This is a genomic window from Streptomyces sp. NPDC006463 (genome assembly GCF_042870715.1).
Classification (GTDB): Bacteria; Actinomycetota; Actinomycetes; order Streptomycetales; family Streptomycetaceae; genus Streptomyces.
Window position 1 is genome coordinate 169,435 of record NZ_JBIAHP010000001.1, and the last position, 112,863, is coordinate 282,297.

General features: G+C 71.7%; 106 protein-coding genes and 2 pseudogenes. 60 read left to right on the forward strand and 48 right to left on the reverse strand.

Annotated elements, in window-relative coordinates; genetic code table 11:
* Positions 1-107: 107 nt before the first annotated feature.
* From ACFYOB_RS00865 to helR, 4 genes are all read right to left on the reverse strand, one after another.
* Positions 108-827 (reverse strand): DUF4232 domain-containing protein, encoded by a 720-nt coding sequence (locus ACFYOB_RS00865; RefSeq protein ID WP_388552574.1) that lies wholly within the window; start codon positions 825-827, stop codon positions 108-110.
* Positions 828-978: 151 nt separating this feature from the next.
* On the reverse strand, positions 979-1,404 hold the full coding sequence (locus ACFYOB_RS00870; protein ID WP_388552577.1) for a VOC family protein: 426 nt from the start codon (positions 1,402-1,404) through the stop codon (positions 979-981).
* Positions 1,405-1,547: 143 nt separating this feature from the next.
* A complete protein-coding gene (locus ACFYOB_RS00875; RefSeq protein WP_388552580.1) occupies positions 1,548-2,162 on the reverse strand; it encodes an HdeD family acid-resistance protein in 615 nt (204 codons plus the stop codon).
* Positions 2,163-2,338: 176 nt separating this feature from the next.
* Positions 2,339-4,534: an RNA polymerase recycling motor ATPase HelR gene (gene helR, locus ACFYOB_RS00880; RefSeq protein WP_388552583.1), complete on the reverse strand. Its 2,196-nt coding sequence runs from the start codon at positions 4,532-4,534 to the stop codon at positions 2,339-2,341.
* A 414-nt stretch (positions 4,535-4,948) separates the two neighbouring features.
* Here helR and ACFYOB_RS00885 point away from each other — a divergent pair, with 414 nt between their 5' ends.
* Positions 4,949-5,494 carry a hypothetical protein gene (locus tag ACFYOB_RS00885; RefSeq protein WP_388552586.1) on the forward strand — a complete coding sequence of 182 codons (546 nt, stop codon included), beginning with the start codon at positions 4,949-4,951 and terminating at the stop codon, positions 5,492-5,494.
* A 686-nt stretch (positions 5,495-6,180) separates the two neighbouring features.
* Here ACFYOB_RS00885 and ACFYOB_RS00890 read toward each other — a convergent pair.
* Positions 6,181-6,915, reverse strand: coding sequence for an SOS response-associated peptidase (locus ACFYOB_RS00890; protein ID WP_388553970.1), 735 nt, complete (start codon positions 6,913-6,915; stop codon positions 6,181-6,183).
* 364 nt (positions 6,916-7,279) lie between these two features.
* Between ACFYOB_RS00890 and ACFYOB_RS00895 the strand changes: the two genes are divergently transcribed.
* The gene (locus tag ACFYOB_RS00895; RefSeq protein WP_388552588.1) at positions 7,280-7,504 is read left to right on the forward strand and encodes a hypothetical protein; all 225 of its coding nucleotides are present in this window, start codon (positions 7,280-7,282) and stop codon (positions 7,502-7,504) included.
* Positions 7,505-7,622: 118 nt separating this feature from the next.
* Here the strand turns inward: ACFYOB_RS00895 and ACFYOB_RS00900 are convergent, their stop codons facing one another.
* Both ACFYOB_RS00900 and ACFYOB_RS00905 read right to left on the reverse strand, forming a co-directional pair.
* Positions 7,623-8,663 carry an MBL fold metallo-hydrolase gene (locus ACFYOB_RS00900; protein ID WP_388552591.1) on the reverse strand — a complete coding sequence of 347 codons (1,041 nt, stop codon included), beginning with the start codon at positions 8,661-8,663 and terminating at the stop codon, positions 7,623-7,625.
* A 199-nt stretch (positions 8,664-8,862) separates the two neighbouring features.
* On the reverse strand, positions 8,863-9,459 hold the full coding sequence (locus ACFYOB_RS00905) for a TetR/AcrR family transcriptional regulator (protein ID WP_388552594.1): 597 nt from the start codon (positions 9,457-9,459) through the stop codon (positions 8,863-8,865).
* 166 nt (positions 9,460-9,625) lie between these two features.
* Here ACFYOB_RS00905 and ACFYOB_RS00910 point away from each other — a divergent pair, with 166 nt between their 5' ends.
* A complete protein-coding gene (locus tag ACFYOB_RS00910) occupies positions 9,626-10,621 on the forward strand; it encodes an alpha/beta hydrolase family protein (protein ID WP_388552597.1) in 996 nt (331 codons plus the stop codon).
* A 104-nt stretch (positions 10,622-10,725) separates the two neighbouring features.
* On the opposite strand, the gene ACFYOB_RS00915 is transcribed toward ACFYOB_RS00910, so the two are convergent.
* A complete protein-coding gene (locus tag ACFYOB_RS00915; RefSeq protein ID WP_388552600.1) occupies positions 10,726-11,337 on the reverse strand; it encodes a GPP34 family phosphoprotein in 612 nt (203 codons plus the stop codon).
* Positions 11,338-11,667: 330 nt separating this feature from the next.
* On the opposite strand from ACFYOB_RS00915, the gene ACFYOB_RS00920 reads away from it, so the two are divergent.
* Entirely contained in the window at positions 11,668-12,906 is a 1,239-nt protein-coding gene (locus ACFYOB_RS00920) for a PP2C family protein-serine/threonine phosphatase (RefSeq protein WP_388552603.1), read from the forward strand.
* Here the strand turns inward: ACFYOB_RS00920 and ACFYOB_RS00925 are convergent.
* Positions 12,904-14,064: pseudogene (locus ACFYOB_RS00925) on the reverse strand (NAD(P)/FAD-dependent oxidoreductase); the annotation flags it as partial. The gene ACFYOB_RS00920 and the pseudogene ACFYOB_RS00925 overlap by 3 nt on opposite strands.
* Complete coding sequence (locus ACFYOB_RS00930) at positions 14,061-14,381, reverse strand: bifunctional 3-phenylpropionate/cinnamic acid dioxygenase ferredoxin subunit (protein ID WP_388552606.1); 321 nt, start codon at positions 14,379-14,381, stop codon at positions 14,061-14,063. The pseudogene ACFYOB_RS00925 and the gene ACFYOB_RS00930, both read right to left, overlap by 4 nt.
* A 180-nt stretch (positions 14,382-14,561) precedes the next feature.
* Here ACFYOB_RS00930 and ACFYOB_RS00935 point away from each other — a divergent pair, with 180 nt between their 5' ends.
* From ACFYOB_RS00935 to ACFYOB_RS00975, 9 genes are all read left to right on the forward strand, one after another.
* The gene (locus ACFYOB_RS00935) at positions 14,562-15,380 is read left to right on the forward strand and encodes an IclR family transcriptional regulator (protein ID WP_388552609.1); all 819 of its coding nucleotides are present in this window, start codon (positions 14,562-14,564) and stop codon (positions 15,378-15,380) included.
* A 244-nt stretch (positions 15,381-15,624) separates the two neighbouring features.
* Positions 15,625-16,710 carry an S-(hydroxymethyl)mycothiol dehydrogenase gene (locus ACFYOB_RS00940; RefSeq protein ID WP_388552612.1) on the forward strand — a complete coding sequence of 362 codons (1,086 nt, stop codon included), beginning with the start codon at positions 15,625-15,627 and terminating at the stop codon, positions 16,708-16,710.
* On the forward strand, positions 16,707-17,342 hold the full coding sequence (locus ACFYOB_RS00945) for an MBL fold metallo-hydrolase (RefSeq protein WP_388552615.1): 636 nt from the start codon (positions 16,707-16,709) through the stop codon (positions 17,340-17,342). Before ACFYOB_RS00940 ends, ACFYOB_RS00945 begins: the two co-directional genes overlap by 4 nt.
* A 32-nt stretch (positions 17,343-17,374) precedes the next feature.
* Entirely contained in the window at positions 17,375-19,819 is a 2,445-nt protein-coding gene (locus ACFYOB_RS00950) for an FAD-dependent oxidoreductase (protein WP_388552618.1), read from the forward strand.
* Positions 19,820-19,843: 24 nt separating this feature from the next.
* Positions 19,844-21,037 carry an N-methyl-L-tryptophan oxidase gene (gene solA / locus ACFYOB_RS00955; RefSeq protein WP_388552620.1) on the forward strand — a complete coding sequence of 398 codons (1,194 nt, stop codon included), beginning with the start codon at positions 19,844-19,846 and terminating at the stop codon, positions 21,035-21,037.
* A 10-nt stretch (positions 21,038-21,047) separates the two neighbouring features.
* Positions 21,048-22,178, forward strand: coding sequence for an aromatic ring-hydroxylating dioxygenase subunit alpha (locus ACFYOB_RS00960; RefSeq protein ID WP_388552623.1), 1,131 nt, complete (start codon positions 21,048-21,050; stop codon positions 22,176-22,178).
* Complete coding sequence (locus ACFYOB_RS00965; protein WP_388552625.1) at positions 22,171-23,643, forward strand: aldehyde dehydrogenase family protein; 1,473 nt, start codon at positions 22,171-22,173, stop codon at positions 23,641-23,643. Before ACFYOB_RS00960 ends, ACFYOB_RS00965 begins: the two co-directional genes overlap by 8 nt.
* Positions 23,644-23,672: 29 nt before the next feature.
* On the forward strand, positions 23,673-25,226 hold the full coding sequence (locus tag ACFYOB_RS00970; RefSeq protein ID WP_388552628.1) for an APC family permease: 1,554 nt from the start codon (positions 23,673-23,675) through the stop codon (positions 25,224-25,226).
* Positions 25,223-26,779, forward strand: coding sequence for a GMC family oxidoreductase (locus ACFYOB_RS00975; protein ID WP_388552631.1), 1,557 nt, complete (start codon positions 25,223-25,225; stop codon positions 26,777-26,779). The genes ACFYOB_RS00970 and ACFYOB_RS00975 overlap by 4 nt, the downstream gene beginning before the upstream one ends.
* Positions 26,780-26,860: 81 nt before the next feature.
* Here ACFYOB_RS00975 and ACFYOB_RS00980 read toward each other — a convergent pair whose 3' ends face one another.
* From ACFYOB_RS00980 to ACFYOB_RS01000, 5 genes are all read right to left on the reverse strand, one after another.
* Positions 26,861-29,398: an ABC transporter permease gene (locus ACFYOB_RS00980; RefSeq protein ID WP_388552634.1), complete on the reverse strand. Its 2,538-nt coding sequence runs from the start codon at positions 29,396-29,398 to the stop codon at positions 26,861-26,863.
* Between the two features lie 75 nt (positions 29,399-29,473).
* On the reverse strand, positions 29,474-30,316 hold the full coding sequence (locus ACFYOB_RS00985) for an ABC transporter ATP-binding protein (protein ID WP_388552637.1): 843 nt from the start codon (positions 30,314-30,316) through the stop codon (positions 29,474-29,476).
* A gap of 90 nt (positions 30,317-30,406) precedes the next feature.
* Positions 30,407-31,660, reverse strand: a complete 1,254-nt coding sequence (locus ACFYOB_RS00990; RefSeq protein ID WP_388553973.1) for a sensor histidine kinase — start codon at positions 31,658-31,660, stop codon at positions 30,407-30,409.
* Positions 31,657-32,397 (reverse strand): two-component system response regulator CseB, encoded by a 741-nt coding sequence (gene cseB / locus ACFYOB_RS00995; RefSeq protein WP_388552640.1) that lies wholly within the window; start codon positions 32,395-32,397, stop codon positions 31,657-31,659. Before cseB ends, ACFYOB_RS00990 begins: the two co-directional genes overlap by 4 nt.
* A 413-nt stretch (positions 32,398-32,810) precedes the next feature.
* Positions 32,811-33,242, reverse strand: a complete 432-nt coding sequence (locus ACFYOB_RS01000; RefSeq protein WP_388552643.1) for a hypothetical protein — start codon at positions 33,240-33,242, stop codon at positions 32,811-32,813.
* A 307-nt stretch (positions 33,243-33,549) separates the two neighbouring features.
* Between ACFYOB_RS01000 and ACFYOB_RS01005 the strand changes: the two genes are divergently transcribed.
* Together ACFYOB_RS01005 and ACFYOB_RS01010 are read left to right on the forward strand one after the other, a co-directional pair.
* The gene (locus ACFYOB_RS01005; protein WP_388552646.1) at positions 33,550-33,768 is read left to right on the forward strand and encodes a hypothetical protein; all 219 of its coding nucleotides are present in this window, start codon (positions 33,550-33,552) and stop codon (positions 33,766-33,768) included.
* A gap of 3 nt (positions 33,769-33,771) precedes the next feature.
* Positions 33,772-35,088 carry a cytochrome P450 gene (locus ACFYOB_RS01010; protein ID WP_388552649.1) on the forward strand — a complete coding sequence of 439 codons (1,317 nt, stop codon included), beginning with the start codon at positions 33,772-33,774 and terminating at the stop codon, positions 35,086-35,088.
* 17 nt (positions 35,089-35,105) lie between these two features.
* Here ACFYOB_RS01010 and ACFYOB_RS01015 read toward each other — a convergent pair whose 3' ends face one another.
* The 3 genes from ACFYOB_RS01015 to ACFYOB_RS01025 form a co-directional block, all read right to left on the reverse strand.
* Positions 35,106-35,327 (reverse strand): hypothetical protein, encoded by a 222-nt coding sequence (locus ACFYOB_RS01015; protein WP_388552652.1) that lies wholly within the window; start codon positions 35,325-35,327, stop codon positions 35,106-35,108.
* Positions 35,328-35,927: 600 nt separating this feature from the next.
* Positions 35,928-36,482, reverse strand: coding sequence for a serine/threonine-protein kinase (locus ACFYOB_RS01020; RefSeq protein ID WP_388552654.1), 555 nt, complete (start codon positions 36,480-36,482; stop codon positions 35,928-35,930).
* Positions 36,483-36,558: 76 nt separating this feature from the next.
* Positions 36,559-38,001 carry an FAD-dependent oxidoreductase gene (locus ACFYOB_RS01025; protein ID WP_388552656.1) on the reverse strand — a complete coding sequence of 481 codons (1,443 nt, stop codon included), beginning with the start codon at positions 37,999-38,001 and terminating at the stop codon, positions 36,559-36,561.
* 39 nt (positions 38,002-38,040) lie between these two features.
* Between ACFYOB_RS01025 and ACFYOB_RS01030 the strand changes: the two genes are divergently transcribed.
* The 4 genes from ACFYOB_RS01030 to ACFYOB_RS01045 all read left to right on the forward strand — a co-directional run bounded on the left by ACFYOB_RS01030 (position 38,041) and on the right by ACFYOB_RS01045 (position 41,306).
* Positions 38,041-38,691, forward strand: coding sequence for a TetR/AcrR family transcriptional regulator C-terminal domain-containing protein (locus ACFYOB_RS01030; protein ID WP_388552658.1), 651 nt, complete (start codon positions 38,041-38,043; stop codon positions 38,689-38,691).
* Between the two features lie 198 nt (positions 38,692-38,889).
* On the forward strand, positions 38,890-39,681 hold the full coding sequence (locus ACFYOB_RS01035) for a class II aldolase/adducin family protein (protein WP_388553976.1): 792 nt from the start codon (positions 38,890-38,892) through the stop codon (positions 39,679-39,681).
* A 9-nt stretch (positions 39,682-39,690) separates the two neighbouring features.
* A complete protein-coding gene (locus ACFYOB_RS01040) occupies positions 39,691-40,434 on the forward strand; it encodes a TetR/AcrR family transcriptional regulator (RefSeq protein WP_388552661.1) in 744 nt (247 codons plus the stop codon).
* Complete coding sequence (locus ACFYOB_RS01045) at positions 40,431-41,306, forward strand: alpha/beta fold hydrolase (protein ID WP_388552664.1); 876 nt, start codon at positions 40,431-40,433, stop codon at positions 41,304-41,306. The genes ACFYOB_RS01040 and ACFYOB_RS01045 overlap by 4 nt, the downstream gene beginning before the upstream one ends.
* A gap of 860 nt (positions 41,307-42,166) precedes the next feature.
* Here the strand turns inward: ACFYOB_RS01045 and ACFYOB_RS01050 are convergent.
* On the reverse strand, positions 42,167-42,484 hold the full coding sequence (locus tag ACFYOB_RS01050) for a hypothetical protein (RefSeq protein ID WP_388552667.1): 318 nt from the start codon (positions 42,482-42,484) through the stop codon (positions 42,167-42,169).
* Positions 42,485-42,637: 153 nt separating this feature from the next.
* Between ACFYOB_RS01050 and ACFYOB_RS01055 the strand changes: the two genes are divergently transcribed.
* Positions 42,638-42,793, forward strand: coding sequence for a CsbD family protein (locus ACFYOB_RS01055; protein ID WP_388553979.1), 156 nt, complete (start codon positions 42,638-42,640; stop codon positions 42,791-42,793).
* A gap of 139 nt (positions 42,794-42,932) precedes the next feature.
* On the opposite strand, the gene ACFYOB_RS01060 is transcribed toward ACFYOB_RS01055, so the two are convergent.
* Positions 42,933-44,042 (reverse strand): hypothetical protein, encoded by a 1,110-nt coding sequence (locus ACFYOB_RS01060; protein WP_388552669.1) that lies wholly within the window; start codon positions 44,040-44,042, stop codon positions 42,933-42,935.
* A gap of 285 nt (positions 44,043-44,327) precedes the next feature.
* The gene (locus ACFYOB_RS01065; RefSeq protein WP_388552672.1) at positions 44,328-44,621 is read right to left on the reverse strand and encodes an acylphosphatase; all 294 of its coding nucleotides are present in this window, start codon (positions 44,619-44,621) and stop codon (positions 44,328-44,330) included.
* 106 nt (positions 44,622-44,727) lie between these two features.
* Between ACFYOB_RS01065 and ACFYOB_RS01070 the strand changes: the two genes are divergently transcribed.
* Positions 44,728-45,114 carry a VOC family protein gene (locus ACFYOB_RS01070; RefSeq protein ID WP_388552675.1) on the forward strand — a complete coding sequence of 129 codons (387 nt, stop codon included), beginning with the start codon at positions 44,728-44,730 and terminating at the stop codon, positions 45,112-45,114.
* Between the two features lie 74 nt (positions 45,115-45,188).
* Here ACFYOB_RS01070 and ACFYOB_RS01075 read toward each other — a convergent pair whose 3' ends face one another.
* Positions 45,189-46,082, reverse strand: coding sequence for an oxidoreductase (locus ACFYOB_RS01075; protein ID WP_388552678.1), 894 nt, complete (start codon positions 46,080-46,082; stop codon positions 45,189-45,191).
* Positions 46,083-46,188: 106 nt separating this feature from the next.
* On the opposite strand from ACFYOB_RS01075, the gene ACFYOB_RS01080 reads away from it, so the two are divergent.
* Together ACFYOB_RS01080 and ACFYOB_RS01085 are read left to right on the forward strand one after the other, a co-directional pair.
* Complete coding sequence (locus tag ACFYOB_RS01080) at positions 46,189-46,848, forward strand: DUF4389 domain-containing protein (RefSeq protein WP_388552680.1); 660 nt, start codon at positions 46,189-46,191, stop codon at positions 46,846-46,848.
* Positions 46,849-46,873: 25 nt separating this feature from the next.
* Positions 46,874-47,863: an Acg family FMN-binding oxidoreductase gene (locus tag ACFYOB_RS01085; RefSeq protein WP_388552683.1), complete on the forward strand. Its 990-nt coding sequence runs from the start codon at positions 46,874-46,876 to the stop codon at positions 47,861-47,863.
* 16 nt (positions 47,864-47,879) lie between these two features.
* Here the strand turns inward: ACFYOB_RS01085 and ACFYOB_RS01090 are convergent, their stop codons facing one another.
* Positions 47,880-49,757 carry a PAS domain S-box protein gene (locus ACFYOB_RS01090; RefSeq protein WP_388552686.1) on the reverse strand — a complete coding sequence of 626 codons (1,878 nt, stop codon included), beginning with the start codon at positions 49,755-49,757 and terminating at the stop codon, positions 47,880-47,882.
* A gap of 226 nt (positions 49,758-49,983) precedes the next feature.
* Positions 49,984-50,478, reverse strand: a complete 495-nt coding sequence (locus ACFYOB_RS01095; protein WP_388552689.1) for a hypothetical protein — start codon at positions 50,476-50,478, stop codon at positions 49,984-49,986.
* A 311-nt stretch (positions 50,479-50,789) separates the two neighbouring features.
* Between ACFYOB_RS01095 and ACFYOB_RS01100 the strand changes: the two genes are divergently transcribed.
* The 12 genes from ACFYOB_RS01100 (at position 50,790) to ACFYOB_RS01155 (ending at position 67,263) form a co-directional block, all read left to right on the forward strand.
* Positions 50,790-51,476: a response regulator transcription factor gene (locus ACFYOB_RS01100; protein WP_328929559.1), complete on the forward strand. Its 687-nt coding sequence runs from the start codon at positions 50,790-50,792 to the stop codon at positions 51,474-51,476.
* Positions 51,473-52,861, forward strand: a complete 1,389-nt coding sequence (locus ACFYOB_RS01105) for an ATP-binding protein (protein WP_388552693.1) — start codon at positions 51,473-51,475, stop codon at positions 52,859-52,861. The genes ACFYOB_RS01100 and ACFYOB_RS01105 overlap by 4 nt, the downstream gene beginning before the upstream one ends.
* A 120-nt stretch (positions 52,862-52,981) precedes the next feature.
* A complete protein-coding gene (locus ACFYOB_RS01110) occupies positions 52,982-55,225 on the forward strand; it encodes an MMPL family transporter (RefSeq protein ID WP_388552696.1) in 2,244 nt (747 codons plus the stop codon).
* Positions 55,222-55,941: a DUF2993 domain-containing protein gene (locus tag ACFYOB_RS01115; protein ID WP_388552699.1), complete on the forward strand. Its 720-nt coding sequence runs from the start codon at positions 55,222-55,224 to the stop codon at positions 55,939-55,941. Before ACFYOB_RS01110 ends, ACFYOB_RS01115 begins: the two co-directional genes overlap by 4 nt.
* A gap of 141 nt (positions 55,942-56,082) precedes the next feature.
* Positions 56,083-57,480, forward strand: a complete 1,398-nt coding sequence (locus ACFYOB_RS01120) for a chloride channel protein (protein ID WP_388552702.1) — start codon at positions 56,083-56,085, stop codon at positions 57,478-57,480.
* 138 nt (positions 57,481-57,618) lie between these two features.
* Positions 57,619-59,109: a gluconokinase, GntK/IdnK-type gene (locus ACFYOB_RS01125; RefSeq protein ID WP_388552705.1), complete on the forward strand. Its 1,491-nt coding sequence runs from the start codon at positions 57,619-57,621 to the stop codon at positions 59,107-59,109.
* 32 nt (positions 59,110-59,141) lie between these two features.
* Entirely contained in the window at positions 59,142-60,056 is a 915-nt protein-coding gene (locus ACFYOB_RS01130; RefSeq protein ID WP_388552708.1) for a cyclase family protein, read from the forward strand.
* 148 nt (positions 60,057-60,204) lie between these two features.
* Positions 60,205-61,785 (forward strand): GMC oxidoreductase, encoded by a 1,581-nt coding sequence (locus ACFYOB_RS01135; RefSeq protein ID WP_388552711.1) that lies wholly within the window; start codon positions 60,205-60,207, stop codon positions 61,783-61,785.
* Between the two features lie 177 nt (positions 61,786-61,962).
* Positions 61,963-62,802, forward strand: a complete 840-nt coding sequence (locus ACFYOB_RS01140; protein WP_388552714.1) for an SDR family oxidoreductase — start codon at positions 61,963-61,965, stop codon at positions 62,800-62,802.
* Between the two features lie 39 nt (positions 62,803-62,841).
* The gene (locus tag ACFYOB_RS01145) at positions 62,842-64,326 is read left to right on the forward strand and encodes a cytochrome ubiquinol oxidase subunit I (RefSeq protein WP_388552717.1); all 1,485 of its coding nucleotides are present in this window, start codon (positions 62,842-62,844) and stop codon (positions 64,324-64,326) included.
* Positions 64,326-65,378 carry a cytochrome d ubiquinol oxidase subunit II gene (locus ACFYOB_RS01150; protein WP_388552720.1) on the forward strand — a complete coding sequence of 351 codons (1,053 nt, stop codon included), beginning with the start codon at positions 64,326-64,328 and terminating at the stop codon, positions 65,376-65,378. Before ACFYOB_RS01145 ends, ACFYOB_RS01150 begins: the two co-directional genes overlap by 1 nt.
* Positions 65,379-65,496: 118 nt before the next feature.
* Positions 65,497-67,263, forward strand: a complete 1,767-nt coding sequence (locus ACFYOB_RS01155) for a cation:proton antiporter (protein ID WP_388552724.1) — start codon at positions 65,497-65,499, stop codon at positions 67,261-67,263.
* Here the strand turns inward: ACFYOB_RS01155 and ACFYOB_RS01160 are convergent.
* Positions 67,260-69,107: a glycoside hydrolase family 15 protein gene (locus tag ACFYOB_RS01160; protein WP_388552727.1), complete on the reverse strand. Its 1,848-nt coding sequence runs from the start codon at positions 69,105-69,107 to the stop codon at positions 67,260-67,262. The genes ACFYOB_RS01155 and ACFYOB_RS01160 overlap by 4 nt on opposite strands.
* Before the next feature lie 232 nt (positions 69,108-69,339).
* Here ACFYOB_RS01160 and ACFYOB_RS01165 point away from each other — a divergent pair, with 232 nt between their 5' ends.
* Positions 69,340-70,635 (forward strand): DUF2254 domain-containing protein, encoded by a 1,296-nt coding sequence (locus ACFYOB_RS01165; RefSeq protein ID WP_388552730.1) that lies wholly within the window; start codon positions 69,340-69,342, stop codon positions 70,633-70,635.
* A gap of 107 nt (positions 70,636-70,742) precedes the next feature.
* A complete protein-coding gene (locus ACFYOB_RS01170) occupies positions 70,743-72,104 on the forward strand; it encodes a hypothetical protein (RefSeq protein WP_388552732.1) in 1,362 nt (453 codons plus the stop codon).
* A 39-nt stretch (positions 72,105-72,143) separates the two neighbouring features.
* Here ACFYOB_RS01170 and ACFYOB_RS01175 read toward each other — a convergent pair whose 3' ends face one another.
* Positions 72,144-72,911: an NPP1 family protein gene (locus ACFYOB_RS01175; RefSeq protein WP_388552734.1), complete on the reverse strand. Its 768-nt coding sequence runs from the start codon at positions 72,909-72,911 to the stop codon at positions 72,144-72,146.
* 728 nt (positions 72,912-73,639) lie between these two features.
* A complete protein-coding gene (locus ACFYOB_RS01180; RefSeq protein WP_388552737.1) occupies positions 73,640-74,272 on the reverse strand; it encodes a TetR/AcrR family transcriptional regulator in 633 nt (210 codons plus the stop codon).
* Between the two features lie 64 nt (positions 74,273-74,336).
* Between ACFYOB_RS01180 and ACFYOB_RS01185 the strand changes: the two genes are divergently transcribed.
* The gene (locus tag ACFYOB_RS01185; protein ID WP_388552740.1) at positions 74,337-75,953 is read left to right on the forward strand and encodes an FAD-binding oxidoreductase; all 1,617 of its coding nucleotides are present in this window, start codon (positions 74,337-74,339) and stop codon (positions 75,951-75,953) included.
* 85 nt (positions 75,954-76,038) lie between these two features.
* Here ACFYOB_RS01185 and ACFYOB_RS01190 read toward each other — a convergent pair whose 3' ends face one another.
* The 5 genes from ACFYOB_RS01190 to ACFYOB_RS01210 all read right to left on the reverse strand — a co-directional run bounded on the left by ACFYOB_RS01190 (position 76,039) and on the right by ACFYOB_RS01210 (position 79,560).
* A complete protein-coding gene (locus ACFYOB_RS01190) occupies positions 76,039-76,329 on the reverse strand; it encodes a WD40 repeat domain-containing protein (protein ID WP_388552742.1) in 291 nt (96 codons plus the stop codon).
* A 393-nt stretch (positions 76,330-76,722) separates the two neighbouring features.
* The gene (locus ACFYOB_RS01195; RefSeq protein ID WP_388552745.1) at positions 76,723-77,226 is read right to left on the reverse strand and encodes a helix-turn-helix transcriptional regulator; all 504 of its coding nucleotides are present in this window, start codon (positions 77,224-77,226) and stop codon (positions 76,723-76,725) included.
* A gap of 126 nt (positions 77,227-77,352) precedes the next feature.
* Entirely contained in the window at positions 77,353-77,763 is a 411-nt protein-coding gene (locus tag ACFYOB_RS01200) for a VOC family protein (protein WP_388552748.1), read from the reverse strand.
* Positions 77,764-77,856: 93 nt separating this feature from the next.
* On the reverse strand, positions 77,857-78,498 hold the full coding sequence (locus tag ACFYOB_RS01205; RefSeq protein WP_388552751.1) for a hypothetical protein: 642 nt from the start codon (positions 78,496-78,498) through the stop codon (positions 77,857-77,859).
* A gap of 156 nt (positions 78,499-78,654) precedes the next feature.
* Complete coding sequence (locus ACFYOB_RS01210) at positions 78,655-79,560, reverse strand: aminoglycoside phosphotransferase family protein (protein ID WP_388552754.1); 906 nt, start codon at positions 79,558-79,560, stop codon at positions 78,655-78,657.
* 141 nt (positions 79,561-79,701) lie between these two features.
* Between ACFYOB_RS01210 and ACFYOB_RS01215 the strand changes: the two genes are divergently transcribed.
* Together ACFYOB_RS01215 and ACFYOB_RS01220 are read left to right on the forward strand one after the other, a co-directional pair.
* Complete coding sequence (locus tag ACFYOB_RS01215; RefSeq protein WP_388552757.1) at positions 79,702-80,094, forward strand: hypothetical protein; 393 nt, start codon at positions 79,702-79,704, stop codon at positions 80,092-80,094.
* Between the two features lie 61 nt (positions 80,095-80,155).
* On the forward strand, positions 80,156-80,686 hold the full coding sequence (locus ACFYOB_RS01220; RefSeq protein ID WP_388552760.1) for a GNAT family N-acetyltransferase: 531 nt from the start codon (positions 80,156-80,158) through the stop codon (positions 80,684-80,686).
* On the opposite strand, the gene ACFYOB_RS01225 is transcribed toward ACFYOB_RS01220, so the two are convergent.
* Positions 80,679-81,527: a class I SAM-dependent methyltransferase gene (locus ACFYOB_RS01225; RefSeq protein WP_388552763.1), complete on the reverse strand. Its 849-nt coding sequence runs from the start codon at positions 81,525-81,527 to the stop codon at positions 80,679-80,681. The genes ACFYOB_RS01220 and ACFYOB_RS01225 overlap by 8 nt on opposite strands.
* A gap of 119 nt (positions 81,528-81,646) precedes the next feature.
* On the opposite strand from ACFYOB_RS01225, the gene ACFYOB_RS01230 reads away from it, so the two are divergent.
* Positions 81,647-82,255: a TetR family transcriptional regulator gene (locus tag ACFYOB_RS01230; protein WP_388552766.1), complete on the forward strand. Its 609-nt coding sequence runs from the start codon at positions 81,647-81,649 to the stop codon at positions 82,253-82,255.
* Between the two features lie 89 nt (positions 82,256-82,344).
* Here ACFYOB_RS01230 and ACFYOB_RS01235 read toward each other — a convergent pair whose 3' ends face one another.
* The 5 genes and pseudogenes from ACFYOB_RS01235 to ACFYOB_RS01255 form a co-directional block, all read right to left on the reverse strand.
* Complete coding sequence (locus ACFYOB_RS01235) at positions 82,345-82,500, reverse strand: hypothetical protein (RefSeq protein WP_388552769.1); 156 nt, start codon at positions 82,498-82,500, stop codon at positions 82,345-82,347.
* 53 nt (positions 82,501-82,553) lie between these two features.
* On the reverse strand, positions 82,554-83,222 hold the full coding sequence (locus tag ACFYOB_RS01240; protein WP_388552772.1) for a hypothetical protein: 669 nt from the start codon (positions 83,220-83,222) through the stop codon (positions 82,554-82,556).
* Positions 83,223-83,254: 32 nt separating this feature from the next.
* Positions 83,255-83,584: a hypothetical protein gene (locus tag ACFYOB_RS01245; RefSeq protein ID WP_388552775.1), complete on the reverse strand. Its 330-nt coding sequence runs from the start codon at positions 83,582-83,584 to the stop codon at positions 83,255-83,257.
* 206 nt (positions 83,585-83,790) lie between these two features.
* Positions 83,791-84,048, reverse strand: a pseudogene (locus ACFYOB_RS01250) (AAA family ATPase); the annotation flags it as partial.
* Between the two features lie 92 nt (positions 84,049-84,140).
* Positions 84,141-84,674, reverse strand: a complete 534-nt coding sequence (locus ACFYOB_RS01255; RefSeq protein ID WP_388553982.1) for an NUDIX domain-containing protein — start codon at positions 84,672-84,674, stop codon at positions 84,141-84,143.
* 152 nt (positions 84,675-84,826) lie between these two features.
* On the opposite strand from ACFYOB_RS01255, the gene ACFYOB_RS01260 reads away from it, so the two are divergent.
* Positions 84,827-87,379: a discoidin domain-containing protein gene (locus tag ACFYOB_RS01260; protein ID WP_388552778.1), complete on the forward strand. Its 2,553-nt coding sequence runs from the start codon at positions 84,827-84,829 to the stop codon at positions 87,377-87,379.
* A 60-nt stretch (positions 87,380-87,439) separates the two neighbouring features.
* Here the strand turns inward: ACFYOB_RS01260 and ACFYOB_RS01265 are convergent, their stop codons facing one another.
* Together ACFYOB_RS01265 and ACFYOB_RS01270 are read right to left on the reverse strand one after the other, a co-directional pair.
* On the reverse strand, positions 87,440-88,987 hold the full coding sequence (locus ACFYOB_RS01265) for a carboxylesterase/lipase family protein (protein WP_388552782.1): 1,548 nt from the start codon (positions 88,985-88,987) through the stop codon (positions 87,440-87,442).
* Positions 88,988-89,151: 164 nt separating this feature from the next.
* Entirely contained in the window at positions 89,152-89,805 is a 654-nt protein-coding gene (locus ACFYOB_RS01270; RefSeq protein ID WP_388552785.1) for a maleylpyruvate isomerase family mycothiol-dependent enzyme, read from the reverse strand.
* A gap of 72 nt (positions 89,806-89,877) precedes the next feature.
* Here ACFYOB_RS01270 and ACFYOB_RS01275 point away from each other — a divergent pair, with 72 nt between their 5' ends.
* Entirely contained in the window at positions 89,878-90,819 is a 942-nt protein-coding gene (locus tag ACFYOB_RS01275; RefSeq protein ID WP_388552788.1) for a LysR family transcriptional regulator, read from the forward strand.
* A 79-nt stretch (positions 90,820-90,898) separates the two neighbouring features.
* Positions 90,899-91,747: an aldo/keto reductase gene (locus ACFYOB_RS01280; protein ID WP_388552791.1), complete on the forward strand. Its 849-nt coding sequence runs from the start codon at positions 90,899-90,901 to the stop codon at positions 91,745-91,747.
* A gap of 74 nt (positions 91,748-91,821) precedes the next feature.
* Here the strand turns inward: ACFYOB_RS01280 and ACFYOB_RS01285 are convergent, their stop codons facing one another.
* Complete coding sequence (locus ACFYOB_RS01285) at positions 91,822-93,189, reverse strand: pyridoxal phosphate-dependent decarboxylase family protein (RefSeq protein ID WP_388552794.1); 1,368 nt, start codon at positions 93,187-93,189, stop codon at positions 91,822-91,824.
* 65 nt (positions 93,190-93,254) lie between these two features.
* Between ACFYOB_RS01285 and ACFYOB_RS01290 the strand changes: the two genes are divergently transcribed.
* The 4 genes from ACFYOB_RS01290 to ACFYOB_RS01305 all read left to right on the forward strand — a co-directional run bounded on the left by ACFYOB_RS01290 (position 93,255) and on the right by ACFYOB_RS01305 (position 96,071).
* Positions 93,255-93,578, forward strand: a complete 324-nt coding sequence (locus ACFYOB_RS01290) for a putative quinol monooxygenase (protein WP_388552797.1) — start codon at positions 93,255-93,257, stop codon at positions 93,576-93,578.
* A 235-nt stretch (positions 93,579-93,813) separates the two neighbouring features.
* The gene (locus ACFYOB_RS01295; RefSeq protein WP_388552800.1) at positions 93,814-94,245 is read left to right on the forward strand and encodes a VOC family protein; all 432 of its coding nucleotides are present in this window, start codon (positions 93,814-93,816) and stop codon (positions 94,243-94,245) included.
* 114 nt (positions 94,246-94,359) lie between these two features.
* Complete coding sequence (locus ACFYOB_RS01300) at positions 94,360-94,917, forward strand: DM13 domain-containing protein (RefSeq protein WP_388552802.1); 558 nt, start codon at positions 94,360-94,362, stop codon at positions 94,915-94,917.
* 89 nt (positions 94,918-95,006) lie between these two features.
* Positions 95,007-96,071: an NAD-dependent epimerase/dehydratase family protein gene (locus tag ACFYOB_RS01305; protein ID WP_388552805.1), complete on the forward strand. Its 1,065-nt coding sequence runs from the start codon at positions 95,007-95,009 to the stop codon at positions 96,069-96,071.
* 83 nt (positions 96,072-96,154) lie between these two features.
* Here the strand turns inward: ACFYOB_RS01305 and ACFYOB_RS01310 are convergent, their stop codons facing one another.
* Positions 96,155-97,270: a sensor histidine kinase gene (locus tag ACFYOB_RS01310; protein WP_388552808.1), complete on the reverse strand. Its 1,116-nt coding sequence runs from the start codon at positions 97,268-97,270 to the stop codon at positions 96,155-96,157.
* Complete coding sequence (locus ACFYOB_RS01315) at positions 97,267-97,995, reverse strand: response regulator transcription factor (RefSeq protein WP_388552811.1); 729 nt, start codon at positions 97,993-97,995, stop codon at positions 97,267-97,269. Before ACFYOB_RS01315 ends, ACFYOB_RS01310 begins: the two co-directional genes overlap by 4 nt.
* A 113-nt stretch (positions 97,996-98,108) precedes the next feature.
* Between ACFYOB_RS01315 and ACFYOB_RS01320 the strand changes: the two genes are divergently transcribed.
* From ACFYOB_RS01320 to ACFYOB_RS01360, 9 genes are all read left to right on the forward strand, one after another.
* Complete coding sequence (locus tag ACFYOB_RS01320; protein ID WP_388552814.1) at positions 98,109-98,801, forward strand: glycosyltransferase family 2 protein; 693 nt, start codon at positions 98,109-98,111, stop codon at positions 98,799-98,801.
* A 65-nt stretch (positions 98,802-98,866) separates the two neighbouring features.
* Positions 98,867-99,487 carry a DUF2064 domain-containing protein gene (locus tag ACFYOB_RS01325; protein WP_388553984.1) on the forward strand — a complete coding sequence of 207 codons (621 nt, stop codon included), beginning with the start codon at positions 98,867-98,869 and terminating at the stop codon, positions 99,485-99,487.
* Positions 99,484-100,158: a methyltransferase domain-containing protein gene (locus tag ACFYOB_RS01330; protein ID WP_388552817.1), complete on the forward strand. Its 675-nt coding sequence runs from the start codon at positions 99,484-99,486 to the stop codon at positions 100,156-100,158. Before ACFYOB_RS01325 ends, ACFYOB_RS01330 begins: the two co-directional genes overlap by 4 nt.
* A gap of 123 nt (positions 100,159-100,281) precedes the next feature.
* Positions 100,282-101,697 carry a glycosyltransferase 87 family protein gene (locus tag ACFYOB_RS01335; RefSeq protein ID WP_388552820.1) on the forward strand — a complete coding sequence of 472 codons (1,416 nt, stop codon included), beginning with the start codon at positions 100,282-100,284 and terminating at the stop codon, positions 101,695-101,697.
* Between the two features lie 35 nt (positions 101,698-101,732).
* Entirely contained in the window at positions 101,733-102,179 is a 447-nt protein-coding gene (locus ACFYOB_RS01340) for an SRPBCC domain-containing protein (RefSeq protein ID WP_388552823.1), read from the forward strand.
* Positions 102,176-102,529, forward strand: coding sequence for an ArsR/SmtB family transcription factor (locus ACFYOB_RS01345; RefSeq protein WP_388552826.1), 354 nt, complete (start codon positions 102,176-102,178; stop codon positions 102,527-102,529). Before ACFYOB_RS01340 ends, ACFYOB_RS01345 begins: the two co-directional genes overlap by 4 nt.
* 225 nt (positions 102,530-102,754) lie before the next feature.
* Positions 102,755-103,174, forward strand: a complete 420-nt coding sequence (locus ACFYOB_RS01350; RefSeq protein WP_388552828.1) for a helix-turn-helix domain-containing protein — start codon at positions 102,755-102,757, stop codon at positions 103,172-103,174.
* 10 nt (positions 103,175-103,184) lie between these two features.
* Complete coding sequence (locus tag ACFYOB_RS01355) at positions 103,185-103,601, forward strand: VOC family protein (RefSeq protein WP_388552831.1); 417 nt, start codon at positions 103,185-103,187, stop codon at positions 103,599-103,601.
* A 126-nt stretch (positions 103,602-103,727) separates the two neighbouring features.
* On the forward strand, positions 103,728-105,254 hold the full coding sequence (locus ACFYOB_RS01360; RefSeq protein ID WP_388552834.1) for a glutamate synthase subunit beta: 1,527 nt from the start codon (positions 103,728-103,730) through the stop codon (positions 105,252-105,254).
* Positions 105,255-105,429: 175 nt separating this feature from the next.
* Here the strand turns inward: ACFYOB_RS01360 and ACFYOB_RS01365 are convergent, their stop codons facing one another.
* Positions 105,430-106,023: a 2'-5' RNA ligase family protein gene (locus ACFYOB_RS01365; protein WP_388552837.1), complete on the reverse strand. Its 594-nt coding sequence runs from the start codon at positions 106,021-106,023 to the stop codon at positions 105,430-105,432.
* Between the two features lie 175 nt (positions 106,024-106,198).
* Between ACFYOB_RS01365 and ACFYOB_RS01370 the strand changes: the two genes are divergently transcribed.
* Positions 106,199-106,645: a hypothetical protein gene (locus ACFYOB_RS01370; RefSeq protein WP_388552840.1), complete on the forward strand. Its 447-nt coding sequence runs from the start codon at positions 106,199-106,201 to the stop codon at positions 106,643-106,645.
* Between the two features lie 221 nt (positions 106,646-106,866).
* Here ACFYOB_RS01370 and argG read toward each other — a convergent pair whose 3' ends face one another.
* The 3 genes from argG to ACFYOB_RS01385 form a co-directional block, all read right to left on the reverse strand.
* A complete protein-coding gene (gene argG, locus ACFYOB_RS01375) occupies positions 106,867-108,312 on the reverse strand; it encodes an argininosuccinate synthase (protein ID WP_388552842.1) in 1,446 nt (481 codons plus the stop codon).
* A 44-nt stretch (positions 108,313-108,356) separates the two neighbouring features.
* Positions 108,357-110,423 carry a SpoIIE family protein phosphatase gene (locus tag ACFYOB_RS01380; RefSeq protein WP_388552845.1) on the reverse strand — a complete coding sequence of 689 codons (2,067 nt, stop codon included), beginning with the start codon at positions 110,421-110,423 and terminating at the stop codon, positions 108,357-108,359.
* 233 nt (positions 110,424-110,656) lie between these two features.
* On the reverse strand, positions 110,657-111,118 hold the full coding sequence (locus tag ACFYOB_RS01385) for a carboxypeptidase regulatory-like domain-containing protein (protein ID WP_388552848.1): 462 nt from the start codon (positions 111,116-111,118) through the stop codon (positions 110,657-110,659).
* A gap of 118 nt (positions 111,119-111,236) precedes the next feature.
* On the opposite strand from ACFYOB_RS01385, the gene ACFYOB_RS01390 reads away from it, so the two are divergent.
* The gene (locus ACFYOB_RS01390; RefSeq protein WP_388552851.1) at positions 111,237-111,608 is read left to right on the forward strand and encodes a PadR family transcriptional regulator; all 372 of its coding nucleotides are present in this window, start codon (positions 111,237-111,239) and stop codon (positions 111,606-111,608) included.
* A complete protein-coding gene (locus tag ACFYOB_RS01395) occupies positions 111,605-112,171 on the forward strand; it encodes an HAAS signaling domain-containing protein (RefSeq protein WP_388552854.1) in 567 nt (188 codons plus the stop codon). The genes ACFYOB_RS01390 and ACFYOB_RS01395 overlap by 4 nt, the downstream gene beginning before the upstream one ends.
* Positions 112,172-112,248: 77 nt before the next feature.
* On the opposite strand, the gene ACFYOB_RS01400 is transcribed toward ACFYOB_RS01395, so the two are convergent.
* Positions 112,249-112,842 (reverse strand): MBL fold metallo-hydrolase, encoded by a 594-nt coding sequence (locus tag ACFYOB_RS01400; protein ID WP_388552857.1) that lies wholly within the window; start codon positions 112,840-112,842, stop codon positions 112,249-112,251.
* Positions 112,843-112,863: the final 21 nt, after the last annotated feature.

Below are 112,863 nucleotides of genomic sequence, written 5' to 3' on the forward strand. Positions count from 1 at the left end.
GGCGCGCCGGCGCCCCCCGCCGCCGCGGCGGCCCCGTGGCGCCCCGCCCCCCCCCCCCCGCCCCCGCGCGCCCCCCCCCCCCCGCGCCCCCCCCCGGCCGCATGACTTCAGGAGGGTTTGGTCGGCGAGAACGCGGTGACGGTCACCTTGTTGTCGCACTCGGCGAAGACGCCGTCATCCATGGCGATCTGGTGTGAACCCGCGCCGGGTACACCGAGGACGATGGTCGGGAAGCTGGCGGGCGTGGCGCCGGATACGCAGTAGCCGTCCGCCTCACCTTGGACGTTGACGAACGTGAGCTTCGTCCAGGCTCGGGCCCCCGGGGCCAGGGTCACCGTGGAGGCCGAGCCGCTCTGGGTGACGGCGAGCGGGAGGTTCTTGCCGGGCGAGCCGTTCCCGGCTCCGGCGACCGTCGGGAATCCGTGGAGCGTGCAGGGGCCCGTCGAGGTGTTGGTGACGGACACGATGGCAGCTCCCGTACCCGTACCCGGCGGCCGGACGTCGGCCTGGTGGGCTTCCGACGCCTTGATCTGGTCGGTCTTGCACGCCTTGGTCCCACCGCCCGTACCGCCCGTACCGCCCGAGCCGCCCGTGCCGCCCGTGCTGCCCGTGCTGCCCGTACCACTCGTACCGCCCGTGCCGCCTCCTGTGGAGGACGAGCCTCCCGTCGGCGTCGGCTTCGCCGGCTCCGAGCCCGCGGGCGACGTCGACGGCTTGGCGACAGCACCGTCGTCGCCGGTGGGCGTGCAGCCCGCCGTCAAGGCTGTGACGGCCACCGCCGTCACCAGCGCTGCCGCGATCCGGCAGACACCTGCTGTGTACTGCATTGGGCGCTCCCCGAGGTTCACGACCGGTCCCACACCGGCACTCGCGCATGGACACGGCACTGCACCCCTCCCGGGTTCCCAGGCTGCGGCGCTGTGGCGGTTCCGTGACGCGACCATGACGTACGGCGCCGGTTCACCGGTGCCCAGCTCCTCAGACGACCGGTTCGCCGATGCCCAGCAGGTTGCCCTCGCTGTCACGGAACCAGACGGCGCGTTCCCCCCGGGCGCCCTTGCTCGGGTAGTTCCCTTCGATATCGGCGATGCCGCCCCTCGTCCGGAACCCGGGTACGTCCACCTCCTCGAACACCACCCCGCGCCGTTCGAGCTCCGACACGACCGCCTCGATGTCGTCGACCTCCCACCCCATCTGGGTGAAGGTGCCGGGCGAGGCTCCGGTCGACTTGAACACCGCGAATTCCGCGCTTCCGCACCGGTACAGCAGTCCACCGGGCCGTTCGTCGACGGGCTCCAGGCCGAGCTTCTCGGAGTAGAAACGCCGCGCGCGGTCCAGGTCCTCGGCGGGAAGCCTGGTCGCCGCGCGTGCCCGGGCCAGTGTGTTCCTGTCGTCTGCGTTCATGTCTCCACTGTGCCGTGAGCGGCGGCCGGAGCGGTCCTGAAGCACCGCGAAACACCGCGCCGCGCGGAGCGGCTGGAGGCAGTGGGCTCCCGGGCATTCGCCCGCTCGCCGCAATCGCTCGCCCGTTCGCCGCCGCCCCATGCTCACCCGGGAGGCGTCAGCGTGCTCCGGCGGGTGGCGGAGCGCAGCGCGAAGGCCATCACCACTTCGAACACGCCGAGCAGGACGAGCCACAGTCCCAGCAGCCGCGTCAGGGCGACCGCCGAGTCCACCGGGAAGCAGAGTACGACGATGCCGGCGACGGTGCCGAGGACGCCCAGGCCGAAGAGCAGGCCGCGATGCGCGAGCGTACGGTCGGCGATCGCGACGTACGCCGTGAGCACCCCCGTCAGCAACCAGAACACGCCGACGATCAGGGACAGCGCGCCGATCGTCTGCATCGGATGCCGCAGTACCAGGACGCCCGCCAGGAACGCCAGCATCGCGATCAGGACGCCCGCCAGTCTGCTGCCGCCCCCGTCGCTGCTGTGCGAGAAGGCCGTGACGAAGCGGAAGACACCCGCCACCAGGAGCTGCAGACCGATGATCACGGCCAGGATGTGCAGCGTCTCGTCGGGCCAGACGAGCACCAGGATGCCTGGGACCAGGGTCGCGAGGGCGAAGCCGAGCGCCCAGTGCCAGGAGCTGCCGACCTGCTTGAGCGCGTCCTCCGGGTCGTTCTGCGTGTGCTGCGGTGCCGCGTCGGGGGGTACGGTCATCACGCCTCCCAGGCCAGCCGCACGGCCCGTAGGGGCACCTCGGAGCCGCCGGAATACCTTGTGTACCTTTCCGGGTCATTTTAGGTCGTTGTGGTACGACTCGCCGCTCCGACGGGTGAGCCCATGCGCCGAGGCCGGGCGGGGCGGGGCGGACGCCACCGCCCGGCCGGCCGGCGTCAGGAGCTCGTGAGGATGACGAGTTGCTGGGTCGCGCGGGTCATGGCGACGTAGCGGTCGACCGCTCCCCCGATGCCCTCGCCGAACGCCTCCGGGTCGATGAGGACGACCAGGTCGAACTCGAGGCCCTTCGACAGCGCCGGGGTCAGCGACCGGACCCGGGACGTGGCCCGGAAGGTGCCACCGCCGATGTCACCGGTGCCGATGTCACCGGTGCCGATGTCACCGGTGCCGATGACGCAGGCGATCCCGTCGGCATGTGCGGCGAGCCAGGCGTCGAGGACCGAGTCCAGTTCCGAGACGGATCCGTGGACGACGGGGACGCCGCTGCTGCGGATGGAGGTCGGCACATTGGCGTCCGGGAGCACAGCCCGGATGACCGGCTCGGCTTCCGCCATGACCTCTTCCGGAGTCCGGTAGTTGACGCTCAGGGAGGCCATGTCGATCCGGTCGAGCCCGACCCGTTCGAGCCGTTCCTGCCACGACTCCGCGAACCCGTGCCTGGTCTGCGCCCGGTCCCCGACGATGGTGAAGCTCCGGGACGGGCAGCGGAGCAGCAGCATCTGCCACTCCGCGTCCGTCAGTTCCTGAGCCTCGTCCACGACGATGTGCGCGAACGGGCCGGCGAGCAGGTCCCGGTCGGCGCCGGGCAGTGCGGTCTCGTCGATCAGGCTGTCCTGCAGGTCCTTCCCCCGCAGCATCGTCACGGCGCCTTCACCGTCGGCATCGGCCGCGAGCACGCTGTCGATGACGCCGGCCATGCGCTCGCGTTCGGCCGCGACGGAGGCGTCCCGGCGACGCTTGCGCGCTGACGCCTGCGAATCACCGAGCCGCTGCCGGGCCGCGTCCAGGAGCGGCAGGTCGGACACCGTCCAGGCCTGGGCGTCCTCGCGCTGCAGCTTGCGGACCTCTTCGCGGCTGAGCCAGGGAGCGCACTTGCGCAGGTAGGCGGGTACGGTCCAGAGGTCTGCGACGAGGTCAGTCGCTTCGAGCATCGGCCATGCGCGGTCGAGGGTCGTGACCAGCTCCCGGTTCTGCCTCAGCGACCTGTGGAAGAGCTCGGGCGAGACCTCGTCGCCGTCGTGCTTGTCCAGCAGGATCGTGACCAGTTCCTCCCAGATCTGCTCGCGCGCCTCATTGTGCGGAGTACCGGGTTCCGGCGCTTCGAACGCCGCCGCCCAGTCGTCGGCGCTCAGCCAGATGTCGGACCAGTGGGTCGAGACCGTCATCCCCTTCGTGGGCGGCTCTTCGTAGATGCCGACGGCCGGCTCGATCGCCTTCACCATGTCCGCGGACGACTTCAGCGAGGCCACGTCCGGGTCGCTCTCGATCGCCGCTCCGGCTCCCTCGTCGACGAGGTCGCGCAGGATGCAGGTCTGCACACCCTCCTCCCCGAGGCTGGGGAGCACGTCGGCGACGTAGTCCAGGTAGGGCCGGTGCGGACCGACGAAGAGCACGCCGCCACGACGGTGACCGAGGCGAGGATCGGAGTAGAGGAGGTGGGCGGTGCGGTGCAGAGCGACGACGGTCTTGCCCGTACCCGGACCGCCGTCGACGACGAGGGCGCCGCGGGATCCCGCCCGGATGATGGCGTCCTGATCGGCCTGGATGGTGCCGAGCACGTCCCGCATCCGGGACGACCGGTTGCTGCCCAGACTGGCGATGAAGGCGGACTGGTCGTCGAGCGCGGCGTGCCCTTCGAGCCCGTCCGCGGTGAACACCTCGTCCCAGTAGTCGCCGATCCGGCCGCGGGTCCAGCGGTACCTGCGGCGGCTCGCCAGACCCATCGGGTTGGCGTGGGTCGCCGCGAAGAACGGCTCGGCCGCGGGCGAACGCCAGTCGAGCAGCAGCCGACGACCCGCGCTGTCGGTGAGGCCGAGCCGTCCGATGTACACGGGCTCGGAGCCGTCCGTGCTGACGATGTGTCCGAGGCACAGGTCCAGACCGAAGCGGCGCAAGGCACGCAGGCGACCGGTCAGCCGGTGGATCTCCAAGTCCCGGTCCATCGCTTCCCGCCCGATGCCGCCGGGCGCCAGTCGCGCGGCATCGAGGCGGTCGGACACTTCGGCGATCGACTGCTCGAGACACTCCGCGATGGCCGCGAAGTGCTGCTCGTCGCCGTCGATCAGCGTCGGGGCGGCCTTGGGTGAGAGGTGGTCGGGAAGGTCGAACGCGCTGGTGGTCAGGTGGCTCATGCCATCAGCCCCGATCCGGGGACGCGCCCGCGAAGTCAGGCAGCGCGCGTACCCGCGCCGCGGCGCCTGGTGCCGGCAACCGCGACGCGAGTCCCACCACCGGCTCGCCGTCACCGCACACTTCATGAACCGACAACAACAAATGCACTTCGTGAATCCCCCGTTTTCGCAGGTCCTGGGCTCGGTCCGCGATTCTGCCCCACGACCGGGGCCTTGCCGCAAGCCCCCCGGTGCGTTATAAGTTGAGAGTGGAAAGGAGTGGTTACTCCTCCTTCCCTTCCTCTCCTCTTCACCCGCGATCGCGACCAACTCATCGGCGTCGTACGGACGTCCGGATCGGTCTTCTTCGCGCACGAGTCGATGCCGAGACGCCCACGCCCGCCGGCGTCTGCTCACAACGGCGACTGACGCACCGTGGCGCTGCCCAGCGCGGTGGACCACCGGTTCGAGCAGGCCGGAGACCGCGGCGTCGAGCAGCGCATCCTTGCCGCCGAAGGCGCGTACCACGGTCGCCGCGCCCAGGCCTTCTCTGCCGTCGACGCCGACGACCTGCCGTTGCTGCGCGCCCTCGCCGCAGCAGAACGTCTCATGCGCCCCAAGCACGCCCTCCCGCTCCCGCAGTTCACCCCGTCCTCTGACACCCGCGCACGCGCACGCGATGCAAATTCGATTCACATCAGCGCGCTTCTGGTGCAGACTCGGTGCACATCCGGCCGACAGAAGGGCAAGACCATGGATCAGCTCCCCTCCCACCCCGACAGCGAGCGGTACTCCGTGACCCTGTGCCCTCCCGCCGTCACCGTGGTCGCCGAGCTGACCTCCGCGACGGGAGTCAGCAAATCCGACGTGATCAATCGGGCCGTACTCCTGCTCGGCTTCATCGAGCAGGAACGCGCCAAGGGCCACGACCTGATGATCCGCGACACCGCCGGATCCCTGGAGCGCATCCACATCATCTGAGCCGGGACCCGATCGGCGAGCCGCTTCCCGACACCTGGGCGAGGCCTGTCCCGGAGCCCGGCAGCCGTCGGGTGCCGGGCTCGGGTCAGCGGCCTGGGGCGCTAGCGCCAGGTCTGGTACGGGCTCCTGGCGCCGTGGGTGCCGCAGGGGAAGGTGCGGAGGTGGTGTTCGAAGCTGTCGTCCAGGCACAGTCCGGTTGCCTGGTTCTCCAACTCGACGGCTCCGCCCGGGTAGCGGTGGACGATCCAGCTCCCGTCCCCGCCCGCCAGTTCGAGACGCAGACCGAATCGCCGGATCCGGGGCAGTGAGGTCAGCCGCTCGGATCGTTAGCCCTGAGCAGGTACCCGCGCCTTCATCAGGTCAACGAAGTGATCCGGGTCGCGCGACGAAGCGGGCGAGCTCCTCGGCGGCGCCGCGGGGCAGACTGGCGATTGCTGCGTCCGGCAAGGTCGTGATCACGGTGCACAACTGCGCGACGAGGTCCGGCAGCGGGGACCAGGCAGTAGCGGGGGCGTCGACGGCGGAAAGCGGCAGGTCGCCCTCGTAGAAGTAGGCACTGATCGACGGCTCCTCAAGATCCGGTCCGGTGACTCGACGAACCGCTCGCGCTGAAGATCGAACGCGCGTTACCTGCCTCTGAGTGCGTACGCGGCGGGCCCGGTTCACCGGCGCTCGGGAGGCCGGGGTCACGGGGTGGCGGGGTCCAGGAGGTGGGGCCCGTTGTTGCGGACACTGTTGACCGCGGTCGAGACCGGGGTCACCGCGAGACGGCCGCCGGCCGGGGTGTGGAGGAGGGCACGGAGATCCGCCGTGTCCTGGTGGGCGGGATCGAGCCAGGTGTCGTAGTCCCCCGGGTCGAGGGCCAGCGGCATGCGGGGGTGGACGCGGCCGGCCAGATCGGTGGCCTCGGTGGTGATGATCGTGGCCGTGGTCAGCCAGGCGGACGGATCGTCGTCGTCCTTGACGCCCGGGTCGCGCCAGAACTCGTACAGCCCTGCCATGGCCATCACCCCCGCGTCCTCGGGGCGGATGAAGTACGGCTGCTTGTAGGCCTTGACCGAGCCGGTGGCGGGCACCGCGACCCACTCGTAGAAGCCGTCCGCGGGCAGCAGACAGCGCCGTCGGGTGAACGCGCGCCGGTACGCCGGCTTCTCGTGCACGGTCTCCACCCTCGCGTTGATCATCCGCGAGCCGACCGCCGGGTCCTTCGCCCAGGACGGCACCAGGCCCCAGCGCACCGGCCGCAGCCGCCGCGCCACCTCTCCGGTACCGCGGTCGGCGCGCTCCAGAACCGCCCACACGTCATCGGTCGGGGCCACGTTCCACGACGGCCCGAGTTCCCCGGCGCCCGGATCCCGCTCGGCGTCGAAGAGGCCCGCGAGGTCCTCCGGGGCCCGGGAAGAGGCATAGCGACCGCACATACCCCCACCCTGCCACCCCACCGGAGGGAACGGGCCGAACCACACCCGGCCGGGAGCGTCTCCGCTTCGCCGCCTGCCCTCAGCGGCAGCTGGTGAACTCGACTCGCCCTCGGCGATTCCGGTCACCGGCTCGAAGTCGTCGGAGGTGGTCAGCGTGAAGTCCACGCCGTTGGGGTACTTGTCGGTCACGGTGAGTACCGTGAGTACCCCCTAGCCCAGCTCATCTCGGCGCTCGGCCGCCGCGGTGACGCGCCTCGGGGGCCACTGCGCCGCCGAACGCCCTGCCGCCCGTTCCTCCGTGACAGCGGCCTACCCCGCTGCCGTGCCAGTCCCACCTCTGCCCCCTCACACCCGAGGAGCCCTCGTGGCCGTCCTCACCACGATCGTCGTGGTCCTCGGCGCCTGGTGCGCCGTCAGCGTCATCACCGCCGCGCTGTACTCCGCCGTACGCGCCTGCCACGTCCGCCGTCAGCGGGCGATGGCGTCCGTGCTGGACCGCACGGCCGGCCGGTGCGCGTCGGCCGCGGAGCCCGCCGACCTCGATATCTCGGCCCAGTCGCTGGCGGGGTCGGACACAAGACCCGGCTGACGGAACGGAAAGCCGCTGAGCGGTCCGGGGCTTCGTCCAGCCGCGGAACGCACCATCGCCCGCTGCTCTCGCCCCTGCCCGGCGGCCCCGCGCTCAAGGGGGCCTCCCCCTCGGCCTGCTACGGGGATGCGGTCGGCGAACCGTCCCGACCATCACCGCTGCGGTGTACACGGGAGCCGCCGACGGGAAGGTCCCAGAGGTCCTCGGCGGGGCGGCCCGCCGCCGCCCACGCGGCTCGCACCCGGTGCAAGGGCTCCAGCGGCGGCTCGGCCGAGAGCAGGAACGTCGCCCAGTGCATCGGCGACATGATCCGCGCACCGAGATCGGCGCAGGCCCGGACGGCTTCCTCCGGAGACGTGTGGACGGGCGACAGCATCCAGCGCGGCTCGTACGCGCCGATCGGCAGGAGCGCGACGTCGATCCCGGGGTAGCGGGCGCCTATCTCCCCGAACCAGTGGCCGTATCCGGTGTCCCCCGCGAAGTAGAGGCGCCCGCCGTCGGGCGCGGTCAGGACCCAGCCGCCCCACAGGCTCCGACAGGTGTCCGTCAGGCCGCGCCGGCTCCAGTGGTGGGAGGGCACGAAGTCGAAGCGGACCGGCCCCGCTTCGCCGATCAGTTCCGCCGCTTCCCACCAGTCGAGTTCGGTGACCCGTTCGAAGCCCCGGCCACGCACCCAGCGGGCGAGACCGGCCGGCACGAACACCGGGGTGTCGCGTGGCAGTCGGTCCAGGGTGGCAGCGTCGAGGTGGTCGTAGTGGTTGTGGCTGATGACCACGGCGTCGACCGGCGGAAGGTCTTCCCAGGCAACACCGACGGGCGTCACCCGGTCCGGTGTTCCCACGATCCGCCGCGACCAGACCGGGTCCGTGAGGACGGTGAGGCCTCCGATCCGCAGGACGTAACTCGCGTGTCCCACCCAGGTCAGGGCCAGGTCCGCGGGCCCTGCCTCGGGCAGCGGGCCGGGCTGGAAGGGCAGGTCGGGGATCTGGGCCCGGCCTTCGGCTGACGGACGCAGGCGTTCGCCCCGCAGGGCGAGGCGGACGAAGTCGGCGATCCCCGGCAAGGGGGATGTCAGCCGGTCCGTGAAGCTGCCGGGCCAACTCCGGAGTTCACCGAGGGGCCGGGGCTCGGACAGCGGAGGGCGCGCTCTAGTGGTCACGGCTGCTCCGTAAGTCGTCGGCGGTCCAGGTGAGCTGGGATCACGCTCGGGTACTCACACCGCCCGATGTGAACGCCAGCCCGATGCGAACGCCGGCAACATAGCAGCACCGTCGAAGTCGGCCCCATGGACGTGGGGGAACTTCCCACACGGCACCCGCCGTGAACCGTCCCTGCCGTTCACAGGCTCACCGTCGAGATCAGGACGGCTGCGGTCGCCGCAGTCCCCGGAGGAGCAGTTCGACCAATCGACGGGGGTCATATCGGGGATCGCCGTCACGCCCGATGCAGAGGTTGCCGATGCCGCGCATCAGTTCGTAGGCGTGCGTACCGGGCCTGATCTCGCCGGCGCCCTCCGCGGCTTCGAGCAACTGCGCGCAGACGGGCACCAGGCGGTCGAGGAAGTACGTGTGCAGCGCGTCGAAGCCGCTGCTGTCCGATTGCATGGCGTTGGCGAGGCCGTGCTTCGTGACCAGGAAGTCGACGAAGAGGTCGACCCACTGACGGAGTGCCTCGAACGGAGAGTCGGCGCCGGCCAGCAGGGCCGGGCCCGCCTCGGCGCAGGCGTCGACCTGGTGACGGTAGACGGCGACGACGAGATCAGCCCGATTCGGGAAGTGGCGGTAGATCGTCCCCATCCCGACCCCGGCCCTGGCCGCGATCTCACGGATCGGTGCGTCGACGCCCGAGGTCACGAACACCGCGGCGGCGGCGTCGAGCAGCGTCTGCTGGTTGCGCAGCGCGTCGGCCCGCTTGCTTCGGGCCGGCACCTCCCCGGAGGGGCTCGTACTGGGCACCACGTTCTCCTTCCGTCGACCGTTGACAAAACGGAACAGCGCTCCGTATATTAAACGGAACAACGCTCCGCTTTCAGTGTAGCTGAAGCGGGCCTCCCCCAACCGCCTCACCCGTTGCCGGCCACATGAGACCGACGGCGGAGGCCATGAAAGGGACATACGAATCATGAGCGGATCCACTCACGCGGCCGACGCCGTCAGCTCGCCCACTCCCGTCCTCTCGGTCGCTCCGGTCGTCCTGCCGGCTCCCGGCCGAGCCGTGGACCTGCAGGTACGGGTCTCCGCACCGGTGACCGGGAGCGAGCTGCCGATCATCCTCCTCTCGCACGGTCAGGGCTACTCGAACCACCTCTCCTCACTGAACGGCTACGCACCACTCGTCAACTTCTGGGCCGCGCACGGCTTCGTCGTCATCCAGCCCACCCATCTGAGCTCGACGACGCTGAGCCTGGATCCCGATGCCTCCGAAGCACCGATGTACTGGCGATCGAGGGCCGAGGACATGAAGCGCATCCTCGACCGGCTCGACTTGATCGAGGCCGCCGTCCCGCAGCTCCTCGGGCGCCTGGACCGAAGCAAGGTCGCAGTAGCCGGGCATTCGATGGGCGGGCACACCGCGAGCCTGCTGCTGGGCGCCCGGCTCACCGATCCGCACGACGGAACGGAAGTGGACCTGGCCGAGCCCCGGATCAAGGCGGGTGTGCTGCTTGCCGCACCGGGCAGAGGCGACGCCCTCACCGAGTTCGTGGCCGAGAACTACCCGTTCCTCTCGACCACGGACTTCTCCCGGATGACGACGCCCACGCTCGTGGTGGCCGGCGACAAGGACGCCTCCGCCCACCTGACGGTTTCGGGCCCGGACTGGCACACCGATCCGTATTTCCTCTCACCGGGCCGCAAGGCCCTGCTCACCCTGTTCGACGCGGAGCACGGGCTGGGCGGGGTCTCCGGATACGACGTCGCCGAGACCACGGACGAGAACCCGGAGCGGGTGTCCGCGGTCCAGCGGCTCACCTGGGCCTACCTCCGCAGCGAGCTCTACCCCGAAGACCCCGCTTGGCAGGTGGCGCGTGACGCCCTCACGGCCGGCCCCGACCCGCTGGGACGGGTCGAATCGACCGGTCCGGTCAGCGGGCTCCCGGGGCAAATCCCGGGCACGTAGCCGGGGTCGGGAAACGCTTGGGGGTCCGCCACTCGGTCGGACCCCTATCCCGAGCGCTGCCGGCGACCGACAGCGATGTGCCGGCAGGACTGGGAGCTCCGGCGTTATCCGGCGCTGCCCCGCCAGATGTTGTCGAAGGCCGCCTCTTCGATGGCTCGGCGTTGCCGTACGGACTCCAGTTCCAGCAACGCGTCGTTGACCGCGGCCAGTACCGTCGCGACGGCGTCGTCGGTCACCTCCGGAGCGTCGCCGGTCCGCTCACCGCGGATCCCGGCGGCCTCCGCGAGGGCGGCGAGGACGGGTTCGTCCGATGCCCAGCGGTCGGCGGCCCGGCGGCGGGCGGGCGAATCGGCCAGCACCGGCTGACCGGCCCCGAAGGCAATCCCGCGGCGGCGTTGCCGGATGAGCTCTCCGTCTGCCTCGAGCGCGGCCTGGTAGGTCGCGGACAGCCCGCGGCCCCTGCGCCACAGCCAGTCCTCGACCGACTCGTAGGGCGCCTCCCGGACGAGCGACGCGGCGGCCTCGTCCAGCAGGCGATCCGCCGCAACCTGCTGGTGGCCTGGCACGATGTGATCGCCGTCCAGTCCGACGGCTCGGGCGGCGAGGAGGTCGATGATCTCGGCGCCCGCGAGCGCGAGCGACAGGGTGCCCTGTTCGGCAGGGCGACCGGCCTCCGTGTCCATGGCGACGATCAGCAAGTCCCTCGGTGTCGTCATGAAGGGCTCCACGTCCCGTGCATCCGCAGCACATCCGTCCCTGAGCGACTGGTCCGGCGATCGCCGCCGCACGGATGCGCGAGGTCGGCCGCCGGGCTCTCCCGCGCCCGAGCATACGGAGCGAGGGCGGCGGCCGCATCCGCTTCGGCGGACACGGCCCGGTCGGACCGACCGCACCGGCATCGCCGCGCCCCGGCGCATCCGCTCCCTTCGGTACGGTCGACATACACGGAAACGGACACGCCCCTCGTTGATCCCCACAAGCCGGGGGAGCTGGTGGAATGCCTTCCTCGGCCCGGCTGCCCGGGGCGCACGAGCGATGGAGGCCACATGGCGGAGCGGGACGGCTCGGCAGCACGCCTGCACGCCATGGAAGAGGCCCTCGAACGCATCGGAACGTCCCGGGACGAGCGGGAGACCTGCCGCGAGCTGGCCGGGTTCCTCGTCCGTACGCTGTGCGACGCCGCGGCCGTGGACGTGATCGGCCGGGGCGGCAGGAGTGAGCGCGCGGCCACCGCGGGCGCGACGGCCCTGTTGGAAGGCCCCGCCGCCGACAGCGCACCCGCGGTACGGGCGCTGGACCGGGACCGGCCGTCGCAGGTGTGGACCGGGAACTCCGCACAGGGGTCCGTCCACTTCGTATCGTTCCCCCTGGTCGGCCGGGACGAGATCTACGGACGGCTCATCGCGGCCCGGCCCCGCACCGGCTTCGACGACCACGAGACGGCGACGATGCACTTCGCCGCCCGGCTCGCCGCCCTGCACATCGGCCTCGCACGGCGCCTGGCGGCCGCGGAGAAGACCGCGCTGGACCTGCAACGGACGCTCGTCGCCGAACCGGGCCGGCCCCACCCGAACCTGGAGATCGCCAGCCGCTACCTGCCGGCCGGATCCCGCGCCCTCGTCGGCGGCGACTGGTTCGAGACCGTACGCCTGCACTTCGGCCGCACCCTGCTGGTAGTCGGGGACGTCATGGGGCACGGCCTGGACGCCGCCGTCGACATGAACGCCTACCGTTCCGTCCTGCGCGAGGTCGCCGCCACCGATCTCGCCCCGCACCGGGTGCTGCGGCAGCTCGACGCCCTGTCCGCGGCGGACGAGACCCGTCGGCCCGCGACCTGCCTGCTCGTGCGGATCGATCCGGCCCGCGGCATGGCCGTGTACGCCAGCGCGGGACACCTCCCGCCCGCCGTGTTCACGCGCGACGGCCCGGGCGAGCTCCTGGAGGTACCCGTCGGCCCACCGCTGGGCACGGGTGTCGGAGGGTACGAGGCACTCGCCCGGCCCATCACGGCGGAGCAGACGCTGCTGCTGTACACGGACGGCCTGGTGGAACGCCGGGGCGAGGACATCGACACCTCACTCGCCCGGCTCGCCGCGCTCCGCCCGGCCACCACCGGTCCCCTCACGGATGTGGTGGACGCGGTCTGCGGCGCACTCGACGCCGCCCACGCCGAGGACGACGTCGCCATCCTCGCCGCGCGGTTGCGCCTGCGGGCGCCGAACCACGACGCCGACGCCGGAAACGGCACCGGCACCGGCACCCGCACCGCCTCTGCCGCGTACTGATGCGGGCAGCGCGGCCGAGCGGGCGAGTTCGCGGCGGGCACGCAGGAAGGGCCCGGGCCGGTCGACGGCCAGCACCGCGGTCGTACGGCCCTCACGCTCGTACACGCACAGGAAGCCCCCTTCGTCCGTGGAGCCCTCGACGACGCGGACCGTGTCACCCGCGCACCGTCGCCCCGCGAACTGGATGCGTGCGCCGTACTGGTCCGACCAGAAGTAGGGCAGCGGGCGGGCGCTGTCCACCGTCCGGCCCGCCAGCAGGTTGCGCACCGCGACGGCGGGTTGCTCGGTCGCGCTGGTCCAGTGCTCGGAGCGCAGCCCTCCCACGCGGGCGACGTCGCCGACCGCGACGACCTGCGGCAGCGCGGTGACGCAGCCGTCGTCGCAGAGCACACCGTCGCCGAGCGGGAGGGTCGAGCCCGCGAGCCAGCCAGTGTTGGGTACGGCTCCGATGCCCACGACGACCAGGTCGGCGGGGACCCTGCGCCCGTCGGTCAGCTCCACGGCGGTGACGGCCCCCTGCCCCAGCAGCCGGGAGACGCCGACGCCGGTGATCAGCTCCGCTCCGCCGCGCCGGTGCAGCGCGGCGCACACGGCGGCCATCTCCGGGCCGAGTTGCGGGACGAGCGGCAGCGGTGCCGCCTCCACGACGGTGACCTCGTGACCGAGCGAGACGCAGGTGGACGCGGTCTCGGCGCCGATGAATCCGCCGCCGATCACGACGACCCTCCGGGTTCCGCCGCTCAGGTCGTCCCGCAGCGCCGTTGCGTCGTCGAGCGTACGGAGCGATCGGACGCCCGCGAGTCCCGAGGTGCCCGGCAGGCACCGGGCACGGGCCCCCGTGGCGATGACGAGTCCGTCGGTGAGCAGGGTCCTGCCGTTGTCGAGGAGCAGGGTGCGGCCGCCCGTGTCGAGCCCCCGGGCGCGCGTGGCGAGCAGCCACTGCGCCGCGAGTCCTGTCTCCTCCTCCGCGTCGCAGAGGGCGAGTTGGTCCTCGTCCGCCCTGCCGGCGAGGAAGTCCTTGGACAGGGGCGGGCGGTCGTAGGGGCGGTAACGTTCCTCGCCCACGATCACCAGCCGTCCGTCGAAGCCCTGGGCACGCAGCTCGCGGGCGGCGTACAGGCCGGCGAGCGAGGCGCCGACGACGGTGACGGTTCTCATGCGGCGGTGTCCTCCTGAGCGGCCGGGCGGACGTGGATGACGCCGTCGGCGACGACGACCTCGTGGGTGCGGACGGGGCGACGGGCGGGCAGGCGGGTCGGCTGCCCGGTGCGGACGTCGAACGAGGCGGCGTGGAGCGGGCATTCGACGAGACAGCCTTCGAGCCACCCCTCGGAGAGTGAGGCGTCCTGATGGCTGCAGGTGTCGTCGATGGCGTACAGCTCTCCGTCGGCGTTGAACACCGCGATGGGCGGTGTGGTGTCGATACGGACGGATTCGCCGGCAGGAAGGTCTTCAAGGCGGCAGACGGGAATCACGGGCCCCCCTCGGTCCAGGACTCTTCGCAGGACTCTTCGCTAGCATGAGGTTGCGTATGGCGCATGATGGAGCGTGATGCGCAACAGAATCCGGTCGGGGTGCCCACCGCGTCAAGGGCTTCCCGAGGATGCGTGCCCAACTGTGTACCCAATGGACCGCACGATGGCGAGAGTTGAGCTATGACCGGCGACCAGGCAGTGGCTGAACAGAACGAGGAAGCGCAGGACCGGGCGCCCAAGACTGGGGCGGGGGCGATCCAGTCCGTGGACCGCGCCGTGAGCGTGCTGGAGATCCTCGCCCGGCGCGGCGAGGCCGGCGTCACCGACATCGCCGACGAGCTGGAGGTGCACAAGTCCACGGCGTTCCGGCTGCTCTGCGTGCTGGAGAACCGGGGCCTGGTCTCGCAGGCCCAGGACCGCGGCAAGTACTTCCTCGGGGCGGGCATCCTGCGCCTGGCGGGGGCCGCGGCGGTACGCCTGGACATCTCCCAGGAGGGCGCCCCGGTGTGCCGGGAACTCGCCGACGAGCTGGGCGAGACGGTGAACATCGCGGTCCTGGACGACGATGCCGCCGTCAACATCATGCAGGCGCGCGGCCCCGCCTCGGTCACCGCGCAGAACTGGCTGGGCCGTCGTACTCCCCTGCACGCCACCTCCAGCGGGAAGGTGCTCCTGGCCCATCTGCCGGCGACGCTGCGCGAAGGACTCATCGCCCGGGCACTGCCGCGGTTCACGGAGCACACGGTGACCAGCGCCGGCATGCTGCGGGCCGAGCTGGACGCGGCGTACGCGCAGGGCTTCGCGATCGTCGCGGAGGAACTGGAACTCGGCCTGAACGCGGTCGCCGCGCCGGTGCGCGCGCACGACGGCAGGGTGCTCGGCGCACTCAGCGTCTCGGGCCCCGCCTACCGCCTCGGACGGGACCGGCTGCCGGAGCTCGCCGCGCGGACGGTCGTCGCGGCCGACGAGCTGTCACGACGGATGGGTTACGGCTTCTGATCCCTTTCGTTTCTGAGCCATTCCGCCGAGCTGTGCCCGCGCGACGCGGGGCCGGGAAGACCCGGCCCCGCGTCGTCGTATGCGGGGATGACGCGCGTGGAGCTCGTGCCGAGAGCGTTTCCGCGGGCCCGCGCGGATTTGCCAGTCGTTAACACCCGCCCCTTGACGGCGGGTTGCAGCCGTTCCCACTATGTTCCCCATCGCGCAACACATCGTGCACTCCGCAACAGCTGAGGAGCCCATCGTGCCGCATGAGGTCCGTGCCGTCGTTGCCGTGAAGAAGGGGGCACCCGTCGAGGTGCAGACGATCCTCGTCCCCGGTCCCGGCCCCGGCGAGGTTCTCGTCTCCGTCCAGGCCTGCGGTGTCTGCCACACAGATCTGCACTACCGGGAAGGCGCCATCAACGACGACTTCCCCTTCCTGCTCGGCCACGAGGCCGCGGGCACCGTCGAAGCGATCGGGGAGGGCGTCACCGATCTGGCGCCGGGCGACTACGTGGTCCTCGCCTGGCGCGCCCCCTGCGGTAACTGCCGTTCCTGTCGCCGCGGCCGCCCCTGGTACTGCTTCGCCTCCCGCAACGCCACACAGCCGATGACGCTGCTGGACGGCACGCCCCTCTCCTCCGCCCTCGGTATTGGCGCCTTCGCCGAGAAGACCCTGGTCGCCGCCGGGCAGGCGGTGAAGGTCGACCCGGCCGCCCCGCCCGAGGCCGCCGGGCTCATCGGCTGTGGAGTGATGGCCGGATACGGGGCCGCGGTGAACACCGGGAACGTCGGCCGGGGCGACACCGTCGCGGTGATCGGCTGCGGCGGCGTCGGGAACGCAGCGGTCGCGGGAGCCTCGCTGGCCGGGGCCCGGCGCGTCATCGCCGTCGACATCGACGACCGCAAGCTCGACGCCGCGACCCGCTTCGGCGCGACGCACACGATCAACTCCCTCGGCACGGACGCCGTGGAGGCCGTACGCGAACTCACCGGCGGGTTCGGAGTGGACGTCGCCATCGACGCGGTGGGCCGGCCCGAGACGTACCGCCAGGCCTTCTACATGCGCGACCACGCGGGCGTTCTCGTGCAGGTCGGGGTGCCCGACCCGGACATGCGGATCGATCTGCCGCTCATCGACCTGTTCTCGCGCGGAGGCGCGCTGCGGTCCTCCTGGTACGGGGACTGTCTGCCCAGCCGTGACTTCCCCGTCCTCATCGACCAGTACCTGTCGGGCCGGCTCGACCTGAACGCCTTCGTCTCCGAGACGATCGCGCTCGACGAGGTGGAGAGGGCGTTCGCCAAGATGCACAGGGGCGAGGTCCTGCGTTCGGTGGTGGTGCTGTGACGGACCGGCAGACCGGCCGCCTGCGCGCCGAACGGGTCGTCACCTCGGGCACGTTCACCCTCGACGGCGAGACCTTCGACGTCGACAACAACGTCTGGCTCATCGGCGACGACGAGGAGGTCCTCGTAGTCGACGCGGCCCATGACGCCCGTGCGATCCTGGCGGCCGTCGCCGGACGCCGGGTCACCGCCGTCGTGTGCACCCACGGCCACGACGACCACATCGGCGCGGCCCCCGCGCTGGCCGAGGCGACCGGAGCTCCGGTCCTGCTCCACCCGGCCGACCGCGAACTGTGGGAACACGTCCACGCGTCGCGTGCTCCGGACGGTGAACTCTCCGACGGACAGCGGCTGCTCGTCGCCGCGACCGAGGTGCGCGTTCTGCACACCCCCGGCCACACGTGGGGCAGCTGCAGTCTCCACGCGCCCTTCCTCGACGCCGTGTTCACGGGCGACACCCTCTTCCACGGCGGTCCGGGCGCGACCGGCCGCTCGTACTCCGACCGGCCGACGATCCTGGCGTCCGTACGGCGCCGCCTGCTCACGCTCCCCGGCGCGACCGTCGTCCACACCGGGCACGGCGAGGACACCACCGTCGCCGCCGAGCGCACCACCCTGCCGGCCGTCCGCTAGGTCGTCCGTCCCCACCCGACTCAAGGAGGGGCATGTCCCAAGCGCCCGCACCCAGTCCCCGTGTCGTGGTCATCGGCGCCGGGATCGTCGGCTGCTCGCTCGCCGACGAACTGACCGCCCGCGGCTGGAGCGACGTCACGGTCCTCGAACAAGGCCCGCTCCCCGCCCCCGGGGGTTCCACCTCACACGCCCCTGGTCTCGTCTTCCGGACCAACCCTTCGAAGACGCTGAGTGCGTTCGCCGGGTACACCATCGAGAAGTTCGGCGCACTCGAAGTCGACGGCCTGCCCTGCTTCAACCCGGTGGGCGGTCTGGAACTGGCCACCACCGAGGAGCGTCTGGCCGACCTCCACCGCAGGGCCGGTTACGCCGTGTCCTGGGGCATCCGCGGCGAGCTGGTCTCCGCCGAGCGGTGCAAGGAGCTGTGGCCGCTGCTGGACACGAGCAAGGTCCTCGGCGGGTTCTTCACCCCGGACGACGGCCTCGCACGCGCCCTCCTCGCCTGCCGGGCCCAGATGGAGCGCGCCGAGGGCCGCGGCGCCCGGTTCCTGGAGCGGCACACCGTCACCGGCATCGAGCGGGAGGACGGCCGGGTGACGGGGGTCGTCACCGACCGGGGTGTCTTCCCCGCCGACCACGTCGTATCGGCGGCCGGCTTCTGGGGTCCGGTCGTCGGCCGGATGGCTGGCGTCGACGTGCCCCTGCTGCCGCTCGCCCACCAGTACGTGAAGACCCGCCCCCTGCCGGAGCTCGCGGGCGCGAGCGACCCTCGCACCGAGGCGTCCCGGCCGATCCTGCGGTTCCAGGACCGCGACCTGTACTTCCGCGAGCACACCGACAGGATCGGCATCGGCAGCTACGCCCACCGGCCGCTGCCCGTCGACCCGTTCACCGTCCCGGCCTACGACGAGGCACCGGTCATGCCGTCCTCGTACCCCTTCACGCCGGAGGACTTCGCACCGAGCTGGCAGGACTGTCGGGAACTGCTGCCCGCGCTCGCCGGAAGCGAGGTCGAAGAGGGATTCAACGGCGTCTTCTCCTTCACACCGGACGGGATGCCCCTGCTCGGCGAGTCCCGTGACCTGCGCGGATTCTGGCTCGCCGAGGCCGTGTGGGTCACCCATTCGGCGGGGGTCGCCAAGGCCGTCGCCGAGTGGATGGTGGAGGGCCGGCCCCGGCTCGACGTCCACGAGTGCGATCTCGCCCGCTTCGAGGACGCCCAGCGCTCCCCCGCGTACGTCGCCGACCGAGGGGCCCAGCAGTTCGTCGAGGTGTACGACGTCCTGCACCCGCTGCAGCCCATGGAGCGGCCGCGCCCCCTGCGGGTGAGCCCCTTCCACCCCCGCCAGAAGGAACTCGGGGCCCGCTTCCTGGAGGGCGGCGGTTGGGAGCGACCGCACTGGTACGAGGCGAACGCCCCGCTCGCCGAGTCCATCGACCTGCCGGGGCGGGACTCCTGGTCGGCCCGCTACTGGTCGCCGATCGCCGCCGCCGAGGCACGGGCGACCCGTGAGAAGGTCGCCCTGTACGACATGACCCCGCTGCGCAGGCTGGAGGTCACCGGCCCCGGTGCCCTGCCCTTCCTGCAGCGCATGACCACCAACAACCTCGCCAAGAAGCCCGGCGCGGTGACCTACACCCTGCTGCTCGACGAGACCGGCGGCATCCGCTCCGACCTCACCGTGGCCCGCCTGGCCGCCGACCGCTTCCAGATCGGCGCCAACAGCCGCGCCGACGAGGACTGGCTGCTGCGCCACGCCCCCGACGACGTGCGGATACGTGACATCACCTCCGGCACCTGCTGCATCGGGGTGTGGGGCCCTCTCGCCCGCGCGCTGGTGCAGCCTCTGACCCGGGACGACTTCTCCCACCAGGGCTTCGGCTACTTCCGCGCCAAAGAGACCTACCTCGGCCACGTGCCCGTGACGGCGATGCGGCTGAGCTACGTCGGCGAGCTCGGCTGGGAGCTGTACACCGGCGCCGACCTCGGGCTGCGGCTCTGGGACACCCTCTGGGAGGCCGGGCGGGAGCACGGCGTGATCGCCGCGGGCCGCTCCGCCTTCAACAGCCTGCGCCTGGAGAAGGGCTACCGCTCCTGGGGCCACGACATGACCGACGAGGACACCCCGTACGAGGCCGGGCTCGGTTTCGCCGTACGCATGGACAAGGGCGACTTCGTCGGACGGGCTGCTCTGGAGAAGGTGGGCGAGCCCCGGCGGGGGCTCACCGCACTGCTGCTCGACGACCCCGCGGCCGTCGTCCTCGGCAAGGAACCGGTGTATGCGGGCGGTCTTCCCGCGGGGTACGTGACCAGCGCCTCGTACGGCTACACACTGGGCCGCTGCGTCGCGTACGCGTGGCTGCCCCCGCTCACCGCCGGCACCCCGGTACACATCGAGTACTTCGGCGAGAAGGTCCCCGCGACCGTCGCCGACGAGCCGCTGTTCGACCCCGGCATGAGCCGCATCCGCCGCTAGGGAGCGTTCGAGGAGGACCCCACCGTGTCACCCACCTATGACGTGATCGTCGTCGGCCTGGGCGGAATGGGCAGTGCCGCCGCCCACCACCTGGCCGCGCGCGGTGTGCGCGTGCTCGGCCTGGAGAAGTTCGGACCGGTCCACAACCGCGGTTCGAGCCACGGCGGTTCGCGCATCACGCGGCAGTCGTACTTCGAGGATCCCGCGTACGTGCCACTGCTGCTGCGCTCCTACGAACTGTTCGACGCACTGGAGCGCGACACCGGCCGGGACATCGCCACGCTGTGCGGCGGCGTGATGGTCGGCCGTCCCGATTCCCGGACGGTGTCCGGTTCGCTGCTCTCGGCCCGGCGGTGGGACCTGCCGCACGAGATGCTCGACGCGAAGGAGATCCACCGCCGCTTCCCCACCCTCACCCCGGCCGAGGACGAGGTGGCACTGTACGAGGCGCGGGCCGGGCTCGTCCGGCCGGAGAACACGGTCGCGGCCCACCTCCAGCTCGCGACGCGTTCGGGCGCGGATCTGCACTTCGAGGAGCCGATGGTGCGCTGGGAGCCGTACCGCGACGGGGTACGGGTCCACACCGCCGAGGACACCTACACGGCGGGCCAGTTGGTGATCTGCCCGGGTGCCTGGGCGCCGCAGCTGCTCACCGACCTGGGCGTGCCGTTCACCATCGAGCGGCAGGTCATGTACTGGTTCCAGCCCGAGGGCGGCACCGGTCCCTTCCTCCCCGAGAACCATCCGATCTACATCTGGGAGGACGCGGACGACGTACAGTTCTACGGCTTCCCCTCGATCGACGGTCCCGGCCTCGGCGCGAAAGTGGCGTTCTTCCGCAGGGGCACGGTGTGCACGCCGGAGACCATCGACCGGAACGTGCGCGAGGAGGAGGTCGCGGCGATGGCGGAGCAGCTCTCCCGGCGCATCCCGTCCCTGCCCGGCCGTTTCCTGAAGGCCGCCACCTGCATGTACTCCAACACCCCCGACGAGCATTTCGTGATCGCCCGCCATCCGGAGCACCCCGACTCGGTGACCGTGGCGTGCGGGTTTTCGGGCCACGGCTTCAAGTTCGTGCCCGTCGTCGGCGAAATCGTCGCCGACCTGGCACTGAACGGCGTCACCGAGCACCCCATCGAACTCTTCGACCCGCGCCGGCTGTCCGCGACGACCCCGCCCCCGGTCGCGTCCTCTACCGCGCCCGCGCCTTCCGCCTGAGGAGTCCGCCTTGACGGCCACCGACCTCCCGCCCAGTCTGATCGCCACGCTCCCCGGCAGCTTCTACACCGACCCGGAGATCTTCCGGCGGGAGCAGGAGCGGCTCTTCGAATCGATGTGGTTCTGCGCCGTACGCGGCTCCGACCTCGACAAGCCCGGTGCGTTCCGGACCGTCCAGGTCGGCCGCGAGAGCGTGATCGTGACCCGTAACCGGGCCGGAGAGCTGCGCGCCTTCCTCAACATCTGCCGGCACCGCGGCGCCCGGCTGTGCACCGAGGAGTCCGGCGAGGTGCGGCGCGCGCTCCAATGCCCGTACCACGCCTGGACGTACGACCTCGACGGCAAGCTGATCGCCGCCCCCAACCTGGTGAAAATGCCCGACGTCGACCGCACCGCCTACGGCCTGGTGGCGGTGAAGCTGCGCGAATGGCTGGGCTACGCGTGGGTGTGCCTGGCCGACGAGCCGCCGTCCTTCGAGGAGACGGTGATCGGCGCGGCCGTGGAGCGGCTCGGCGACACGGCGTCCATCGAGCGGTACGGCACGGAGGATCTCGCGCTCGGCCGAAGGATCACGTACGACGTGAAGGCGAACTGGAAGCTGATCGTCGAGAACTTCATGGAGTGCTACCACTGCGCGACGATCCATCCCGAACTCACCGATGTGCTCCCGGAGTTCGCCGAGGGATATGCGGCGCAGTACTACGTGGGGCACGGCGCGGAGTTCGCCGAGGAGGTCCAGGGATTCACGGTCGACGGCAGCGCGGGGTTCGCCAAGCTGCCCGAGGTGGCCGAGGAGCAGGACCGGCGCTACTACGCCATCACGGTCAAGCCGACCGTGTTCATCAACCTCGTCCCCGATCACGTGATCCTGCACCGGATGTTCCCGCTCGCCGAGGACCGCACGGTCGTCGAGTGCGACTGGCTGTACGCGCCGGAGGTCGTCGAGTCGGGCGCGGACGTGTCGAAGTCGGTGGAGCTGTTCCACCGGGTCAACGTCCAGGACTTCGACGCCTGCGAGCGCACCCAGCCCGCGATGGCGTCGCGCGCCTACCGGACGGGCGGCGTGCTGGTGCCGGCCGAGCACCACATCGGGATCTTCCACGCCTGGCTGATCGAGAGACTGGGAGGCACCGGTGCCTGATCTGTTCATAGGCGGCGTGTGGACGGCTGCCCGCGAGGGGCGCACGCGGGAGATCCGCTGTCCCGCCGACGGCACTCTCGTCGCGGTGGTCGACGAGGCGGACGGCAAGGACACGTCCGACGCGATCGCAGCGGCCCGCCTGGCGTTCGACGAGGGCCCGTGGCCGGGTACTTCCGCCGCCGACCGCGGCGACCTGCTGCTGCGCGTCGCCGATCTGATCGCCCGCGACAAGGACGCGCTGGCCCGCGCCGAATCCCTCGACACCGGCAAGCGGCTGGTGGAGAGCGCGTACGACATCGGCGACATCGTGAACTGCTTCCGCTACTTCGGGCGGCTCGCTCCCGTCGAGACCGGCCGGGTGATCGACACCGGCACGGCGAACGCGGACAGCCGGGTGGTGCACGAGCCGGTCGGGGTCTGCGGGCTCATCACGCCGTGGAACTATCCGCTGCTGCAGACGGCGTGGAAGGTCGCGCCGGCCCTCGCCGCGGGCAACACCTTCGTCCTGAAACCGAGCGAGCTCACCCCGCACACCGCGATCCACCTGATGCGTCTGCTCGCCGAGGCGGGACTGCCCGACGGTGTCGCCAACCTCGTGCTCGGCGCGGGCCCCGAGGCGGGTGCGCCGCTCGCCGACCACCCGGGCGTCGACCTGCTCTCCTTCACCGGCGGTCTGCAGACCGGCCGCCGGCTGATGGCGGCGGCCGCCGGGACGGTGAAGAAGGTCGCGCTCGAACTGGGCGGCAAGAACCCGAACATCGTCTTCGCGGACGCCGACTTCGAGACGGCGGTGGACATGGCTCTGACCGCTGTGTTCCTGCATTCGGGGCAGGTCTGTTCCGCGGGGGCGCGGCTGCTCGTCGAGGACGCGCTGCACGACCGGTTCGTCGACGAGATCGTGCGCAGGGCCGGCGAGATCCGGCTGGGCGGTCCCTTCGACGAGCGGGCCCGGACCGGGCCGCTGATCTCGGCCGCCCATCGCGCCAAGGTCGAGGCCTACGTCACGCGGGGCGTCACCGAGGGCGCGGTGCTGCGCTGCGGTGGCACCCGGCCCGAAGGGCCCGCGTACGACCGGGGCTTCTACTACCTGCCGACGGTCCTCGACGAGTGTCACGCGGGGATGTCGGTGGTACGGGAGGAGTCCTTCGGCCCGGTCCTGACGGTGGAGCGGTTCCGCGACGGCGCCGAGGACGAAGCCGTGCGGCTCGCGAACGACACGGTCTACGGTCTCGCGGGCGCGGTGTGGACGGGCGACGAGGGCAGGGCCCGGCGGGTCGCGGGACGGCTGCGCCTGGGCACCGTATGGATCAACGACTACCACCCCTATCTGCCGCAGGCGGAGTGGGGAGGGTTCAAGCAGTCCGGCACGGGGCGGGAGCTCGGTCCGGCCGGTCTCGCGGAGTACCGCGAGACGAAGCACATCTGGCGCAACACCGCACCCGAGCCGCAGGGCTGGTTCGCCTGAAACGACCTCTACCGTCCAGGAGTTGACCCATGGAAACTGCTCCACCTTCCCCGCCGGGCGACGACGCGGAACTCGCCGAGTTCGGCTACCGTCCCGAACTCAAGCGGACGCTCGGCAACTTCCACACCTTCGCGGCCGGCATCTCGTACATCTCGATCCTCACGGGCACCTTCCAGCTCTTCTACTTCGGATACGCCAGCGGCGGTCCCGCCTATTGGTGGTCCTGGCCGATGGTCTTCGCGGGCCAGCTCATGGTCGCGCTCTGCTTCGCCGAACTGGCCGCCCGCTATCCCGTGGCCGGGTCCATCTACAACTGGGCGAAGAAGGTGGGGAACGGACACGTCGGCTGGCTCGCCGGCTGGATGATGCTCATCGCCTCGATCGTCTCCATCGCCGCCGTGGCCCTCGCCTACCAATTGACGCTCCCTCAGATCTTGTCCGTCTTCCAGTTCGTCGGAGACGGGACCGGGACGTACGACGTGGCGACCAACGCGGTGGTCCTCGCCTCCGTCCTGATCCTCTTCACCACGGTGGTGAGCGCCTTCGGCGTCAAGCTGATGGCGCGGATCAACACCGCGGGGGTCTTCCTCGAACTCATCGCGACCGTCGTCCTGATCGTGCTGCTCGCGGTGCACGTCGTACGTGGCCCGCAGGTCGTCACCGAGACGGCCGGCACCGGCACCGGCCAGTCCCTAGGCTATTTCGGGGCGTTCCTGATCGCCTCGCTTGCCTCGGCCTACGTGATGTACGGATTCGACACCGCGGCCTCGCTCGGCGAGGAGTCCCTCGATCCCTCGCGCAACGCGCCGCGCGCCATCATCCGCGCGATCGTCGCCTCGTTCGTCCTGGGCGGCCTCGTCCTGATCCTCGCGCTGATGAGCGTGTCGAGTCTGCGCGGCGAGAAGCTCTCCACCGATGGGCTGCAGTACGTCGTCCTCGACGTCCTCGGCCCGACGGCCGGCAAGGCGATGCTGTGGTGCGTGCTGATCGCCGTCACCGTCTGCGCGCTCGCGGTGCACACGGCGGCCGTCCGGCTCGCCTTCGCCATGGCCCGGGACAACAATCTGCCCGCCTCCTCCCGGCTCGCGAAGGTCAGCCCGCGGTTCGGCACCCCGATCCTGCCGACCGTGATCATCGGGGTGCTCGCCCTCGCGATCCTGCTGGTCAACATCCGCCAGCCGCAGATCTTCACCGTGGTCACCAGCATCGGCATCGTGCTGATCTACGTCGCCTACCTCCTGGTCACCGGGCCGATGCTGGTGGCGCGGCTGCGCGGCCGGTGGCAGCCCGCCGAGGGCAAGTTCTCACTCGGCCGCTGGGGGCTGCCCGTCAACATCGTCGCCGTGGTGTGGGGGGCGGCGATGACCCTCAACCTCATCTGGCCGCGGTCGGCTGTGTACAACGCGGCGGCTCCGTACCACTGGTACCTGCGCTGGGGCGCGGTGCTGTTCGTCGGCGCGATCGCACTGGGCGGCTTCGCCTACTACTGGTTCGTCCAACGGCATCGGACGGGCGTCCTCGCCGAACACGCCGCCGTGGCCGGACCCGAGCCCGTCGCACTGGAGGAGGTCACCCCCTCATGAGCGGACAGGCGGGAGAGTTCGACTACGTCGTGGTCGGTGGCGGAACCGCGGGCAATGTCGTCGCGTCACGGCTGAGCGAGGACCCGTCCGTCACCGTGTGCGTCCTGGAGGCGGGCCCGAGCGACGTCGGGGACGACAGCGTCCTGAAGCTGGAACGGTGGATGGGCCTGCTGGAGTCGGGCTACGACTGGGACTACCCGGTCGAGCCGCAGGCCAGCGGCAACAGCTTCATGCGGCACGCGCGCGCCAAAGTGCTCGGTGGCTGTTCCTCGCACAACTCCTGCATCGCCTTCTGGGCGCCCGCCGAGGACCTGGACGACTGGGCGGCGGCCGGCTGTGCGGGCTGGGGCGCGGCGGACCTGTTCCCCCTGTACCGCAGGCTGGAGAACAACGACGCTCCGGGGGACCACCACGGCCGGTCGGGACCGGTGAAGCTGCGTACGCTCAAGGGCGAGGACCCGTGCGGCGCCGCCCTCCTTGAGGCGTGTGCGCAGGCGGGCATACCGACGACCCCGTTCAACACCGGTTCGACGGTGGTGCGGGGTGCCAACTGGTTCCAGATCAACGCCGACGAGAACAACATCCGCCAGTCCTCCTCAGTGGCCTACCTCCACCCGGTGCTGGGCAAGCGCCCCAACCTGGAGGTACGCACCGGGGTGCGTGCGAAGAAGCTGGCGTTCGACGGGCTGCGGTGCGTCGGCGCCGAGTACCTGGACCCGGATCTCGTCCACACCCGTACGGTCCGCGCCCGCCGCGAGGTCGTCGTCTCCTGCGGGTCGATCGACACTCCGAAGCTGCTGATGCTGTCGGGCATCGGCCCGGCGGAGCACCTGCGGGAGGTGGGCGTGGAGGTGCTCGTGGACTCCGCGGGGGTCGGCGAGAACCTCCAGGACCACCCCGAGGGCGTCGTCATGTGGGAGGCGAGGCAGCCGATGACCACCAGGTCGAGCCAGTGGTGGGAGGCGGGCATCTTCTACGACACCGAGCCGGGTCTGGACCGGCCGGACCTGATGTTCCACTACGGCTCGGTGCCCTTCGACATGAACACCGCGCGGCACGGCTATCCGACGTCCGAGAACGCCTTCTGTCTGACGCCGAACGTGACCCGTGCCAAGTCGCGCGGCACGGTGCGGCTGCGGACGCGCGACTACCGCGACAAGCCCAGGGTCGACCCCAGGTACTTCACGCACGAGCACGACACGCGGGTGATGAGGGCCGGCATCGGGCTGGCCCGCCGGATCGCCGCGCAGCCGGCGCTCGCCGGGTGGGCGGGGGCCGAGCTCGCCCCGGGCCCCGACGTCCGCACCGCCGACGAACTGCTCGACTACGTCCGCAAGACGCACAACACCGTCTACCACCCGTCCTGCACGGTGAAGATGGGGGCCGACGGCGATCCCATGGCGCCGCTCGACGCCCGGCTGCGGGTCAAGGGGGTCGACGGGCTGCGGGTCGCGGACGGATCGGTCATGCCGGATCTCGTCACCGTCAACCCGTGCATCACTACGATGGTGATCGGCGAGAAGTGCGCCGATCTCCTGCGCGCGGACGCGTGAGGAGCGGCCCGGTGGCCGAATGCGCAGGACCCCGGCCTCGGGCCGGGGTCCTGCGCGCGGGGCGCCTCGCCGGTGGACCGGTTACTGCGCCGCCGTCGCGGCGGGAATGTCCACGCGGGCGGCCCTACGGGCCGGCCAGAGCGAGGCGACCAGCGCGCCCGCCAGGGCGATGAGCACGCCGAGAGCGAGGCGGCCCCAGGGAAGGACCAACGTGTAGCCGGCGACGCTCTCCTGCAGCGTGCGCCCGAGCGCCCAGCCCAGGAAGACGCCCAGGACCGTGCCGACGGTCGCGCCGAGCGCGCCGACGAGCAGGGCCTCCAGGCGGACCATCCGGGTCACGCCGGAACGGTCAAGGCCGAGGGCGCGCAGCGTGCCGATCTCCTTGCGGCGTTCGAGGACGGACATCGCGAGGGTGTTGGCGATGCCCAGCGCGGCGATCACCAGCGCCATGCTCAGCAGGGCGTAGAAGACGTTGAGCTGGTCGCCGATGCTTCCGCTGTCCTGGGCTCGAATGCCGGCCCGGTCGAGGACGGCCAGGGCGGGGTTGTCGCCGAGGGCGTGGGTGACCTTGCCGAGCGCGGCCCGGCCGGGTCCGCCGTCCGTGGCGACGAGGATCCCGGCGGTGTGCGGGGTGGAGTCGTAGCGGGCGACGAGGGAGTCGGGTGCGGTGATGCTGGGCAGCAGGTTGCTCTGCTCGTCCGCCCGGTAGACGGCGCCGATGGTGACGCTGCCGCGCTGGTCGTCCTGACGCTCCAGGGGGAGCGTCTGACCGACGTGCCAGCCGGCCTTCCTGGCCTTGAAATCGGCCACGGCGATCTGGCCCTTGGCGAGGCAGTCGAGAGAGCCCTCGGCCACGTCGTACCGCAGCAGTCGGCCGATGGCGGCGGGGTCGACGCCGGTCAGGACGGCGGGGGTGCCGGCCAGGCGGTATTCGGTGGACTGGTTGAGCGGGCTGACCGTGGCGCCGGGCAGCTTCTCCAGCGCCTGCGCGGTGGCGGGGGTCATCCGCATGCCGCCCTCGGCCGGCTTCACCAGGTAGTCGGCGACGAAGTCGTGGGTGGTCGCGCGGTCGAGGTACTGGGCGGCGGAAGCCCCGAGGACCGACAGGCCCGAGGCGAGGGTGAGGGCGATGGCGAGCGCGGCGGCGGTGGCGCCGGTGCGGCGCGGGTCGCGGACGGTGTTGCGGGCGGCGAGGTTTCCGTGCACCGGGTGGAGACGGGTCAGCAGCGGCTGGAGCAGGGCGACGAACGGCCGGGACAGCAGCGGGATGAGGCCGATCGCCCCGGTCAGGGTGAGGGCCGCGCCGAGGCCGATGACGGTCCGTGCGTCCTTGCCGGTGGTGAGGGCCCCGTACACCACGGCGGCGGTTCCGGTGAGCACCAGCGCGGCGCTGATGCCGCCCCGCAGGGAGCCGGCGCGCGCGGGCGCCGTGGGCTCGGCCGCACCGAGCGCGGCGACGGGCGGGATGGCCATGGCCCGGCGGATCGGGAGCCATGCGGCGACCATGGGCAGGGCGGTGCCGACCAGCATGGACGTGATCACGGTGCCCGGGGTGACGACGAGCGGGCCGGCCGGGGTGTCGGCGGCGGCGAAGAGCGTCCGGAGCAGGGCGGCGACCCCGGTGCCGACGGCGAGTCCGGCCGCGGAGGCCACCGCGCCGACGAGCAGGGACTCGGTCAGCAGGATGCGGCGCACCTGCCCCCGCGAAGCGCCGACGGCCCGCATCAGGGCCAGCGCCCTAGTGCGTCGGGCGATGAGCATGGTGAAGGTGTTGGAGATGAGGAAGGTGGCGACGAACAGGGCGACCGCGGCGAAACCCACCAGGATCTGGCTCATGGTGTCGCTGTCGCCGGTGGCGACGTTCGCCTGGATCCGGGCGAGCTGGGCACCGGTGGCTGCGCCGGTGTCCCGGGGCAGCACCGACTCGACGCGGCGCAGGAGCTGCTGCACGTCCGTGTCGGGGGCGGCCGTGAGCTCGACGTTCTGGTAGCGGCCGGGCTGGAGGAAGAGCCGCTGGGCGGCGGCGTCGGTGAACAGTGTCAGGCTGCCCCCGGAGGACCGCGTGGTCCCGTCGGTGCGGAAGACGCCGCTGAGGGTGTAGGAGGAGGCGCCCTTGTCCGTGCCGACGCGCACGGCGTCACCGACGCGGTAGCCGCCCCGCGCGGCGGTCGTCTCGTCGAGGGCGACCGTGTCGTTGCCGGTCGGGCCGGAACCCCGGGTGAACCGGTAGGCGGGGTCCGTGCCGTCGGCTCCCGGGGAGAAGTTCCCGCCCCTGGGGGACGAGCCGTGGCCGATCAGTTGGCCGTCGCGGCCTGCGACGGCGGCGAAGCCGTCTACCCGGCCCGTGGCGACGGCGACGCCCGGTACCTGGGACAGGGTGGTGACGGTACCGGCGTCGATCCCGGCCGGGCGGCTGCCGCCGGTGGCCTGGGACTCGGGGAAGACGCTGACGGCGATGCGCTCGTAGCCGTCGGTCGCCCGGGCGGTGAGGGCACGGTTCAGGCTGTCGCCGAAGACGAGGCTGCCGGAGATGAAGGTGACGCCGAGCATGACCGCGAACGCGGTCATCAGGAGGCGGGCCTTGTGCGCGGACACGTTGCGCAGGGCGGTACGGAACATGGGGATGCGGATCCTGGGAGGGCGGGCTCGGCGGAGGCGAGCGGGTGGCTGCTTCGATGCTCGTTCGGTGCTGGGTCAGCTGGTGCGTGAGCGGGTGTCGAACGCCTTCATCCGGTCCAGCACCCGGTCCGCGGTGGGACGTGTCATCTCGTCGACCAGCCGACCGTCGGCGAGGAAGACCACGCGATCGGAGTAGCCCGCGGCGACGGGGTCGTGGGTGACCATGACCACGGTCTGACCCAGCTCGCGCACGGAGTCGCGCAGGAAGCCGAGGACCTCTGCCCTGGCACGGGAGTCGAGGTTGCCGGTGGGCTCGTCGCCGAAGACGATCGCGGGGCGGGAGACCAGGGCGCGGGCGACCGCGACGCGCTGCTGCTGCCCGCCGGACAGCTGTCCGGGACGGTGGTCGAGGCGCTGGGAGAGGCCCACCATGGAGACCACGCGGTCCAGCCACTGCCGGTCGGGACGGCGGCCGGCGATGGTCAGCGGCAGCGTGATGTTCTCCAGCGCGGTCAGTGTCGGCAGCAGGTTGAACGCCTGGAAGATGAAGCCGATCCGGTCTCGGCGCAGCTCGGTGAGCTGCCGGTCGTCGAGCGTGCCCAGTTCGGTGGTGCCGATGCGGACGGAGCCGGAGCTGAACGAGTCGAGCCCGGCGGCGCAGTGCATCAGGGTGGACTTGCCGCAGCCGGAGGGGCCCATGATCGTGGTGAACTCGCCCTCCCGGAAGGAGATGCTGACCCGGTCCAGGGCGACGACGCGGGTGTCTCCGCTGCCGTAGACCTTCGACAGGTCGGTGGTGGCGGCCGCGGCCGCGGTCCCGGTCGTCGGGTGCGGCGTGAGCGTGACGATCGCGTCACGGGGGTCGGCGGTCACGGGGACTCCTCTTCGGGTGCGGTCTTCGGGTGCGGAAGGGTGCATGCCAAAGGGTGTCCGCGGGACGTATCAGGAACTCAGCCGCTGTGTATCGGCGTCCGCTCCGCTTCGTAGCGGTTCTGCGGGGCCGGGCGGTCAGGCCGGCAGGCGCAGGGTGGCGACGGCGCCGCCGTCCGGAGCGTTGTCCAGGCGCAGCTCGGCGCCGAGGAGCCCGGCCTGGCCCTGGACGATGGTCAGGCCCAGGCCGTGGCCCGAGCCGCGCTCCGCCCTGCCCGTGTGGAAGCGGCGCGGGCCGTCGCGGAGCAGGTCGGGCGGGAAACCGGGACCGTGGTCGCGTACGACGACGGTACGGCCGTCGATGGTGACCTGCACCGGGAGGCTCCCGTGCCGGTGGGCGTTGACGACGAGGTTGCTGACGATCCGTTCGAGACGGCGAGGATCGGTCTCCACGGTCTGCGCATCGGAGACGGTGACCTCCGTGTCGAGGCCGGTGCGCGCCACGGCCTCGGAGACGACCGCGTCGAGCGGGACACGGGCGCGTACCGGCTGTTCGGCGCCGGCGTCGAGCCGGGAGATCTCCAGCAGGTCCTCGACCAGGCCGCGCAGATCGCGCACCCGGGCACGGAGCAGGTCCTCCGTCTCACCGGGGGGCAGCAGATCGGCGGCGGCCAGCAGACCGCCGACGGGAGTACGCAGCTCGTGGGCCACGTCCGCGGTGAACCGGCGCTCGATGCGCAGCCTTCGGCTCAGACTGTCCGCCATGAGGTCGACGGTGGCGGCGATGTCGGACACCTCGTCGCGGCCCTTGGTGGGGCCGGTTCGGGCATCGAGGTCCCCGGCGGAGATCCGGCCCGCGGTCTCGGAGACCCGCCTCAGCCGGCGGCCGAGCAGCCCGGCTCCGTAGACGGCCAGGGGCGTGGCCGCCGCGAGTGCGACCAGCGAGGCCACCGCCATGATCACGTCGAGTCGGCGCAGCTCGTGGAGTTCCGAGCTCATGTTGACCTGGACGGCCAGCACCCGGCTGCCCGGGCCACCGACCCGCTGGGCGCCCCAGACGCTCGGGCCCAGATTCCCGAGGACCTGTCCGTCGTAGGCCGTGTGCCGGGCGTCGTCGTCCGGGCGCCGCAGTGTGGCGGGCAGCTCGGCCGGATCGAGCTCGGCACCGTCCACGAGGGTTCCGGTACGACGGTAGGTGTCCATGGCCGAGTACAGGCTGTTGAAGGCCTGCCCTTCGGCCCGGCTCCGGATGTCCTGCGCGGTCCACAAGTGCACGAGCACGCCCACGGCCGCCGCGACCAGGCAAGCAGTGGACGCGGCCAGCGCGGCGATCTTCCAGCGCAGGGGCACGGGGGCGGACCGCCGCCGGTGGAACGGGCGCACCGGGCTCAGCGCCTGAGCTTGTAGCCGAAACCGCGGACCGTCTCGATCCGGTCGCGGCCCAGCTTGCTGCGCAGGCGCTGCACACACAGGTCAACGACCCGGCTGTCGCCGTCCCAGCCGTACTCCCACACGTCCCGCAGCAGGGTGTGCCGTTCCAGCACGATGCCCGGGTGGGCGGCGAACTCCAGCAGCAGCTTCAGTTCGGTCGGGGTCAGCGCCACCGGGTTTCCCGAGACGAACACCTCCAGGCCGCCGGTGTCGATGGTCAGGTCCCCGAAGACCAGCAGCTCACGCTCGGACGGTGACGGCCCGTCGCCCGTGGCCCGCTCGGGATCCGGGGAGGGCGCGTAGGTCGCCCGCCGCAGCAGCGAACGGATGCGTGCCACGAGCACGTAGGTGTCCACGGGTTTGACCACGTAGTCGTCCGCCCCGGCCTCCAGACCGGCGACGACGTCGAGTCCGTCGCCGCGAGCGGACATCATCAACACCGGCACCAAGCTGGTCTCCCGGACTCTGCGGCACAGGCCGATCCCGTCCAGACCGGGCAGCATCACGTCCAGAATCAGCAGGTCGAAGCTTTCGTCGCGGAAGAGCTCCAGCCCCGCCAGCCCGTCGGCCGCGGCCTTCATCCGGTATCCGTAGCGCTCTAGGGCGACGGTGAAGGACCGGCGCATCAGGTCGTCGTCCTCCACCAGCAGTACGCGCTCGGGGCGCGGAGAGGCCGGAGCCGGGGTGGACGAGGACACGGGCAGATCACTCCTGTTCGGAGACGGACGAACGGACGGACGGTCGTGAGGTACGCGCCGCGCGGGCGCTCACGCGCAGTCGGCGACCTGAACGAACGATATGGCAGACGCCGGGCGTGGCAGTTGCGTCGCATACCGGACACGCGTCACAGCCCTGACAGCACCGTCCATCCGCTGACGCCCAGGTCAGGCCGGCCGGCCCGGCTCAGTCAGCGGCCTGGTCCAAGGGGCTCCGGCTCCGTGCGGCCCCCTTCCGCACTGCCCGGCACACCGATTCGATGGACAACCAAGCGCTCCCTGATACCCGCCCGATACAAAGCCGTCCGTGCGGGGCGCCCCTCATGGAGAATCCCGCCCGATCTGAGCGATCGGACGGGATTCTCCACTACGGACGGGGGGCCTCGCAGCTGCGGCTACTTCCCGGTGGGCCCACCCTGGTGGTTCGGTGCGGGCGCGGGCGCCGGTGCGGGTGCCGGTGCGGGCGCGGGTGCGGGCGCCGGTGCGGGTGCGGGTGCCGGTGCGGGCTTGGGGTCGGCCGGCTTCGGGTCGACGGGCTTGAACTCGCAGTACACCTTGCCGCTGACGAACTTGCAGCCGGGCATGTTCTTGATGTCGCGAGCCCTGTTGCCCTTGCCCTTCTTGCTCTTGGCGTTGCTGTGGTGGCTCTTGTTCTTGCCCTTCGGGTCGCCGTGCGCCGGCTTGCCCTGGACAGCGGTCGTGGTGGCAGCGGCGTGCGCCGTCGCGGGTGCGGCAAAGGCACTCGAGGGGAGCAGGGCGCCTCCGGCGGCCAGGGCCGTCGACAGGCCGAGCATCACGAAACGCTGCTTGCGGGTGGTACGGATCACGGTGGTTCTCCTTCGGGAAAGAGTTCGTTGTATCGGGTGTGTGGTGCGGGCTGAGGAGGTCATCCGCCCTCGGTGAACCCGCATCTCCAGTAAGCCCCGCCACGCAGACAAGGTCATGTCCCCACATTTCGTACCTTGACAGGCGCCGGCACCTCTGGGCCGCGGCTTCCCGGCCCCCTGTACACGGCAGGCACCCCCGGGGCACGTCACGAGTTCACGTGACGTGTGCCCGCCCCCCGGGCCGGTTCAGATGGAGGGCACTGAACCGGACGGACCCACCGTCCGGCAGCCCGAAAGGAGAACAGCCATGGCTGCTCTGACTCCCCTGCGCAAGCTGCTCCTCGTAGCGGTCTCCGCCACCGCCGCGCTTCTCGGTGCCGGATCGGCGTACGCCGCATCGAGCTCCGCCCCCCTGGCCGACGATCCCTCAGGGGCGAAGTCCCTGCGCCAGAGTTCGGTCAGGAGCGTGTTCAGCGCCTCCGATCCACACAGTGCGTATTACTACTACTACGTACAGGAGCGCTGACCCGTGTCGTCGATCTCCGTGCCTCCCGGTCCCCCCGGGACCGGGAGGCACGGCAGCAGACGCGCATTCGACCGGGACCAGCTCGGCTTCCTGCTCCACCAGCGGCAGTACGGCGACCTGGTGCGCTTCGACGACGAGCTGTACGTGGTGAACTCGCCGGTCCTGGCGGAGAAGGTGCTCAAGCACACCAACAGCACCTACACCATCACGCGGGACCTGCTGGGCGACGAGGCCGACGGAGGCCGCGCCTCCGAGGACCTGGCCCGGTGGATGCGTGCCCGCAGCTTGGCGGGGCGCGGCCTCAACCGGAGCGGATTGCGCGCCGCCGGGGACGGCCTCGCGGCGACGGCCGCTCATCACGCGGAATCCTGGCGTGCCCGGGGCAGGATCGAGGCGATCCCCGCGCTGGAGGAGCTCAGCGCCCGGCTCATCGCCGAGTTCTGTCTGGGGCCCGAGGTCGGCCAGGTCCCCGCCCAGGTGGCCCGCCTGCAGGATGCGCGGCTGCCCGGCACCGTGCCCCTGCCCCTGCCCGCCCGCTGGCCGTCGCCGCGCAGGCGGCGCCTGCACCGGGTCGGACGGGAGCTGACCTCGGAGGTGTCCCGGCTGCTCGACCGGCGCAGGAGGCGGCAGGAGGACTCCCCCGGAGTCGTCGCCGACCTCCTCAACGCCGCGTGCGACGAGGACGCGATCACGCGCGAGGGGGCGATCAGCATCATCGTCGCCAACCTGTTCGCCGCCCACGAGACCACCGCCGCCGCGCTGGCCTGGCTCTTCCTCCTCCTCGACCAGCACCCGCAGGTGCGTCGGCGGGTTCTGGCCGAGGTCGACCGGGAGCTGGCGGGCCGGCTGCCGACCGCGGCCGACCTGCCCCGCCTGGTCGTCACCGAGGCGGTCGTGAAGGAGACGCTTCGGCTCTACCCGCCGCTCTGGCTGCTGGAAAGGACGGTCGACCAGCCCACCGAACTCGCCGGCTACCCGATACGACCCGGCCAGCGGGTCGCGGTCAGCCCCTTCGTGCTCCACCGGGACCCGCGCCACTACGACCAGCCGACGGCGTTCCGCCCCGACCGCTGGATCGACCGCTCCGCCGCCACCCCGCTGCCCAAGTACGCCTTCATGCCGTTCGGCGGCGGGCCACGGACCTGTCTGGGGGCGCATTTCGGTACGGTCGCGATGGTCATCGCCACCGCGACCGTCATCGGCCGCTACCGGCTCAGCCGGACGCCCGGCACCACGCCCGCTTTCAGCACGCGCACCATCTTGCAGCCCCAGGGCCTCAGCCTCGACATCACCGGGCGCCCTCAGGACGGCGAGACCTAGACCGGCACGGCCGGGGTTCAGCGATCGGCCGGAGCGGGTGCGGGGAGCCTGCGATCGGCCAGTTCCTGCGCCACCGTGATGGCGACGACGATCAGCACGGCCACGTCGTACCCGCCTTCGCAGTACCCGTAGCCCAGCTGCCACAGCAGGCACAAGGTGAGTGCCGGGTCGTGACGGCGGCGGACGACCCCGGCGCACGCGAAGGGTACGAGCACGAGGAACGGCAGCGCGGTGGGCACGACCGCCTCCCCCGCGTAGTAACCGTGGACACGCGCATGCGGCGACGTACGCCCAGCTGACCGCCAGGCTCAGCCCAGCCGACCGCGGGAGCACCAGCAAGGCGACGACCGGCGCGACTCCGCCGGAAGGGGCGAGCACGGGGGGCACGACGGCCTCGAACCGCTCCATGATCATGTCCTGCAGCAGGAGCAGCCATCCGAAGACGGCGATCACCCCTGTCTCCGTGACGCGGAAGCGGACCGCCCACGGGGAACGGTTCCGTTCGCCGCCCGCGGACGTGGCGTGCCCGGATCCCGGAGATACGGCGGCCTCGGACCGGGCCGGAACCGGGGCCGGGGCCAGGGCCAGAGCGGGGGCCGGGGCCGGGGAACGCTGCGGGGCCGTGACGGTCGGCCGTGCGTGCAGGTCTGCAGCCGCCGGGGTGCCGGCGCCCACGGCACGTTGCGCCGCTCCCAGCGCTGACCGGAACGCCGCCGCGTCCCCGTACCGCAGGTCGGGCGACTTGGCGAGTGCGCACAGCGTCACCGCGTCGATCGGGTCCGGGACATCCCTCCGCAGCGCCGACGGCGGCAGCGGGGTCTTCGTCAGATGCTGGTTCATCACCGCGAACGGCGAGTCCCCGGTGAACGGCGGCTGCCGGTGAGCAGTTCGTACAACAGGCAGCCGAGCGAGCAGATGTCGGTGCGTGCGTCGACCGCGGCGCCGTCGATCTGCTCGGGCGACAGATAGGCCGGTGTGCCGACCCTGAGCCCGGTTGCGGTCAGCCGCGTCGCGGTCTCGGCGAGCGCTTTCGCGATGCCGAAGTCGAGCACCTTCACCGCGCCGGACTCGGTGACCATGACGTTCGACGGTTTGATGTCCCGGTGGACCGGGCCCAGGCCGTGGCTGTGCACCAAGGTGTCGGCGATGTCGCGGGCCATGGCTACCGCCCGTGCGACCGGCAGCGGGCCCGTGCGCAGGATGTCGGCCAGGGTCCGGCCGTCGACGTACTCCATGACCGGGAACGGGACGGCCTCGGTACCGTCGGCGTCCTCGCCGACGTCGCACGGCGTCGCCACGCCCTGGTGAGAGAGGGCCGCGCCGGTCCGCGCCTCGCGACGGAACCGTTGGCGGAACTCCTCCTGACGGGTGAGTTCGACGGCGACCGTACCCATCGGCGTCCCGGGTGGACGGGGCGTGCGGCCGCCGGGCTCGGGCGCCGCTCGGCCCTGTCCCGGCGCAGGGACGCGGTCAGCACACCTGGACGCCCACCTGGGCCGCGTACCGCGCCGCTCCTTCGGCCGTCTCGCCCGCCCACCCGACGTAACCGTCGGGCCGGACGAGGAACACCCCGTCCCCGTACGGCTCGTACGACGGAATCCGCGCGGTGCGGTCGGCGGGGAGCTTCGGCAGGTCCGGGCCCGTGCCGACCGCCAGCAGTGTCCAGTGCGGCCCCTGGAACACGTCGAAGAGCCGTACGCCGCCGCGGATCCCGTCCGGTGCCCGGTCGCCTGCCTGCAGGGCGTCCTCGGACAGGCCGGTGCGGGTCTCCACGGCGAGGGAGGAGCCCCGGTAGCCCAGGCCGAGCTGGTGGGTGGCCTCGCCGCGCCTGACCTCGCCCCGGTGGACCCGGGTGGACAGGCCGAGCATCTCCGCGGCGACGGGCAGCCGCTCCTCCTCGTAGGAGTCGAGGAGGGACTCGGGAGCCGCGCCGCGCAGCACCGCGTCCAGCTTCCAGCCCAGGTTGTACGCGTCCTGGACGCTGGTGTTGAGCCCCTGGCCGCCCGCGGGCGAGTGGACGTGCGCCGCGTCGCCGACGAGGAAGACGCGGCCCTCGCGGAACCGGTCGGCCATCGCGGCCCGCGGCCTGAAGTCCGAGGCCCAGCGCACCTCGGTCACGGCGTCGGGTGCGAGGTGCGAGTACGCGGCGACGAGCCCGCGGATGCCGTCGAGGGAGAGGTCGACCTCCGAGCCCGCCGGGAGCTGCGCCGCGAGCTGGAAGTCCGCCGTGCCGGGCAGCGGGCAGATCGCAAGGAAGCCCCTGCCTTCGGCGGGCGGGAAGACGTGCCAGTTGTCACGGTCGAGCCCCGTGATCCGGACGTCGGCCACGAGCATCGGATTGGGGTCAACGGTCTCGCCGGTCATGCCGATCCCGAGGAAGCGCCGCACGCTGGACCGGCCGCCGTCGGCGGCGACGGCGTAGCGTGCGCGGACGGGGGCGCCGGAGGCGAACTCGGCTGTCACGCCGCCTTGGTCCTGCGTGATCCCCACCAGCTCCCGGCCGAAGGCGACGTCCGCGCCCAGCTCCGTCAGCCGCGCGAAGAGGATCTCCTGGGTGCGCCACTGCGGCACCATCCAGGGCTCGCTGTACGGCGAGCCCTCGCTCGCCCCGCTCTCGTCGAACATCCGGTGCTCGCCCTGGCGGTTGCCGTCCTGCCAGATCATGCCGACCGGGTAGGGCGCGCCCGCGGCCTGGATCGCGTGGTGCAGGCCGAGGTCGTCGAGGACCTCCAGCGTGCGGGGCTGAAGACCCTTGCCGCGCGAACCGGGGAAGAGCCCGGCCGCCCGTTCCACGAGGAGGGCCCGCACCCCGCGCCGGGCGAGGTCGACGGCGAGCGCGAGGCCGGCGGGGCCCGCTCCGACGATCAGCACATCCGTGTCCACGACGTTCTCCTTAACGGCGTTAAGTTCCATGCCCCGGAGGATGCCCTTAACGGTGTTAAGCTGTCAAGCGTGGTTACCCGGAAATCCCCCAAGCTGGACAAGAAGCAGGCCGTCGCGACCGGCCTGAGGCTGCTGAACGACGCCGGACTCGACGGGCTCACCCTGCGGGCCATCGCCAAGGAGCTGAACGTCCAGGCACCGGCCCTGTACTGGCACTTCAAGAACAAGCAGGAACTGCTCGACGAGATGGCGACGGAGATGTACCGCCGGATGGTCGCCGACTCGCGGCTCACCCCGGGCGCCACCTGGCAGCAGCGGCTCCTGGACGTCAATCGCGGCCTGCGCACCGCACTGCTCGGCTACCGCGACGGCGCGAAGGTCTTCAGCGGCTCACGCTTCACCGGCACCGAACACGCCGTCCAGATGGAAGAGAACCTGCGCGCCCTGGTGGAGGCCGGCTTCGAACTGCCCCAGGCCGTCCGGGCCACTTCCACGGCCTACTTCTTCACCCTCGGCTTCGTCACCGAGGAACAGGGCGTCGAGTCGATGCCGGGCGAGCGCAGGGAGGGTTACGACGTCGACGAACGCGCCGCACGCATGGGCGACTTCCCCCTCGCGGCCGCCGCGGGCGCCGACCTCTTCCAGGACTTCGACTCGGGCTTCGAGGAAGGCCTGCGCCTGGTGATCGCGGGCATCGAGGCGCGGTACGGGGTCGGCTGACGACCTCCCGGCCGGGCCCGGGTCTTGCGCTGTGCGTCCAATGGACTCATTATGTGCGTCCAACGGACGCACAACGGAGTGAGGCGGGGCGTGGACGAGACGACGAGCACTCAAGGGCACGGCGGGACCGGCACGACGACGGACGCGAGGACGGGCCCGGCGACGGGAGCCGTTCCGGGGGACGGCGGCGGGCAAGGGCTGCGCGGCAGCGCGTTCCTCCCGCGGCAGGAGAACCTCGACCTGCCGCTGCCGCCCGTGTTCACCGATCCCGCGCAGGAGCGCGAGCACCGCAAACAGCGGCTCGCCGGCGCCTGCCGCGTCTTCGGCCGCCTCGGCTTCTCCGAAGGGGTCGCGGGGCACATCACCGTGCGCGACCCGGAGCACCCGGACATGTTCTGGGTCAACCCGTTCGGCATGTCCTTCCGGCACGTCCGGGTCAGCGACCTGATCCTCGTCGACCACGAGGGGCAGGTCCGCCACGGCAGGCGCCCGGTCAACCGGGCCGGATTCGTGATCCATTCCGCCATCCACGCCGCCCGTCCCGACGTGGTCGCCGCCTGTCACGCCCACGCCCTCCACGGCAAGGCCTTCTCCAGCCTGGGACGCCTGCTGGACCCGATCACCCAGGACGCGTGCGCCCTGTACGAACAGCACACCGTCCACCGGGACGGCGCCGGTGCCGTGGTGGTCGAGGAGGAGGCCGGCCGGCAGCTCGCCGCCGGGCTGGGGCCGCACAAGGCCGTCATCCACCAGAACCACGGCATCTTCACCGTCGGCGAATCGGTCGACGAAGCGGCCTGGTGGTTCATCTCCATGGAGCGCAGCGCCCAGGCGCAGCTCCTGGCGGAGGCCGCGGGCACTCCCCACCTGATCGACCCCGAAGCCGCCCGGCACACCCGGGACCAGACCGGATTCCCGCTCGCGGGCTGGTTCTCCTTCCAGCCCCTCTGGGACGAGATCGTCCGCACGGAACCCGACCTCTTCGAGTAGGCGCCACCCATGACACCCCAGCCCGAAGCCGAACCCGCCACCGACTGCCCGGAGCCCGGATCCCCCGCGTGGTGGCAGGCTCGCTACGCCGAACGCGACCGCCGCAGGCCCCGCCAGGGTGGGCTGACGCTCGACCGGATCACCGCGGGCGCGCTCGAACTGGCCGACCGTGAGGGCCTGGAGGCGCTCACGATGCGCCGGCTCGGCGACCACCTCCAGGTCCGCCACACCTCCCTGTACCGCCACGTCGCGAGCCGGGAAGAGCTGTTGATCGCGACCGTCGACCACATGCTGGGCGAGATCCGGCTGCCCTCGCTCGACGGGGACTGGCGGGCCGGTCTGGAACACGGGGCCCGGGAGTTCCGCCGGGTCCTCGCGGCGCACCCGGCGGTCGTCCCGTTGCTGACCACCGGTCAGTTGCTGGGTCCCAACGCCCTGCGGGCCCGTGAGCACGCCCTCGGCCAGCTCCTCGCCCACGGGTGGTCCCCGCGGTCGGCCGTCCACGTCTACCTCACGGTCACACACTTCGTGATCGGTGCCGCGGTCCTCGACTCCGGCGGCGCGGCGCGTACCGCCGGACAGCGAGCCGCGATGGCCGACCTGTTCGCCTCCCTTTCCCCGCGCACCCACCCGGTGGTCCACCGCCACGCCGAGCTGCTCAACTCACTCGACTCCGAGGCCGAGTTCGAGTTCGGCCTGCGGACACTGCTGCACGGGCTGAGTCACCTGCACGCCGAGGAGGCCTCCGCATGACCGGCGGGCGCGTCCTGCCGCCGCTGCGCCGCTGGACCGAGGGCGGCAGTACCGTGCGGATCGGCGGTCACTCGGTCTTCGTACGCCAGGACGGGCCCGCGCACGGCGCGCCCGTCACCCTCGTCCACGGCTTCCCGACCTCCTCCCACGACTGGGCGGCCGTGGTCCCGGCCCTCGTCGCGGCCGGACTCCGGATCACCACGCTGGACCTGCTCGGCTTCGGGGAGAGCGACAAGCCCCGGCGCCACCGCTACTCGGTGCTCGACCAGGCCTCTCTCGTCGAGGAGGTCTGGCGCCGGTACGGGATCGGCAGCACCGCCCTGGTCGCGCACGACTACGGGGTGAGCGTCGGCCAGGAACTGCTGGCCCGCGACCCGGCCCGGATCACGCGCATGGCCTGGCTGAACGGCGGGCTCTATCCCGATCTGCACCGCCCCGTGCCGATCCAGCGTCTGCTGCACGGCCCGCTGGGTCCGCTGCTCGCGCCCCTCACCACGGAGCGGCGGTTCGCCGCGACCCTGCGCGGGGTGCTGGGACGGCCGGTCCACGACGAGGACGTGCGCGACCTGTGGGCGGCGGCGTCCCGCGCCGGCGGCCACCGCCTCGCCCCGAGACTGCTGCGGTACATCGACGAGCGCCGCCGGCACGCCGCGCGCTGGACCTCGGCCCTGGAGGGCCGGTCCGGGCCCACGCTGTTCGTGTGGGGGCCTGCCGACCCGATCAGCGGCGCGCACGTACTCGCCCGGATCCAGGCGCGCATGCCGCAGGCCCACGTCGTGGAGCTCGCCGGACCTCCGGCCGTCGGACACTACCCGCAACTGGAGGATCCGGAGGCGGTCGCGGCAGCGCTCACCGGGTTCCTGGCCCCCTGAGGCGACCCGCAAGGCCTCCGCGCGCATGCCCGGGTGACCGGCGGACGGAGGCCGGCGCTCGGCGTCAGCGGCGCCGGTCGGGGTCGTCGAAGCGCAGTACGGTGTCGACGCCCCGGCGCAGGGCGCGCGCCATGGGCGGTGGGGCGTAGGAGAGGCGGAACAGGAACGGTTCGGTCTCGCCCGGGTGGCGCGGGACGAGGGCGGAAAGCCGCTTGCGCAGGCTGTGCAGGGTGGCGGTTTCCGTTGCGTCGAGTCCGCGTCACCGGCGGCGGCCGTGCACGTCCGGCATGCCGCGCGCTGCCGACCCCTTCCTGGGCGAGGGTGAACGCGCTGGCGGCGCCCACGGAGAGACCGGCCACGGCGATCGTCCTGCCGGTGAGGCGGTCCTGTTCGGCCGCTGTGATCTTGTACTGGTTGCGGGACAGGCGCAGCTCGCGGTACTCCGGCTCGGGCAGGACGTGCGCCAGCCGGCGTGACCACGGGCACCAGACCCAGGTCCCGTACTCCAGGGGCGGCTGCCCGTCGAGATGCCCTCCCCGCGGTTCCGAGTTCTTCGGCACTCGGACGCCAGGCGGGGCGGCGGGCGATGAGCAGCTCCGCCAACTGTTCGGTCAGGGTGTCCCGCACAGCCGTCGCCTCACCGCGGGCCAGTATCCCGGTCAGTTCCGACCGTTGACCGGGGTCGCCCGCGGCGAACAGCCGCGGGCGCCAGGGGCTCGCGCCGTCGGCCTCCCGGACGGCGGAGTCGATGTGCGCTTCGCTTCCAGACTCATCGTGCACCTTCGGCTGTGAAGTCCTGGTGGACGGGGTCGTCGAAACCGACCGTACCGAGGAGTACGCGGCCGCCGCCTGCTGTTACCTCATTCGGTGTCGTCCCGGGCGAGTTCGAGCGCCACTTCTTGGAGGACCTGCTCGGTGGGCCGTTCCGGGTCCATCTCGTCGTAGGCGTCGGCCACCGACTCGAAGGCGAGGATGAATCCGCTGATCAGTGCGCTCAGGGGCTCGGAGAGCTGGCTCAGCACCGACAGCCCGGCCTCCTCGGGTCCCGCGGATGCCGGAACGACGAACTGGTCGGGGATCACCTCGCCGAGGAGGTCGGACACGAATCCCTCCTCGGCGCCGCCGCGCAGGGCTGTGAGGGCGGCGATGGCTTTGAGCTTGATCTCGTTCTCGGTCACGGTTCGAGCGTAGGAGCAAGGCGGCCGGGAGGCCGCCCGACCCACGGTTCGGACCGCGGAGACGGGAGAGTTTGGAGGGGCCCGAACGGGTTAGACGCAGTGGAGGAAGAGGTTCCAAACGATGGGAGTGGCATCGTGTCGGGCGAAAAGAAGATGCAGGCCAAGACGGAAAAGGCGAAGGGCAAGGCCAAAGAGGCCGTGGGCCGCACCGTCGGCAACGAGAGCCTCACCGCGAAGGGTCGTGCGGAGCAGGCCAAGGGCGACGCCCGCGCGGCCAAGGAGAAGATCAAGGACACCTTGGAGGACTAGCGGGTGTGGCAGGCGGGTGCGCAAGCCCGCTCCTCCCTCACGACGGCGCCCCCGGGAACGATTCCCGGGGGCGGCCTCGTCACGCGGGGGGCGACATGACCAGCGCCGGGCCGGCCGTCACGGGCCCGCCCACCGGTGATCACGAGCCCGTGTAACGGAGCACCACCGCGACACCGTCTTCGAGCGGCAGCTCTTCGTCCGGTACGGAGATGAGGTCGGCCTGGGTGCCGGCTGCCGCGCGGATCAAGGCCGCGCCGGGTGCGGGCTCCTCCCAGTAGTAGTGCAGGCCGAAGGCGCTCAGCTCCTCGCCCGTCAGAGCCAGGTGGACGGGAGCGGCGCCGACCCACAGGTGCCGGTCGAGCCGTACCGGCCGGCTGAGGATCAGGGTCTGGGCCTGCCCGCGTTGGAGGGCGGCCACCGTAGCGGCAAGTCCTTCGACGTACTCCGGGTGGCGGGCGCGCTGCGCGAGGAAGGTGTCCACCTGATGCCTGTCGCGATCGCGGAGCCTGCCGTCGAGCAGGATGGCGAGCTCCTCCTCCAGGAGGGCCCGGCCGGTCTCGCGTCGGCGGTGCTGGCCGTCCTTGAGCTTCACGAGCGCGCCGTGAAGCCGGCTCGGTGCGGCCCTCATGAGGCTGTTGACGGCCCACGGGTCCCCGGCCAGCACGACCATCTCGGTACCCGCCTCGCCCATCCCGGTCACCAGTTGCCCGACGAGCCGCTCGACCTCCTGGGGCCAGCCGTCCACCGGTATCCGTCGGTGGGAGTGGGCTCCCGGCGCGACACGGCTCGTCGGCCACCGGCCGCTCTCGCAGTCGATCTCCAGCTCCTCGTCCGGGCCGCCGTGCCCGGCGGTGTGCTCGGGGACGTGCACGCGGTGCAGGATGACCACCGCGTACGGGATGTCCGGGGTGTGCTGAAGAGCGAGCGACAGCGTGTCGGGCAGCATGCCGTACAGAGCCGACTCACGGGCCGGGGGCTCCGGGAGGCACTCGGCGAGGACGAGCCGCCCGTGGGCGGCGAAGACGGCCTGGCCGTGCCGTCCGGCCACCTCACGGCCCGTGCCGACGGCGCCGGCGAGCGCGTCGACCGTGGCCTGGTCGGCGTCGTGGGCCAGCAGGCTCTTGCGGAGGTCGTGCCATCGCAGTTCCACGGCCCGGTCGGCGTCGTCCAGGTCACGGGATGTGTCGAGGTACACCGAGGCGATGGGGCCGGGACGGGCGTAGAGCGGATCGAGGAACTGCAGCTTCACGGCTTCCTCCCGCGGAGAAGGAGTGCGCGTCGGCGCACCGGCCGCCTGCGCTACAGCGACGGCGGCCGCGGGCTCCCGGGTGCCGGTTCGGCGTCCGGGGCGGGGTTCGGTGCGGGTCGCGGGGCCTGCGGATCACCGGGCCGCGGATGCGTGGGAGGCGCCGGGCTGGGCTCCGACGGATCACGCGGGTGGGGATGCGTGGGCGGGCCGGTCTTCTGATGCCTCATGCTGCGCCCCTACCCCCGTCGGGGAGCCGTAGACCTGCGGGAGCCGGAACGCGCCCGCTCAGACCGTGTCCCGGGGAGTGGACCGTACTTCGAAGCCGAACAATTCCTCCGGCGTGCCCGTCACCTCGCGGACCTCGACGGCGCGGACCTCGGCCGCCGCAGGCCCCGTACGCGCCCACCGCACCATCGCCGCGACGGCGTCCTCGCCCCCTTCGAACAATGCTTCGACGCCGCCGTCGGGCAGGTTCCGTACCCACCCCGACACACCGTGCGCCAGCGCCTCACGGCGGCACGTGTCCCGGAAGAACACCCCTTGCACGATCCCCGACACGATCACGCGCTTGCGTACCATGCTCCGACCATAGGCCGCTCGCGTCCGTTTCCGGGCGCGGGCCAGGGTCGTGTCACAGGTGTGTCGGGAACACCCGACGGGAGGCCGGGTGGGCCAAGGTGGGGACATGGTGCATGTATTGGGCAGCAGGATTCTGCTGCGTCCCACGGATCCCGAGCGCTCACGCGCCTTCTACGGCGACACCTTGGAGCTGGCCGTCTACCGCGAGTTCGGCACCGGCCCCGAGCGGGGCACCGTCTACTTCCTGGGCGGCGGGTTCCTCGAGGTGTCGGGACGCGCCGAGGCACCGCCCGCGCCCGGGATGCAGCTGTGGCTCCAAGTCGCGTGCGTGCAGGCGGCGTACGAGGAACTGAGCAGCCGGGGTGCCGAGGTGCTGCGGCCTCCACGGCGCGAGCCCTGGGGCCTGATCGAGATGTGGATCGCCGACCCCGACGGCGTGCGCATCGCCGTCGTGGAGGTGCCGGCGGACCACCCGCTGCGCTTTCGCCCCTGATCCGCCAATCCGGCACGGTGCCGCCGTCATCACGCGGCGGCCCCGAGAGGGTGCGCCGGGTAACCACCGGCCCCCTACCCGGGGAACGACACCCCGGTCAGCTCCTCCGACAGCCGCCACAGGCGGCGGGCCCGTGCGTCGTCCTGGGCCTGGGGGCTCAGGACGGCCGGGCCGGGGTGCCCCCGCAGTTCGCCGCGGCCCTGCGGGCCCGTGTAGCTGCCGCCGGGCAGGAGCTGGGTGGCGGCGTACAGGATGGGCAGGGCGCCCATGGCATCGGACTGGGCCATGAACCGGTTGGTGACCTTCATGATCGCCCGCTGGAGCCGGCTGCCGCTGCCGCCCTGGAGGTTCGTCGCCGCGTACCCGGGGTGGGCGGCATGCGCCGTGACGGGTGAGCCCGCTTCGGTGAGGCGGCGCTGGAGTTCGCGGATGAAGAGCAGGTCGGCCAGCTTCGACTGCTGGTACGCGCGCCAGGGACCGTAGTTCCGATGGGAGTTGATGTCGTCGAAGTCGATGTCGACGCCCTTCCTGCGGTGGGCGTTGGAGGCGACGGAGACGACACGGCCGGTGATCCGCGGCAGCAGCAGGTTGGTGAGCGCGAAAGGGCCCAGGTGATTGGTGCCCAGCTGCATCTCGAAACCGTCGGCCGTGCGGCGCTCCGGGATGGCCATGACCCCGGCGTTGTTGATCAAGGTGTCGAGCGGCCCGTCCCACTGCGCGGCGAAGGCCCGGACGGAGGCGAGGTCGGCCAGATCGAGCCTGCGGACCTCGGCGTTCCTGCCGCAGCCGGCCGCCACGGCGTCGCCCCGGGCAGTGTCCCGGACCGCGAGTACGACGCGGGCGCCCACCCGTCCGAGCTCGCGGGCCGTGACGGCTCCCAGGCCGCTGCTGGCGCCCGTCACCACGATCGTGCGGCCCGTGAGGTCCGGCAGGTCGGCCGCCGTCCAAGCCGCGGGGTACGCGCTCATGGTCCCCAGTATCCCGGCGCGGCGGCGATGTGCGCGCCCGAGTGGAGTGCGGCGCGCTCAGCCCGGATGATGGGAGAGGGCGAGGTGAGCCGATGAGGTGAGCTCCATGACCATGCAGTTCTCCTACCCGCCGGTCACCGTGACGGCCAGACTGGACGCGCCGCTCTCGCGCTGGCTGTGGCTGGTCAAGTGGATCCTGGCCATTCCGCACTACATCGTGCTGGCCTTCCTCTGGATCGCTTTCGTCGTGGTCGGCCTGATCGCGTTCTTCGCCATCCTCTTCACCGAGCGTTACCCCCGCGCCCTCTTCGACTTCAACCTCGGGGTGCTGCGCTGGTCCTGGCGGGTCTCGTACTACGCGCACGCCGTGCTGGGCACCGACCGGTACCCGCCGTTCAGCCTCGGCCCCGAGCCCGACTATCCGGCCCGCCTGGACATCGCCTACCCCGAGCGGCTCTCGCGGGGCCTGGTCCTGATCAAGTGGTGGCTGCTCGCCATCCCGCAGTACTTCGTGATCGCCATCTTCACCGGGACGGCGCAAAGGGGCTGTTGGGGCGGTGGCCTGATCGGCCTGCTCGCACTGTTCGCGGTCGTCGCGCTGGCCTTCACCCGGAAGTACCCCCGCGATCTGTTCGACCTGCTGATCGGACTCAACCGGTGGGTGCTCCGCGTCACGGCGTACGCCGCGCTGATGACGGACCAGTACCCCCCGCTCCGTCTCGACATGGGCGGCGACGAGCACCTGGCCGCCGCAGTGCACGACTGAAGCGCCGCACAGACAGGATCCGACCGTGTCCGCACCCCCGCTCGACGCCACCGCGGTGCTCTCCCTCATCGAGGACGCCGTCACCGCACCGTCCATGCACAATGCCCAGCCGTGGAAATTCGTCCTGCGGCCCCACGACCGGAGGATCGAGCTGCACGGTGACCCCGAACGTGCCATGCCGCACACCGACCCGGATCTGCGGGCCCTCCATCTCGGCTGCGCCGCGGCTCTGTTCAACCTCCGGGTGGCCGCGGCGGACAGCGGCTGGGAGACGGCCGTCACGCTCCTGCCCGACAACGACAGACCGTGGCACCTGGCGGATGCCGTGCTGCGGGAGACAACGGCCACGGACCCCGCCCTCATGTCCCTGTACCCCTCTGTTCGGCGCCGCCACACCAGCCGCTTCCCCTTCACCGAGGAGGAGATCCCGCCCGCCGTACAGGACGGCCTGTGCGCGGCGGCCCTCCTCGAAGGGGCGCGGCTCGTCCTCCCCGACGCCTGGCACACCGAAGCCGTACTGGAGCTCGTACACGACTCCGAACACCGCGAGGCGATGGACCCGGCGGCACGGGAGGAAACCGCTCGGTGGACCCATACGGACGCGGCGCCCGACGGGCCGCGTGACGCGGGCATCCCCGGGTACGCGTTCGGCCCCCGCCAGTCGGGATCCCGTGCGCCGGTACGGGACTTCGGCAGCTGGCGCCCGGTTCCGGGGCGCGAGTCGGCCGCCTTCGAGCAGAACCCCCGCATCGCGCTGCTCGGTACGTCGGACGACACTCCGGCGGACTGGCTGCGAGCGGGCCAGGCGCTGCAACGCGTCCTCCTCCGGGCGACGGCGGACGGGCTCGTCGCCTCGATGACCTCGCAGCCCCTCGAATGGCCCGAACTGCGCTGGGCCGTCCGCGACCCGATAGCGCCGATGGGCCACGTCCACATGGTGCTGCGCCTCGGCTACGGCCCCCAGGGCCCCGCCACGCCGCGACGCGCGGCGGCCGACGTGCTCGACGTTCGGTAGACGCACCGAAGCGGTCTCAGCGGCGTGGGGCGGGGAGCGCCAGGGAGAACCAGACGGCCTTGCCCTCGGCCGTCGGGAGGGTGCCCCAGGACGCGGCGAGGGAGTCGACGAGGAGCAGACCGCGGCCGGATTCGGCCTCGGGGGCGGCGAACCGGGCCTGGGGCAGGATGGGGCTGCCGTCGCAGACCTCGACGCTCAGCTCCCGGCCGGCTTGACGCAGTCGGAGGCGGACGGGCCCGCGGCTGTACCTCACCGCGTTGGAGAGCAGCTCGGAGGCGAGCAGGCAGGCGGTGTCGCGGAGCTGCTCGTCGTCCTTGCCCCACGACGCGAGGGTGGAGCGCAGGAAGCGTCGTCCCTCGCCGACGCTGCTCGGGTCGGCGGCCAGGACCACGGTCTGCGCCGTCACCGGGGTGTCGGGGATGCGGGCGAGCAGCAGGGTGACGTCGTCGGGGTTGTCATCGGCGTCCGGCAGCAGTTCGGCCAGCAGTTGGTCGGCGGCGGCCTCCAGGCCGTCGGCCGTCGCGAGGGCCTTCTCCAGCGCCGCGGCGAGCCCGTCCACCTGACCTTCGATGTCGCTCCCCGGAGTTTCCACCAGCCCGTCGGTGTAGAGCGCGAGCACGGAGCCGGGTTCGACCGTGTGACGGCTTTCGTGGTGGGGCACCTCGCCCACGCCGAGCGGCACGCTCACCTCGGCCGGCAGTCGGCTCACCTCCCCGCTCGCCGCGACCAGCAGGACCGGCAGGTGCCCGGCCGAGCAGACCGTGATTTCGGCGGCGTCGGCGTCGACGACCAGGTAGCAGCAGGTGACGAACTGGTCCGGGAGTTCACTGACCACGGCGTCGAGGGCGCGCATGAGCTGCCAGGGCGGCATCCCGGTCTTGGCCAGGGCGTGGGAGGCGGATCTGAGCTGTCCCATGACCGCTGCGGCGTCGAGGCCGCGTCCCATCACATCGCCGATCATGATGCCGACCCGGCCGCCGCCCAGGGGGATCAGGTCGAACCAGTCGCCGCCCACTCCGGCGCCCTGCCGGGCCGGGAAGTAGCGGCTCGCCGTCGGCATCCCCGGCACGTCCGGCGGCGACCCCATGAGGCTCCGCTGGAGGGTGAGGGCCACGTGGCGCTGCTGTTCGTAGAGCCGGGCGAGCATCTCCTCGGCGGCCTTGCGTTCCGTGACGTCGCGGATGGCCGCGGAGACGAGGGTGCCGTCCGGCGTCTCCAAGGGGCTGAGGCTGATCTCGACGGGGAACTCGCGCCCGTCGCGGCACAGTCCGTGCAGCTCCAGCCCCGCACCCATGGGCCGGACCTGACGGTTGACGAAGTAGCCGTGCCGGAAGTCGGCGTGGTGTCCCCGGAACCGCTGCGGGACGAGGACTTCGACCGGCCGCCCCAGCAGGTCCTCGCGAACGTACCCGAAGAGCGCCTCCGTCTGGGCGTTGACGAGCTGGATGATGCCGCGCTCGTCGACGATCACCATCGCGTCGGGCGCCGCCTCCAGCAGCGCCCGGAAGCGCTCCTCGGCGGCCCTGCGTTCGCTGACGTCCCGCACGGCCGCCGATATCAGCAGTCCCTCGGGGGTCTCCAGGGGGCTGAGGCTGATCTCCACGGGGAACTCGCGCCCGTCGCGGCACAGTCCGTACAGCTCCAGGCCCGCGCCCATGGGGCGGACCTGGCGGCTCGCCGCGTATCCGAGCCGGTGGGCCGGATGGTGACCGCGGAACCGCTCGGGCACCAGCACGTCGATGGGGCGCCCCAGGAGTTCCTCCCGGGGGTAGCCGAACAAAGCCTCCGTCTGTGCGTTCACGAGCCGGATCACCCCGGCGTCGTCCACGATCACCACCGCGTCCGGTGCCGCTTCCAGCAGAGCCCGGAACAGCTCTTCGGTCGTCGCTGTCACGCTGCGCCTCGCACTCGTCGAATCCCGCAGAAGCAGAAGAGGACATCCGACCACGTGGCCGAAAATCGCACCCCCGATTGACAGGCATGCGCAGGCAATTGACCAGTTCTGTTCGGCGCAGTCGCCGTCTCTGCACGACATCCGCGGTACGCGGCGGCCTCGCCGGTGTGACACCGGCGAGGCCGTGATCCCGCTCAAGGCACCGGCGGGGCCGGGACGCCGTACGTCAGAGGGCGCTCTTCGTCGCGCTCGCGACGACGCACTCCTTGAACTCGCTGCCGTCGCCCTTCCCGGTGTAGGCCGTCGTGGCCTCGGCCTGCTGGGACGCACCCGCCTTGACCTTCAGCGCGGTCACGTTGGCCTGGGCCAGGTCCGCGGTCGAGGTGGCGCCCCCGCGGAACTTCATGGTGATGTTGTAGGTGTAGTCCACCGAACCGCTGTTGGTGACGGTGAGCCGGGCGACCATCTTCTTGCTCGCGGCGTCCATCTTGCAGTTGTCTATCTTGATGTCGCGCTCGGCCTTGTCCTTGCTGCTGGAACCGCCGCTGACGGTGCCGCTGCCGCTGGTGCTGCTGTTGCTGTCGTGGCTGCCACCGCTGGAGTTGCTGTGGCTCGAGCCGTGGCTGCCGCCGCAGCTCCCGCCGTGGGAGCCACGGGCTCCGGTGAGTGCGACGACCGCGATTCCGAACACGGCAATGGCACGGACATGGCGAAGCTTCACGTTCAACCCCGTTGAAATATCAGTGACTGAGACAGCCCGTCTTGACGGGCGCACGTCACCCTAACAGCGGTATCGGACAATTTTGTCCGAGTGCCACCGCGGGGCGGACTTCACCCCGCCGGCCAGGCGAACGGGCCGCCCACCAGGTGGCATCGGAGCAGCACGGGCCGAGCAGTCCCAGGTGCGGGGGAGCGGGTGCGCGGGGGCCGTCGGCGCATTGTTCGGGGAATGTACGGGTGGCGGCGCGTCCACCGGAAGGCCGGATCGGCGCGGTTAGCATCGACGGTGTTCACCGTACGTGAGAGGCAGTGATGACGGAGTCCAGGGGCCTCGTGCTGATCGTCGAGGACGAGCGCCACATCTCCGATGTGCAAAGGCTCTACTTGGCGCGCGAGGGATTCGGTGTCCACGTCGAGGCCGACGGGACGGCCGGGCTCGCGGCCGCGCGGCGGATGCGCCCGGTGGCGATCGTGCTGGACATCGGCCTTCCGGGCATGGACGGTATCGCCTTCTGCCGCGCCCTGCGCGACGCCGGCGACTGGACGCCGGTACTGCTGGTCACCGCGCGCGGTGAGGAGGCCGACCGGATCCTCGGCCTCGAACTGGGCGCCGACGACTACCTGACCAAGCCGTTCTCACCGCGCGAGCTGGTCGCCCGGGTCAAGACCGTACTGCGCCGGGCGGCGGGGCCTCCCGGCCGGCCGCCCGAGAGCGTCGGCCGGCTCAGCGTGGACCCGGTCAGCCGCACCGTGCGCTGCGACGGTCAGCCGGTCGAGCTCACCGCCACCGAGTTCAATCTGCTCGCACACCTGCTCCAGCACGTGGGGCAGGTCTTCACCCGTGAGCAGTTGCTCGCCCAGGTGTGGGGGTACCCGGGCTACCGCGACACCCGGATGGTCGACGTCTTCGTCTCGCAGCTGCGCGCCAAGCTCGGCGACGCGAGCCCGATCCGTACGGTCCGCGGCGTCGGGTACAGCGCGACGGCTCCCCGCACGTGAACCTCCCCCGTTCCGGCCCCCGCCGTGGCTCCCTGGCACGCAACATCGTGGTGCTGACCACCGTGGTGGCGGCGCTCGCCGTGGCGCTGACCGGGCTGGTCGCCTGGCAGACCGCCGCGCACGGCGCGGAGCAGCGCGAACGCGACCAGCTGACGCGTCAGGCCACGGTCCTCAGCCGCCTGCCGGCCTTGTCCGAAGCGCTCTTCAACGGCGCCCAGGTACTGGCGGGGCCGAACGGTGTGCAGCTCGCGGTCATCGCCCCGGACGGCACGGTGAGCGGAACCGCCACCCCGGCCGTCGACCGGACCTCGAAGTCGGCTCTCCTGTCGGGGGAACCGGTGTCCGCCGACGGCATCCTGGGCGGCCAGGACGTGCTGCTGGTGGGACAGCCCGGCGTGCGCGGCGGGGCGGTGGTGCTGACCGAGCCGTACACGGTCGTCACCCGGAACACGAACCAGATCCGTCGCAACGTGATCGCGCCGCTGATCGTCGGCATGCTCGGCGCGGCACTGGCCGGAGCGCTCCTGGCCCGCCGCATCGCGCGTCCGCTCGTGAAGGCCGCGCAGATCTCGCACCGGCTCGCCGCCGGCGAACGCGGCGTACCGGCCCCGGTAGACGGCCCCCGGGAGACCGCGGACATCGGGCGCGCCCTCAACGTCCTGGACGAGGCGCTGGCGCGCAGCGAGAACCGGCAGCGGGAGTTCCTGCTCTCCGTCTCCCACGACTTGCGCACGCCGCTGACCGCACTGCAGGGGTACGCGGAGGCGCTTGCCGACGGCCTGATCGAGCCGGACCGGCTGGCCGAGGTCGGGGGCATCCTGGCCGACGAGACCCGCCGCCTGGACCGGTTCCTGGGAGACCTGCTGGACCTGGCCCGGCTGGAGGCGGACGACTTCCGCCTCGACGTTGCCCCGTCCGACCTCTGCGCGGTGGTCGCCGAGGCCGCCGCCTTCTGGACCGGCCTCTGCGCACTCCACGGTGTCGATCTCCGGCTGGAGGAGCCGGGGCGGCCCGTCATCGTCGAAACGGACGCCTTCCGGGTCCGGCAGCTGATCGACGGCCTGGTGCAGAATGCCCTGCGGGTCACGCCCCAGGGCGCACCCCTGGTCCTCGCCGTTCGCGCGGCCGCGGGCGGCGGCGGGGCCGAGCTGCAGGTCCGCGACGGCGGACCCGGCCTCACCGACGACGACGTGCGCGTCGCCTTCGACCACGGTGCCCTCCACGAGCGTTACCGGGACACCCGCCCGGTCGGCAGCGGCCTGGGGCTGGCCATCGCCCACCGTCTGACCGGCCGCCTCGGTGGCGCCATCCGCGTCGACGGGCACGGCCCGGAAGGCGGCGCCTGCTTCACCGTCGCCCTGCCGCCGGCACCCGACGCCGCTTGAGGACGCGCGGGCCCTATGGGGTGTCTGACGGGCCCTCGTCCGGCCGGCGCGCCTTCACCCGTACATTCCCCGAACAATGTGCCCACAGCCGCCTTACACGCGCCGCGCACAGTGAGCCCCATGAACACTCAATCGGCCGAGGGGCGCGGGCTCCTCCACCGCAGCGGGCACTGGTGCGCCCGGCATGCCTGGCGGGTCGTGGCCCTGTGGGTGCTGCTCCTGATCGGCCTCGGGCTGGCCAACCACATGTGGGGCGGCACCTTCGCGGACAGCTTCTCCCTGCCCGGTACCCGTACCCAGACCGGTGCCGACCTGCTCACGGCCCACACGAGCGGTTCCGGTGGCACGGCCGCCCCCATCGTGATCACCTCCGACCAGGGTTCGCTCACCGGGCACCGGGCCGCGATCGATTCGGCCGTCGGCAACCTGAGCCGCCTGCCGAACGTCCTGTCGGTGGCCGACCCGCTCACCACACCCGGCGCGGTCTCCGCGAACGGCGACATCGCCCAGGTGACCGTCCGCTTCAGCGGCAACCCGGCGACCTTCGACCCGTCCTACCTCGCCGAGGTCGACACCGCCGTCGAGCCGCTGCGCGCCGACCGGGTCACCGTCGAGTACGGGGCCCCGCTGGGGCAGCTGGCCACGCCCAAGTCCGCCGACCGCACCTCGGAGGCCATCGGTCTGGCCGTCGCCGTGCTCGTGCTGCTGATCGGCTTCGGCAGCGTCGCCGCCACCGGGCTGCCGCTGCTGACGGCCGTGACCGGCCTGGCCGTCAGCCTGGCCGGTCTCGGACTGCTCGCCGGACGGTTCGGCTTCGCCCAGGCGTCCCCGACCCTGGCCGCGATTATGGGCCTCGGCGTCGGCATCGACTACGCGCTCTTCCTGGCCACCCGCTACCGGGCCCTGCTGCACTCGGGAACGGAACCCGCCGAGGCGGTCGGGCGTACGGTCGCCACCAGCGGCCGTGCCGTGCTGGTCGCCGCGGCCACGGTCGCCATGGCCCTGGGCGGGCTCTGCGTCTGCGGCGTGAGCTTCATCGGCACCCTGGGCGTCGCGGCCGGGCTCAGTGTCGTCGTGGCCGCTGCCGCGTCCGTGACGCTGACTCCCGCACTGCTGGGTCTGCTCGGCCGCCGGATCGACCGCCTCCACGTGCGTACGCCGGTCGCCGAACCCACCGGCGAGTCGGACGTCTGGCACCGCTGGGCCGTCAAGGTCAGCCGGCGCCCCTGGCTCTTCCTGGCGAGTGGCCTGCTCCTGCTCGGAGCCCTCTCGATCCCCGTCGCGTCCATGCAGCTCGGCCACGTCGACGCCGGAGCACAGCCCACCAGCCGGACCGACCGCCGCGCCTACGACCTGATCACCGAGGGCTTCGGCCCCGGAGCCAACGGCACCGTCACCGTCGTCGCCCACCTCGACAGCCGGCAGGTCGCCGACCAGAGCGAGCGCCAAGCCCTCGCCGCCTCGCTCCAGCAGGCGCTGGCCGCCGTACCGGGCGTCGCCTCCGTGACACCCCCGGCCCCCAGCCCCGACCGTGCCCTGCTCATCACCACGGTCACTCCCACCACCGGCCCGCAGGAACGGGCCACCACCGACCTGATCCACACCTTGCAGAACGACACGGTGCCGCACACGCTGTCGGGCACCGGCGCCACCGGCTACGTCACCGGCACCGCCGCCGCCACCCAGACCTTCACCGACACGCTCACCACCCAACTACCCCTGATCATCGCAGTGGTGGTCGCAGCCGCATTCCTGCTGCTGCTCAGCGTCTTCCGCAGCCCGCTGATCGCGCTCAAGGCCGCCGTGCTCAATCTGTTCTCCATCACCGCCGCCTACGGCGTGGTCGTCGCGGTCTTCCAATGGGGCTGGGGCGGCACGCTGTTCGGCGTCACCGAGAAGGTGCCCGTCGAGTCCTACGTGCCGATGATGATGTTCGCGATCGTCTTCGGACTCTCCATGGACTACGAGGTCTTCCTGCTCTCCCGGATCCGAGAGACGTGGCTGCACGGCAAGGACAACCACCTGGCCGTCGCCACCGGCCTCGCCGCGACGGCCCGCGTCATCACCTGCGCGGCGCTGATCATGACCAGCGTCTTCCTGGCGTTCCTGCTCTCCACGAACGTCGCCGTCAAAATGCTCGCCCTCGGCCTCGGGGTCAGCGTCATCATCGACGCCACCGTGGTCCGGCTGCTCCTGGTGCCCGCGTGCATGTACCTCTTCGGGCGGGCCAACTGGTGGCTCCCCGGCTGGCTCGACCGGCTCCTGCCGCATCTCGACCCGGAAGGGCCCGCCGCCGCGCCCAGCTCCCCGCCCGCCTCCCCGCCCGCCCCCGCCCTCGCGCCCTCCCGGGGAGAGCGCCGATGAAGCAGCGCGTGACGAAGATCCGGGCAGCCATGCGCCGCCACCTCGTCCTCACGGTCACGGCCGCCGTGCTCCTGGTGGCCGTCGTCGCCACGGGCGCGGCCGAGTACACGGCCCGCAACATGATCCGTAACCACGTCGCGAAAGCGGCACCCGGCCTCGGCGACAACGTCGCGGTCAGCGCGTCCGGCGACTGGGTCCTGTGGGACCTGGCTCAGGAGAGCATCCCCCGGCTCGACATCAGCAGCGACGACGCCCGCCTCGGACCGCTCTCCCAAGTCTGCGTACGCGCACGGCTCGACGACGTCCGCCTCGGCGAGAGGACCACGGTCGGCAGCAGCCACGCCCAGGTGACCGCCTCCACGCAGTCCATCGCCACCGCGATCCGGACCGCCGTACCGTCCGTACCGGTGACCACGGTCACCACGGACCCGGCGAACGGTACAGTCCTCGCCGCCGTGGGCCCGGGCGGCGCCGGACAGCTGACACTGCGTCCCGTACTCGCGGACGGGAGGGTCACGCTCGCCGTGGACGGGCTCACCGTGTTCGGCCGCTCGGTCCCGGCCGGCCGGTTCGGGATGGGCAACGGCGGTCTCGGAGCGGGGACGGGTGGGCTGAAGCAATACCCGCTCGGGCTCAAGGCCACGTCCGTACACGTCCGGCCGGACGGCCTGCACGTCACCCTGACGGGCGGCCCCAGCACCCTGGCCGGCGCTTGACGTCCGCACTCCGCTTCCCGGCCCGTCCGGAAGTGCGAAGTCTTCAACCGGATGCTGCAATGACCGAGGAGGATCTCGCGATTCAGCAGGCCAGGCTCCTCGCCTGAAACGGACGGCCAGAACCGAGACGGGACACATCCCATGACGGCATCGGATCCGCGCCCCTCGGGGCCTGCCGAAGGGACACAGCCCGAAGAGGCGGACCGGCTGCGTGCACTGCTGCGCAGTCCCGGATACCTCAAGGCGCTCGTGTTCTGCGCCCTCATGGGCATTCCGGTGTCGCTGGTGGCGTTCTGGTTCCTGGTCTCCCTCCACGAACTGGAGCACCTGATGTGGGCCGGTCTGCCGGAGGCCCTGGGCTGGGACGCCCCGCCATGGTGGTGGCCGCTGCCGCTGCTGCTCGTCGCCGGCGTCGGCGTCGGGCTCGTGGTCACCCATCTGCCCGGCGCCGGCGGCCACATCCCCGCCGGGGGACTGCACACGGGCGGCAGCCCGGCGAGAGCACTGCCCGGCGTGATCCTCGCCGCCCTGATCAGCCTTCCCCTCGGCGCCACGCTCGGCCCGGAAGCCCCGTTGATCGCCCTCGGCGGCGGCTTGGCGCTGCTCTTCAGAGATCTGGCGCGGGTACCTGCGACGGCCCAGAGCACGGCGCTCCTCGGCGCGGCGGGAGCGGCGGCGGCGGTCGCGGTGATCTTCGGAAGCCCGTTGGTCGCGGGGGTGCTGCTCATCGAGGTGGCCGGGGTGGGCGGACCACAGCTGTTCGCGGTCATGCTGCCCGCGCTCCTGTCGAGCGGGGTGGGCTCCCTCGTGTTCACCGGCTTCGGCCGCTGGACCGGTCTCGATGCGCCCAGCCTCGCCGTGAAGGTGGGCGTGCCCACTCCGCATCTCGATGCCGGGGACGTGCTCTGGACGATCCCGATGGCCGTCCTCATCGGCGCCCTCTTGCATCTGATCATGCGAGGAGGGCGGCTGACCGCGCAGTTCGTCGCGAAGCGTCCCGTCGCCCGTACGACCCTGTGCGCCCTGGCAGCGGGCGTCTGCTCCGCCGTGTACGCGCTCACCACCGGCCTGTCGCCCGCTGACGTGTCGTCTTCCGGACAGGGGACGCTGAGCCGGATGGCCGCCGATCCGCATGCCTGGAGCGTCGGGGCCCTGATCGCCCTGGTGCTCTGCACGAGCGTCGCCTACGCCCTGTGCCTCGGCAGCCTGCGAGGCGGCCCCGTGTTCCCGTCGCTGTTCCTGGGCTGTGCGCTCGGTGTGCTCCTCGCGCCCCTGCCGGGCCTGGGGGTCGTACCGGGAATGGCCGCGGGCATGGCGGCCGCGACGACCAGTGCCTTGCGGCTGCCGGTCAGCAGCATCGTGCTCGTCGTCCTGGTGCTCGGCAGCGTCGCCATGACGCCCGTGGTGATCCTGGCTGCCGTCGTTGGCTTCGTGACGACCCAGTTGCTGCCGCCCGAACCAGCCGTTCCGTCCGTGGGCAAGACCGCGGAACCGCCGGCCGCCCGGGCCCTCGCCCACGGCGCGTCGGGCTCCGCCTGAGGCCACCGCCGCAGCCCCTCGTATGCGCACGGTCGCCGAGGTGCGCCGCGGACGGTGCGCGCCGAGAGTGGAAGCACCCGGCCCGCACCGGACGGGCCGGCCGCACCGCACCGCACCGCACCGCATCGAGGAGGCCGTATGCCGCGTCACCACGTGCCCGCAGCCGTGGTGCTCGTGACGGGCGTGGCGGGGTCGGGGAAGTCCACGGTGGCCCGGCTGATGGCCGACCGGCTCGGCTGGGCGCAGGAGGACGCCGACGACTTCCACACTCCGGCGAACCGGGCCAGGATGGCGGCCGGCGAGCCCCTGACCGACGAGGACAGACGCCCGTGGCTGGCCGACGTCGCGGCATGGATCGACCGGCGGATAGCGGCGCGTGAACCGGCCGTCGTCGCCGTCTCCGCGCTCAAACGGGCCTATCGGGACCAACTGGCCCAGGGGCGGCCCGAAGTACGTCTGGTCTATCTGCACGGTTCACGACAGCTCATCCGCTCCCGGCTGATGTCCAGGCACGGCCACTTCTTCCCCGCACGGCTGCTGGACAGCCAGTTCGCCGATCTCCAGGAGCCGGAGCCGGACGAGCACGCCTGCGTGGTGGACATCGACCAGCCCCCGGAGGCCGTCGTCGAAGCCGTCCTCGCCCTGCTCGGCACCGGCGCCGGCGCGGCGCCCTCCCCCGCCGCACCGACCGAGGAGCCGCACATGCCCCCCACAGCAACGGGAGAACAATGGCGGCTGCGCCACGCCGCGCACGAGGCGGTGGTGGTCGAGCTGGGCGGCGCGCTGCGCCACTACGAGGTGGGCGGGCGGGCACTGCTCGACGGGTTCGCCGCCGACGAGCGGATCACCGGCGGACGGGGACAGCTCCTCGTGCCCTGGCCGAACCGGGTGGCCGGCGGGCGGTACCACTTCGGTGGCGAGGACCTGCAACTCCCGCTGACCGAACCGGAGAACGGCAATGCGATCCACGGGCTCCTGAGGTGGGTACCGTGGCGGCTGCTCGGCCGCAGCGACGACGCGGTCACGGTGGGCACCACCCTCTTCCCGCAGCCCGGATACCCGTACCGGCTGGAGGTCTCCGCCGAGTACCGGCTGGGCCAGGAGGGGCTTGAGACCACTGTCACCACCACCAACGTGGGGGACGCCGCCGCGCCCTACGGCGTGGGCCAGCACCCCTATCTGACCGTGGGCACCGGCCTGGTGGACACCGCGCTGCTGACCGTGCCGGCCCGCTCCAGGCTGGTCACCGACGAACACGGCCTGCCGACCGGCGAGGAACCGGTCGAGGGCACGGCGTACGACTTCCGCACCGCCCGGCCCATCGGCGAGGAGCGACTGGACACCGCGTACACGGGGCTCGACCGCGACCCCGCGGGCCGCTGCGCGGTCCGGCTGGCGCACCCTTCGGGGAGGTACGGCATCGACGTACGGCTCATCGAGGGCGTCCGGTACGTGCAGGTGTACACCGGGGACACGCTGCCGGAGCCCGGGCGGCGCCGGCGCGGTGTCGCCATCGAACCGATGTCCTGCCCGGCCGACGCGTTGCGCAGCGGCACGGCGCTCACCGTCCTGGAACCGGGCGGCAGCCACGTATTGCGCTGGGGCCTGGCTCCGTGGGGGTCCTGGTGACCGCGGCGGCCGGGCCGTCGACGCCGCGGCCCATGACCGGTGATGCCTTCCGCGCGTTGTACGAGGAGCTGCGCGACATGTGCCCGCGCGCCCCCGACGACCGGCGCGGCACACTCGGCCACCTGACGCCCGAGCGCGTGGTGGCCGCCACCGCCGAGGTCCGCTCCGGACTCACGGTGTCCCTCGCCGCGCCCATCGAAACCCTGTCCGGCCCGGACAATCCCGAACCCGCACGTCACGGGATGATCGCGCCCGCCGCCGGTGAGGCCGTCGCCGACGGGCTGTACTTCGCGCGCGACCGGTTCGCGATGAACGTGCACGGGGACGCGGACAGTCACCTCGACGCGCTGTGCCACGTGCTCTTCGACGGGGAGCTCTACAACGGCGTGCCGGCGAGCAGCGTGACGCCCGACGGCGCCCGCGCGCTCTGCGTCGAGACCGTCCGGGACGGCATCGTCGGCCGTGGCGTGCTCCTGGACGTTCCGCGGCTGCGGGGCGTGCCCTGGCTGGAGCCCGGGGATCACGTGACCGCCGACGATCTGACCGGGGCGGAGGCGGCCCAAGGCGTCCGGGTAGGGCCGGGCGACATGCTTTTCGTACGAGTGGGGCATCGCTTGCGGCGCCTGGAGCACGGGGCGTGGGACGCCGCGCGGGCCCGGGCCGGCCTTCATCCCACGGCCGTGCGGTTCCTCGCCGAGCGGCAGGTCGCCGTGCTGGGCGCGGACGGCAACCACGACACCGCCCCCAGCGCGGTGGCCGGGATCGACTTTCCCGTGCACGTACTGGCGATGCACGCCATGGGACTGCACCTGATGGACTACCTGCAGTTCGAGGACTTGACGCAGGCGTGCACACGCGCGGGCCGGTGGTCCTTCCTGTGCGTGGTCGCGCCGCTGCGGCTCCCGTCGGCCACCGGCTCGCCCGTGAACCCGATCGCCGTTCTGTGACGGCCGCGCGCGGGAGCCCCGTCCGGTCGCCGCACGCGGAAACGGAAGATACGTTCGAAGAGGTGGGGTGGCTGCCGTGTCGCGGCAGCGCACAGAGAGAGGGCCCGGTGACAGGGCGGGGCCCACGAGCCCAAGGACGGTGGTCGCCGTGGGCGACTCCCCGCACTACGACGTAGTCATCATCGGTTCGGGCGCCGGCGGCGGTACGCTCGCCCACCGGCTCGCCCCGTCCGGTAAACGGGTACTCATCCTCGAACGCGGCGACTACCTCCCCCGCGAGCGGGACAACTGGGACTCCACCGCCGTGTTCGTGAAGGGCAAGTACCGTGCCCCGGAGTTCTGGCTGGACAAGCACGGCGACGAGTTCCCGCCCGAGGTCAACTACTACGTCGGGGGAAACACCAAGTTCTACGGGGCCGCCCTCTTCCGGCTGCGGCCCGAGGACTTCGGCGAGCTCCGCCACCACGACGGGCTGTCGCCCGCCTGGCCGATCAGGTACGAGGACCTGGAGCCCTACTACACCGAGGCCGAGCACCTCTACAAGGTTCACGGACGCCACGGAGAGGACCCCTGGGAAGGGCCGTACAGCGACCAGTACGCCTACCCGCCGGTCGAACACGAGCCGCGCATCCAGCAGTTGAGCGACGACCTGGAGAAGCGGGGCCTGCACCCGTTCCACCTTCCCATCGGCGTCGACCTGCGACAGGACGAGAACGGGCGGGCGACCAACTCCAGCGTCTGCATCCGCTGTGACCGTGTGGACGGCTTCCCCTGCCTGGTACGCGCCAAGTCGGACGCCCAGGTGATCTGCGTGGAGCCCGCGCTACAGAACCCGAACGTGGAGATGATCACCAACGCCCGGGTGGTCCGGCTGGAGACCGACCCGGCCGGACGGAGCGTCAGCACGGTCGTGACCCGGGGCGAGGACGGCGTCGAGGCCTCCTACTCCGCGGACATCGTGGTCGTCGCCTGCGGGGCGGTCAACTCGGCGGCGCTGCTCCTGGCCTCGGCAAACGACCGCCACCCCCGCGGGCTGGCGAACAGCTCCGACGTGGTCGGCCGCCACTACATGCGCCACAACAACCTTGCCCTGATGGCCATTTCGAAGGAACCCAACGACACCAAGTTCCAAAAGACCCTGGCCCTGCACGACTGGTACCTCGGCGCCGACGACTGGGACTACCCGCTGGGCGGCATCCAGATGCTCGGCAAGTCGGACGCCGACCAGATCCACGGCGAGGCGCCCCGCTGGGCGGGCGCGGTGACCCCCGACATGCCCTTCGAAGTCATGGCCCACCACGCGGTCGACTTCTGGCTGTGCGGCGAGGACCTCCCCCTCCCCGACAACCGGGTCACCGTCGACGGCGACGGCGCCATCCGTCTCGTGCTCGACGAGAAGAACAACATCGAGGGGCTGAAACGCCTGCGGCACAAGCTCCAGGGCATGCTCAGCCATCTGGGGATGCACGAGCAGCACCTCTTGTCGCGCAGCATCTACCTCCACAAGGGCATGCCGATCGGCGCCACGGCCCACCAGGCCGGAACCGTGCGGTTCGGCGACGACCCTGCCGCATCCGCGCTGGACGTGAACTGCAAGGCCCACGACCTCGACAACCTGTACGTGGTCGACACGAGCTTCTTCCCGAGCATCGGTGCGGTCAATCCGTCCCTCACGGCGATCGCGAACGCCCTGCGGGTGGGCGACCACCTCGTGCAACGGCTGGGCTGACCGCATCGCTTGCTCCGACCGGGGGTGGCTGCTCGGCCGCGTGGCCCAAGACCACCTCGCCCGGGCTGCCGATGCGCGAAGAGGGTGCTTCCGTGGCGTTCGGAGCCTGCCGGGCCGCGGTCCGGCGGACCGGATCCGGACCGGATCCCGACCGGGCAGTCGAGGAGGCAGTCGATCGTGAGTTCCACCGAGGGTGTACCGCAGGGCGTGTTCCCCGCTCACCTGCTCAAGGGCCAGAAGGCGCTGGTCACCGGCGCCAACAGCGGAATCGGCAAGGCGACGGCCATCGGCCTGGGCCGGGCCGGCGCCGATGTGGTCGTGAACTACGTGGCCGGCAAGGAAGAGGCCGAGAAGGTGGTCGCGGAGATCGCCTCGTTCGGCGTACGCGCCGCCGCGTACGAGGCGGACGTGTCCCAGGAGGACCAGGTCGTGGCCATGATGGACCGGATGGTCCAGGAGTTCGGCACGATCGACATCCTGGTCGCCAACGCCGGGCTGCAGCGCGATGCCCCGTTCGAGGAGATGACGCTCGCCCAGTGGCAGAAGGTGCTGGACGTCAACCTCACGGGCCAGTTCCTCTGCGCGCGGGAAGCGACGAAGGAGTTCCTGCGGCGCGGCGTCGTCCCCGAGGTGTCGCGGGCGGCCGGAAAGATCATCTGCATGAGCTCCGTCCACCAGATCATTCCCTGGGCGGGTCACGCCAACTACGCCTCCTCCAAGGGGGGCGTGCACATGCTGATGACGACCCTGGCCCAGGAACTCGCGCCCAAGAAGATCCGCGTGAACGCGATCGCTCCGGGAGCCATCAAGACTCCGATCAACCGCGACGCGTGGGAGACGGAGGCGGCTCGCGAGGATCTGCTCCGGCTGATCCCCTACGTGCGCATCGGCGACCCCGAGGACATCGCCCACGCGGCGGTGGCCCTCGCCTCCGACCTCATGGACTACGTCGTGGGCACCACGCTCTACGTGGACGGCGGGATGACCCTCTTCCCCGGTTTCGCCACCGGCGGCTGACCCCCGCCCGACCAGTCATCCTGAGCAGCGAAGGAACGTATGCACACCACGGTCCATCTGCTGGCGGCAGACGCACCCGCCCAAATGCTGCCGGCCAGGGAGCTCATGGCGTTCACCCTCGCCTCCCACATCATCCTGGTGCCGATGGGAGTGGCACTGCCGCTCATCACCCTCGTCATGCACTACCGCGGCCTGCGCAGGAACGACGCCACGGCCCTGCTGCTGGCCCGGCGCTGGTCGGCCGTGATGGCGGTGCAGTTCGCGATCGGCGTCGTCACCGGCACCGTACTGTCCTTCGAGTTCGGCCTGCTCTGGCCGGGACTGATGGGCCGGTGGGGCGATGTCTTCGGAGTCGGGTTCGGCGTCGAGGCCTGGGCGTTCTTCCTCGAAGCGGTGCTCATCGCCATCTACCTGTACGGCTGGCGCAGGCTGGGGCCACGCACCCACTTCCTGCTCGGGCTGCCGCTGCCGGCCACCGCGCTGCTCGGGGCCTTCGGCATCCTGGCCGCCAACTCGTGGATGAACACCCCACAGGGCTTCTCGCTCGACTCCGAGGGCAACCCGGTCGACGTGGACGTCTGGAAGGCCATCTTCACCCCGATGTTCGGGCCCCAGTACTGGCACTTCGTGGTGGCGATGCTGGTGACGGCGGGCTACGTCGTGGCAGGCGTGTACGCCGTCGGATGGCTGCGCGGCCGCCGGGACCGCTACCACCGGCTCGGTTTCACGGTCCCCTTCACCATCGCCGCGGTGGCCACTCCGGTGCAGTTCATGCTGGGCGACTCGATCGCCCGGCAGGTGTTCCACAAGCAGCCGGTGAAGTTCGCGGCGATGGAGATCGTCTGGGACACCGACAGCCACGTCCCGGAGTACCTGTTCGGCCGGCTCCACCCGGACGGTTCGATCTCCGGCGGCATCAAGGTCCCCCAACTCGACTCCATCCTGGCCGGGTTCCACCCGGACACCGTGGTGACGGGGCTGACCTCCGTCCCGGAGAGCGACCGGCCGAACGCCACTCAGGCCACGATCGCCCACTGGGCCTTCGACATCATGGTCCTGATCGGATCCGCGCTCGTGCTCCTCGCCCTCTGGTACGGCCTGATCTGGCTGCGCCATCGCCGGCTGCCCCGCTCGAAGTGGTTCTACCTCGGCGCCGCCTGCGCCGGCGCCGCCTCGCTCGTCGCCGTCGAATGCGGCTGGATCACGACCGAGGTGGGCCGCCAGCCATGGATCGTCTACCAGAACATGCGCGTCGCCGAGGCCGTGACCTCGACCCGCTCCACCACCCTCTGGATCATGTTCGGCCTGGTGATCTTGGTGTACCTGTTCATCTTCGGGTCGTTCCTCGCCATCCTGATGAAGATGCGTGACCGCTGGCGCCTGGCCGACAAAGAGGCAGGTGGGCCGCCCGTCGAGGCACCGGAGTCGGTCACCCCCTACGGTCCGCGCCCGCCGGTCCCGGCCGGCGACGCCCGGTCCTCGCAGGACGGCGGCTCCACCGGCTCCGGGGGCGGTGGAACGTGATGGCCGACCTGGTCGCTTTCGTGATGCTGCTCGCCGTGGCCGCATACGCCTGCGCCGGCGGGACCGACTACGGGGCGGGCTTCTGGGACCTGACGGCCGGCGGAGCCGAGCGCGGCAAGCGCCCCCGATGGCTGATCGACCACGCCATGGCTCCCGTGTGGGAGGTCAACAACGTCTGGCTGATCTTCGTCCTCGTCCTCATGTGGACCGGGTTCCCCGTGATGTTCCAGACCGTGTTCACCGCGATGTGGCTCCCCCTGGCGCTGGCGGTCCTGGGCACGGTCCTGCGCGGCGCCGGATTCGCCCTGCGCAAACCCTCCCGCCGGCTGTCCCGGCGGCGCCTCTACGGCGCCGTGTTCGCCATCGCCTCCCTGCTCACCCCGTTCTTCCTCGGGGCGGCCGTCGGCGGCATCGCCTCCGGCCGGGTCTCGCCCGGTACCGAAGCCTCGGCGGACGCGTGGGCCAACCCCACGTCCCTCCTGTTCGGGCTGCTCACAGTCGCCGCGACCGCGCTCCTCGGCGCCGTGTTCCTGACCGCGGACGCCGTACGCTTCGACGCGCCCGACCTCGTCGGCTACTTCCGGCTCCGCGCCCTCATCGGTCTCGTCGCGGTCGCCCTGACGGCCGTGGGCGTGCTCCTCGTGACCCACGGCGACGCGCCCCACGTCTGGCACGGGCTCACCCACGGTGCGGGGCTCGCCCTCGCGATCGTGTCCGCGGTGTTCTTCGCCGCCACGGCGCTGTTCGTGCTGCGGGGCGAGGTCCACCGGGCCCGTTTCAGCGCCGTCGGCATCGTCGGGGCGGCCGTCTTCGCCTGGGGGTTCGCCCAGCGCCCCTACCTCATCCCCACGTCCCTGACCGTGGCGGACGCCGCGGGTGATTCCCAGACCCTGGCCTGGCTGGCGGTGGTCAGCCTCGTCGCACTGCTGCTCGTCGCCCCGGCCGTCTTCCTCCTCTACTGGATGGACACCCACGGCGAGCTGGAAGCCCTCACCGGGTCCGACCTGCGGCGGACCCGCCCCTCGGGCGGTGACGCGGCCGACGGCGACTGACCTCGCGGGGCCGCGCCGGCCCGGTCGCCGCAGCCACTGTCCACCGGCCGGGGCCGCGGCCACCGGACCACCTCGTCGAGTCCCCCATCGCGCCCTTGCAGCGAGGAAGGAAAGCGCCGTGAGCGAGAACGACGTCCTCCTCGGCATGGCCCTGGTCGTGACCCTGGCAACCGCCTGCCAGATCCTCGCGAGCAAACTGCGCGTCCCCTCGCTGATCCTGCTTCTGCCGGTCGGCTTCGCCGCGGGCGCCATGACCGACATCATCCATCCGGACCAGCTGATCGGGGAGGACTTCTCCGCCCTGGTGTCCCTGTCCGTGGCGGTGATCCTCTACGACGCCGGTCTCGGCCTCGACCTGCACAACCTCACCGGGCACACCCGCTCGATCGTGGGCAGGCTGCTGTTCTTCGGAGTGGCCTTCACCTTCTTCGCCGTCTGCGCCGTCGGTCCGGCCCTGTTCAGCATGTCGCTCAAGGTGGCCGCGATGGTGGGCATGATCCTCGTCGTGTCGGGGCCCACGGTCGTGGGGCCCCTGCTCCAGTACGTGCGGCCGACGGACAAGGTGCGGCGCCTGCTGATCTGGGAAGGGACACTGACCGACCCGATCGGCGCCATCCTCGGAGCAATCGTCTTCCACGCCATCGACACGACGCAACAGATCGACATCGGCCGGGGGTACCAGCTGGGCCAGTTCCTCATCAGCATGGCGGTCGGCCTCGTCGGTGGATGCGTGGGGCTCGCGCTGCTGTGGCTGACCCTGCGCGTGCTCCGGCTCGGCGAGGTGCTCGGGACCCTGGCTCAACTGGCCACGGTGATCGCCGTGTCGGCGGGATGCGACATCGTCCGCGACGACACCGGGCTCATCGCCGCCATCGTCACCGGCATGGCCGCGGCCAACATCCGGGGCTTCGACATGCCCGCCCGTCGGCCCTTCTTCGAGACACTGGTCCAGCTGATCATCGGCCTGTTGTTCATCTCCATCTCGTCCAGCGTCACCCCGGCCTCCCTGACGCCCGTGCTCCTTCCCACGCTCGTCCTCGTCGCGTTCCTCGTCCTCGTGGTGCGGCCGCTCGTGGCCTTCGTGGCCACCATGGGCAAGGACATGACCATGGGGGAACGGGCGTTCGCGGGATGGATGGCCCCGCGCGGCATCGTCGCGGCCTCCACCGCCGCGGCCTTCTCCACGAGCCTCGTCCAGCTAGGGCTGCGCGGCGCGTCCAAAATCCTTCCCATCACCTTCCTGGTGATCGTCTCGACGGTAGTGCTGTACGCCCTGACCGCCGGCCCCGTGGCCCGGCGGCTCGGCGTCGCCACGCCGAACCGCACACGGCCCCTCCTGGTGGGTGGCGCCCCATGGGTGATCGCGCTGGGGAAGGCCTTGCGGTCTGCGGGGCTCGACGTGCAGATGTGGGCGGGACTGAGCGAGGAGCGCGAGCGGATCAAGGAGGCCGGAATCACACTGGCCCGAGGGGACCTGCTGGCCACGGCCACCAACCCCAGGGCGCGGCTGGAGGGAGTCAACGCCGTCCTCCTGCTCACCGATGACGACGACTTCAACGCGCTCGCCTCGGTGGTGGTCCAGGACAACGTCGAGGGGCCCGTCTACCGGGTGGGACCGGCGCACGAGAACCATGGTGTCGTCGCGCCCTACACGGGCGGCGCCGTCCTGTTCCGCGAGTCACTCGTCAGGCACGTCCTGGCGGAACGGTACGAGCAGGGCGCCCGGTTCCTGGTGCGACCCGGCTCCGATCCGCTTCCGCCGGGGCACGAGACACTGTTCGTGGTCAGTGCCGACGGCCAGCTGGAGCCGGTCGACAAGACGCAGGCCGTCATCCTGGAAGAAGGCGACCTCGTCGTTCTGCTCGGCCCCCTACCACCGGTCTAACCGCTGCCCTGGCTCATGCGGTTCAAGGTGTCGTCCAGGGTGATGGCCGCGTCGATGAGCGCCAAGTGGGTGAACGCCTGGGGGAAGTTGCCGAGCTGCCGGCCCGTCAGGGCGATCTCCTCGGAGAACAGGCCCAGGTGGTTGGCGTACGTCATCATCTTCTCCAGCACGAGCCTGGCCTGATCGGCCCGCCCGGCCCTCGCCAGGGCGTCGACGTACATGAACGTACAGAGGGAGAAGGTTCCTTCGGAGCCGCGCAGACCGTCGGGCGAGGCCTCGGGGTTGTAGCGGTAGACCAGGCTGTCGGTGACCAGCTCCCGGTCCATCGCGTCCAGGGTGGACGTCCACATGGGGTCTTCGGGCGTGATGAAACCCACCGTCGGCATCCGCAGCAGCGACGAGTCGAGCACATCGCTGCCGTAGTGCTGGACGAACGCCTTGCGCCCCGGGTCCCAGCCCTTCGCCAGGATCTGATCGTAGATGTTGTCGCGCTCGGTGGCCCAGCGGCCGCTCTCGGCGGGCCGGCCGTGGGCGACGGCCAGCCGCAGCGCGCGGTCGAACGCGACCCAGGACATCACCCGGCCGTAGGTGAAGTGCTGGCGCCCGCCGCGGGTCTCCCACAGTCCCTCACCGGCCTGGTCCCAGTGGTCCACGAGCCAGTCGAGCAAGGTGCGCAGCGAGGTCCAGCCCTGGATGTCCAGGTGGATGCCGTGCTGGTGGGCGAAGGAGATGCTGTCGAGTGCCTCGCCGTAGATGTCCAGCTGCAACTGGGTCGCGGCGCCGTTGCCTATGCGCACCGGGGCGGATCCCTGGTACCCCTCCCAGTGTTCCAGGGTCTCTTCGTAGAGGTCGGAGGAACCGTCCACCCGGTACATGATGTTCAGCGGTCCCGTGTCGGTGTCGCTGCCGGCCTTCTCCTTCACCCGGTCGCCCAGCCAGCCGATGAACGCCCTCGCCTCATCGGTGAACCCCAGCCCCAGCAGGGCGTACACGGAGAAGGACGCGTCACGGATCCAGGTGAAGCGGTAGTCCCAGTTGCGCTCGCCGCCCAATTGCTCCGGCAGACCCGCCGTGGGGGCCGCCACCAGGGCTCCGCTGGGTGCGTACGTCATCAGCTTCAGGGTCACGGCGGAGCGCTCCACCGTCTCGCGCCACCGGCCCGTGTACCGGGACTGGCGGAGCCACGACCGCCAGTACAGCCTGGTCTCGTCGAAGAGCTCCTGGAACTCGGCGACGCGGATCTCGCGCGGCGGCCCCTCCGCGGCCGACTCCATGACCAGGCCCCGCTGCTGTCCGGCCGAGAGCGGGAGCGAGACGCGCAGGTCGTGCTCGCCGGTGAGCCTGTGCACGACCCGTTCGTCCTGCGGCTCCCGCACCACGCTGAGGGTGAGTTCGAGGCCCTCCGAGGCGAACACCGCTCCGTTCTCGGTGATGTGCAGGGTGTGGGGCTTGCGGCCGTAGTCGAACCGTGGAGCGATGTCGACCTCGAAGGTCATGCTGCCGCGGACGCACCGGAGCATGCGGACCAGGCGGTGGCGGTCCGTGGCGATCCCTCCGGTCACCGGCATGAAGTCGACCACCTCGCCGGCACCGGACTCGGTCATGAAGCGGGTCACGAGAATCGCGGTGTCCGGCAGGTACAACTGCTTGGTGGTGTACGTCGCCTCAGCCGGTCTGACCGTGAAGTGCCCGCCCTTCTCCCAGTCGAGAAGGGCCCCGAACACGCTGGGCGAATCAAAACGCGGGCAGCAGAACCAGTCGATCGTTCCGTCCGTGGTCACCAGAGCCGCGGTCTGCAGATCTCCGATCAGGCCATGGTTTTCGATCAGCGGGTAGTCAGCCATGGGAGAACCCCTTCCGACGCCACCCAGTCAGCTTAAGCGCGGGCTTCCCTGCGGGCCCGCCGAGCGGGCCCCCCCTGCAGCCGCCGGGGAACCGCTCTAGCATGGAACGGCGCGAAGTGGATGTTCAGGCCGCGTCGCACCCCCGGATCCGGAGGCTGCCCGTGGTGTCGAGCCTTGCGCCTGCTCCCGAAACCCGCGGCGGACTCCGGTGTGGACCGCGCAGGTACGGACGATGATGACCTGGGCGGCGCGATTCCGGCTGCGGCAGTACGTCAAGGCGAGCCTGTGGATCATCCCCCTGATCGGACTCCTGGTGGGGGCGGCGCTCGCCGAATGGGCCGCCGGCGTGCACGGATCGGGATGGCTGCCGGACAGCTGGCAGTATTCCGCCTCCACGGCGAGCAGTGTGCTCAGCTCGGTCGTCGGGTCCATGGTCGCGCTGCTGGGGTTCGTCGTGACGATCGGTGTACTGGTCGTCCAGCAGGCCACGGGAACGCTGTCCCCGCGCTACATGCGCCTGTGGTACCGAGACCGGCTGCAGAAGGTCGTACTGGCCACGTTCACCGGCACGTTCGCGTACGCCTTCTCCCTGTTGCGCAAGATCGAGTCGGACGCCGTCCCCGACCTGGGGGTGTCCCTGGCCGGCGTGGCCGTCTCCATCAGCCTCGTGCTCCTGCTCGTCTACCTCAACCGGTTCACCCACAACCTCCGGCCCGTGGCCATCGCCGACCTGGTGGGGCGCCTGGGCGAGAAGGTGCTCGTCCGGGGGACGGAACGCATCCACCGCTCCGCGGCTCCCGACGGGGCTTCCCTGCCGCCCGCCGGTGAGGTGACCCACATCCGGTCCGAACGCGGCGGTGTCATTCAGGCGTTCGACGTGGCAGGGCTGATCGCCACCGCCGTCCGCCACGACTGCGTCCTCGTACTGGCCCACCAGGTCGGCGACTTCGTACCGCCCGGAACCACCCTCGTCGAGGCCCACGGCTCCGCGCGGACGCCGGACCCGGTGCGGGTCAAAGGGCTCGTCGCCCTCGGGACCGAGCGCACCATCGAGCAGGATCCCGCCTTCGCCCTGCGCATCCTCGTCGACATCGCCATCCGCGCCCTCTCCCCCGCCGTGAACGACCCCACGACCGCCGTGCAGGTGCTCAACCACATCGACACGTTCCTGCACATCGTCGGCCGGGCCCGGCTGCGCGGCCGGTACGTGCTCGCCGACGACCGGGGCCGGCCGCGGCTGGTGGTGCCCGGCCGCGGCTGGGAGGACTACCTGCAGGTCGGCGTCACAGAGATCCGTGAGTACGGGGCCACCTCCCTCCAGGTGTGCAGGCGGCTGCGCGCACTGCTGGAGGACCTGCTCGCGACCCAGTCGGCCGACCGGCTGCCGGCGGTGCGCGCGGAGCTCGTCCTCCTTGAGGAGTCCGTCCAGCGGTCGTTCGGCGACCCCGCCCGCCGTGCGAGCGCGCTGACGGCGGACCGGCAGGGCATAGGCGGTGGACGGGGTCCCCGGAGCCGGCCCTCGCAGTGAGTCGTTCACCGATCACCCGATCACTCGCTCGGACGCGGTTCGCTCGCGTCCGCCCGCTCGGCGCGATCTCCTGCAAGGTGAACCCCAGCGGCAGGAAAGGACGCGCCATGACGCACGAAGGTGCTCCGGGCCCGGGCGACGCCGAGCCCCAGCGCGTGCCCGGCACGGAGGACGGGCGCTCCGAAGTCGAGCAGCTGCACGCCCGGGTTACGGCGCTGGAGGCCGAGAAGGCGGCCCGGGAGCCCCGGCACCGGTGGAAGTCCTTCTTCGCCGCTCTGCTCATCGTCATCGGCTGTGTCCTCGCCCCGCTCGCGGCCGTCGCGTCGTGGGCGTCCAGCGAGGTCGGCGACACGGACCGCTACGTGCAGACGGTCGCGCCGCTCGCGTCCGATCCGGACATCCAGGCGGCGGCGGCCAACCGGGTCACCGACGCGGTGATGGAGCACATCGACATCCCGGCCCTGCTGGAAGGCGTGGCGCCCGCTGACAAGCCACGCCTGGAGAAGGCACTCGGCAAGCTCGGCGACTCGCTCGAAAATGCCGTCCGCAGCTTCGTCCACGACAAGGCGCAGGACGTCATCGCCTCCGACACCTTCCAGCGGATCTGGACCGAAGCCAACCGCCGCATCCACACCGTGGTGGTCAAGGCGCTCACGGGCAGCGGCGGAGGCGCGGTGAAGATCAACAACGACTCGGTGACCGTCGACCTGGGCCCGGTCGTGGATCAGGTCAAACAGCGCCTCGTCGACGAAGGGATGTCGGTGGCCGCGAAGATCCCCGAGGTGCACACCGACTTCACCGTCCTGCGGGCGGACGACATCGGCAAGGTGAAGACCTATTTCCGCCTGCTGCAGATCGCCGGCAACTGGCTTCCGGTGCTCTCGGTGCTGCTGGTCGCCGCCGGTGTGCTCCTCTCCCGCCACCGCCGCCGCGTTCTCGTGACGGCGGCACTCGCCTTCGCCTTCGCCATGCTGATGCTCGGCGCCGCGCTGACCGTCTTCCGGGTGGTGTACCTGAACGCGCTGCCGGACACCGTCTCGCAGCCCGCGGCCGAGAGCGTCTACGACGCGCTGACGCTCTACCTCCGTTCGACGGTCCGGATGACCGTGGTGCTCGGCGTGGTGATCGCGCTGGCCGCCTGGCTGACCGGCCCCGGCCGCTGGGCATCGTTCGTACAGCAGGGGTGGCACTCGGGCATCGGCGCCGTCCGCTCCACGGCGGACCGGGCGGGCATGCGCACCGGCCCGGTCGGCCCGTTCGTCCAGCGTCACCGTACCTGGATCACCTGGGTCCTGGTCGCCGCGGCCGTGCTGACCTTCGTCCTGTGGAGCTACCCGACCGGCTTGGTCATCCTCGTCATCGCACTCGTGCTCCTTTTCGCGATGGCCGTGGCGGAATTCCTCGCGGAGGAAGGGAGCGGCGGGAGCACGGCGCACACAGGAGGGCACGAACCGCCGGCGGTGATGTGAGCCGCCGGCCGCCCACACCGGCGGCCGGCGGCCGTCCGTCTACAGGTACGGGTCGAAGGCGATGCCCGCGGGTTTGGCCTCCGCCAGGTGGGATGCGAAGGCGCCGTCCTTCAGGCCGAAGTGCGCGCTGCCGAAATCGGCCTGGCTGAGCTTGTCCCGCAGTGTCGCGGGGTAGCCCGACCACCCGACGAGCGCGGGGAACTGCCAGGCGCGGCGGTGGTTCTCGGGCGGTTCGTCGTTGGTGTTGGCCGCGCGGAAGCAGTGCGTGCTGATGCCGTCCTTGTGGTAGACGATCTTGGGGTGGGTGCCGTCCCAGCGGATCTGGTCGCGCGTGTGGATGTTGAAGTCGCCGTGGGCGGAGGTCGAGACGTACTTGGCTTCGTTGCCCTGGATCCACACCACCACGTGTTCCCAGTCGTGGCGGTGGCCGCCGAGGGAGATGCCGGGGATGGCCTGGTCCTTCTCGAAGTACAGCGCGTAGATCACGGCGCACCAGCCGTTGTTGCATTTCCAGCGGGAGTATCCGTTGGTGTTGTCGAGGTCCGAGGCGTCCCGGCAGTTGCCGTTGAGGGCGCCGGTGGGGCTGAGTCCGCCGTTCAGAACTCCGGTCGGGCCTATGGCGGGTGTCGGGTAGCAGCCGTCGGTGTCGTAGTCGTAGGCCGGCTGGAAGGTCATCTCGATCGCTTCGGCCTGCGCGGGCAGGGCCGGCGGTGGCGCCGCAAAGGCCACTTGGGTAACGCCGACGACGAGCGCGAGGGTGGCGCCGGCGACCACGATGGATCTCCGGATGTGACGGTTCGTCCGCAAAACAGGCCTCCCGGGCCGGTCGGAATCAGGTGGCGGGACGGATCACGACCACCGTCGGCCGACACGCCGGGAGCATCATTCGCGAACCGGGGCGGCACAGCAAGGGTCCGGGCACCCCCTCTTCCTGGCGTGGGGTACCAATGAACAGCCGTCGAGCGAAGGGAAATTGATTGAGAGTCAGCGATGGATGGAGGCCGCGGCACAGCTCGGGCCGAGGCTCCTGCGGCACAGGGACCGGCGCACGGAACAGCTCTTCACGGCCACGTACGGCGGGCAGGCGTGGCACCCGATCCAGGGCGGGGCGGTCCGGCCAGCCACCGGGGCACGTCGCGGCGGAGCGCAGGAGGCCGAGCGGGGTGCGAGCCGAAGACGGCCTCAACCGACTGTGTGGCGGCCCCTGCAGGCAGGAGCCGCCACACGTGGACTCCGGGCGCTACGGCGCCGGCGAAACGGGGCGGGTCACCGTCGCACGGTCAGCGACCGACGGTGTTCATCAGGATGATGGCCAGAAGATCCAGGAAGATGACGGCGACGACGCCGCCGACCATGACCCAGGCCCTGCGTGATTCGTCCATGCGTACGACTCACCTTCCGGCTCGGACGTGCCGCCACGTGCAGGTCCGGCGGCCACACGAGGTTTCCGCCGGTCTTGGGCCATGATGACCCGGTTCCACCCGGAGCGCTCGCGACCGCGGGTCCGATCGCCGGGGGCGGCGAGGAGCCCGGCCTCAGCCGATGCGGCCGTCCGAGGTGAGGGTGGCGGCGGCCGCGAAGAGTCTGGCGCAGCGCTGCGTCATGGCCTCCGGGGTCTGCTCCGGGTGCTTGACCCACCAGCGGACGAGGGTGGCGACCAGGTCCCGCCAGACGTACTTGAGCGCGTCGGCGTCCAGCGCGTCGGCGGATCCGGCCGCGCGCAGCAGTTCGGCCGTACCGCCGGCGGCGAGCCGGTCGATGGCCGACCAGTACTCCGCGGCCCGGCGCGCCGCATCCCCGCCGGGCGGCAGGGTGGTGTCGTACAGCACGAACCACGCCTCCCGCTGCCCCTCCAGGGCGGTGAAGATGCCGTGGAGTACGCGCAGCGGTGTGTGCGGCGCCGTCCCGTCCGGGCCCATCGCGGTACGGATCGCGTCCAGGAGCCGGTCCCCGACGGGGATCAGGCAGGCGATGTACAGCTCCTCCTTGGTCCCGCAGTACTGGTGCAGCAGCGTCTTGGTGACGCCCACGCGCGCGGCGATCGCGGGGAGCGACGCGGCCGCGTAGCCACGGGTGCCGAACTCCTCCGTGGCGGCGTCCAGCATCTGCTGCCGACGGTGGTGCTTCGGGACTCCCTTGGTACCGGCTTTTGAGGAAGGGGTTGCCATGAGCGCATATTATCAGTAGGTAATTTACCACTAGGTAAATTACCTCGACCTCTGGAGCGCACCCATGGCCGGCACCACCCCGCGACCGACGTCCCGCACCCGCTCCTGGTGGGGCTGGGGCTGGACGGACGCGCATCCCGACGACGCGGAATGCGCCGCGATGGGCGCCTTGCTCCCCGGCACGCTCAGCCACCCGCTCCCCGTGCCCCGCGTCCGCGACCTGGGCATAGGGAGCTCCGCCGTCGAACCCCCGCGGAGCCTCGACCACCTGGTCACCGCCGACCCCGGGGACCGCGCCGCCCACGCCATGGGAAAGGCGTACCGCGACGTGGTGCGTGCCCTGCGCGGGCGCCCGGGCCGCATCCCCGATCTCGTCGCCCGCCCGACGGACGAACGGGGCGTGAGCGACCTGCTCGACTGGGCCGGTGAACGGCAGGTCGCCGTCGTCCCGTACGGAGGGGGGTCCTCGGTCACCGGGGGCGTGGAGTACCGCGGCGACGCCCACCGGGCGGTGATGTCCCTCGACCTGACCGCCATGGGCCGCGTCCTGGAGGTCGACACCGAGGGCCGGGCCGCGCGCATCCAGGCCGGCACCCTCGGGCCGAGCCTGGAGGACCAGCTGCGGCCCCACGGCCTCACCCTGCGGCACTTCCCGCAGAGCTTCGAGTTCTCCACCCTGGGGGGCTGGCTCGCCACCCGTGCCGGCGGCCACTACGCAACCGGCCGCACGCACATCGACGACTTCGTGCAGTCGCTGCGCGTCGTCACCCCGGCCGGTACGAGCAGCTCCTGGCGGCTGCCCGCCTCCGGGGCCGGCCCCTCCCCCGACCGCCTGTTCCTGGGCTCCGAAGGGGCCCTCGGCGTCATCACCGAGGCATGGGTCCGCCTACAGGTGCGCCCCCGCCACAAGGCGTCCGCCGCGGTCGCCTTCGCGGACTTCCACGACGCGCTCCGGGCGGTGCGCGCCATCGCGCAGTCCGACCTCTCCCCCGCCAACTGCCGTCTGCTGGACGCCGGTGAGGCCGCGCTGTCGGGCGCTGCGCGGGACGGCTGCGCCGTGCTGGTCCTCGGGTTCGAGTCGGCGGACGAACCGGTGACCGCCCGGCTCGAACAGGCCGTCGGCCTGGCCCGCTCCTACGGCGGCCGGTACGACGCGGCCACCGGTCCGGACGAGAACTCCGGCGAGGCCCCGGCCGGCGACGCGGCCGTGAGCGCCTGGCGCTCGGCCTTCCTGCGGATGCCCTACCTCCGTGACGGCCTGGCCCGGATGGGCGCCGTCGCGGAGACCTTCGAGACGGCGGCCACCTGGGACCGGATCCCCGGGCTGATCGACGCGGTGCGTTCCGAGGTCGGCGAGGCGGCCCGCAAGGCCACCGGACACCCCGCGAGCGTCAACTGCCGCCTGACGCACGTGTATCCGGACGGTGCGGCCCCGTACTTCACCGTCCTCGCCGCGGGCCGCGCCGGTGACGAGGTCGCCCTCTGGGACGACCTCAAGGCCGTCGCGAGCGAGGTCCTGCACCGTCACCGGGCCACCATCACCCACCACCACGCCGTCGGCCGGGACCACCGTCCGGGCTACGACCGCCAGCGCCCCGAGCCCTTCGCCCTCGCGCTGCGGGCAGCGAAGGGGGCGCTCGATCCGCGGGGCATCCTCAATCCGGGCGTGCTCGTGGACTGAACGGGCGGGGCAGGGCAGGGCAGGGCAGGGCAGATCCTGCCGACCACGGCAGGGCGCCGCCCCGGATCGGCCGATTCCGCGGCGCTCAGGCGCCCTGCACGCGGCGCGGTCCGGACATCGGACGTGTGGTGGTAGCCGGCTGCAGGAAATACCCGAACAGCCCGTGGTCACCACCGACGTGGAGGGCCCGGCCGTCGGCACCGAAGGCGAGGATGTGGAGCCGACTGCGGGTGCGCATGGGCGTCAGCGCCGCCTCCTGGCCCGGTTCCCAGATCCGCACCGTCATGTCCGCGCCGGCCGTGGCGATCCTGGTGCCGTCGGGACTGATGGCCACCGCGTTCACCGGGCCGGTGTGGCCGCTGAGTGTCCGCAGCACGTGTCGGGTACGGACGTCCCAGATCTGGGCCGTCCCGTACGCCTAGGAAGCCGCCAGCCAGGTGTCGTCGTGGCCGATGGCCACGCCGGTGACCGCACGGAAGCGTCGTGGAGCTTGTGGTGGTCGTCCCGCCACGGCGTTGGCAGCGCAGGTCGCCGGCCAGCGCCTCTGCCAGGTCCCTGCGACCGGCGTCCATGCAGTGCTCGACGAGGTGGTCGTGCGGGTACCGGCTTTCGCTCCGCGGACGATGAACGCGCGCTGCTGCCCTCGGGAGCACCCACGACCCCGCCGTGCGAGGCGACATAGACGCCAGGCCTGGCCGGCCGCCGGCCCGCCGGCTGATCGGACGTCGGCCGGGCTGCGGCCGGGCCCGCCGGGCGACACGCACCGGCCTCAGCCCGCGGCTCTCCCGATGAGCTCGCCGATGCGTGCCGCGTCTGCGGCGGTCGGCTTCGTCAGGGCGTAGCTGGTCGGCCACATGGTGCCGTCATCGAGATCCGCGAGGCGTTCGTTCCCCGCCGCAGCCGCCGCCGTGAGGCGCCGGTAGGTGCTGGGCGGGACACCGACCAGCTCGGTGAAGCGGGTGCTGAAGATGCCCGTGGACGGGCAGCCGACCGCGAAGGAGACCTCGGTGACGCCGAGATCGCTGCGGCGCAGCAGCGCCGTCGCACGCTCGATGCGACGTGTCATGAGATAGGCGTACGGCGACTGGCCGTACGCGAGCCGGAACTGCCGGCTGAGGTGCCCGGCCGGCATGTTCGCGCCGAGGGCGAGCGCTTCGACGTTCAGCGGCTGCGCGTACTCGCGGTCGATCCGGTCGCGGACGCGGCGCAGTCGTGCGAGGTCACTCAGGCGCTGGGCGGCGGTGAGCGCGCGCCCCCACGCGGGATGGCACATGTGAGAACTCCTTTCATCGATGTCCGAGGAGCAGCTGGGTACGTGCTGATGCCCGAGCGGCCGACGGCGAGGCGGACACCGGCCACCGGCCACCGGCCACCGAGGGCAGCCCTGTTACCGAACGGCTCAGCGAAGCTCTTGGATGCGGATCAGGTTGCCCGCGGGATCGCGGAAGGCGCAGTCGCGGACGCCGTACGGCTGATCGGTCGGCTCCTGGACGACCTCGGCGGCGGCGGCCTGGACCTTCTCGAACGTGCCGTCGAGATCCCGGGTCGCCAGCAGGATCCAGCCGAAGGTGCCCTTGGCCATCATCTCGACGATGGTCCGGCGCTCGTCCTCGGTGATCCCGGGGTCGGCGGCCGGCGGTGCCAGGAGGATGGACGTGCCGGGCTGATCGACGGGGCCGACCGTGATCCAGCGCATCTTGCCCTGCCCGACGTCGCTGCGGACCTCGAAACCGAGGATGTCGCGGTAGAAGGCCACGGAGGCGTCCGGGTCGTCGTGCGGGAGGGAGGTCGTGTGAATGGTGATGTCCATGACTGCCACGGTAGTTGGGTCCGGTGACCGGCGCTTCTCGAATCCTGATCCGTCCGACGACCGGTCGTGCGCGCCTTCACCAGGTGCCGGCAGCTACTCCGTGCCGGTCCGTCGCGTCCCCGCGTACACCGGCCCCGGCGCGGAGGACTGCGACCCGGTGCCGTTCCTCGCCCTGCTCCGGTCGCGGGACCACGCCCCCGCACCGACCAGCACGGCTGCCCCGAATCCGTACACCGGCAGCCACAGGGTCGTCGTGGCAGCCAGGCATTCGGCAACGGCCTTACGGCTCTGGGTCTCTTGCGCGTACGCCACGGCAGCGCCGTCGCCGCCGGCCAGGTCCGCCACCGCGGCCTTCGTCCGGATGGCCTCGTACCTGCCCAGCCCGTCGCACCCGCTACGAGTGCCCGGCATCGGGAACAGCCAATCCCAGCGCTGCATCATGGGAGCCAGCGCGATCGCCATGCACAGGCCGACGACCATCGCATACGCGACCAGGCCGCGCATGTATGGCGACCGGAAGCCGGGAGTCCACGCCCTCCGTCCCTGAAAGGCAAAGATCACCGCGAAGAGCGTCAAACCGATGAATGTGGCGAACCACTGCCAGGAACCCTGGGCGAGTGCGAACGTCAGTACGGCGGCGAGTCCGATGCCGATGACCCCGGCCTGGTCGGCGCTTCCTTCGCCTGCTCCGGTGGATGCCGGCCTTGGGGTTCCACGAGGGCTGGACTCGTTCACAGGCCTCTCCTCCAGGGGTGGAGGCATCAGCATCCGCCGTGCGGCGCGGCAGGCCCTGGCGCCATGCCGGACGGGTCCGCCACCCCGCCCGGTTGGGGGAGCTGCAGGGCGGGCCGGCGCCGGTCCCGTTCGGATCGACGCCGCACGAGATACGAGTTACGCGGCGAACGCCAGGACCCGATCGAGAGCCGCCCGGCCCGCGGGGCCCCACGTCGGCTGGCCGCCGGGGAGACCTCGTTCCCCGGCCCGGCCGATGTCGATGAGGGACAGGCTGCGCAGCACCGCCCACCCCCGTGCCCGAAGGATCATCGCCTCGTCCACCTGTCCGTACGCGTCTGCGTACGCGTCGAGGAACCGTGAAGCCGCGCCTCCCGGGAGGAGCAACCACGCGGCCGCGAGGTCCGCCGCCGGATCCCCGGCGCACAGTTCCCCGAAGTCGATCACGCCGGCCAGCGTCCCGCCCGAGACCACGACGTTCGCGGGATGGAGGTCGCCGTGCAACCACACCGGCGGCCCCTGCCAACAGGGAGCGGCGACGGCTTCGTCCCAGATCCCTCGGACGTCGGCGGCAACGCGCCCGGAGACGGCGGCCTGGAATTTCCGGTCGAACTCGGAGGCGAGCCCCGTGAGGGGAACGCCCCGGTTCGAACTGGTCGGTGCCTCGACGGGCGCGGGCCGGTGAAGCGCCCCGAGAAAGCCCGCCAGGGTGTCGGCCGCGTGCTCGCCGCGGCGGACGGGCGCGCGATCAGCCGGCTCGCCGGGAACCCATGCCGCGACGGTCCACGGCCTCGTGAAGCGGGGACACGGTTCACCGGCCCGCACGGGAATCGGCACCGGGAGCGGAAGCCGTGGGGCGAGGACCGGCAGCCACCGGCGTTCCTTGAGCAGCAGGGACGGGGCGCGTTGCGTGCGCGGGAGGCGCACGGCCATCTCCTCCCCCAGACGCCACAGCTGATTGTCCCAACCCGCGGCTACCGGACGCAGGTCGCCTCCCGCGAGGTCCGGATGCTGTTCGCGCAGCAGGAACCGCACCAAGCTCTCATCGGTCTCGACGCCGTCCATCTGCGAAGCCCCCCGTGGTGTCGGCCGCCATCCGGCTCCGTTCATGATCACCTGAGCGGGCCCACGGGGCCACCCGGCATTGTCGGCGGCGCCCCGCGGATAATGGCACCACCCTGGACCGATGCGAGAGATGAAGAACCCATGACCCTGAAGGAAGGCCAGCGGGTGAAGCTGGCGGCAGACACCCGGCTCACCGATTGGGCTGCGATGACGGAGGACTCCTCGACGTCGAGGGGAGCCGTCGCCGGGTCCCTGTCCCTGGCAGCGGGCACCGAGGGCACCGTCGAGCGCGTGGTCGAACACGACCATCAGAGCCAGGAGGTCCGCGAGTACGAGCGTCTCAAGTCGCTCCTCGACGCCTTCGGCCACGAGATGCCCACGGAGAGCAGGAGGCAGCTCGAAGAGAAGGTCGGCTCCCTGGAACCCGAGTGGATCGCCTACCAGGAGCAGGGGCGCCGCGTAACGGTCCGGGTCCGCCTCGACAACGGCTTCATCCTCGACGACACGCACGAAGACGTCTTCACTCCCGCCTGACGCTCGGCACCTCCCCGCCGGCCCGGGCACGGCCGACGTGCGGCAGTCCTAAGCTTCCAGCGTGAACGACACCACGCATGACATACGGATCAGACCAGGCGGCCCGGCCGACGTACCGGCCATTCTGAGCATGCTCGACTCCGCGGTGGTCTGGATGAACAACCGCGGCAACACCGAGCAGTGGGGCACGACACCGTTTTCGCAGGCACCCGCACGTGTGGCTCGGGTCGAGCGGTACACGACCGAGAATGACCCGCACATCGCGGAGTTGGACGGAACACCCGTCGGGGCCCTGGTGTTGGACTCCGGGCCCAGCCCGCAGATGCCGATCGCGCCGGCCGGGGAACCCGAGCGGTACGTGCGGCTGCTGGTCTCCGACCGACGGTACGCCGGTCTGGGCATCGGAGCGGCGCTGCTGGCCCATGCCGCCGAGGAGACCCGGCGGGCCGGGGTGGAGCTGCTGCGGGTCGACTGCTGGGCGGGCGGCGGGGGCGAACTGGTCGCGTTCTACGAGCGCAACGGTTTCACCCCCACCGACCGGTTCCTGTCCCAGGCCTGGCCGGGGCAGGTGCTGGCCCGGCGGGTCAGCTGACCCCGCGGGCGGCGGTCACCAGCCAAGAGCCGCTGCGCAGCCACACCGCGCCCCCCTTCTCGAAGGGGCACAGCGCGCCGGTCAGCGTCCGGCGGGCATCCTCCCGCGCGCCGGGCCCGACCTGGCTCAGCAGGTGGCGGCCGGGACCGGAGTCGAGGAGGAAGGCGGCCGCGTCCTCGGCGCTCCTCCCCCAGTTCCCGGCCACTTCCACGCGCTGCGCGCGGGCGTCCTCGAAGCCGGCCTCGGCCAGGAGCGCACGGGTGTGGTCGGGGTCGGCGAGCTGGAACATGCCGGGGGCTCCGGACTCGCCGAAGCCGCCGAGGGGCAGGATGCCGTGCAGTGAGGCCATGGCCTCCAGCCATTCGTTGGCCTCGGCCTCGGCAGCGCAGATGAACGCGAGCCGGCCGCCGGGGCGCAGTGCGCCGCCGACGTTCGCGAATGCGGCGACGGGGTCGGCGAAGAAGGTCATGCCGTAGCGGCTGACGGCCGCGTCGAAGTACCCGGGCTCGAACGGGTGGACCTGGGCGTCTCCTTGGACGAAGGACGCGTTGCGCACCCCCTCGCGATCCGCGCTCGCGCGGGCCCTCTCCAGCATCGGACCCGACAGGTCCACCCCGACGGCCACGCCCCGGCCGGCTCGCCCGGCAGCCAGGCGGGTGGTACGCCCGGCGCCGCAGCCGATGTCGACCACCCGGTCGGACGCCCCGATGGCGGCGGCGGCGAGCAACGGCTCGTTGAAGCCGTCGTTGATCGCGTCCCAGCGTTCCTGACTTCGGGCCCACTGGGCACCCTCGTAGCCGTTCCACGCCTGCGCCTGACCGGTGTTGGCGACCTGGTCCATGGTGCACATCCGTTCTCGCCGGAGACGCCGAGCGCACGCCCCGGCCCTAGTATGGGCAAGTGCCCAAACAGTATGGGCGAACGCCCATACTTGCAATGGGCCTGAGAAAAGGGGCAGTTGTGTCACCTCGTGGAGTGGCGATTCCAGACCTGCGCGAGCGCCTGTTCGCGGCGGCGGAACGAGTGGTGGCCCGCGACGGAGCGGCGGCCCTGACCAGCCGCGCGGTCACCGCGGAAGCCGACTGCGGAAAGGGCGTCCTGCACACGCACTTCGCCGGGCTGGACGAGTTCGTCGCAGAGCTGGTCCTTGACCGGTTCGCCCGCAGCGCCCGTCAGGCCGAGGGGCTGGGGGCGCGGGTGGGGCAGGGCAACGTCGCCGGCAACGTTCAGGAGGTGGTGCTCGCACTGCTGGAATCCCTGCCCCCGGCGGTCGTGGGGCTGGCGATGACCCGACCCGCGGCCGCGTTGCACACCCAGGAGGGCCTTCGGTCCGGTGCGCCGGCCTTCGACGCGATCCAGGGCTCGTTCGCCGCCTACCTCCGGGCCGAGCAGCGCGGCGGCCGGATCGCGGAGGGCGCCGACACGGCCACGATCGCGCTCGCGCTCGTCGGCACCGTCCACCACTTGCTGATGACGCGGGCCCCCGGCGGGAGCGAGGACGCGAGAAGGACCACCGAACTCCTGATCGCCGTTCTGCTCGGCGCCTCTCGGCAGCCGCCGGCCGCCTGACCCATCGGTGACGACGGGCGGCCCCAAGGAGCGGGCGGCGACCGGGGGCGGCGCCATGCGCTCCCGCCCCTCGGTCGCCGCCGTGCGCGTCAGACGCTCGCCGGCTCTGCGCGCGCCCCGGACGCCGCAGGAGCCAGGCGGCCGCTGCGGTGCAGCCCGTACAGCGCGGCGGTGCAGGCGAGGCCCAGCGCGAGGAGCGCCAGCCAGGGCAGCGCGGACATTCCGGCGTCGCGCGCCGCGTCCAATACCACTCCGGTGAGCAGGTTGCCGAGCGTGATGCCGAATCCGCAGACGAGCCTCAGAGCAGGGGTGTGACGTCCTCCCCCCAGGCGTAGAGCGTGTCGATGGCCCGGAAGCGGTGGGGGCCGTCGCCGAGGGCCGCGGCGCGGACCTGGTCGCGCAGGGCCGGGACCCGGTCGGCCAGCGCGGGCAGGCGGAGCAGGGGCAGGAGCGCGCCGAGGGCGGCCTCGCGGACCTCGGGCGAGCCGGCGGCGAGGAACGGGCGCACGGCCTCGCACAGCTCCGGGGCGAGGTCGAGGAACGCGTCGAGGTCCTCCTCGTCGCCGAAGGGCCGCTCCTGCTGGCCGATCGCGTCCACGGCCGTGTCGCCCAGCCAGGTCAGCAGGCCGACGCGCAGCGGGAACGGGGTCTGCGGACCGAGGTCGTACTCCTCGTGCGTGCTGCGGTCGGTGACCGGCGCCAGGGTTCTTGGGTCCCCCAGGATCGCGGCGACGTACCGGGCTGCGGGAGCCGTGGCGGTGTAGAAGACGTTCCCGCGCGTGAGGGCTTCGGCCAGCTCCCGGAAGGCGGAGCCCTGGACGCGCGGGTCCTCGTCCAGCAGCTCCCGAAGGATCACGGGCGTCGCCGGCGCCACATCCGGGCAGCAGTGCTCCACCGCGTTCCAGTCCGTCCGCAGCAGCAGGTCCTGCGGGTCCACACGGCCACCCCGCTCATCATCGTTCTTCATCCCGCCAGTGTCACAGCCGCCTCTGACACCCGTCACACCGTCGGCGAAACGCCTTCCGTCAGCTGCTGGTACGCGTCCGTGACGTCGGCCGCGTGCAGCGTGGTGATCTCGTCCTGCGAGGGCACGCCGGAGTTGCCGTGGAGGTCGTAGACGCGCAGGTCCCGCACGGCGGCGGCCTTCCGCGAGAGCTCACGTGCGAAACGGCCGTTGCCCAGCGTGTCGATCAGCCCGTCGCCGACGGCGAGTTCGCACGAGGCGCGCAGCGCGGCCTCCGCCTCCTCCGTGAGGACGTCGCCCTGTGCACCGAGGAAGGAGCGGGCGATGAGCACGAGTTCGTCCGGGGAGTAGGCGGGGAAGTCCACGCGGGTGGTGAACCGGGACGCGAGTCCCGGGTTGGTGGACAGCAGCTCCGCGATCTCGTCGGAGTACCCCGCGAGAACGACGACCAGGCGGTGCCGGTCGTCCTCGGCCCGCTTGAGGAGGACCTGGAGGGCTCCTGGCCGAAGGCGTCGCCCCCCGAGTAGCCGGAGTCGGACAACGCGTACGCCTCGTCGACGAAGAGGACCCCGTCGATGGCGTCGTCGACGGCCTTGCTCGTCTTGATCGCCGTCTCCCCGAGGTGCTGACCCACCAGATCGACGCGCTGCGCCTCGACGACGTGTCCGCGTTCCAGCAGCCCGAGTCCGGCGAAGATCTTTCCGACGATCCGGGCGACCGTCGTCTTGCCGGTGCCCGGCGGCCCCGCGAAGACGAAGTGCTGAGGCGCCGCGGAAGCCACCAGCCCCTGACTGCGGCGGACGGCCGCCATCCGCAGCTGCGCCGACATGGTGCGCACCTGACGCTTCACCGGGCCCAGGCCGATGTACGTGCATGCCGGCGGCAGGCGTGCCGGTGGGCGGCCCTAGCCGGTGGGCGGCCCTAGCTCCACCCGTGCGTGGACACTTGAACCGTGCCGTCCAGGTAGGCACGGAGGGCGTTCTTCGTGGAGGGGACGAAGGCCTCGGGGATGGTGTCGGCGTCGGTCCAGCGGACCTGGGCGTGCTTGCCGGGTTCGCGGTTCTCGGGTTCGCCCGTCCATTCGTGGGTGGCGAAGACGACGGTGAGGAAGCCGTTGGGGGATTCGACGCCCCACGCGGCGTGGATGATGTGGGCGACCGTCAGGGACTCCGCCTTCACGACGAGGCCGGTCTCCTCGTAGAGCTCGCGCACCGCGGTTCGTGTGATCGGCTCGCCCGGCTCGCTCTTGCCCACGGGGAGGTCCCACAGCCCTTGGCCGAACTTGGCGTTCTCGCCGCGCTGGAGGAGCACCACGCGATGGGTGGCCCTGTCGTGCACGATGACGGCCGCGACCAGCAGCGTCATCGAGTCGAGCGCCGGCGCGAGCGCGGGGGAACGGCGGTCGCCGATGGGCTGGCTCACAGGGTTTCCTTCGTCTGACGGGTTGTTGGGCATGTTAGGTGAGAGTCTCACGGTCGGCTCCCCGGGCGGCCGGCGTTCCGCCGCCCGCCGTGTCGTTTTGCGCCAACTCTCCTTCATTATGGGCGAGTTACTGCCGCTCTGCCCTATGTTCTACGGGGCATACCAGCTCGCCCCAGGAGGTCAGATTGCAGTCCAGGCGCTTCCTCGCCTCAACCCGCCTGATACGCCGTTCCCGCCTGCTCATCGCCTTCGGCATAGGCTCGCTGCTGATCGGTGCGATCCCGTGGCTCGGGGTCGCGAGCCCGGCAGTGGCCGGCCGCGTCCCGGACCCCCGAGCCGCACCCGTGCCCTTCGACCAGCAGCCGGCGACGCAGTCACCGCACCACGGCATCGCCCCGGCGAACGCCATGGAACCTGCGGCTCCCGTTCTCGACCGGACCGGATGGACGGCCACGGCCAGCGACGAGGAGACCGGCGGCGAGAACGGCCGCGCGGCCAACGTGCTCGACGGCAACACCAACACCATCTGGCACAGCAAATGGACGGGCACACCCGCTCCCCTGCCGCACAGCATCACCATAGACATGCAACGCACGACCCTCGTCTCCGCGCTCGTCTACCGCCCCCGCGCCGAGGGGGCAAACGGGCGTGTCGGTGAGTACAGCATCAGTGTCAGCGCGGACGGACGGAACTGGGCGAGCCCGGTCGCTTCCGGCACGCTCGCGGACGACGGCACCGCCAAGACGCTCGGGTTCGCCCCGCAGGGGGCTCGGTTCGTACGGCTGACGGCCCTCACCGAGGCCGGCGGCCGCGGCCCCTGGACCTCCGCCGCCGAGATCAATCTGCTGGGCGACCCCGGCACCCCGGAAGCCACCGTCGACCTGTCCCGGACCGGATGGACGGCCACGGCCAGCGACGAGGAGACCGGCGGCGAGAACGGCCGCGCGGCCAACGTGCTCGACGGCAACACCAACACCATCTGGCACAGCAAATGGACGGGCACACCCGCTCCGCTGCCGCACAGCATCACCATAGACATGCACCGCACGACACCCGTCTCCGCCCTCGTCTACCACCCCCGCGTGGGCGGGGCCAACGGCCGGGCGGGCGCGTACACCATCACCACCAGCACCGACGGCACCGCCTTCGGCGCGCCGGTCGCCGCCGGCACCTGGCGGGACGACGACACCGTCAAGACCGCCACCTTCACCCGGGCCGAGAGCGCGCGCTTCGTACGTCTGACCGTGACCACCGAGGCCGGCGGCCGCGGTCCGTGGACCTCGGCCGGTGAGATACGCCTGAGCGGACCGGCCGCCCCGGCCGTCCACGGGGCCTGGGACCGGATCACCGGCTTCCCCCTGGTGCCCGTGGCCACCGCCGCCCTGCCGGGCGACAAACTGCTGGCGTGGTCCGCCTACGCGGTCGACCGTTTCGGTGGCAGCAACGGCTACACCCAGACCGCGATCCTGGACCTGAAGACGGGCAAGGTGACCCAGCGACGCATCGACAACACCGGCCACGACATGTTCTGTCCGGGCATCGCGATGCTGGCCGACGGCCGGGTGCTGGTCACCGGTGGCAGCAACGCGGAAAAGGCCAGCATCTACGACCCGGCCACCGACGAATGGTCCGCCACCACGAGCATGAACATCGCCCGCGGCTACCAGGCGATGACACTTCTCTCGACTGGTGAGGCCTTCGTCCTGGGCGGATCCTGGAGCGGACCCGCGGGCGACAAGGCCGGTGAGGTCTGGTCGCCGGACACCCGTACCTGGCGCACGCTCCCGGGCGTCTCCGCCACCCCGGCGCTGACGGCCGACCCGGCCGGACCCTACCGCGCCGACAACCACATGTGGCTCCACGCCACTTCGGGCGGCAAGGTACTGCAACTGGGTCCGAGCAAGCAGATGAACTGGATCTCGACCAGCGGCACGGGCAGCATCACCCCCGCAGGCCCCCGGGCCGACAGCGGGGATGCCATGACCGGCAACGCCGTCGCCTACGACATCGGCAAGCTGCTCACGCTGGGCGGCTCGCCCGCCTACGAGAAGACCCCCGCCACCCGGCGTGCCTACACGGTGAACGTCTCGGGCAACCAGGTCCAGGCCGCCCGTACAGGCGACATGGAGCACGCACGTGGTTTCAGCAACAGCGTCGTCCTGCCCGACGGCAAGGTGGCCGTCTTCGGCGGACAGTCCTACCCGGTGCCGTTCAGCGACGCGACCTCGGTCCTGACCCCCGAGTTGTGGGACCCGTCGACCGGCAGCTTCACACCGCTCGCCACCATGGCCATTCCGCGCAACTACCACAGCGTGGCGAACCTGTTGCCGGACGGGCGGATCTTCTCCGGCGGCGGGGGCCTGTGCGGTGACTGCGCGACCAACCACCCCGACGGGGCCGTCTTCACACCGCCGTACCTGCTGAACGCGGACGGATCACCGAAGCCGCGTCCCGTCATCACCGGGGGAGTGCCCTCCAGGACCGCCCCCGGCACGTCCCTCACGGTGAGCACCCAGAGCCCGGTGGCGTCCTTCGTCCTCATGCGGGCCGCGGCCGCCACCCACTCCACGGACAACGACCAGCGCCGGATCCCCCTCGTGTCCACGGCCTCGGGAACGGGCGCGTACACGGTGTCCGTACCGGCCGACACCGGGGTGGTCCTGCCGGGGAACTACATGCTCTTCGCCCTCGACGCCCAGGGGGTGCCGAGCATCGCCCGGTTCGTCACCATCTCCTGACCTCACGGGTGGTGTCCGGCCCTCGAACCGGCCGGACACCGCCCGTCAGGCGGGCCGGCGCTAACCGCCGGTGAGCGGCAGCACGGGGATGGTGTGGTTCTGCCAGATCAGGCGGGAGGTCTCCTCCGGATAGGCGGTGACGGCCGGTCGGGCGTCGAAGAGCTGCACGAGGCGCCGTCCGGATTCGTACGCGGGCCAGCCGGGGTCGCCGTGAGCGGCGAACGCCGTCCACGCGGCACGCATGCGGGCGGACAGCTCCTCGGCCTCCGGGGACGGGCCTTCGCCGATCAGCATGGCGGGCTGGCCGCGGTCCAGGTTGCCGAAGACGAGCGGCACGTCGAGGCCGTGGCAGGCGCCGAGTGCACCGCCCATGCCCGGGGCGGCCCAGGTCAGCTCGTAGACGTGGGCGCGGCCGCCCGCGGCGGTCTGGGCCTGGGCCAGGTGGAGGCTGGGCATGCGGAACAGCCAGTCGGAGTGGACCAGTTCGTACAGCTCGTCCGGGCCCGCGGCCGGGAAGCCCTCGACGTAACGGCGTGCGCCGTCCTGGCCGGGGCCGAAGACGTCCAGTGCGCTCGCCGCCTGCTGCGGTGTCACCTGCCCGAGCAGGCCGTCGAGCGCGGTGAGCAGCCGCTGTTCGTCGCGGGTGTGGCCGACGAGGAGTTCGATGTCCCGGCCGGCGCCGTCGGCCAGGGCCCGCCATGGGGTGACCGGCAGAGTGTCACCGTCGACGACCGGTGAGAACGGGATCGACCTGTGCGCGGCCTGACCCCAACGGTCCGCCCGCCGGCCCATCGCGGCGCCGACCGCATCACCGGCGGTGGACAGCCGGGCGGGTTCCACCGTGGACAGGTCGGCCACCGTGGGCCCCAGCCCCAGCTCGGCGGCGCAGGCTGCGGCGATGTCGGAGGCGAGCTCCGGCGAGAAGAACGTGCCCTGGACGCTCTGCGCGACGGCGCGGCCGAAGAGTCCGGCCGCACGCGGCATCGCCAGCAGCGCGGCCACCGATCCGGCGCCCGCCGACTGGCCGAAGACCGTGACGCGGGCCGGATCGCCGCCGAAGGCCCGGATGTTGTCACGCACCCATTCCAAGGCGGCGATCTGGTCGAGCAGACCCCGGTTGGCGGGCGCCCCCTCGATCTGCCCGAAACCCTCAAGACCCACACGGTAGTTGAACGTCACGACGACGACGCCGCCGTGCCGCGCCAGACGGCCGCCGTCGTACTCGGGAAGGCCGGACATGCCGATCGTGTAGGCGCCGCCCTGGATCCACACCATCACCGGCAGCCCTGCGCCCGGGCCCGGCTCGGGCGACCAGACGTTGACCGTCAGCCAGTCGTCGCCCACCGCATCCTGCGACAGCACGTCCATGCCGAAATGGCCGCCCTGAGGGGGCGGCGGCCCGTACGACACCGCATCCCGCACCCCGTCCCATCCCCGTACCGGCCGCGGCGCGGCGAAACGGAGCGGGCCGACCGGCGGAGCGGCGAACGGTATGCCACGGAAGACAGCCACACCCGCCTCCCGGCTGCCTCGCAGTGTCCCGCACGCCGTACGGACCTCGGGCCGGGACCCGGACGGCTCGGACGGCTCGGACGCGACAGCGGTCATCAGCACTCCCTCTGTGGGCAGGCGGGGCGCGATCCCGGAAGTTCGCGGCGGCCCCGGACCCTGCGGATCATCCAGCGTCACCGGATGCCGCGCCAGCCATTTACGGAGTGCTCGGGCGTGGGCGAACCTGCTGACGTCACGTCACGACCGCGTGCCCGCCCGCGTCAGCCCGGCATGGCCACGAAGCGATCGTGCGGTTCGCCGTGCAGGCGCCCCCGCGGCAGCTTTCGGCCGTATGCGAGCAGGAGGAGATCCTGTGCGGCGCCGGCCAGCGGCTCTCCGGAACCGAATGTCCAGTCGAGATCAGCGGCACGGAGTTCGATTCCCTTGAGGTCGGCTCCGAAGAACTTCAAGGTCCTGGCGTTGACGCTCTCCAAGAGGATGCGCACGCGGTCCTCGGGAACCCGGCGGTCGAGGCCCAGGGCGACCGTGATGTCCAGGCCGTGGATCACATCGTGGCCCAGGGCCGTCTCGATCCCGCCGACCGGCGGCTTCCAGGGGTGGTCCGCGTTGTCACCGAGGAACGCGGCGAGCTCGCGCGTCGTATGGGCGGCCGCGTCCTTGCGGGCGCATCGATCGGTCATCCGGTGGAGGCTGCCCCGCGCCCTGAGGAGTTCCCACACCGTGGCGGAGAGGGAGTACCGGAACCCCATCGTCATGTGCGCCGCGACCTCCCGTACCCGCCATCCCCCGCACAAGGTCGGAGCGTCCCAGTCCTGCTCCGACAATCCGTCCAACACGGCAGCCAGTTCCCGGCGCTCGGCCGCAATCGCCGCCCTGATGTCCGCCGCTGATCTCCGGTACGTCGTGTTCTCCATGCCCTCAAGGATCTCGGCAACCCCTGCCACAGGTCCAAGAGTGTGCACGTCTCACAGCTAGCATCATCGGTTATGGACATCAGGCAGTTGCGGTACTTCGTCACGGTGGCGGAGGAAGCCAACTTCACCCGTGCCGCCGCCCGCCTGCACCTGGCGCAGCCAGGAGTGAGCGCCCAGGTACGGCAGCTCGAAAAGGAGCTCGGGCAACCGCTGTTGGACCGCTCCGGCCGGTCGGTGACCCTGACCGAGGTGGGCTTGGCCGTACTGCCGTACGCGCGGGCCGCCCTGGGCGCGGTCGAAGCGGTGCGGCAGACCGTGGACGAGTTCACGGGGCTGCTGCGCGGCCACGTCACGATCGGCTTCCTCTCGGGAGCCGCCGCCCACACGTTCGACCTGGCTTCCTTCCTGGCCGGCTTCCACCGCGACCACCCCCGGGTCGAGGTCACCCTGACCGAGGACTCATCCGAGCGGATGCTCGCCGCGCTGCACCGCGGCGAGCTCGACGTCGCGGTGATCGGACTCGCGGACGAGGAACCCCCACCGGGCATCTCGCTCCAGGTCCTGATCGACGAACCCCTGGTCGCCGCCGTCGCCCCGGACGACCCCGTACTCGCGCACAGGGGCCGCACGAGCGTTCCGTTGGCCGAGCTCCGCGACCGCCCGCTGATCAGCCTGCCGCGCGGCACGGGCAGCCGCGGGGTGCTCGACCGCGCTTGCGCGCAGGCCGGGTTCCAGCCCCGTATCGCCTTCGAAGCGTCCGCTCCCCCGTTCCTCGCGCAGCTCGCCGCCCGCGGGCTCGGCGTGGCGGTGGTGCCGGCCCTCCAGGCCTACGAGGCATCGGCCTTGGGGGTGCGCACCCTGGAGATCACCCGCCCCCGGCTACGCGGCCGGGTGGCGCTGGCCTGGCGGACGGACGGACCGGCGAGCCCGGCGGCCACGGCCTTCCTGGGCTTGCTCCGCGCGACCCTTGCCGTGCCGGGAAGCGTCTCGACGCATCGCGGGGATGTGTCGTAGAGCCGGACGGGTGCGGGTCCGGATCATGCTGGACGGAATACGGACCACTGACCTCGCGCACCACGGCGAAGGAGACTTCATGCAGACCGTCACGCTGAACAACGGTGTCCAGATGCCCGTCCTCGGATTCGGTGTCTACCAGATCCCGCCGGCTCAGACCGAGCACGCCGTCACCCACGCCCTGGCCGCCGGCTACCGGCTCCTCGACACCGCCGCCGCGTACGGAAACGAGGAGGCCGTCGGCCGCGCCGTCAAGAACAGCGGCATCCCCCGCGAGGAGCTGTTCATCACCACCAAGGTGTGGGTCCAGGACGCCGGCGAGGAGAAGACACGCCGCGCCTTCGACACGTCGCTGCGCAAGCTCGGTCTCGACTACCTCGACCTGTACCTGATCCACCAGCCCTACGGCGACGTCTACGGCTCCTGGCGCGCCATGGAGAGGCTGAACCACGAGGGCAGTGCCAAGGCGATCGGCGTCTCCAACTTCTACCCCGACCGGCTCGTCGACCTCATCGACCACAACGAGGTCACGCCCGCGGTCAACCAGATCGAGACCCACCCGTTCTTCCAGCGCACCGCCGACCAGGACTTGATGCGCGAGCGCCGCGTCCAGATCGAATCCTGGGGTCCGTTCGCCGAGGGCAGGAACAACCTCTTCTCCCACCCGGTCCTCGGGAAGATCGGCGCTCAGCACGGCAAGTCGGTGGCGCAGGTCGTGCTCCGCTGGCTCGTCCAGCGGCAGGTCGTCGCCCTCTCCAAGTCGGTCCGCGCCGACCGCATGGCGGAGAACATCGACGTGCTCGACTTTGAACTCACCGACGACCAGATGGCGTCCATCGCCGCCCTGGACACCGGCCGCTCGCTGTTCTTCGACCACTGGGACCCGGCCGCCGTCAGCCAGCTCGGCAACGCCCGCATCCACGACTGAGTGCCTCGGCCTCGGCGGGCTTCGGCTTCGGCTTCGGCTCGGCTTCCCGCGGGCGCGGTCGGCGTCCAGTGCGATCAGGCGCGGACGGATGCGCGTCTGATCGCGCCGAGTGCGCGCGTCACGTCGTCGTCGGTCGTCGACCAGTTGCTCACCGAGATGCGCATGACGCGCCGGCCGTGCCAGGTGGATCCGCTGATCCACGCCGTGCCGTCGTCCAGCAGCCGGGCGATTACCCGTTCCGTGCGTTCGTCGTTGCCGAACTCGGCACAGACCTGCGTGAACACCACGTCGTTGAGGACCGTCGCACCGTCGATCCCGGCGATGCCGGTGGCGAACGCGGAGGCGTGCCGGCACAGACGGTCGACGAGGTCGGCCACACCTGATCGGCCGAGGGACCTGAGTGCGGCCCACACGGTGAAGGCCCTGCCGCGCCGGGAGAGCTCGGGGACCTTGTCGACCGGGTCGCCGTGTTCGTGCTGGATGAGGTAGTCGCCGCGCAGGCCCATCGCCGCCCGGAGCGCGGACGGATCGCGCACGATGGCGAGGCCGCAGTCGTAGGGGACGTTCAGCGTCTTGTGGGCGTCCGTCGCCCAGGAGTCGGCGTCCCGGCAGCCCGCCGTCAGGTGCGCGTACGTCGGGGAGGCGGCCGCCCACAGACCGAAGGCACCGTCGACGTGCACCCACGCGTCCGCCTCGCGGGCCGCACGGATCGCCACGGCGAAGGGATCGAAGGCCCCGGAGTGAATGTCTCCGGCCTGGAGGATCACGATCGTGGGGCGCTGCCCGCCGGCCGCCAGGGCGCGGCGCAGGGCCTCGGGCTCGATGCGTCCTTGGTCGTCCGCTTTCACCAGTTCGGGCTCGCCGAGCCCCAGGTAGCGCAGCGCCAGGTCGATGGCCATGTGGCGGTCCTCGCCGGCGATGACGCGTACGTCCGGCCCACCTGCCAGTCCGTCGCGGGCGACGTTCCAGCCGGTGCGCCGCAGCGCCGCGTCGCGTCCGGCGGCGAGGCAGGTGAAGTTCGCCATCGTGGCACCCGTGGCGAAGCCGACGCCGCTGTCGCCCGGCAGGTCGAGCAGATCGAGCAGCCACGCGCCGGCGACCTCTTCCGCCGCCGCGTACGCGGGAGAGGCGGCGCGCATCACGCAGTTCTGGTCCCAGGCGCTGACCAGCCAGTCCGCGGCCAGCGCGGCGGGTTCGGTACCACCGACCACGAATCCGTAGAAGCGGCCACTGGGAAACGCGGTGAGCCCCGGCTCACAGGCCGTGGCCAGCAGGTCGACGACGTCGGCGGGCGCGCTGGGACCGTCGGGCAGTTCGGCACCGAGCTCACGCACGATCTCCTCGACCGAAGCGCGGGCGGGAACCCGGCGGTCGGACAGGCTCGCCAGCCAGCGGACGGCATGGCCGTACGCCTGTCGCAGCGCCATCTCGCGCGCGTCCATACCTTGGACTATGGGACAGTCACCGCCACCACGCAAGCCACACCATTCACGCCTAGACTCCTCGAATGATCTTCATCGTGGTGAAATTCGCCGTCAAGCCCCAATACGTAGAGCAGTGGCCGGAAAAGGTCGCGGAGTTCACCCGCGCCACCCGTGCCGAGCCCGGCAATCTGTGGTTCGAGTGGTCCCGCAGCCTGGAGGAGCCCGACACCTACGTCCTCGTCGAGGCGTTCCAGGACGGAGCGGCGGAGGCGCACGTCACCTCCGAGCACTTCCGCACCGCCCTGGAAACCATGCGCCCCCTGGTCACACGTACGCCCGACATCGTCAGCACCACCATCGAGGGCGCCACCGGTTGGAGCCGGATGGGCGAACTGCAGGTCGACTGACCGCGGCCTGCTCCTCGCCGGTCCGCCGGCCCGCCGGGACGCGCTCCGCTGTGGCTCCGGCGGGTCAGCGGTCGCACGGCAGCGCCGGGTCACCCGCCATTCGGAGGGCAGCGTCCGCGTCGGTTCCCCGTCAGCCGGGCGTGCGATCAACAGCCCGAATGGGGCGTTTCGATGGGCGCGGCGGCGCCCGTCGTGCGCGACGGTGGTCCCCCCGGCGTTTCTGAGGAGGCTTTCCATGAACTGGACGCTCGAAGTCGTACTGGTCCCCGTCACCGACCTGGACCGGGCGAAGGAGTTCTACGCCGGCAAGCTCGGCTTCGCGGTGGACGTCGATGCCGAGGTCTCCCCCGGTGTGCGCGTCATCCAGATGACTCCGCCCGGCTCACGGTGTTCGATCGCGATGGAACGGGGGTTGCCCCCCGCACCCGGTACGAAAGCGATGACACCGGGCGCGCTGCAAGGCCTTCAGATCTGTGTCACGGACATCGAGGCGGCACGCGCGGAGCTGGTCGAGCGGGGCGTGGACGTCTCCCCGGTCCGCCACGTCGGCGCGTCGGGCTGGGAGGAGGGCAAGGGCCAGACCTGGAACTCGTTCATGTCCTTCCAGGACCCGGACGGCAACGGCTGGATGGTCCAGGAGGCCCCGTCGGAGCTGTCGGAACGCTGACGTCTCCGGTCCGGACAGGAGACGTAAGAACTTCGTCATCCGGGCGGATATGGTGCCCCGATCCCTCGCCGCATTGAATGCAGTTGGTACGTACGGATCGGCGAGGAAGAGGCTATGACGGTGACAGCGACACAGACGAAGCGGCGAGGACGGGTACGGGCCGGGGCGCTGATCGTGGCGGTGGTGGTGCTCGGCGCCGGGCTCTACTGGTTCCAGCCGTGGAAGCTGTGGCAGGACGAGACGGTCAAGGAGACCCTGCCGACCGCCACTGCGCCTGCGACCGCGACGCCGCGATCCTCCGGACCGGCACCGTCCGGCCCGCAGGCCATCGCCCAGGGCACCCTGATCAGCCACGAGCACGCCACCACCGGGACGGTGAAACTGATCCGGCTGCCCGACGGCTCCCGCACCCTGCGGTTCGAGAACCTCGACACGAGCAATGGCCCCGACCTGCGGGTATGGCTGACCGACGCTCCGGTGAAGGAGGGCACGGCCGGCTGGCGAGTGTTCGACGACGGCAAGTACGTGAGTCTGGGCAAGCTCAAGGGCAACAAGGGCGACCAGAACTACGAGATCCCGGCCGATGTGAACCTGGCCGACTACACCAGCGTCACCATCTGGTGCGACCGCTTCGACGTCTCCTTCGGCGCGGCGGCCCTGACCTCGGCCTGACGTGACCTCCGGCGTGCCCGTATGACGGAACTCTTACGGGCACGCGTCGGAGACCCCTCGGGCGACGCGGACTGCGTAACGTCCGCGGCATGCGCGTACTCGTCACAGGAGGAGCCGGGTTCATCGGCTCCCACATCGTCACCGCCCTGAAGGGCCGGGGGCACGACCCCCTCGTCCTCGATGCCCTGCTGCCCGCCGCCCATCCCGAGACACCGCCGTTGCCGGACGCCGAGTTCCTCCGGGCGGACGTACGGGACGCGGACGCCGTGCGGGCCGCGCTGCGCGGGGTGGACGCCGTGTGCCACCAGGCGGCCATGGTCGGGCTCGGCAAGGACTTCGCGGACGCCCCGGACTACGTCGGCGCCAACGACCTCGGAACGGCGGTGCTGCTGGCGGAGATGGCCGCGGCCGGAGTCCACGAACTCGTCCTGGCCGGCTCGATGGTGGTGTACGGGGAGGGCCGGTACGAGTGCCCCCGCCACGGCGTGGTGCGGCCCGGGCCCAGGCGAGCGGCGGATCTGACGGCCGGCCGTTTCGAACCGCGCTGCCCCGGCTGCGGAGCCGAGCTCGTACCGGGCCTGGTCGGCGAGGACGCGCCGACGGATCCGCGCAACGTGTACGCCACCACGAAGCTCGCGCAGGAGCACCTTGCCGCGGCCTGGGCCCGGTGCGTGGACGGCCGGGCGGTGGCCCTGCGGTACCACAACGTGTACGGGCCGGGCATGCCGCGCGACACCCCGTACGCCGGGGTCGCGTCGTTCTTCCGCTCCTCGCTGGCCCGGGGCGAGGCTCCGCAGGTCTTCGAGGACGGCGCGCAGCGGCGGGACTTCGTCCATGTCGGGGACGTGGCCGCGGCGAACGTGGTGGCCTTGGAGGCCGCCGGTGCACGGCCCGCGGGCACCCTGACCGCGTACAACACGGGAAGCGGGGAACCGCACACCGTCGGGGAGATGGCAGCCGCGCTGGCCTCGGCGCACGGAGGGCCCGCTCCCGTCGTCACGGGCGAATTCCGCCTCGGCGACGTCCGGCACATCACGGCCGACTCCGGCCGACTGCGCCGTGAGCTGGGTTGGCGCCCGGCGGTCGGCTTCGCCGAGGGGATGACCGAGTTCGCTCTTGCCGGGCAGCGCGCCTCGGCGGGCGCCGTCCGCTGACGGACCTCGGCGCCCGCCGGTCGCCCCGGAGGCGATCCGCGTGACCGGCCCCGGCGGCGTCGGAGCCGGTCGTGCGGAACCGGTCAGGCGGGTGCCGCCACCGGGAGGGTGACCTCGAAGCGGCAGCCGCCCGGGACGTTGCGCACGTCGGTCCGGCCGGAGTGCGCCTCGACGATGCCGCGGACGATCGCCAGACCCAGTCCCGCCCCGGCGGGCGGTGTACGGGCCTCGCTGCCGCGCCAGCCGGTGTCGAAGACCCGCGCGAGATCCTCCTCCGGAATGCCGCCGCAGCCGTCGGTCACGGACAGTACGACCCCGTCCGCCCGGCCCTCCGCCGTAACGGCGACGGTGCCGTCGGCCGGCGTGTGACGGATGGCGTTGACCAGGAGGTTGGCGATGACCCGGGTCATCTCCTTGCCGTCGACGTCAACCGGTACGGCGGCCACCCCGTCCCCCACCAGCCGCACGCCGTGTTCCCGCGCGAGCGGATCGGCCCCGGAGAGGGCGTCGTCCACGAGGTCGTAGAGCGAGATCCGGCTGGGGTTGAGGCTGAGCGCTCCGGCGTGGATCCGGGAGAGTTCGAAGAGGTCGGTGACCATGGAGTTGAGCCGGTCGACCTCCGTACGGATCTGCCGGTGGTAGCGGGCGGGGTCGGCGGCCACGCCGTCCTCCAGGGCCTCGGCCATCGCCCGCAGTCCAGCGAGCGGGGTCCGGAGGTCGTGCGAGATCCAGGCGACGAGCTCGCGCCGTGAGGCCTCCAGGGCCTGCTCCCGCTTCCGGGACGCGTCGAGCTTGGCGCTGGTCGCGGCCAGTTCCCGGGAGAGCGCGGCCAGTTCGGCGGTGGCTTCGGTCCGGGGGGCCGCGAACCGGCCACCGTCGCCGAAGTCGCGGGCTGCGAGGGTCAGTTCACGGCTGCGGGCGACGACCCAGCGGCCGAGCAGCATGGCGGTGGCCAGTGCGACGACGGCGGCCACGGCCACGACCACGGTGACCACCCACAGGTCGTGCCGGGACAGGAACATCGCCTCGGCGACGGCCAGCGTGCCGGCCAGCATCGCGGTGACCGTGACCGCGGCGACCACGAAGAGGGACACCGCGACCGAACGGTGGCGGACCAGGCGCAGGGCGAGCGCACCGACGAGCCCAGCCCCGCCTGCCCCGCCGAGCGCGAAGAGGGCGATGAGCAGGACGTCCGTCACGACACGACCTCCGTTTCCCCGGTCTCGAAGCGGTATCCGACGCCCCATACGGTCTGGATCAGCCGGGGCCGGGCGGGGTCGTCCTCGATCTTCGCCCGGAGTCGGCGCACGTGAACGGTGACCGTGGACAGGTCACCGAAGTCCCAGCCCCATACCTCGCGCATCAGCTCCTCGCGGCCGTGTGCCCGTCCGGGGTGCGACAGGAAGTGGGCGAGGAGGTCGAACTCCCTGAGGGTCAAAGCCAGTTCGCGCCCCTGCTTGACCGCACGCCGGGTCGCGGGGTCGAGCACCACGTCGCCCGCCCGAAGGACCTGCCGGGACGGGGCGGGGTCCTGGCGCCGGCTGCCGAGGCTGCGGCGCAGGACGGATTCGACCCGCAGGACGAGTTCCCTCGGGCTGAAGGGTTTGGTCACGTAGTCGTCGGCCCCGAGCTCCAGGCCCGCGATCCGGTCGTCCTCGTCGCCGAGCGCCGTCAGCATGATCACGGGGACGGGAGCGGTCGCCCGCAGCCGCCGGCACACCTCCAGGCCGTCGAGACCGGGCAGCATCAGGTCGAGGAGCACCAGGTCCGGCCACCGGGCGGCGGCGCGGCGCAGGGCGTCGGGGCCGTCGGGTGCGTGCTCGACGGTGCAGCCGGCCCGTGCGAGGTAGCCGGAGACGACCTCCGCGACCGTCGGGTCGTCTTCGACCACCAGGACGTGGGGGCGCGGTTCGGTATGGCTCATGGGTCCAGGGTCGCATCAGCCCGGCGCCGGCAGCGGCGCCGGAGGGCCGGTGAGGGTGACGTCCGCGTTTCGTAAGGAGTAGAAGGCCCTTTTGTGTCACGCGGATTCCTACGGTGAGACGCGTGACCGTAGATGTCGTACTCCCCTGTCTGAACGAGGCCGAGGCGCTGCCCTGGGTCCTCGCCCGCATCCCGTCCGGCTGGCGGCCGCTCGTCGTGGACAACGGATCCACCGACGGCTCCGCCGCCCTCGCCCGCGAACTCGGCGCGACCGTGGTCGAGGAGGCCCGCCGCGGCTTCGGCGCCGCCTGCCACGCCGGGCTGCTGGCCGCCGAGGCCGACGTGGTCTGCTTCTGCGACTGCGACGCGTCGCTCGACCCCGGCCTCCTCGCCGGTTTCGTCCGGGCGGTGTCGGACGGTGAGGCGGATCTGGTCCTCGGGCGGCGCCGCCCCCAGGGGCGGGGCGCCTGGCCCGCGCACGCCCGGGCCGGAAACCTCGCCCTGTCCCACATGCTGCGCCGACGCACCGGCCTGCGCCTGCGGGACCTCGGACCGATGCGGGCCGCCCGCCGCGAGGCCCTGCTCGGGCTCGACCTGACCGACCGGCGCAGCGGATATCCGCTCCAGATGGTCGTCCGGGCCGCCGACGCGGGCTGGCAGGTGCGCGAAGTGGACGTCCCGTACCTCCCCCGGTCCGGGAAGTCCAAGGTGACCGGCACCTGGCGGGGCACCTGGCAGGCCGTGCACGACATGCGGCGCGTACTGGCGGAAGCCCCCCGCGAGCGCGCCGCGGACGGTGTCCGGTGACCCCGCCCACGCCCAAGACCACGACCACGCCCACATCCGCATCCACGACCACGCCCTCGACCACCTTGCTCGTCATCGCCAAGGAGCCCGTTCCGGGCCGGGTGAAGACCCGGTTGACCCCGCCGTTCACACCGCGTCAGGCGGCAGCGCTGGCGGCGGCCGCCCTGGCCGACACCCTGTCCGCCGTGGCCGCGGTACCCGCCGCACGGCGCCTGCTCGTGCTGGACGGGCGGCCCGGCCCGTGGCTGCCGCCGGGCTTCGAGGTGCTGCCGCAGTGCGCGGGCGGCCTGGACGAGCGGCTCGCCGCCGCCTTCGCCGCCTGTACGGGCCCGTCACTCCTCCTCGGCATGGACACGCCCCAGGTGTCCCCCGCCCTCCTCGCGCCCGCCCTCGCCTGGGACGCGTACGACGCGTGGTTCGGCCCCGCCACCGACGGCGGCTTCTGGGCGCTCGGCCTGGCCGAGCCCGACCCCGCCCTGCTGCGCGGGGTGCCGATGTCCCAGCCGCACACGGGTTCCGCGCAGTACGAGCGGCTGCGCACGGCCGGGCTGCGGATCGGGCAGTTGCCGGAGCTGTGCGATGTGGACACCGCCGAGGACGCGCTGCGGGTGGCCGCCGAGGCGCCGGCCGGACGGTTCGCGACGCTCCACGCCGAGCTGGCTCCCACGACCGAGGTGCGCTCGTGACCGCGCCGACCGCGTGGCGGGCGGATCCCTACAACGACGCGCTCCGGTCCGGCCAGGGGCCACTGTTCCTGCGGCGTGGGGACGGCTGGCTGCTTCCCTTGGACGTGGAGCGCTGGTGCGAGGCACCCGACGAGGCCGACTGGTCCGTGCTGCGGCGCTGCCGAGGCGCCGTACTCGACGTCGGCTGCGGCCCCGGACGGCTGGTGGCGGCCCTCGCGGCCCGTGGACGCCGGGCGCTCGGCATCGACCTCAGCCCCGAGGCGGTGGCCCGCACCGAGCGGATGGGCGCCCCGGCGCTGTGCCGTTCGGTCTTCGACCCCCTGCCCGGGGAAGGCCGCTGGGGCACCGTGCTGCTGATCGACGGGAACATCGGCATCGGCGGCGATCCGGTCGTGCTGCTGCGCCGGATGGGAGAGTTGACGAGCCCCGCAGGGAAGATCATCGCCGAATGCGCCGTCGCCGATGTGGACGAGCGGTGCGAGGTGCGCGTCGCCGACGGCCGCGGCGCACTGGGCTCCCCGTTCCCGTGGGCCCGGGTCGGGGTCGACGCCCTGTGCGCATACGCCGAGCGGACCGGCTGGCGGCCTGCCCTGCGGTGGAGCGCGGCGGGCCGGCCCTTCCTGGAGCTGGTCCGCCGGTCTTCCCCGCCGTTCTCCGGCGCGGAGATCTGACCGGAGCAGGCGGTCCGGGCCGGGTGGCGACGGGTTCGAAGGGGCGGTCCGACACCTTACGAATCGCGGACGCTCCGCCCGGCCGGCGGCCGGGAACGGGCTCGTCCTGCCAGGCTGGCCCGCATGAACCACCCCCGCGCCTCCCGTACGACCCGCGCCACTCTCACCACAGCCGTATTGCTGACGGCACTGACCGCCGTGCTGGTCCCGACGGTGCGCAAGGACGGCTGCTTCGCCGACCCCATCGGTCTGACCTTGGGGTACGCGGCATCGTGGGCGCTGTTCGCCGTTGCCGTGGTGAGCCTGCGCAAGGTTCCGGCCCGGGCCGTCGTCCCGCTGGTGCTGGCGGGTTCGGCCGCCGTCGCCCTCACCGGGCTGACCGCCGCGCCCCGGACGAGCACCGACTCGTTCCGGTACGCCTGGGACGGGCGGGTCCAGGCCGCCGGGATCTCGCCGTACGACCACTCCCCCGCCGATCCTGCGCTCACGGGGCTGCGTGACACCTGGCTGTTCCCCGAGGGGCCGGCCTGCACCGGGAGGCCCGACCTCGTGCCCGTCTCGGCGGGAGTGTGCACCCGTATCAACCGCCCGCAGGTGCACACCATCTATCCCCCGGTCGCCGAGGGGTACTTCCTGCTCGTCCACGCCCTCTCCCCCGACGGCGTACGGCACAAGGCCCTCCAGGCGGGCGGCGTCGCCGTGTCCGTCGGGGTGACGGGCGTTCTGCTGCTGATCCTGCGTCGCCGACGGGGCGATCCGCGCCACGCGGCGTACTGGGCCTGGTGCCCGGCCGTGGCCGTGGAAGCCGTCAACAACGCCCATGTCGACGCCCTCGCGGTGCTCCTGTCGGTCGCCGCCCTCGGGGTGGTCAGCCGCCGCCGGGTGGCGGGCGGGGTGCTCTTCGGCTTCGCCGTCGCGGCGAAGCTGCTGCCCGCCGTCCTGCTGCCGGGAGCACTGGCCGGGGTCCGTACGTGGCGGCGCGCGGCCGCCGTGCTGCTGCCCACCGCGGCGACCGTGGGCCTGCTGTACCTGCCGTACGTACTGGCGTCGCGGTCCTCCGTCCTCGGCTACCTGGGCGGGTACGCCGAGGAAGAGGGGTACGAGGACGCCGGGTCCCACGGCCGGTACGCACTGCTGCGGCTGGTGCTCCCGGACGACTGGGCCCTGCCCGCCGTGGCCGCCGTGATGCTCGTCGTGATCGTGTACGCATGGCGCCGGGGTGACCCCGAACGCCCTTGGAGCGCCGCGCTGTTGGTGACGGGCACGGCCTTCCTCCTCATGACTCCCGGCTACTCCTGGTACGCACTGCTGCTGATCGCGCTCGTGGCCCTCGACGGCCGCTGGGAGTGGCTCGGCGTCGCGATGGCCGGCGCCGCCGTGTACATCGCGGGGGGTTCCCTGGGCCCGGACACCGGCACCGTCGCGTACGCCCTCGCGGGCGCCGCCGCCGTCGGGGGGTGGCTGCTCCGCCGCCGGCGCCCAACCGACCTAGATGCAACCCTGAGGTTGCACCCGGAGGGTCGACGTGCAACTCTGTAGTTGCATTCAATGGGTCGCAGCGAAGGAGTCTCCTCATGAGCATGGACCGGATCGAACGCGAAACCCTGATCGCGGCATCCCTGGACCGGGTCTGGTCACTGGTGGCCGAGCCCGGCTTCTGGGTGGCCGACCCGGCGACCCTGACCGGCAGCACGGCCAGGGAAGGCGAATCGCTGGTGGCGAAGAACGCCGAGTACGGGGACTTCCCGGTGCGCGTGGAGAAGGTCGAACCGCAGACCTACCTGGCGTACCGCTGGGCCAGCGCCTTCCCCGGGGAGGAGCTGCGCGAGGACAACAGCACGCTCGTGGAGTTCACACTGACGCCGGAAGGCGACAAGACGCGGCTCCGCGTGGTCGAGAGCGGGTTCGCGTCCCTGACCGGCCCCGAGGCACTGCGCGACAAGGCGGTGAAGGACAACACCGGCGGCTGGCCCCCGGTGCTCGACGCGCTCCGGGCGCGCGCCGAACAGCCGTCCGCGTGACCGACGGACGTCGCGGCGCCGCCGAGGCGGTCGACGGCGTCCTCGCGGCACTGGCCGACCCGACACGCCGCCGACTGCTCGATCTGCTCGCCGCGCAGGGCGAGGCCACCGCGACGACGCTCGCCGAAGGCGTGCCCGTGTCGCGCCAGGCCGTGGTCAAGCACCTCGCCGTCCTCGACGCCGCCGGGCTGGTCACGTGCGGCCGGGTCGGACGCGAGGTGCGGTACGCGGTACGGCCCGCGGCCCTCGACGCGACAGCGCGGTGGATGACCGCGCTCGCCGCCGACTGGGACAGGCGGCTGGCGCACATCAAGCGCGTCGCCGAGGCGGCGGAGCGGGACGCGGACTGAGGCACACGCCTCGGACGCGCCTGCCGCTCCCACCACAACGCCGGCTGACGGCCCTGCCGCCGTCAGCCGACTGCGGGCCCAGCAGTTCGCCACGCGGTGACCGGAGTTGACCGCGACGGGGACATCGGCACAACCGGGGAACCCGGGGCCCGCAGCGCCGTCCGGGGCGAGCAGGACATCGGCGGATTTCACCGGCGGCGGCCTGCACTGTGGGATGGTTGTCGTGTGAATCTGGAGGATCTCGTCCGGCTGCGCCGGGCCCGTGACCTGATGGACCGCGAGTACGCGGAGCCACTCGACGTTCCGGCGCTGGCGCGATTCGCCCTCATGTCGCCGGGCCATTTCTCCCGCAGCTTCCGCGCGGCCTTCGGGGAGACGCCGTACAGCTACCTGATGACGCGGCGGATCGAGCGGGCCAAGGCGCTGCTCCGGCGGGGCGACCTGACGGTGACGGAAGTCTGCTTCGCCGTCGGCTGTACATCGCTGGGATCGTTCAGCTCGCGGTTCACCGAGCTGGTCGGCGAGAGCCCGAGCGCGTACCGGGCCCGCCCGCACGACGAGGGCGCCGCGATCCCGGCCTGCATCTCCAAGATCCACACGCGGCCGGTCAGGAACGGAGAAGCGAAACCCGCACCCCGCCCATAGCGTGGAGCGCATGGACATCAAGCTTTCACAGTGCTTCATCGCCGTCGACGACCACGACAAGGCGCTCGCGTTCTACCGGGACGTGCTCGGCCTGGAGGTGCGCAACGACGTCGGGTTCGAGGGGATGCGCTGGGTGACCGTCGGGTCGCCCTCTCAGCCCGATGTGAACATCGTTCTCGAACCGCCCCTCGCGGACCCGAACGCCTCGCCCGCCGACAAGCAGGCCATGGCGGAACTGCTGGCGAAGGGCCTGCTGCGCGGCGTCATCTTCTCGACCGAAGACTGCGATGCCACCTTCGAGCGCATCAGCACGGCGGGCGGCGAGGTGCTGCAGGAGCCTGTCGACCAGCCCTACGGCGTGCGCGACTGCGCCTTCCGCGACCCGTCCGGCAACCTGCTGCGCTTCACCCAGCCCCGCAAGCAGTGAGCTCGAACGACGGCGGTGGCCCCGAGGCCCCCCTGCGGGCCCTTGCCTGGGCGGCGTAATCTGGTCAGAACGCCACATGTAGCCCAGATGGTGCACGCGGTACGGGCTGATCCAGGGAGGCGGCGCGTGACCGATCCGTTCGGCTTCCTCAAGATCCCCCGCAGGCCCGTCCCGGCCCGGCCCGTCGAGGAGCGGCTCGGCGACTGGCGCGAGGTCTACGCGGGGCAGGCGCTGCTCCCGCTCGTCTCGGAGCAGGCGGACCGTTGCATGGACTGCGGCATCCCGTTCTGCCACAGCGGCTGCCCCCTGGGAAACCTCATACCCGAGTGGAACGCGTACGCCGCACACGGCGACTGGCGTGCCGCGTACGAGCGGCTGCACGCGACCAACAACTTCCCCGAGGTGACCGGCCGGCTCTGCCCGGCCCCCTGCGAGGACGCCTGTGTCCTGACGATCAACGCGGATCCGGTGACCATCAAGAACGTCGAGCAGGCGATCGCGGACGAGGGCCTGCGGCGCGGCTACATGGTGCCGCTGCCGCCGGAGCGCAAGAGCGGCAGGTCCGTGGCCGTCATAGGCTCGGGACCGGCCGGACTGGCCGCGGCGCAGCAGCTGACCCGGGCCGGGCACGACGTCGCCGTCCACGAACGGGCCGACCGGATCGGGGGCCTGCTGCGCTACGGCATCCCCGCGTTCAAGATGGAGAAGGCGTACCTGGACCGCCGGATCGAGCAGATGCGGGCCGAGGGCACCACGTTCGTGACGGGCGCGGACATCGGCGGCGCGCCCGGCGTGGCCGGCGCGGTCGGCGCGGCCGAGCTGCGCAGCCGGTACGACGCGGTCGTCGTCGCGGTCGGGGCCGAGGAGCGCAGGGAGCTTCCGGTCCCGGGGCGCGACCTGCGCGGCATCCACCAGGCCATGGATTACCTGACCTTCGCCAACCGGGTGCGGGAGGGTGACTACGCCGTGCCCCCCGTCACTGCCGAGGGAAGGCACGTGGTGATCGTCGGAGGCGGCGACACGGGCTCGGACTGCCTCGGCACGGCCCTGCGGCAGGGCGCGCTCTCCGTGGTCCAGCTCGACATCAATCCGGAACCCGGCCCCCACCGGACCGACGGCGAGCCGTGGCCGGTGTACCCGAAGGTGTACCGGATCTCCCACGCCCACGAAGAGGCCCGTGGGCGCGAGGGCGCCGACCCGCGGCTGTTCGCGAGCGCCACCCTGCGCTTCGAGGGGGACTCCGCGGGCCGGGTACGGGCGCTGTACCTGACCGCGGTCGAGCCCCGGACCCGTACGCCCCTCACCGGCACCGAGCGCGTGCTCCCGGCCGGTCTGGTCCTGCTGGCTCTGGGCTTCTCCGGCCCCGCGCGGGCGGGCGGCCTGCGCGAGCAGCTGGGGCTGGAGCTCGACGACCGCGGCAATTTCGCTCGCGGCGTGGACTTCGCGGCCTCCGGCGGGCGGGCGCGCGGAGTGTTCGTCGCGGGCGACGCCGGCCGCGGCCAGTCGCTGGTGGTGTGGGCCATCGCCGAGGGCCGGGCGTCGGCCGCCTCGGTGGACCGCTACCTGACCGGGTCCACCTCCCTCCCAGCCCCCGTCGCCGCCCACGATCGCCCCATGACGGCGCTGGGACGGCTGCGCTACGGGGACTACTAGGCCGGCGGGTGCGGGTCCGCAGTGGGGTCCGACCCGAGCGACGCTTCCGCTTCGCGATGATCTTCGCGTCGACCGCCGCGCCGCACTGTCCGGGGCTGTGATCCCTCCGGCGTCGGCAGTGACCATCGCGAGCCAGCCCTCGGCCGGGCGACGCCGTCGGGGACTTCGATTTCTCCTAGAGCCGGCGCACTTCGCCCGTGCCCAGGGTGATCGCGGCGCGGGGTCGCATGGGCTCCTCCCCGCGGCGGGAGAGCAGCACGACCTCGTCGACCTGCGCCGACATGGCGCCCAGGCGGGCCTCGCACTCCGGAGCCAGCCGCCGCGGGTCATGGGTGCGCCCGAGTGACAGGTGCGGTGTGAAGCGCCGGAACCGGCCGCGGCACAAGGGGAACGGCTCCGCCAGTGCGCTCTGCAGCGCCGTCCACGGAGCCAGACCGGCCGCGGCGGGGTCCAGCCATACGGTGGCGTACGCGCGATGGCGGAAGGCGTGCACACCGCTGAGGCGGATGGCGAAGGGCTCCCGCTCGGCGGCTGCGGCCGCCAGCAGCGGGCAGGCCGACGCGAAGTCAGCCTCCGGGACGAAGCCGAAGATGAGGTTCACGTGCGGTGGCCAGCGGCGGATCTGGGGGTCGTGTTCGGCTCGGATGCTCTGGATGGGAGGCCACAGCTCGTCCGGAGGGAGCCACACGACAGCGGTCCGGGGTGTGGGAGCGACCTCTAGGAATGCGGGGACGCCAGCTCCGCCGCCGACTGTCGGGGGGACGTTCACCTGGCCATGATGCCTCCCCGACGCCCGTCCCCGGCCACGTCGGCTAGGCCGACCGAGCCCGGCCGGGCGCGTTCGGACAGGGGTTCGCGTGGCGCGTCGGCCTCAGACGTAGGGTCGGCCTTCGCGTCTGGGACACCCGGTGTGAGGAGTACGGCAAGCCGTCACCGACAAGCCGGTGCCGGCCCCGGTCCGCGGCGGCCTGACCGTCGAGTCCGGTCTGAACGACGGTCTGGGCCTTCGGTTCTTCGTACTGGCCCTGGCGGCGGGCGGGGGCCACGGCCGTCCGGGCGTTGCCGGGACCTTCCCCGCTGCTGCTGAGCGGCGCAATAGGAATCGCGGCCGGCCGTACGTGCTGTGTGTCATGACCGAGGGCCGCGGCTTCATCGGCACCTGGGTCGCCGGCCTGGCCTTCGGCGTCCGCCTGCGCCGGATGCCCACCGACCGGGGCCTGCGTGCCGAGGACTGGGATCCCGCGCTCAGCCTGGCAGTCGCCCGGATGCTGCCGATCGCTCTCTCGCTGCTCGGCTCCGGTCTTCGCCCTGCTTCCGTGGCCTACATCGGCTGGTTCGGTCCGCGCGGTCTGGCCTCCCTCGTGTTCGGCTGGGTGACGCCGTCGCCGTGACCGTGGGCCTGAGCGTCCTTCTTCAACGGGGCCACGGCTCCCTTCCTGGGGGACCGCTACAGCGACTGGTTCGTCAGAACGCTCCGTGTCGAGCCGGACCTGCGGGAGAACGCACTCGCGCACGACGACGCGCCACGCTGGCGCTCGGGCTGACGAGGCGCGACACCAAAAGGCCGGCTCGGCGTCAACGGCGCCGGGCCGGCCTTTCCGGTGGTTCCTGGTCAGTCCGTGCCGAATTCCATCGCGGCGCGGTCCAGCATCTCCTCGTCCTCGGACACCTCGCCGCGGGAGGCGATGGCCTCGGCGCCGCCCTCCTGCAGGGTGCCGATCAGCCCGGTCGCGGCCGCCTGGGCGGCGCCGATCGCAGGGTGGTCGGTGCCGATCAGACCGAGCCCGGCATACTGCTCCAGCTTGGCGCGCGAGTCGGCGATGTCGAGGTTGCGCATGGTGAGCTGGCCGATCCGGTCGACCGGGCCGAACGCCGAGTCCTCGGTGCGCTCCATGGACAGCTTGTCCGGGTGGTAGCTGAACGCCGGACCCGTGGTGTCGAGGATCGAGTAGTCCTCACCGCGCCGCAGCCGCAGCGTCACCTCGCCCGTGACGGCCGTGCCGACCCAGCGCTGCAGCGACTCGCGCACCATCAGCGCCTGCGGGTCCAGCCAGCGGCCCTCGTACATCAGCCTGCCGAGGCGCCGTCCCTCGTTGTGGTACTGGGCGACGGTGTCCTCGTTGTGGATCGCGTTGACCAGGCGCTCGTACGCCGCGTGCAGCAGGGCCATGCCCGGTGCCTCGTAGATGCCGCGGCTCTTGGCCTCGATGATCCGGTTCTCGATCTGGTCCGACATGCCCATGCCGTGCCGGCCGCCGATGGCGTTCGCCTCCATCACCAGGTCGACGGGGGAGGCGAACTGCTTGCCGTTGATCGTCACCGGGCGGCCCTGGTCGAAGCCGATCGTCACGTCCTCGGCGGCGATCTCGACCGAGGGGTCCCAGAACCGGACGCCCATGATCGGCTCGACGGTCTCCACGCCGGTGTCGAGGTGTTCCAGCGTCTTGGCCTCGTGGGTGGCACCCCAGATGTTGGCGTCGGTGGAGTACGCCTTCTCCGTGCTGTCGCGGTAGGGCAGGTCGTGGGCGAGCAGCCACTCCGACATTTCCTTGCGGCCGCCGAGCTCGGTCACGAAGTCCGCGTCCAGCCAGGGCTTGTAGATCCGCAGGTGCGGGTTGGCGAGCAGGCCGTACCGGTAGAACCGCTCGATGTCGTTGCCCTTGAAGGTCGAGCCGTCGCCCCAGATCTGTACGTCGTCCTCGAGCATCGCCCGGACCAGGAGGGTGCCCGTGACGGCGCGGCCGAGCGGCGTGGTGTTGAAGTAGGAACGCCCGCCCGAGCGGATGTGGAACGCCCCGCAGGTGAGCGCCGCCAGACCTTCCTCGACCAGTGCCGCGCGGCAGTCGACCAGGCGCGCGATCTCGGCACCGTAGGTCTTCGCGCGGCCGGGCACCGACGCGATGTCGGGCTCGTCGTACTGGCCGATGTCGGCGGTGTAGGTGCAGGGGATGGCGCCCTTGTCGCGCATCCACGCGACCGCGACCGAAGTGTCGAGGCCGCCCGAGAAGGCGATGCCGACGCGTTCGCCGGCGGGGAGGGAGGTGAGGACCTTGGACATGGAAAGAGTATGCACCATCTCGCATATCCATGCAACGTCGCTCGTCAGTGGCCGATGCGCGCCACCATGAGCGCGATGTCGTCGTCCGCAGCCGCCGGAACGAGGTGGGTGATCAGCGAGTCGCACACATGGTCCAGCTGCTTCTGACGGTCCGCGAGCAGCCTCATCAGCTCGGCCAGCCGCTCGTCGAGGTCGTGTCCGCGGGCTTCGATCAGTCCGTCGGTGTAGAGCACGAGAACACCGCCGGCGGGCACGTCGAACTCGGTGGGGGTGAAGGCGACGCCCCCGACCCCGAGGGGCACGCCGGGCGGGGTGTCCACGAGCCGGACCGTTCCGTCGGGCAGTGCGAGTACGGGCGGCGGATGTCCGGCCCTGGTGACGGTGCAGTGTCCGGTGGCCGGATCGCAGACGACGTACAGGAGCGTGGCCAGCATCGGCTCGGCGAGGTCGCTGAGCGCGGCTTCCAGCTGGTGCAGCAGCCGGACGGGCGAGAGGTCCAGGCGCGCCAGCGCCCGTACGGAGGCGGACAGCCGGCCCATGACCGCGCCCGCGGCGATGCCGTGCCCCATGACGTCGCCGATGATCAGGCCTGCCCTGCCGCCCGTCAGGGGCAGGACGTCGTACCAGTCCCCGCCGACCTCGTTGACGTCACTCGCGGGCAGGTAGCGGTGACTGACCTCGATGCCGGGGGGCGGGGAGATGTGCTGGGGGAGCATGCTGCGCTGGAGGATCACCGCGGTCTCGTGCTCACGGCGGTAGAGCCGCGCGTTGTCCATGCTGAGCGCGGCGCGTGCGGCGAGTTCGGCGGCGAGGGTGACGTCTTCGGAACCGAAGGGTTCGCTTGGGCGGGTGCGGTAGAAGGTGGCGATGCCGAGCACCGACTCCCGCGCCACGAGGGGGGCCATGAGGAACGAGTGCACGCCTACGGCGAGCAGTTCCGCGGGTTTGGCCGAGTGAGGGGCGGCAGGGGCCACGGCCTGTTCGTCGAGGCGGGCGATCAGGAAGGGGTGCCGGCCCGCGAGGGCCTTGGTGTAGGGGGCGGCCGCGGGAAAGACGAGCGTCCCGCCGAGCCGGGCGAGGACATCGGTCACCATGGATCCGGACAGCGGAGCCTTGCCCAGCCTCCGCAGGACGACCCCGCCGGCCAGCCCCGTACCGGGCTCGTCACCGCGGGCGAGGGCGTCCAGTACGTCCACGGTGACGGTGTCGGCGAGGCGCGGCACGGCCAGGTCGGCGAGTTCCTGCGCGGTGCGCTCCAGATCCAGGCTGGAGCCGACGCGCATGCTGGCCTCGTTGAGCAGGGCGAGCCTGCGCCGGCCGGCTTCGGCTTCCTCGTGGTCGCGCTGCTGCTCGGTGATGTCGACGAGCGAGGCGATGACGCCGATCGGCATGCCGGCCGGATCCTCCACCCGCACGTAGGAGCACGACCACACCCGGTCGCGGTCGGATGCGGTCGGCGTCCGTCCGACGCGGCGGCGGTCCAGAACCGGCTCCCCGGTCTCCATGACCTGCCGCATCGCCTCCTCCATCTCCAGGGCGTTGACCTCAGGGAGGATCTCGGCCAGGCGGCGGCCCACGTGCGCCGACTCGGGCAGCCCGTTCATCGCTTCGAGCGCGGCATTGACCTGCAGGAACCGCAGCTGCGTGTCGAGGACGGCGATGCCGACGGGTGAGCGGGCGAACAGGCCGTCCCATACCGCCGACGACCCCCGGATGCGGCGGGCCGCGTGGGCATCGGCGGCGAAGACCAGCACCGTGGCCGCGTCGTGCCGGCGGTCGGACACCGGAGAGGCCCAGATCTCCAGCTCCAGCGGGTGCCCGTCGCGGTGCCAGGCGGTCACCGTGCCCATGACGCCCCGACCGGAGGCGGCGGCCTCCCACAGTGAGCGCCCGAGGCTGCGATCAGCTCCTGGATGAACCAGGTCGGCGATGTTGCGCCCCAGCATCTGCGGTGGGGCGTAGCCCAGCAGCTCCTGCGCGACCTGGTTCCAGCGCACGATCGTCCCGTCGGCGCTGGTGGCCACCAGTGCGACCGGCAACGCACCCAGCCAACCGCCGGCGGCCTGCGCCGCGCCGCTGATCAGCTCGTCGACCGGGATGTGCTCGTTCATGTGGCACCTGCACCCAACGCCGTGCCGCCCTGGCCCTGCCTTCGGGGATCCGCGTCCCCACGAGTCCATCGTCTGCCGTCCGGCGCGGCGGCGCCTCCCGGCCGCATTCGACGACCCCGCTTCGCCAGGGGTGCCGGAGGCCGAAGGCCGGCAGGAAAGGGAAGCCGCCGTGCGCGGACGGTGTGTCCACGGGTCCCACGGCGGCACTCCTGGCGATCAGTCAAGTGTGCCCGCTACGTCTGCTCGCCGAAGTGGTCGAGGAGCTTTTGCTGAAGGTCCTGGAGCACCCGGGTGTGCTGTTTGAGCGTCGAAAGGCGCTTCACCGCCGTACCCGCGTACTGCGCGTCCCCCTCGACGTCACTCGACGCCGCGGCGATCAGATATCCGCTCAGCGCGTCCATGGCCGACACCGCGTCGGAATCATGACCTCGTCGAACCAGGTACCGGTCCAAGGGGGTGTCGTCGCTGGCAACGACGTTCGCGACGACCGACGGCTGCCATTCCTCAGCGTTGTTGAGCGAGTGATGCGTGTCGAACCGCACGGTGACCGTCGCGCCCGCGGGAACTTCCACGTCGTATCGGCCCTCGTCGTTGGTGAAGACGTGATCAATGGACGTCAGATCACCGCGATAGACGCTGACCTTGATCATGAGGATCGGATCATTGTCGTGGATTGATCGCACATGTCCGAACATCGGAGTCTCCTCCCGCCCCTGACACCCCCAACCAGTCTGTCCGAGCCCTACCGATGCCGCCAGTTGCCGCCAGTGCCGCGACCGTCCCGGGCGTCCGCTCTCAGCTACCATGCTTTGCATGGAACCCGACGATGCAAGCAAGCGGGACCCCGGGAAGGCCGCGAGCCAGCTCCGCAAGGGCGTCATCGAGTACTGCGTCCTGGCGTTGCTGCGCAACGGCCCGTTGTACGGAGTGGAACTGCTGCGGGAGCTCGGGGCCGTGGAGGTCATGGCCACCAGCCAGGGCACGATCTACCCCCTGCTGTCGCGCCTGCGCCGGGAGGAGCTCGTCGAGACCACCTGGCAGGAATCGCCCAGCGGACCGCCGCGCCGCTACTACGCGCTGACGGAGTCCGGACGATCCGCGCTGGCGGAGTTCACGGCCGCCTGGCCGGACTTCCGCAACGCCGTCGACCACTTCCTCGCGAACACCCCTGGAGAGCAGTCATGAAGGCAGAGGATCATCCGCTCGTCCGGCAGTACCTGGCCACGGTGGAACGCGAGGCGGCAGCACTCCCGGCGGATCGCAGGAACGAGCTGCTGGCGGACCTGGTCGAGCACATCGCCGTGTCCACTGCCGAAGGCTCCGCGCACGACGCCGACACGCTACGGGCCCTGCTGGAACAGCTCGGCGACCCGCGGACCATCGTGGCGACCGCCCTGCACGAGGAACCGTCGACGCCCCCGCGGGGCTTCGGCCGGCCCGTCGCCGCCGTCGTTCCGCTGACCGCGAGTGCCTTGCTGTGGGTCGCCGCCGCCCCAGTGGCCGCCCTGCTGTGGCTCGTCGGCCTGACGCTGCTGTGGAGGGCGCGGTACTGGACCACAGGGGAGAAGCAGGTCGCGACGGCGGCCACGGCGCTGCTGCCCGCAGCCTGCGTCCTGCGGCTGCTGGGCATCGTCTCACCGGGGAACCTGGGCCCCGCCGAAGTGTTGCTGCTCCTCGTCGCCATGGCGGTCGTCCCGGCGGTCATCGCCGGCCGCCTGCTCAAGGCGGCCCGACGCCGGCTCGCCTGACGCCGTAGGGCCCTTGGGATGCGATGCGGCGATGGCCGACGGCCAGGAGCGAGGGCGGCCCGGAGCGCGTATCGAACCTAGAGCGGCACCCCCTCCCCCGCCGGGAAGGCGGCCCCGTGGCCCGGGACGATCACGTCGGCCGCCGCCACGACACGGAGGCGGGAGGTGCGCAGGTCGTCCCGGTCCGGGGCCACCGGGTCTTCGGCCGGGCCGTCCGGGCGCCACCAGAGGTCACCGGCGAAGGCGACCACGCCGTCGGCGGTGCCGGCGAGGAGGGTGATGTCCTCGGGGCTGTGGCCCGGAGTTCGGATCAGACGCAGGGATCCGGTGAGCTGATGACCCTCGGCGTCCCGGTCGGTCCACTGGTCGTTCCGGTACTCCGCCTTGTGGTCATGGACCCACGCTTCGGGGAACAGGCCCACGTTCATGGTGTTGTCGGGGTGGTGGTGGCTGAGCACGACATCGGTGATGTCGTCCGGTCCCAGGCCCAGTTCCGCGAGCGGGCCGAGGATGCGGTCACGGTGGGCCACCATGCCCGGGTCCACGATCACGTGCCGGTCGCCGTCGGACACGTACGAGACGGTGGCGGCGACCCCCGGTCCGGTGGAGGTGGTGTAGCCGGTGGTCAGGACGGTGTACACGGCGCTGCGGCCGAGGGGCTTGTCTGTCATGGCTCCAGCTTCGCGCCACGG

What these genes read in the sequence shown, in the direction of transcription:
- ACFYOB_RS01120 (WP_388552702.1), top strand. Translation starts at nt 56,083, where the DNA reads ATGACGGCATCGGATCCGCGCCCCTCGGGGCCTGCCGAAGGGACACAG.
- ACFYOB_RS01115 (WP_388552699.1), top strand. Translation starts at nt 55,222, where the DNA reads ATGAAGCAGCGCGTGACGAAGATCCGGGCAGCCATGCGCCGCCACCTC.
- ACFYOB_RS01020 (WP_388552654.1), bottom strand. Translation starts at nt 36,482, where the DNA reads ATGGGTACGGTCGCCGTCGAACTCACCCGTCAGGAGGAGTTCCGCCAA.
- ACFYOB_RS01215 (WP_388552757.1), top strand. Translation starts at nt 79,702, where the DNA reads ATGACCCTGAAGGAAGGCCAGCGGGTGAAGCTGGCGGCAGACACCCGG.
- ACFYOB_RS01145 (WP_388552717.1), top strand. Translation starts at nt 62,842, where the DNA reads ATGCACACCACGGTCCATCTGCTGGCGGCAGACGCACCCGCCCAAATG.
- ACFYOB_RS01255 (WP_388553982.1), bottom strand. Translation starts at nt 84,674, where the DNA reads ATGCCCAACAACCCGTCAGACGAAGGAAACCCTGTGAGCCAGCCCATC.
- ACFYOB_RS01290 (WP_388552797.1), top strand. Translation starts at nt 93,255, where the DNA reads ATGATCTTCATCGTGGTGAAATTCGCCGTCAAGCCCCAATACGTAGAG.
- ACFYOB_RS00920 (WP_388552603.1), top strand. Translation starts at nt 11,668, where the DNA reads ATGGCGGAGCGGGACGGCTCGGCAGCACGCCTGCACGCCATGGAAGAG.
- ACFYOB_RS01355 (WP_388552831.1), top strand. Translation starts at nt 103,185, where the DNA reads ATGGACATCAAGCTTTCACAGTGCTTCATCGCCGTCGACGACCACGAC.
- ACFYOB_RS01270 (WP_388552785.1), bottom strand. Translation starts at nt 89,805, where the DNA reads ATGGAGAACACGACGTACCGGAGATCAGCGGCGGACATCAGGGCGGCG.
- ACFYOB_RS01170 (WP_388552732.1), top strand. Translation starts at nt 70,743, where the DNA reads ATGACGCACGAAGGTGCTCCGGGCCCGGGCGACGCCGAGCCCCAGCGC.
- ACFYOB_RS01005 (WP_388552646.1), top strand. Translation starts at nt 33,550, where the DNA reads ATGGCTGCTCTGACTCCCCTGCGCAAGCTGCTCCTCGTAGCGGTCTCC.
- ACFYOB_RS01300 (WP_388552802.1), top strand. Translation starts at nt 94,360, where the DNA reads ATGACGGTGACAGCGACACAGACGAAGCGGCGAGGACGGGTACGGGCC.
- ACFYOB_RS00985 (WP_388552637.1), bottom strand. Translation starts at nt 30,316, where the DNA reads ATGCACCCTTCCGCACCCGAAGACCGCACCCGAAGAGGAGTCCCCGTG.
- ACFYOB_RS01045 (WP_388552664.1), top strand. Translation starts at nt 40,431, where the DNA reads ATGACCGGCGGGCGCGTCCTGCCGCCGCTGCGCCGCTGGACCGAGGGC.
- ACFYOB_RS01075 (WP_388552678.1), bottom strand. Translation starts at nt 46,082, where the DNA reads ATGAGCGCGTACCCCGCGGCTTGGACGGCGGCCGACCTGCCGGACCTC.
- ACFYOB_RS01380 (WP_388552845.1), bottom strand. Translation starts at nt 110,423, where the DNA reads ATGAACGAGCACATCCCGGTCGACGAGCTGATCAGCGGCGCGGCGCAG.
- argG (WP_388552842.1), bottom strand. Translation starts at nt 108,312, where the DNA reads ATGTCCAAGGTCCTCACCTCCCTCCCCGCCGGCGAACGCGTCGGCATC.
- ACFYOB_RS01065 (WP_388552672.1), bottom strand. Translation starts at nt 44,621, where the DNA reads ATGGTACGCAAGCGCGTGATCGTGTCGGGGATCGTGCAAGGGGTGTTC.
- ACFYOB_RS00970 (WP_388552628.1), top strand. Translation starts at nt 23,673, where the DNA reads ATGGAAACTGCTCCACCTTCCCCGCCGGGCGACGACGCGGAACTCGCC.
- ACFYOB_RS00910 (WP_388552597.1), top strand. Translation starts at nt 9,626, where the DNA reads ATGAGCGGATCCACTCACGCGGCCGACGCCGTCAGCTCGCCCACTCCC.
- ACFYOB_RS00915 (WP_388552600.1), bottom strand. Translation starts at nt 11,337, where the DNA reads ATGACGACACCGAGGGACTTGCTGATCGTCGCCATGGACACGGAGGCC.
- ACFYOB_RS01130 (WP_388552708.1), top strand. Translation starts at nt 59,142, where the DNA reads ATGACCGGTGATGCCTTCCGCGCGTTGTACGAGGAGCTGCGCGACATG.
- ACFYOB_RS01335 (WP_388552820.1), top strand. Translation starts at nt 100,282, where the DNA reads ATGAACCACCCCCGCGCCTCCCGTACGACCCGCGCCACTCTCACCACA.
- ACFYOB_RS01340 (WP_388552823.1), top strand. Translation starts at nt 101,733, where the DNA reads ATGAGCATGGACCGGATCGAACGCGAAACCCTGATCGCGGCATCCCTG.
- ACFYOB_RS01150 (WP_388552720.1), top strand. Translation starts at nt 64,326, where the DNA reads ATGGCCGACCTGGTCGCTTTCGTGATGCTGCTCGCCGTGGCCGCATAC.
- ACFYOB_RS01225 (WP_388552763.1), bottom strand. Translation starts at nt 81,527, where the DNA reads ATGGACCAGGTCGCCAACACCGGTCAGGCGCAGGCGTGGAACGGCTAC.
- ACFYOB_RS01040 (WP_388552661.1), top strand. Translation starts at nt 39,691, where the DNA reads ATGACACCCCAGCCCGAAGCCGAACCCGCCACCGACTGCCCGGAGCCC.
- ACFYOB_RS01165 (WP_388552730.1), top strand. Translation starts at nt 69,340, where the DNA reads ATGATGACCTGGGCGGCGCGATTCCGGCTGCGGCAGTACGTCAAGGCG.
- ACFYOB_RS01025 (WP_388552656.1), bottom strand. Translation starts at nt 38,001, where the DNA reads ATGGAACTTAACGCCGTTAAGGAGAACGTCGTGGACACGGATGTGCTG.
- ACFYOB_RS01110 (WP_388552696.1), top strand. Translation starts at nt 52,982, where the DNA reads ATGAACACTCAATCGGCCGAGGGGCGCGGGCTCCTCCACCGCAGCGGG.
- ACFYOB_RS01280 (WP_388552791.1), top strand. Translation starts at nt 90,899, where the DNA reads ATGCAGACCGTCACGCTGAACAACGGTGTCCAGATGCCCGTCCTCGGA.
- ACFYOB_RS00950 (WP_388552618.1), top strand. Translation starts at nt 17,375, where the DNA reads ATGTCCCAAGCGCCCGCACCCAGTCCCCGTGTCGTGGTCATCGGCGCC.
- ACFYOB_RS00870 (WP_388552577.1), bottom strand. Translation starts at nt 1,404, where the DNA reads ATGAACGCAGACGACAGGAACACACTGGCCCGGGCACGCGCGGCGACC.
- ACFYOB_RS01385 (WP_388552848.1), bottom strand. Translation starts at nt 111,118, where the DNA reads ATGTTCGGACATGTGCGATCAATCCACGACAATGATCCGATCCTCATG.
- ACFYOB_RS01125 (WP_388552705.1), top strand. Translation starts at nt 57,619, where the DNA reads ATGCCGCGTCACCACGTGCCCGCAGCCGTGGTGCTCGTGACGGGCGTG.
- ACFYOB_RS01100 (WP_328929559.1), top strand. Translation starts at nt 50,790, where the DNA reads ATGACGGAGTCCAGGGGCCTCGTGCTGATCGTCGAGGACGAGCGCCAC.
- ACFYOB_RS01080 (WP_388552680.1), top strand. Translation starts at nt 46,189, where the DNA reads ATGACCATGCAGTTCTCCTACCCGCCGGTCACCGTGACGGCCAGACTG.
- ACFYOB_RS01185 (WP_388552740.1), top strand. Translation starts at nt 74,337, where the DNA reads ATGGCCGGCACCACCCCGCGACCGACGTCCCGCACCCGCTCCTGGTGG.
- ACFYOB_RS00935 (WP_388552609.1), top strand. Translation starts at nt 14,562, where the DNA reads ATGACCGGCGACCAGGCAGTGGCTGAACAGAACGAGGAAGCGCAGGAC.
- ACFYOB_RS01210 (WP_388552754.1), bottom strand. Translation starts at nt 79,560, where the DNA reads ATGGACGGCGTCGAGACCGATGAGAGCTTGGTGCGGTTCCTGCTGCGC.
- ACFYOB_RS00980 (WP_388552634.1), bottom strand. Translation starts at nt 29,398, where the DNA reads ATGTTCCGTACCGCCCTGCGCAACGTGTCCGCGCACAAGGCCCGCCTC.
- ACFYOB_RS00975 (WP_388552631.1), top strand. Translation starts at nt 25,223, where the DNA reads ATGAGCGGACAGGCGGGAGAGTTCGACTACGTCGTGGTCGGTGGCGGA.
- ACFYOB_RS01200 (WP_388552748.1), bottom strand. Translation starts at nt 77,763, where the DNA reads ATGGACATCACCATTCACACGACCTCCCTCCCGCACGACGACCCGGAC.
- ACFYOB_RS01275 (WP_388552788.1), top strand. Translation starts at nt 89,878, where the DNA reads ATGGACATCAGGCAGTTGCGGTACTTCGTCACGGTGGCGGAGGAAGCC.
- ACFYOB_RS01395 (WP_388552854.1), top strand. Translation starts at nt 111,605, where the DNA reads ATGAAGGCAGAGGATCATCCGCTCGTCCGGCAGTACCTGGCCACGGTG.
- helR (WP_388552583.1), bottom strand. Translation starts at nt 4,534, where the DNA reads ATGAGCCACCTGACCACCAGCGCGTTCGACCTTCCCGACCACCTCTCA.
- ACFYOB_RS01160 (WP_388552727.1), bottom strand. Translation starts at nt 69,107, where the DNA reads ATGGCTGACTACCCGCTGATCGAAAACCATGGCCTGATCGGAGATCTG.
- ACFYOB_RS01240 (WP_388552772.1), bottom strand. Translation starts at nt 83,222, where the DNA reads ATGAAGAACGATGATGAGCGGGGTGGCCGTGTGGACCCGCAGGACCTG.
- ACFYOB_RS01070 (WP_388552675.1), top strand. Translation starts at nt 44,728, where the DNA reads ATGGTGCATGTATTGGGCAGCAGGATTCTGCTGCGTCCCACGGATCCC.
- ACFYOB_RS01285 (WP_388552794.1), bottom strand. Translation starts at nt 93,189, where the DNA reads ATGGACGCGCGCGAGATGGCGCTGCGACAGGCGTACGGCCATGCCGTC.
- ACFYOB_RS01180 (WP_388552737.1), bottom strand. Translation starts at nt 74,272, where the DNA reads ATGGCAACCCCTTCCTCAAAAGCCGGTACCAAGGGAGTCCCGAAGCAC.
- ACFYOB_RS01305 (WP_388552805.1), top strand. Translation starts at nt 95,007, where the DNA reads ATGCGCGTACTCGTCACAGGAGGAGCCGGGTTCATCGGCTCCCACATC.
- ACFYOB_RS01295 (WP_388552800.1), top strand. Translation starts at nt 93,814, where the DNA reads ATGAACTGGACGCTCGAAGTCGTACTGGTCCCCGTCACCGACCTGGAC.
- ACFYOB_RS01400 (WP_388552857.1), bottom strand. Translation starts at nt 112,842, where the DNA reads ATGACAGACAAGCCCCTCGGCCGCAGCGCCGTGTACACCGTCCTGACC.
- ACFYOB_RS01055 (WP_388553979.1), top strand. Translation starts at nt 42,638, where the DNA reads ATGCAGGCCAAGACGGAAAAGGCGAAGGGCAAGGCCAAAGAGGCCGTG.
- ACFYOB_RS01315 (WP_388552811.1), bottom strand. Translation starts at nt 97,995, where the DNA reads ATGAGCCATACCGAACCGCGCCCCCACGTCCTGGTGGTCGAAGACGAC.
- ACFYOB_RS01195 (WP_388552745.1), bottom strand. Translation starts at nt 77,226, where the DNA reads ATGTGCCATCCCGCGTGGGGGCGCGCGCTCACCGCCGCCCAGCGCCTG.
- ACFYOB_RS00865 (WP_388552574.1), bottom strand. Translation starts at nt 827, where the DNA reads ATGCAGTACACAGCAGGTGTCTGCCGGATCGCGGCAGCGCTGGTGACG.
- ACFYOB_RS01265 (WP_388552782.1), bottom strand. Translation starts at nt 88,987, where the DNA reads ATGACCGCTGTCGCGTCCGAGCCGTCCGAGCCGTCCGGGTCCCGGCCC.
- ACFYOB_RS00875 (WP_388552580.1), bottom strand. Translation starts at nt 2,162, where the DNA reads ATGACCGTACCCCCCGACGCGGCACCGCAGCACACGCAGAACGACCCG.
- ACFYOB_RS00890 (WP_388553970.1), bottom strand. Translation starts at nt 6,915, where the DNA reads ATGTGCGGTCGCTATGCCTCTTCCCGGGCCCCGGAGGACCTCGCGGGC.
- ACFYOB_RS01390 (WP_388552851.1), top strand. Translation starts at nt 111,237, where the DNA reads ATGGAACCCGACGATGCAAGCAAGCGGGACCCCGGGAAGGCCGCGAGC.